Genomic DNA, 102,042 nt, shown 5'->3' on the forward strand with positions numbered 1-102,042 from the left:
CGGTGCTGGGCGACCTCACGTCGATGGCCACGACCTTCCACGACCAGGCGACGGACTACCGGAAGCTGCACCCCCAGGTCGCCCCGCCCGTGGTGAGCGGCGGGGACGCGGGGCTCGACGACGCCATCAAGGAGGTCGCCCACCTCATCCTCGGCCTGCACATCGGCTTCGCCGACCGGCTGGACGATCACGGCGACAAGGTGGCGTACGCGCGGGACTCCTTCCACCGGCACGACGTCGACGTGCACGGGGTGTTCGAGGACCTGATGGTGGGGGAGGACTGAGGGCCGATGGGTGACAGCTGGGTCGGCGGTGACATCGGTGGACTGCACACGATGGCCACCACGTACAAGAACGCCAAGGGCCAACTCGACGACGTCGTACGGCCGGTGACCAACGCCGTCGAGTCGCTCGTCGACGACGCCGGGTGGAAGGGCGACGCGGCGGAGGAGTTCCGCGCGAAGTGGAGCGAGGACGCGCTGACGGCGGGGGCGTTCGCCGGCATGGTGAGTGACGTGGGGGACATCCTCGGCACTCTGGCCGACGCGCTGTCCACGTGCGAGACGGCGCTGCAGAACGCGGAGCATGTCGCCACCGGCAAGGGCGTGTCCATGGGGGACAAGGGCGTGCCGCTGCCCCTGGTCACGGCGAACCCGCCCGATGCGGCGGACCAGAAGACGATCTCCGCGATGACCGAGTACGACACGGTCCGCAAGCAGGTCATGCACACGGCCCAGCACGCCCGGCTGATCGCGGCGGACAAGCTGCGCGGGCTGTACGCCCAGGTCACCGCGCCGGTGTCGACCGGCGACAAGATCACCATCGCGGACGCGCTGCGTGGTCTGTACGCCTACGACGCGGAGGACGCGCGGGCCGGCGGCAAGAAGGCGCGCACCGAACTCGACGACGCGAAGGCCGCGGAGCAGACGGCGAAGAAGGAACTCCGCGCGGAGCGCAAGGCGTACCAGAAGGCTGGCCGCTCCCTCCCCAAGGACCTGCCCGCCAAGGGCGCCTACCGTGACGCGGTCATGCAGGTCGACTCGCTGGAGGAAGCCATCGCCCGCGCGGACGTCGGCAGCAGCAAGCTCCCCTACGACCGGCTCCTGAACGTCAAACTCGCCGACGCGGCCGACGCGTTGAGGTTGGGCAAGGGGCTTGAGGCACTCCCCGAGTTCCTCAAGGAGGTGCCGGTCATCGATGTCGCCGCGGCTGCCGCGTGCGGGTTGGTGGAGGCGAAGGACGACCATGACAAGGGGTGGTCGTGGCAGCACTCGGTGACGGTGGATGTGGGTGTCGCCGTCGGGGGTGTGGCTGCGGGGGCGTTGGCAGTGGTTGCGCTTCCGGTCGAGGGTGCGGTGGGGGTGGCGCTGGTCGGCGTCGGTGCGACCATCGCCGCGACCAGCGTCCTCGACCACGCCTTCCACGAGCACTGGAGCGAGGACATCCACGACCACGGCGTTGTCGGCGGTGTACTGCATGGCGCCGGTGATGTCGCCACGGAGACGGTGGACGACGGGAAACGACTGATAAAGGACGTGTGGCATGGCGTCACGAGCATCTTCTGAGGTCGCCGCCGCCGGGGCCCCCGTGGAGATCCCGAAGCTGCCGAAACTCGGCAGAACCTGGTACGAGCGGGGCACGCTCTACTGGCTGTGCCGTGCTCGTACGACGGTCTTCCTGATCGTCTTCATGGCCTTGTACGGCCTCTTCGTGGGCGGCCTCTTCGAGGGGGTCCGCGACCTGCTGCCGTCCAATGCCCGTACCGCGTACGACTGGGCGCAGGTCGTCCTGTGCTGCGCGGCCCTCGTCTGGGGCTGGATCAAGCAGCGTCGGAGTCATCGGCAGGCCCTCCTGGACCCGCCCAGCCCGAAGCAGACCTGGATCGCCAAGCGTGACCACAACAGGCAGGCCGGCAGGTCGGCCGGGTTCGGGGTCGCGGGAGGGCGGGTGCTCATCGCCCTGGCGGCACCCGTCATGCCGGCCTTCGCCGCGTACCTCGTCGGCTGGCTCACCGCCTGGACCACCGTCCGCGAATACCCGAGCGAGGTCGGCGCCCGCCGCTGGATGCAGGAGCACCCGTCCGGAACATGACCCCCTCCGACATCCCGAAGCTGCCCGGGCTGGGCACCACCTGGTACGAGCGCGGCGCACGCTACTGGCTACGGCGTGCCTCCGGTGCGCTCCTGTGGTTCGTGCTGATGGCCTTCTTCTGCTACATCGCGCTCGTCCTCTACGGCGGCTTCCGCACCAGCCTGCCGCCGACCGTGCGCACCGTGTGGGACTGGGCGCAGGTGGTCCTGTCCTTCGTGGCCCTGGTGTGGGGGTGGCGGGTGCAGCGCCGGGACCATCACAGGAAGCTGCTCGACCCGCCCTCGCCGGACCAGATCCGCGAGGCCAAACGGGACGAGACCCGCCGCTCCACCGGGCTGGCCGTCGCGGGCCGCGCCCTCTGGCTGGTCGCGGCACCGGTCGCCCCGGCGCTGGCGGCGGGCTGCGTCGGCTGGGTGGCCGCCGTGTTCACGGTCCGCGAGTACCCGAGCGAGATCGGCGCCCGCTTGGCCCTAGAGCGTGCCCACCAGCTTTCGAGCGATCAGAAACGCCTGCGCCGCTGACTCCCCGAGTTCCTCCTCCGCCTCCCGCACGGTCCGTGACCGCAGCCTGAACCCCGCCGCCTCCAGCAACTCGGCCATCGCCTCCGGCCGCCGACGCTCGAAGTCCAGCGTCACCGGGTGTCCGAAGGGCCGGTCGAGGGTGAGGGGCTGGTCGCCGGCCTGAAAGGCGAGCAGCAGATAGCCGCCCGGTGCCAGTACGCGATGGAACTCCGCGAAAAGGAACGGGAGTCGGTCCACCGGCGTGTGGATGGACGAGTACCAGGAGACGGCCGCAGCCAACGTCCCGTCCGGGATGTCCAGTTCCAGCATCGACCCCTGCCTAAAGCGCAGCCCCGGGTTCTCGCGGCGCGCGATCGCGAGCATCGACTCGGACAGGTCGAGCCCGAAGACATCCAGCCCGAGGGAGGCGAGATACGCGGTCGTCCGGCCCGGACCACAGCCCAGGTCGGCCACCTGCCCGCCCCCGCCCACCAGCTCGGCGAATCCGGCCAACACCGCCCCGTCCCGCGGCTCGGCGCGCTCCCCGGCGAACATCTCGGCGTAGTCCTCGGCGATCGCGTCGTAGAAGCGCCGGGTACTGCTCACGAAGCCTGCCTCAGCGGATGTCATGGCCGGGGACCTTACCGACCCCCACTGACACCCGGCCTCGTCTTTTGCTTTTAGGGGCGGGAGGAACTGTGCGACCAGCCCCCACCGGACCCGCACCCGAAGACCACGCGCACCCCACCCCACGCCCCCCGCCCAACCGCCGGAGGCAAAGGCAGGAGCCCCGCTGCCTTGCGGCGCGGGGCTCCTTGGGTACTGCTATCTGTTCCGGATCAAAGCACCAGGCTCCGAGACCGAAGGACTGCGATCAGGTGACTCAGACGGGGGTGACGTTCTCCGCCTGCGGGCCCTTCGGGCCCTGGGTCACGTCGAAGGAGACCTGCTGGTTCTCCTCCAGCGAACGGAAGCCGCTCGCGTTGATCGCGGAGTAGTGAACGAAGACGTCGGGGCCTCCGCCTTCTTGGGCGATGAAGCCAAAGCCCTTTTCGGCGTTGAACCACTTCACGGTTCCGGTAGCCATAAGCCCTCCTTGGGCCCAAAGGGTTGCCCTGCTCCAGAACCCTGCTAAGTGTGAAAACAAAGTCCCGCACTACTGCATACGTCTGAAAACGACTAGAGCCCGCGGTTACATGCTCCGCAGGCTCTGTACTGCAAGGGAAACCAAACTGCAACTTGCGGCGAGCCTAGCACGCAGGCAGCCGAAAGCAATAGAGGCCAAGATCACATCACCCGGACGTTTGAAGATCGCCAAAGGCTTGACTGTGGGGCCGAAGTATGGAGCGTACCGCATGAGGTCTAGCCTCACGTTGTGGACAATTCTCGCACCCGGCCGCGCGTCGGCCACATCCAGTTCCTGAACTGCCTGCCCCTGTACTGGGGGCTCGCGAGAACAGGCACGCTCCTCGACTTCGAGCTGACCAAGGACACCCCCGAGAAGCTCAGCGAGCAGCTGGTGCAGGGCGACCTCGACATCGGGCCCATCACGCTCGTCGAGTTCCTCCGCAACGCGGACGACCTGGTCGCCTTCCCCGACATCGCCGTCGGCTGCGACGGCCCGGTGATGTCCTGCGTGATCGTCTCGCAGGTCCCGCTGGACCAGCTGGACGGCCGCCGGGTCGCCCTCGGCTCGACCTCGCGGACCTCCGTACGCCTCGCGCAGCTCCTCCTCGCCGAGCGCTATGGCGTCCAACCCGACTACTACACCTGCCCGCCCGACCTGAGCCTGATGATGCAGGAGGCCGACGCCGCCGTCCTCATCGGCGACGCCGCCCTGCGCGCCAACCTGCTCGACGGGCCCCGCTTCGGCCTGGAGGTGCACGACCTCGGCTCGCTCTGGAAGGAGTGGACCGGGCTGCCGTTCGTCTTCGCCGTGTGGGCCGCCCGCCGCGACTACCTGGAGCGCGAACCGGTCATCACCCGCAAGGTCCACGAGGCCTTCCTCGAATCCCGCAACCTCTCCCTCGAAGAGGTCGGCAAGGTCGCCGAACAGGCCGCCCGCTGGGAGGACTTCGACGAGACCGTCCTGGAGCGGTACTTCACGACCCTCGACTTCCGCTTCGGCGCACCCCAGTTGGCCGCGGTCGCCGAGTTCGCCCGCCGCGTCGGTCCCACGACCGGTTTCCCGGCCGACGTGAACGTGGATCTGCTCCAGCCGTAATAGCCGTAGAAGAAGACAGAAGGCGATCTGCTCCAGCCGTCATCACCGGTGGGGTGTGGCGCACTACCCTGCTGGAAGTCGTACGGGGGAGGGGTGGACGGCATGCAGCCGCTCGGAGACGACGAACCCACGGTCGTGGGGCCCTACCGGCTGCTCGGCCGGCTCGGCTCCGGTGGGATGGGCCGGGTCTATCTCGGGCGCAGTGCGGGCGGCCGTACGGTCGCGGTCAAGATCGTGCACCCGCACTTCGCGCTCGACGAGGAGTTCCGCGCCCGCTTCCGCCGCGAGGTCGACGCCGCACGCCGGGTGGGCGGCGCCTGGACGGCCCCCGTCCTGGACGCGGACCCCGAGGCCGCCGTGCCGTGGGTCGCCACCGCCTACGCCGCCGGGCCCTCCCTCTCCGCCGCCGTCGCGGACGGCGGGCCACTGCCCACGGCCACCGTACGGGCGCTCGGCGCGGGGCTGGCCGAAGCGCTCACGGCGGTACATGAGTTGGGGCTCGTGCACCGGGACGTGAAGCCGTCCAACGTGCTTCTCACTCTCGACGGGCCGCTGTTGATCGACTTCGGGATCGCCCGGGCCACGGACGGCACCGCCTCCCTCACCTCCACCGGCGTCTCCGTCGGGTCGCCGGGCTACATGGCTCCCGAGCAGATCCTCGGGAAGGGCGCGATCGGGGCGTCCGACGTCTTCTCTCTGGGGGCCGTGCTCGCGTACGCGGCCACCGGTGAGTCCCCCTTCCCCGGTGACTCCTCCGCCGCGCTCCTCTACAAGGTCGTCCACGAGGAGCCCCAACTGGGCGCGATGGACGGGGACTTGCGGGAGTTGGTGAGTGCCTGTCTGGCGAAGGATCCCGCCTCGCGGCCGACTCCGGGTGAGGTGGCGCGGTGGCTCGCTCCGGACGGGGCCGCTCGGCTGGTGGCCGGGGGGTGGCTGCCGGGGGCGTTGGTCGAGCAGGTCAGCCGAAGTGCCGTACAGCTGTTGAACCTTGAGGTGGCGGGGGTCGCGGAAGGGGTGCCCTCGGGGCCGGTCGGGTTCAGCAGTCCCTCCGTGGGGGCGGGGGGCGGGGTGTTCGGACCGGCGCCGGAGATGCCCAAGTCACCTGCGGGGCCTGCCGGGTTCGTACCCGAACCGCGTGACGCGCTCCCCTACGACACCGTCCCCCCGGCCTCCGGTCGTCACCCCGGGAAGGTCTCCGTCTCCGTCGCGGCCACTGCGGCTCCGGGGACCAACGGGCGTGGGCGCAGGGTCAGTTGTGCGGTGGTGCTCTCCGTCGCCGCGGCGCTGGCGGTGGTGACGCTGGTGCCGGTGTGGTTGTACTGGCTGCAGCCGGACGACAAGGGCAACGACTCGTCGGCGGGCGCGATCCCGACCTCCTCCGCTACGGCGACCAGCGCGCCGAGCACCGGCGACGGCTCCTCACTCCAGTCCATCCCCGACTCCTACCTCGGCACCTGGCAGGGCGAGGGCACCGCGCTCGGCGGCACGCTCGCCGACGGGACCTTCCGGATCACGATCGCCAAGGTGGGCGTGGGGCAGAAGTTGGGGATCCTCCGCCAGACCGACCAGCTCGGCGGCGTCTGCGACGACATACTGACCCTGAAGAAGGTGACGAAGACGCAGCTGGTCGCCTCGGCTGCCGGTGCGCAGTCGAACCGCAGCGTGTGCAACCAGGACGCCCACACCGTCACCCTCACCCCCACCGGCGACGACCTCAAGTACGCCTCGGACAGTTCGGCCGAGGGCTCCCCGACCGCGCGGCTGTCCAAGGTCAAGTAGACGTCGGGGTCGGCCGGTGGACTACGACCAGCTGCTGATCGCCCTCGCGGGGGTGTGGGGCGCGGGCGCCGGGGCGGTGGTCGCGCGGGTCGGCCGGCGCGGTGTCGGTACCGCTCTCCTCGTCGTGCTGGTGTGTGTCGCCCTCGCCGCCGCCACTGGTACGCGGCCCGAGCTGGCGGTGTGGCTGCTGCTCGCGCCCGTCGCGGTGGCGGCGCCCAGGGCCGGGCTTTCCCTTGCGGGTGCTGCCCTTGCTCTTCTCGGGGTCGTCGCGTTCGTGCCCGAGCACGCCGGGCACTGGACGACGGCTCTGCTGGGCGGACTCGCGCTCGGCGCCGGGTACTACGGGCTGACCCGGATCGACCCAGGGGGCGGTGGCCTGGGGCTCGGTGAGGTGAAGCTCGGGGTGGCGGCCGGTGTCGTACTCGGGTGGTACGGGTGGCCGACGGTGATGGTGGGCGCGTTCGCGGGGTTCCTGCTGAGGGCGTTGTACGGGGGTGTCCTTGCCCGTAGGGGGAGGGCCGATGTCCCCTTTGGGCCGTTTCTGCTCGCCGGTGCTTTCCTCGGGCTGCTGGTCGGCGCGTTCACGGCCTGAGGTCGGGGTGCGAAAACCGCTGGCGTAGGCTGACAAGGTCCGTCAGTACCGTCTGCCCGTCCGCAACCCTTGACGAAAGGGACCTCCCGGTGACCGAGAAGGCCGAGCTTCAGTCCGTCCTCGACCGTGCCGCCGAGGGCGGGCGCATCACCCCCGAAGAGGCGCTCGACCTCTACCGCGACGCCCCGCTGCACGCGCTCGGCGCCGCCGCCGACGCCGTACGCAAGCGGCGGTACGCGGGTACGGAGCACATCGCGACGTACATCATCGAGCGGAACATCAACTACACGAACGTGTGCGTCACGGCGTGCAAGTTCTGCGCGTTCTACGCCGCCCCCAAGGACACCGCCAAGGGCTGGACGCGTGACCTGGACGACATCCTGCGCCGGTGCGCGGAGACCGTCGAACTCGGCGGCACGCAGATCATGTTCCAGGGCGGCCACCACCCGGACTTCGGCGTCGAGTACTACGAGAAGCACTTCGCCGCGATCAAGGGCGCGTACCCCCAGCTGGTCATCCACTCCCTCGGCGCGTCCGAGGTCGAGCACATGGCCCGGATCAGCGGGGTGTCGGTCGAGGAGGCCATCACCCGCATCCACGCGGCCGGGCTCGACTCCTTCGCGGGCGCCGGTGCCGAACTGCTCCCCGCCCGCCCCCGCAAGGCGATCGCCCCGCTCAAGGAATCCGGCGAGCGCTGGCTGGAGATCATGGAGGCGGCGCACAACCTGGGTGTCGAGTCCACGTCGACGATGCTCATGGGCACCGGCGAGACCAACGCCGAGCGCATCGAGCACCTGCGGATGATCCGCGACGTACAGGACCGCACGGGCGGCTTCCGCGCGTTCATCCCGTACACCTACCAGCCCGAGAACAACCACCTGAAGGGCCGCACGCAGGCCACGCTCTTCGAGTACCTGCGCATGATCGCCATCGCGCGCCTCTTCATGGACAACGTCGCCCACATCCAGGGCAGTTGGCTCACCACGGGCAAGGAGGTCGGCCAACTCTCCCTGCACTACGGCGCGGACGACCTCGGCTCGATCATGCTGGAGGAGAACGTCGTCTCCTCGGCCGGAGCCAAGCACCGCTCCAACCGCATGGAGATCATCGACCTCATCCGCAAGGCGGGCCGCGTCCCCGCCCAGCGGACCACGACCTACGAGCACATCGTCGTCCACGACGACCCGGCCAACGACCCCGTCGACGAGCGCGTGATGTCCCACATCTCGTCGACAGCCATCGAAGGCGGCACGGCCCACCCGGAGTTGAAGCTCCTGTCCGCCAACTAGGCGTCCTGTGCTGACGATTCACACGGCGGACGAGGGCGGAGCCGTCGCGGTCGAGGGCGCCCGGGTTGTGGGTGTGGGGCCCCTGGCGGAGATCCAGGACCGCTTTCCCGGCGCCCGGGTGCGGAGTTGGCCGGGCACCCTGGTCCCGGCCCGCATCCACGAGGGCCCCCTCCCGGACGCCCCGAGCCCACGGGAGCGGATCCACGCCGTACTGAAGTCAGGCGCGACGGCTGTCCTGGCGGAACACGTCGACTCACCCGAACTCCGGGCGGCGGCGGACCGGAACGGCGTGATGATCCTCCCCGGCCCACGTCCCCCAGCCCTCGTCGACCAGGCCCGTGCCGACCTAGCCGTATTCGACGAGGTCGGCACATGCATCGCAACGGTGTGCGCAGGGCGGCTAGTCCACAGACGCCGCTGAGTTACGTAGGGGCGCGGGGAACTGCGCGACCAGCCACGACGCACCGTCAGCCAACAACGTACCGTCACCCGGCAAACGCTTCCCCGAACGCCCCCGCAGACTGACTCACCCCACTGCAGTCCGTAGCCGCGTCATCATCCGAACTCCCGCTCTCACACTGCTGATCCCGAAACGTCGACCACATCGACACCCACGCGATCTCCTTCGACTCGGCAAACGTCCGCACCTGCGCCGCATCCGACAGCGAGAACGTCTCCCCGGACACATCGTTCACCCCGACCATCGACGTGAGCGCCATCCCCTGCCAGGCCCCCGCGTCCGACAACCCGAACACCTTCTTCAGCTGCGTGTGCGTGGCCGTAGCAGACGTGATCGCGTAGTCGCCCATGTCCGCGGTGTACGACTCGCCGTAATTCATCGTCATGATGTTGACCGTGGAGACGGCCACCGCGTTGTCGTTGGCGGACTCCAGCAGCGCCAGGCTGTCGGAGTCGAGACCGCTCGGCATCACGGGCAGCGTGAACGAGACCTTCAGGTCGCTGCGTTCCTTCTGGAGCAGTGCTATCGCCTTGGAACGCAGGGCGACCGACGTCGAGTCGGTGAGCGCGTCACCCTCGATGTCGAAGTCGGCCTGGGTGGAGCCCGCCGCGTCCAGCGCCTCGCCGTAGACCTTCGCGAGCGCCGACGCGCTCGTACAGGTCTCCGCCAACTCCTTGCCGGACGCCCCGCCGAAGGACACCCGGACCGTGCCCCCGGACTCCTTCAGCGCCGAGATCCTGGACTTCACGGCCGAGTTGTCGATCGCGGTCGTACCGTTCCACTCCGGCGTGCAGGTGCTGCCCTTGGCGATGACGAAGGACAGGTTGTACGTCGAGGGGGACCCCGAACCGTCCATGTCCGAGGCCGTCGTGGCGCTGACGTACGGCGCGTAGGCCGTGGCCGACGACGAGCCCGACGAGGCGGACGACGAAGGCGTCGACGACGGTGTGGACGTAGCGCTCTGTGTCCCTCCTGGGGACGAGTCCGACGAGTCGTCGGAGCTCGAGGAGCATCCGGTGACCGCGAGGGCAAACAAGCAGGTGAGCCCGGCCGCCGGTTTCAGGAAACTCCTCATATGAGCATGCACCCTTTCCGTCTCGGGACGGTGATTTCTGTCTCAGGATGGAAACAGAGTCGGTTTCCGAAGGCTAAATGAAGCACACGGGGCTGTGTCTCGCGAAGTCAGAAAGAACATAGGGTACTCACGGGTATCGGCACGCGAAACGGTCAAGCCGGGCGGCGAAGCGGAAAATTGGGGACACTACTGACACCGGCCGCTCATAAGGCTTTTCCTGGGTTCTCTAAGGGAAGACACAGGTTCCGCCTTTTTTCTGGGCGGGCTCACAAGAGAATCAGAGTTTTGGTCACATAAAGGCGGCCTAATGTCTGGGGAATGCAATCCGAGTCCGCCATCGATAACCGCGCCTCTGCGCGGGGTCGCCGCCGCAAAGCCGGCAACGGGTCCGCTGAAGGTCCCGTGTTCGTTGACAACTCCGGCCGCCGGTCAAAGGTGCTGCGCCGGATCGGCCTCCTCATGGGCACCGTCTGCCTCGGGTACGCGTTCGTACTCGGCATGGCGTTCATGGGCTGGGGCATCTCGCTCAACCCCTCCTCGCTGCTGCCCTTCGGCGGCGGCCAGGCCGGTTCCGCTCCGGGTGGCGGCAACGCCCCCGCCGGCGGCAGAGGCGGCGTAGCGCCCTCCGGTGTTCCGACCGGCGCCCCGACCGACATCCCCTCGGGCGCCCCCACGGGTGCGGCCCCGTCGTCCTCAGCCACCGCACACTGACCGGAGCGCCCCCGCAGCCATGACTACGACGACTCCCTCGCGCGGGCGCCGACGCGCCCCCACCCGGATGGAACGCGCGGCCGGCAAGGCCGCCGCGCTCCAGCGACCCCGGGTGATTCTCGCCCTGCTGCTTCTCCTCGGCCTCACCTGCGTGATGCTGCTCGACGGCTACCTGCGCGCGGAAGTCGGCGGCGACGAACGCGTCCGGGACGGCGCGAGCGCCAGCAAGGTCCCCGACAAGGTGCTCAACGGCGGCCCGATCCTGACCTTCCGGAACGGCAAGCCGGTCACCCAGACCATCCCGAAGAAGACCATCGTCCTCACCTTCGACGACGGCCCGAACCCCACCTACACGCCGACGGTCCTGAAGATCCTCAAGAAGTACGACGTGCCGGGCACGTTCTTCCTGGTGGGCTCGATGGTCTCGCGCTACCCGAGCATCGTGAAGCAGATGGTCGAGCAGGGCGAAGAGGTGGGCATCCACACGTTCACCCACGTCGACCTCTCCTACCAGAGCGACGCCCGCATCAAGCGGGAGATGGAGCAGACCCAGCTCGCGCTCGCGGGCGCGGCCGGGATCACCACCACGCTCTTCCGCGCGCCGTACTCCTCGGAGACGGACGCGATCGACAACTACAGCTACCCCGTCTACAAGAAGCTCGGCGCCTCCGGCTACACCAGCGTCTTCGTCGACACCGACAGCGACGACTGGAAGCAGCCCGGCGTCGCGAAGATCATCAAGTGGGCGACGCCGTCCGGGACTTCGGGTTCCTCGGTGCTGTTCCACGACGCCGGTGGTGTGCGCTCGCAGACCATGAAGGCGCTGCCCACGTACATCGAGAAGATGAAGGCGAAGGGCTACACGTTCACCACGGTGAGCGGCGCCATCGCCAAGAACAACGCCGCCAACCGGCCCGTCACGAGCACGGGCGCGGCCGCCGGGGCGAGCACCGGCAACGTCGAGGCCGGCGCCCAGCCGTCCGGGGCGCCGACGGCGGCGTCCTCCGCCGCACCGGGCAATGGCAACGGCCAGTCCCCGGTCGACTCGGCCGTCGGCGGCGCGGGCGCGGCAGCCGGAGCTGCCGGGGGAGCCAACGGCAACGGCTCCGGAAACGGCTCCAGGAACGGGATCTCGGTCCTCCAGGGCGCCCACCGCGAGGCCACCGGCATGACCCTCTACGAGGGCAAGGCGCTCATCTACGCCGTCACCGTCGCGGAGTGGGTGGTGCCGGGACTCGCGGCGGGCCTCACGGTCGTCGGCATCGCCGTGATGAGCCGCTTCGGGATGATGCTGATCCTCGCCCGGCGCCATTACAGACAGCGCAACAAACGCAGGTTCAGCTGGGGCCCGACCGTCACCCGCCCGGTGACCGTCATCGTCCCGGCGTACAACGAGAAGGAGTGCATCGCCAACACCCTCGAGTCGCTGGCGAAGAGCACCCACCCGATCGAGGTCATCGTCGTCGACGACGGCTCCTCGGACGGTACCTCCGAGATCGCCCGCGAGGCGGCCCGCTCCTTCGGCATGACGAACGTCCGGGTCATCCGCCAGGAGAACGCGGGCAAGCCCGCCGCCCTCAACAACGGTGTGCGCAGCGCGAGTTACGACATCGTCGTGATGATGGACGGCGACACCGTCTTCGAGCCCGACACCGTACGACACCTGGTGCAGCCCTTCGCCGACCCCGAGGTCGGCGCGGTCGCGGGCAACGCCAAGGTCGGCAACCGCAACACGATCATCGGCGCCTGGCAGCACATCGAGTACGTGATGGGCTTCAACCTCGACCGCCGCATGTACGACCTGCTGCGCTGCATGCCCACCATCCCGGGCGCGATCGGCGCGTTCCGCCGCGAGGCGGTGCTCCAGGTCGGCGGCATGAGCGAGGACACCCTCGCCGAGGACACGGACATCACCATCGCCATGCACCGCGAGGGCTGGCGGGTCGTCTACCAGGAGCACGCCAAGGCCTGGACCGAGGCCCCGGCCTCCCTCAAGCAGCTCTGGTCGCAGCGCTACCGCTGGTCCTACGGCACCATGCAGGCGCTGTGGAAGCACCGCAAGTCCCTTACGGACAAGGGTCCTTCGGGCCGCTTCGGCCGGGTCGGCATGCCTCTGGTGGTGATCTTCCAGATCATCACGCCGGTCTTCGCCCCGCTGATCGACGTCTTCACCGTCTACTCGATGATCTTCGTCGACTTCTGGGCGTCCCTCGCGATGTGGTTCGCGGTCCTCGGCATCCAACTCCTGTGCGCGGCCTACGCGTTCAGGCTGGACCGGGAGAAGTACCGCTATCTGCTGATGATGCCGCTCCAGCAACTGGCCTACCGCCAGATGATGTACCTGGTCCTCATCCACTCCAGCATCACCGCCCTGACCGGCGGCCGGCTGCGCTGGCAGAAACTCAAGCGCACCGGCGAGGTCGGCACACCTGCGGGGGCGAGCTGATGAGCTGGGAGCAGCAACAGCACGGGTACGGGGGTGGCTACGGGCAACCGCAACAGCCCCAGCAGCCCCAACAGCCGTACGGCTACCAGGGGTTCGGCCATCCGCAGCAGTACGGCCAGCCCCAGCAGTACGTCCAACAGCCGTACGAGCAGCAGCAGTACGCCGATCACGGGCAGCCGCCGTACGCGACGGCGCCCCTCCCGGTCGTAGAACCGGAGCCGGAGCTCGTGCCGGAGCCGGAGCCGGTCGCCGAGGAGGTCGTAGAGGAGTCCGCGCCCGCGCCCGCGCCCCAAAAGGCGGGCCGGGACCGGTACTTCGACACACTGCGGGCCGTCGCGCTGGTCCGGGTCGTGACCTACCACACCTTCGGGTGGGCCTGGTGCGGGATGGTGTTCCCCTCGATGGGGATCATGTTCGGGCTGGCCGGGACGCTGATGGCGAAGTCGCTGGAGCGGCCCGCGTTCAAGGTGGTCAAGAGCCGGATGCGGAGGCTGCTGCCGCCGTTCTGGTTCTGGGGCTTCTTCGTGCTCGTGGCGATGATGATCCACGACTGGATGCCGGGCTGGCAGATCGTCTTCTGGATCGTGCCCGTCGGTGATCCGCCGGGCAACGCGTGGGGCACGCAGGCCTGGGAGATCCTCTGGTACCTGCGGACGTATCTGTGGTTCGTGATGCTGTCGCCGGTGCTGCTGTGGATCTTCCGCAAGGCGCCGATTCCCGTGCTGCTGCTGACACTTGTGCCGATCGTGATCCTGAAGTTCGTGTGGGCGGGGCCGGACAACCGCTTCGGCAACGCGCTCTGGGACCTGTCGACGTACCTCTTCTGCTGGATCCTCGGCTTCGCCCACCGCGACGGGGTGCTCCAGAAGCTGAAGCCCTTCCTGGTGGTGACGCTCTCGGTCGCCGCGATCGCCTTCGGCGGCTGGTACGCCTTCACGCACCAGGCCGAGGCCGGCGGCACCTACGACCTGGACGAGAGCCCGCTCGCCCAGACGTACTGGTCGGCCGGTTACGTCATGCTGCTGATGTGGGCCAAGGCCTACTTCAACATCGACTTCGCCTGGCTGACCCGGTTCAAGCGGCTCGACCGGATCGTCACGATCTTCAACGCGCGGGCCGTGACCATCTATCTCTGGCACGAGATCGCGCTGGTGCTCGCGGTGCCGCTGACCGACCAGTTCTGGAAGGTGCCCGCCTTCGAGAAGTGGCTGCCGCTGGGGAGCCAGTGGTTCATGTTCGGCATCGGCTGGATCCTGATCGCCGTGTTCATCGTGCTCTGCGGCTGGGTGGAGGACGTGGCGGCGAAGAAGAAACCCAGACTGCTGCCGTCGTGAGATTCCCCTTCACGGCGTGAGCTTCTTTTCAAAGGGGGTCGTACGGGCCGGGCGCCTTCGGGATGCCCGGCCCGTACTGCCACAATGGGCCCGTGACCCGCGCATCCCTGGACAAGCAGCCGCACGAAGTCGCCTCGATGTTCGACGACGTGGCGGAACGGTACGACCTGACCAACGACGTGCTGTCGCTCGGCCAGGACCGCCGATGGCGCAAGGAGGTCACCAAGGCGGTCGACGCCCGCCCCGCGCAGAAGATCCTGGACCTCGCGGCCGGTACGGCGACCTCGTCCCTCCCCTTCGCCCGCAGCGGCGCCTATGTCGTGCCCTGCGACTTCTCCCTCGGCATGCTCCAGGTCGGCAAGAAGCGCCACCCCTGGCTGCCGCTCACGGCCGGCGACGCGACCAGGCTGCCGTTCAAGGACGACACGTTCGACGCCGTGACCATCTCCTTCGGGCTGCGCAACGTGCAGGACACGGACACCGCGCTGCGCGAGCTGTACCGGGTGACCAAGCCCGGCGGCCGGGTGGTGATCTGCGAGTTCTCGCACCCGACCTGGGCGCCCTTCCGCACGGTCTACACCGAGTACCTGATGCGCGCGCTGCCGCCGGTCGCCCGCGCGGTCTCCTCGAACCCGGACGCGTACGTCTATCTCGCCGAGTCCATCCGCGCCTGGCCCGACCAGCCCGCACTGGCCGAGCGACTCCGTAAGGCCGGCTGGTCGAAGGTCGCGTATCGCAACCTCAGCGGGGGGATCGTGGCCCTGCACCGGGGCTTCAAGGACGGCGTGGGCTCCGCTACCTGATCACCGTCTCGAAGAACGCGTCGCCCGGCGGCTCGTCCAGCTCGCGCTGCATTCCGCCGGTCGGCGGCCGGGGGATGCGCGGCTCGCGCATGCCGCCCCCGCCGTCCCCCTCGCCGAAGTCGAACCAGACGTAGACCACGGAGTCCCGCGGCACCTCGGCGTCGGGCTGCGGGTACTGCCGTACGACGTAGTCGACGACGGCGAGATGGAAGTCGGGCCGGTCCGGCGAGTTGATGAACAGCCCGCGCGACTGGGCCGTCTCGCGCGCGTCCACGGCCATCAGGCCGACGAGCCGTGGCACGCGCACTTCAGGTGTTTTGGGCGTTATACGCACAGATGTCACCCCCAGCGGTACCGGAAGGGTAACCCCGGTCCGGTCCCGACCGGAAGCGTCAAGTGTCGTTCTGTAGCGGATAGTTACTCTGAGTTACAGTTCGAGCCGGTAGCAGTGGCCCGTCTCCTCGCGCGAGGGCGTGGTGAAGACCTCGGCGAGGTGCATGCCGAGCCGCTGGGTCACCGCGATGGACCGGGTGTTGCGGGCCAGGACCATCGCCACCACGCTCGGCACCCCGGCCGCCCGCACCCGCTCCAGGGTCGCCTCCGCGGCAGCCGTCGCATACCCCTGGCCCCAGAACTCCCGCCCCAGCCGCCACCCGATCTCGATCTCACCCTTCGGTCCCCAGTCCTGCGGCCAGGGCTGGGCGCCGGTGAAACCGATGACCCGGTCCTCGGCGTCGAGCATCGTCCACAGGCAGAAACCGCGCTCCGCGTCGTGCCGGCGCTGGCGGGCGGTGAGCTCCTCGTAGACGGACAGCTCCGCGGCCTTCCCGCCGTGGAACTCCATGACGTCCGGGTGCGCGAAGGCCCGGTGCCAGGCCACGGCGTCCTCGTCGGTCGGGACACGCAGCCGTACTGCGGGGAGAGCTCGGTTCACGGGGCAGCCCTTCAGCCTGGTGATCAGTGGCGCTGAATAGACTGCCCATGTCCAGTGCCGGTCGGCACGCAGATTTCGAACTTGGGGAGATCCCGCCGTGACCGAGCCCCTCTCCGAAAACACCGCCGATGTGATCGTCGTCGGCGCGGGGCCAGCCGGCTCCGCCACCGCCTACCACCTCGCCAAGTCCGGACTCGACGTACTCCTGCTGGAGAAGACCGAGTTCCCGCGCGAGAAGGTGTGCGGCGACGGACTCACCCCGCGCGCCACCAAGCAGCTCGTGGCCATGGGCATCGACATCTCCGAGGAGGCCGGCTGGCTGCGCAACAAGGGCCTGCGCATCATCGGCGGCGGCGTCCGCCTCCAGCTGGACTGGCCGGAACTCGCCTCCTTCCCGGACTACGGCCTCGTCCGCAAGCGCGACGACTTCGACGAACAGCTCGCCCACAACGCCCAGAAGGCGGGCGCCCGTCTCTACGAGCGCTGCAACGTCGGCGCCCCGATCATCGACGAGCGCACCGGCCGGATCACCGGCGTCAACGCCAAGCTCGGCGAGGAGAAACGCGAAGTCACCTTCCACGCGCCCCTGGTGGTCGCCGCCGACGGCAACTCCACCCGCCTCTCCCTCGCGATGGGCCTGCACCGCCGCGAGGACCGCCCGATGGGCGTCGCGGTGCGGACGTATTTTGAGAGCCCGCGCCACGAGGACGACTACCTGGAGTCCTGGCTGGAACTGTGGGACCGCCGCGGCGCCGAGGACCGCCTCCTGCCCGGCTACGGCTGGATCTTCGGCATGGGCGACGGCACCTCGAACGTCGGCCTCGGCGTCCTCAACACCTCCGACTCCTTCAAGGAGTTGGACTGGCGCGAGGTGCTGAAGGCCTGGTGCGCGTCCATGCCCGAGGACTGGGGGTACACCCCCGAAAACATGACCGGCCCGATCCGCGGCGCCGCCCTCCCGATGGCCTTCAACCGTCAACCCCATTACACGAAGGGGTTGTTGCTGGTCGGCGACGCCGGCGGCCTGGTGAACCCCTTCAACGGCGAGGGCATCGCCTACGCCATGGAGTCCGGCCAGATCGCCGCCGACGTCATCGTCCAGGCCCACGCCCGCCCGACCCCGGCGAGCCGCGAACTCGCCCTGCAGCGCTACCCGCGGGTCCTCAAGGACACCTACGGCGGCTACTACACGCTGGGCCGCGCCTTCGTGAAGCTCATCGGCAACCCGAAGGTCATGAAGATCGCGGCCCAGCGCGGCCTGACGCACCCCCTGCTGATGAAGTTCACCCTGAAGATGCTGGCCAACCTCACCGACCCCACGGGCGGCGACGCGATGGACCGCATCATCAACGGGCTGAGCAAGGTGGCGCCGAAGGCGTGACCGTGGCGGCGATCAGCCGCTGAGCGCGGCCGTCTTGGCGGCCCGGCGGGCGAACACCTCGTCACGCCGGTCCGCCACCTGCCGCAGCGCCTCCTTGCGGTCCCGCTTGGAGAGCCGGTCCAGGTAGACCTGACCGTTGACGTGGTCGGTCTCGTGGGCGAGGCAGCGCGCGAAGTACCCCGTGCCTTCGATCACAAGCGCGTTGCCGTCCTTGTCGAGCCCGCGCACCACGGCCCGGTCCGGACGCGGTACGTCCATCATGGCGCCCGGCACCGACAGGCAGCCCTCGCCCTCGTCGAGCAGCCGGCGCCCGGCCGGGTCGAGCGGGTCGAGGACCGGATTGACGACGTGTCCGACATGCCGGACACCGTCGTCGTCGAGGCAGTCGTACACGAACAGGCGCAGATCGACGCCCACTTGATTGGCCGCGAGGCCGGCTCCGTCGGCGACGTACATGGTGAGGAACATGTCGTCGATGAGCGCGGCGAGGTCGGGCCCGAACTCGGTGACGTCCCGGGACGGGCGGTGCAGGACCTCTTCGCCGACCTCGGTGACGCGCCGCACGGAACCGCGGCGGGCCTCGGGTGCGGGGCGGGGATAGGAGTCGACGGGGCTGCCCTGGACGAAGACACGTGGCATGGATTGCTCTCCTCCGGTTTGGCGTCCGGCGTACTGGTTAGCCGAACGTGAGGAGAGAGTTTTTCAGGGAAGCGACGAACTCCGGTAGTGGGAACGCCCCGTGGGTCCGGGGCGACCGGAGGACACGCCGAGGGGACCGCTGCCCCCGAGCGGCAGCGGCCCCATGCTCACGGCGTCGTGCGCGGGTGTCAGAGCACCCGCACCGCGCCGGTCGGCATGTCGTACGACAGCGGCCGCTCCACGATGCCGGTGGAGGGGTTCTGCGCGCCGACGAACATGCCGTCGCCCACGTACACCGCCACGTGGTAGGCACTGCCCGCGCTGCCCCAGTACAGGATGTCGCCGGCCTGAAGGTTGCTCAGGGACACCTGAGTTCCCGCGGTCGACTGGTCCTGGGAGACGCGCGGCAGGCTGATGCCGACCTGCTTGAAGGCGGCTCCGACGAGTCCGGAGCAGTCGTACGCGCTGGGGCCGGTGGCGCCCAGGACGTAGGACTTGCCGATCTGGGCCTTCACGAAGGCCACGATGGTCGCGGCCGAACCGGTCGCCGTCGACGAGCTGGTGCTGGTGCTCGTGGAGGCGCTTGTGGACGTCGAAGCGGACAGGGTGGTCCGCTCGGAGCTGCGCGAGGCCGCCTGCGCCGCAGCGGCCTTACGAGCGGCTTCCTGGGCCTTCTTCTTGGCCTCCGCCTTCTTCTTGGCGTCCGCGAGGTCCGCCTTCGCCTGCTTCGCGGCGTTTGCGGCGGCCGTGTCACGCTCGGCCTGCAGCTGGTAGTTGGCTGCGGCCTGCTGCGTGGCCTCGGCGGACTGCGCGACCTGCGTGGCCAGATCGGCCGTCAGGGTGGGCAGTTGCATGGTCTGTGTGGTCTCGGCGGCGTTGGCCGTGGCTGCACCCGCCGCCGCCATGCTGAGAACGCCACCGGCAACTCCGGCCCGCACGGCGATGTTCGTCGTCGCGCTGCGGCGGGGTTTCCGGTGGCTGCGTATGTGAGCGGTGTGGGACATGAGACCAACCGGTATCAGGGGCTCCTCCATACCTTCAAGAAACGTGTGCTGCGCCACAATTGTTCAATGGGCCCCATCAACCCCGGGTGTGTCGTTCCTTATTGACGCCGTAACGGACATTGCGGACCTGGGTGATCAGGTGTGTGATCACGGTCTTTCGTCGGTACGTCCGAATTGCCCGCCACCTACCACCTGTTGGGACAGGTGGCCAAGCCCCGTTCTCATGCGCCTCTCATGAGTGTGGCGGAGGTCACGGAACGGTTACCGGAATGCGTGCGTCCTGCGTGGGTACCGCGGGCGGGTGACTTCGTGAACGTGTGCACGCGTCCACACCGTGCCGCGCGCGTCCCTCTGATGTGTGAACGGGCCTCCACTATCAAGCGGCCCCGTCCAACTCCAATTTGCATGCAAGGGAAGCCTCTTGATATTGAGACGCCGCCCTCTGGCTGCGATGACGAGCGGAAATGTCACCTCTGGTGACCGCTCGGGCGCTTCGCGTGCGAAGATCGCCGCCCGTCCGGCGCGATGATCCTTCGTCGGGTGGTGGAGATCACAAAGCTTGTGTAATACCCCGTGTCGCAGATCACAGAGCGCCGGGCATAAGATGCGGGGCAGTTGGGCTTGTGACCTGCTTCACATGTTCTCGATCTTCGTTGGGACGAACGGGGTTTGAGCGGCGCGTGAGCCGGAAGCGGACCCGATGCCATCGCCAGCAGTCAGTGCCGACTGAGAGGAGCGAGGAGCGGTGAACGCGTATGCGCCCATCCTCGTACTGGGAGCCCTCGGGGCAGGCTTTGCGATCTTCTCCGTGGTCATGGCCACGCTGATCGGTCCGAAGCGGTACAACCGGGCCAAGCTCGAAGCGTACGAGTGCGGCATCGAGCCGACCCCCACGCCGGCCGGCGGCGGGCGCTTCCCCATCAAGTACTACCTGACGGCGATGCTCTTCATCGTCTTCGACATCGAGATCGTCTTCCTCTACCCCTGGGCCGTCACCTTCGACGCCCTGGGTGTTTTCGGGCTCGTGGAGATGCTGCTCTTCGTGCTCACCGTCTTCGTCGCGTACGCGTACGTATGGCGGCGCGGCGGCCTGGAATGGGACTGAGGGGCCTTAGACCATGGGACTCGAAGAAAAGCTGCCGAGCGGTTTCCTGCTGACCACCGTCGAGCAGGCCGCGGGCTGGGTGCGCAAGGCGTCCGTCTTCCCTGCCACGTTCGGCCTCGCCTGCTGCGCCATCGAGATGATGACGACCGGCGCCGGACGCTACGACCTCGCGCGCTTCGGCATGGAGGTCTTCCGCGGATCTCCCCGCCAGGCGGACCTGATGATCGTCGCGGGCCGGGTCAGCCAGAAGATGGCGCCGGTGCTGCGGCAGGTCTATGACCAGATGCCGAACCCCAAGTGGGTCATCTCCATGGGCGTGTGCGCCTCGTCGGGCGGCATGTTCAACAACTACGCGATCGTGCAGGGCGTCGACCACATCGTCCCGGTCGACATCTACCTCCCGGGCTGTCCGCCACGGCCCGAGATGCTGATCGACGCGATCCTCAAGCTCCACCACAAGATCCAGACCTCCAAGCTCGGCGTGAACGCCGAGGAGGCGGCCCGTGAGGCGGAGGAGGCGGCGCTCAAGGCACTGCCCACCATCGAGATGAAGGGCCTGCTGCGGTGAGTGACGCGAACGGCACCAACGGAGCCGACCCGGAGCAGGATCCGGGCGCCTCCAACCTCCCCGGCCCGCGCGGCGAGGGCGAGGAGATCCGCGTCCAGCGCGGCATGTTCGGCGCCAACAACGGTGGCGACACCTCCGGTTACGGCGGCCTGGTCCGCTCGGTCCGCCTGCCGGGCGAGGCGAGCCGGCCCTACGGCGGCTGGTTCGACGAGGTCGCCGACGAGCTGGAGGGCGCCCTGGAGGAACAGGGCCTGCTGCCCGGCAACGCGATCGAGAAGACGGTCGTCGACCGCGACGAACTCACCTTCCACGTCGAACGCGAGCACCTGGTCCGCGTCGCCCAGACCCTGCGCGACGACCCGGCCCTGCGCTTCGAACTCTGCACCGGCGTCAGCGCGGTCCACTACCTGCACGACAAGGGCCGCGAGCTGCACGCCGTCTACCACCTGCGCTCGATCACCCACAACCGGCTGATCCGCCTCGAAGTCAGCGCCCCGGACAGCGATCCGCACATCCCGTCCCTGGTCCCGGTCTATCCGACCAACGACTGGCACGAGCGCGAGACGTACGACTTCTTCGGGATCGTCTTCGACGGTCACCCGGCCCTGACGCGGATCATGATGCCGGACGACTGGCAGGGCCACCCGCAGCGCAAGGACTACCCGCTCGGCGGCATCGCCGTCGAGTACAAGGGCGCCCAGATCCCGGCTCCGGACCAGCGGAGGTCGTACTCGTGAGCACGCAGTCAGCATCCGCCTCCGCAGCTTCGGCGCGCGAGACCACCGAGGGCACCGTATATACGGTCACCGGTGGCGACTGGGACGAGGTCGTCCAGTCCGCGGCCAAGGCCGACGACGAGCGCATCGTCGTCAACATGGGGCCCCAGCACCCCTCCACGCACGGTGTGCTCCGTCTCATCCTGGAGATCGACGGCGAGACGGTCACCGAGGCCCGCTGCGGCATCGGCTACCTGCACACCGGGATCGAGAAGAACCTCGAGTACCGAACGTGGACGCAGGGCACCACGTTCGTGACGCGCATGGACTACCTGACGTCCTTCTTCAACGAGACCGCCTACTGTCTCGCCGTCGAGAAACTCCTCGGCGTCGAGGAGCAGATCACCGAGCGGGCGAAGATCATCCGGGTGCTCCTGATGGAGCTGAACCGGATGTCCTCCCACCTGGTGTGCATCGCCACCGGCGGCATGGAGCTCGGCGCCACCACGATCATGATCTACGGATTCCGCGATCGTGAAATGATTCTCGACATCTACGAGCTCATCACGGGCCTGCGGATGAACCACGCGTACATCCGCCCCGGCGGACTCGCCCAGGACCTGCCGCCCGGCGCGGTGGACCAGATCCGCGAGTTCGTGAAGAAGATGAAGAAGAACCTCCCCGAGTACGACAAGCTCGCCACCGGGAACCCCATCTTCAAGGCCCGTATGCAGGACGTCGGTTACCTCGACCTGGCCGGCTGCATGGCCCTCGGTGCCACCGGCCCGATCCTGCGCTCCACCGGCCTGCCGCACGACCTGCGTAAGGCGCAGCCGTACTGCGACTACGAGACGTACGACTTCGACATCCCGACCGCGGACACCTGCGACTCCTACGGCCGCTTCCTCATCCGCCTGGAGGAGATGCGCCAGTCGCTGAGGATCGTCGAGCAGTGCCTGGACCGGCTGCAGCCCGGCCCGGTCATGGTCGCCGACAAGAAGATCGCCTGGCCCGCCCAACTCGCGCTCGGGCCGGACGGGTTGGGCAACTCGCTCGACCACATCAAGCAGATCATGGGCACCTCCATGGAGGCCCTGATCCACCACTTCAAGCTGGTGACCGAAGGCTTCCGCGTGCCGCCGGGACAGGCGTACGCGGCGGTCGAGTCGCCCAAGGGCGAACTCGGGGTGCACGCCGTGTCCGACGGAGGCACCCGCCCCTACCGGGTCCACTTCAGGGACCCGTCCTTCACCAACCTTCAGGCCATGGCGGCGATGTGCGAGGGCGGCCAGGTCGCCGACGTCATCGTCGCCGTCGCGTCCATCGACCCCGTGATGGGAGGCGTCGACCGGTGACCACCAGTTCTTCGGAGCAGGGCGTCAGTCTGGGCATGCCCCAACTGCCCGCGCCCGCCTACCCGGACGACGTCCGGGCCCGGCTGGAGGCCGACGGGCGGGAGATCATCGCCCGCTACCCGGACTCCCGCTCGGCCCTCCTGCCGTTGCTGCATCTCGTGCAGGCGGAGGAGGGTCATGTCACGCGCACGGGACAGCAGTTCTGCGCGAACCTGCTCGACCTGACGACGGCCGAGGTCGCCGCCGTGGCGACCTTCTACTCCATGTACCGGCGCCGGCCGAGCGGTGACTACCAGGTCGGGGTCTGCACCAACACCCTGTGCGCGGTGATGGGCGGCGACGCGATCTTCGAGTCCCTCCAGGAGCACCTGGGCGTCGGCAACGGTGAGACCACCGACGACGGCAAGGTCACCCTGGAGCACATCGAGTGCAACGCGGCCTGCGACTTCGCGCCGGTGGTGATGGTCAACTGGGAGTTCTTCGACAACCAGACCCCGGCCAGCGCCCGGCGCCTCGTGGACGACCTGCGGGCGGGCGCTCCGGTGGAGCCCACGCGCGGGGCGCCGATGTGCACCTTCAAGGAGACCGCGCGGATCCTCGCCGGCTTCCCCGACGAGCGGCCAGGGGCCGTCGAGGCGAGCGGCGGTGCGGGACCCGCGTCGCTGGTGGGCCTCCGCCTGGCCAGGGGAGAGACCGCACCCGCGCGCGTGGTCCATCCGCGGGGCTCCGGTGCGCCGCAGGACACGTCGCCGACGACCGAGCACCTCAGTTCGCACGATGCGCCGCAGGACACGTCGGCCTCCGACCCCGCCCACCCGGCGGGGCCTGTCGCCGAGGAGGGGGAGTGATGACCTTGGCACCCGAACTGAAAGACCACAGCCCCGAGAAGCTGCTCGCACCCGTGCTGTCGGCCTTCTGGGACGAGGACGAGTCCTGGACTCTGGACACGTACCGAAGGCACGAGGGATACGAGGGGCTCCGCAAGGCGCTCGCGATGTCGCCGGACGACCTCATCGCGTATGTGAAGGACTCCGGTCTGCGCGGTCGCGGTGGCGCCGGCTTCCCCACCGGAATGAAATGGCAATTCATTCCCCAAGGGGATGGAAAACCGCACTATCTAGTTGTCAACGCCGACGAGTCGGAGCCCGGGACGTGTAAGGACATCCCGCTCCTGTTCGCGAACCCGCATAGCCTCATCGAGGGCATTGTCATCGCGTGTTATGCCATCAGGTCGTCGCATGCCTTCATCTATCTGCGTGGTGAAGTCGTCCCCGTATTGCGGCGGTTGCACGAGGCCGTGCGCGAGGCGTACGACGCGGGCTTCCTCGGCGAGAACATCCTGGGCAGCGGGCTCGACCTCCAGCTCACCGTGCACGCGGGTGCTGGCGCGTACATCTGCGGTGAGGAGACCGCGCTGCTCGACTCGCTCGAAGGCCGCCGTGGTCAACCGCGGCTCCGTCCCCCTTTCCCTGCGGTCGCGGGCCTCTATGCGTGCCCGACTGTTGTGAATAACGTCGAGTCGATCGCGTCAGTTCCCGCCATTCTGCAAAAAGGCAAGGAATGGTTCAGGTCGATGGGCAGCGAGAAGTCCCCGGGCTTCACGCTCTACTCGCTCAGCGGCCATGTCACCAGTCCCGGTCAGTACGAGGCGCCGCTCGGCATCACACTCCGTCAGCTGCTCGACATGAGCGGCGGGATGCGGGCCGGACATCGCCTCAAGTTCTGGACGCCGGGCGGGTCTTCCACGCCGATGTTCACCGACGAGCACCTCGACGTCCCTCTTGACTACGAAGGAGTCGGTGCCGCGGGTTCCATGCTCGGCACCAAGGCTCTGCAATGTTTCGACGAGACGACCTGCGTGGTGCGTGCCGTCACCCGCTGGACCGAGTTCTACGCCCACGAGTCCTGCGGCAAGTGCACACCGTGCCGCGAAGGGACGTACTGGCTCGTGCAGTTGCTGCGCGACATCGAGGCCGGCAAGGGCTCGATGTCCGACCTCGACAAGCTGAACGACATCGCCGACAACATCAACGGCAAGTCCTTCTGCGCCCTCGGCGACGGTGCCGCCTCGCCGATCTTCTCCTCGCTCAAGTACTTCCGCGAGGAGTACGAGCAGCACATCACGGGCCGGGGCTGTCCCTTCGACCCGGCCAAGTCCACGGCCTGGGCCGACCGCACGGAGGTGAACGCATGACGGTACAGCAGTCGACTAGCGGCTCCGCCGCGGGCTCACGCTCCTCCGGAGGGGGCGAAGCGGCGGTCCCGCCCGAGGATCTCGTCTCGCTGACGATCGACGGCGCCGAGATCAGCGTGCCCAAGGGCACCCTGGTCATCCGCGCCGCCGAGCAACTCGGCATCGAGGTCCCCCGGTTCTGCGACCATCCCCTCCTCGACCCGGTCGGCGCCTGCCGCCAGTGCATCGTCGAGGTCGAGGGCCAGCGCAAACCGATGGCGTCCTGCACGATCACGTGCACGGACGGCATGGTCGTCAAGACCCAGCTCACCTCTCCGGTCGCGGAGAAGTCGCAGCACGGCGTGATGGAACTGCTCCTCATCAACCACCCGCTGGACTGCCCGGTCTGTGACAAGGGCGGCGAGTGCCCCCTGCAGAACCAGGCGATGTCCCACGGCAACGCCGAGTCCCGCTTCGAGGGCCGGAAGCGGACCTACGAGAAGCCCGTCCCGATCTCCACCCAGGTGCTCCTGGACCGCGAGCGCTGCGTGCTGTGCGCGCGCTGCACCCGCTTCTCGAACCAGATCGCGGGCGACCCGATGATCGAGATGGTCGAGCGGGGCGCGCTCCAGCAGATCGGCACCGGTGAGGGCGACCCCTTCGAGTCGTACTTCTCCGGGAACACCATCCAGATCTGCCCGGTGGGCGCGCTGACCTCGGCGGCGTACCGATTCCGCTCCCGCCCCTTCGACCTGGTCTCCACGCCGTCGGTGTGCGAGCACTGCGCCGGGGGCTGCGCGACCCGCACCGACCACCGGCGCGGCAAGGTCATGCGGCGCCTGGCCGCCGTGGACCCCGAGGTCAACGAGGAGTGGGTCTGCGACAAGGGGCGCTTCGGCTTCCGGTACGCGCAGCAGCGCGACCGGCTGCAGACGCCCCTGGTGCGCAACGCGGACGGTGTCCTGGAGCCCGCGTCCTGGCCGGAGGCCCTGGAGGCCGCCGCCCAGGGCCTGTCGGCGGCGCGCGGCCGCACCGGTGTCCTGACCGGCGGCCGCCTCACCATCGAGGACGCCTACGCGTACAGCAAGTTCGCGCGCGTGGCCCTCGACACCAACGACATCGACTTCCGCGCGCGCGTGCACAGCAGCGAGGAGGCCGACTTCCTGGCCGCCCGGGTCGCAGGGCGCGGCCGGGACCTCGACGGCAACGGCGTCACGTACACATCCCTGGAGAAGGCGCCCGCCGTCCTGCTGGTCGGGTTCGAATCCGAGGAGGAGGCGCCCGGCGTCTTCCTCCGGCTGCGCAAGGCCTCGCGCAAGCACGGGCAGCGGGTGTTCTCGCTGGCCACCCACGCCACGCGCGGACTGGAGAAGGCGGGCGGCATCCTGCTGCCGGCCGCTCCCGGCACCGAGACCGAGTGGCTGGACGCGCTCGCCAGCGGGGTCGGCCTTGAGAATGACGGCGCCAGCGCCTCCGAAGCGCTGCGCGCCGAGGGCGCGGTGATCGTCGTAGGCGAGCGGCTGGCCGCCGTCGCCGGGGGCCTCACCGCCGCCGTACGGGCCGCGTTCGCGACCGGGTCCCGGCTGGTGTGGATTCCGCGCCGGGCCGGGGAACGGGGGGCGATCGAGGCGGGCGCGCTGCCGTCGCTGCTGCCGGGCGGGCGTCCGGCCACCGACCCACGCGCGCGTGAGGAGGTCGCCGTCGCCTGGGGCGTCGCCGAACTCCCGCACCGCTACGGCCGCGACGCCGGCCAGATCGTCGAGGCCGCCGCCGGGGGTGAACTCCGGGCGCTGCTCGTCGCCGGTGTGGAGCCGGGCGACCTGTCCGACCCGGCACGCGCGCGTGCGGCACTTCACGAAGTCGGCTTCCTGGTGTCGCTCGAACTGCGGCCCAGCGAGGTCACCGAACACGCGGATGTCGTCCTCCCGGTCGCGGCGGTCGCCGAGAAGGCGGGCGCCTTCCTCAACTGGGAGGGCCGGGTCCGCTTCTTCGACGCCGCGCTCAAGCCCGACCAGATGACCCGCACCCTCGCCCCGACCGACGCGCGCGTCCTGCACATGCTGGCCGACGCGATGGACGTACACCTGGGTCTGCCCGATCTGCGCACCACGCGCGCGGAGTTGGACCGGCTGGGTGCCTGGGACGGGCCGCGGGCCACCGATCCGCTGGAGACCGCGGGCGTGCTGCCCCGGCCGGCCGCCGGGGAGGCCGTGCTCGCCGGGCACCGGCTGCTGCTCGACCAGGGCGCGCTCCAGGAGGGCGACGAAGCACTCGCCGGCACCCGGCACGCAGCCCACGCGCGCGTGTCGGCCGCCACGGCCGCCGAGGCGGGCGTCAAGGACGGCGACGCGCTCGCCGTGACCGGCGGCGCCGGAACCGTCGAACTCCCGCTGCGGATCACCGAGATGCCCGACCGCGTGGTCTGGCTCCCGCTGAACTCCACCGGCGGGGGCGTCGCCTCCGACACCGGGGCGCTGCCCGGCGCACTCGTCCGCATCGGCCCGGCCACGCTCGCGGGCGAGGCCCCCAAGGAGGTGGAGGCATGAGCCCGTACCCGTACCTCGCTGCCGAAGACCTCTCGATGTTCGGCCGCGACCCCTGGTGGCTGGTCGTCGTCAAAGCGGTGTTCTGCTTCGCGTTCCTGATGATCACCGTGCTGTTCTCGATCGTCTGGGAACGCAAGGTCGTCGCCTGGATGCAGCTGCGCATCGGCCCCAACCGGCACGGCCCCTGGGGCATGCTCCAGTCGCTCGCCGACGGCGTGAAGCTGATGCTCAAGGAAGACCTGATCGTCAAGCGCGCGGACAAGCTGATCTACATCCTCGCGCCGATCATCGCGGCCATCCCGGCCTTCATGGCGATCGCGGTGATCCCCTTCGGGCCCGCCGACAACGAGGTGTCGATCTTCGGCCACCGCACCACGATGCAGTTGACCGACCTCCCGATCGCGATGCTCTACATCCTCGCGGTCGCCTCGGTCGGCATCTACGGCATCGTGCTTGCCGGTTGGAGCTCCGGCTCCACCTACCCGCTGCTCGGCGGTCTGCGCTCCTGCGCCCAGATGATCTCCTACGAGATCGCGATGGGCGCGGCGTTCGCCTCGGTGTTCCTCTACTCCGGGTCGATGTCCACGTCGACGATCGTTGAACAACAGCACGACCGCTGGTACATCATCCTGCTGCCGGTCTCCTTCATCATCTACATCATCACGATGGTCGGCGAGACCAACCGCGCCCCCTTCGACATGCCGGAGTCCGAGGGCGACCTGGTCGGCGGCTTCAACACCGAGTACTCGTCCATCAAGTTCGCGCTCTTCATGCTCGCCGAGTACGTGAACATGGTGACGGTCTCCGCGGTGTCGACCACGCTCTTCCTGGGCGGCTGGCGGGCCCCGTGGCCGATCAGCTCCTTCTGGGAGGGCGCGAACCACGGCTGGTGGCCGATGCTCTGGTTCGTCATCAAGGTCCAGCTGCTGCTGTTCTTCTTCATCTGGCTCCGCGGCACCCTCCCGCGCGTGCGCTACGACCAGTTGATGAAGCTCGGCTGGAAGGTCCTCATCCCGGTCTCCGTGGTCTGGCTGATGCTCGTCGCGACCGTACGGACCCTGAAGAACGAGAACTACGACTTCGCCGACATCGCCCTCTACATCGGCGGCGGTGTGCTCGTCCTGCTGTTGCTGTCCTTCATCGCGGACATGTTCCGCCAGAAGGCCAAGGACGACGCGCAACTGGCCGAGGAACCCGCCGGGTTCGACGCGATGGCGGGCGGATTCCCCGTACCGCCGCTGCCCGGACAGGAGTTGCCACCGGTGCCTCGACGCCCCTCGCGCCGCGAGCGGGAGTTGATTGTCAGTGGTGGGTCGGACACTGGCAGTGACGGATCTCTGGATGGAAAGGAGGCGTCCGATGGCTGAGGAGCCCAAGGAGACCAAACCCGGTTTCCAGAACCCCGTGGCCGGCTTCGGCGTGACCTTCAAGGCCATGTTCAAGAAGCGGCTGACCGAGCAGTACCCGGAGCAGGAGAAGACCACAGCCCCCCGGTTCCACGGACGGCACCAGCTCAACCGCCATCCGGACGGCCTGGAGAAGTGCGTCGGCTGCGAGCTGTGCGCCTGGGCCTGCCCCGCCGACGCCATCTACGTGGAGGGTGCCGACAACACCGACGAGGAGCGCTACTCGCCGGGCGAGCGGTACGGCCGCGTCTACCAGATCAACTACGCCCGCTGCATCCTGTGCGGCCTGTGCATCGAGGCGTGCCCCACGCGCGCGTTGACGATGACCAACGAGTTCGAGCTGGCCGACACGAGCCGCGCGAACCTCATCTACACCAAGGAACAGCTGCTGGCCGGCCTTGAAGACACCATGGTCGACAGCCCGCACGCCATCTACCCGGGTATGGACGAACAGGACTACTACCGGGGCCTGGTGACGGAGGCCGCACCCGGCACGGTGCCCCAAGTGGCCGTCTCCAAGGGCGAGAAGCCGAAGGAAGAGGGGGTGGAGGCATGAGCGCGCAGCTCGCCGCCGCCTACTCCACCTCCACCGGCGAGGCCTTCCAGTTCTGGGTCCTCGGCACGGTCGCGGTGATCGGCGCCCTGTCCACCATCCTCATGAGGAGGGCGGTGCACAGCGCGCTCTCCCTCGCCGGGACCATGATCATCCTGGCGGTCTTCTACCTCGCCAACGGCGCCTACTTCCTGGGCATCGTGCAGATCGTCGTCTATACCGGCGCGATCATGATGCTGTTCCTCTTCGTGGTGATGCTGGTCGGCGTCACGGCCGCCGACTCCCTGACGGAGACCATCAAGGGCCAGCGCTGGCTGGCCCTTCTCTGTGGGCTCGGCTTCGGCGTCCTGCTGTTCGCGGGCATCGGCAACGCCTCGCTCACGCAGTTCGACGGCCTGAGCACGGCCAACGCCAACGGCAACGTGGAGGGCCTGGCCGCCCTCATCTTCACGAAGTACGTGTTCGCCTTCGAAATCACCGGCGCCCTGCTGATCACGGCCGCCGTCGGCGCCATGGTGCTCACGCACCGCGAGCGCACCGAGCGGCCCAAGACCCAGCGCGAGCTGTCCGAGCAGCGCGTCCGCGAGGGCAAGCACGTCCCGCCGCTCCCCGCCCCGGGCGTCTACGCCCGGCACAACGCGGTGGACATCGCGGGCCTGCTCCCCGACGGCACCCCGTCCGAGCTCACGGTCAGCAAGACGCTCCGTGACCGCGGCCAGATCCGCGACGTGTCCAGCGAGGCACTCAACGACCTGCGGGCCCTGGAGCAGCGGGCCGAGGAGCGCCTGGAGCGCACCGAGATCGAGCCGGCGAACCTCAAGCGGACCGAGGAGGCGTCGAAGTGAACCCCGTCAACTACCTCTATCTCTCCGCCCTGTTGTTCACGATCGGCGCCACCGGCGTGCTGATCAGGCGGAACGCGATCGTCGTGTTCATGTGCATCGAGCTGATGCTCAACGCCTGCAACCTCGCGTTCGTCACCTTCTCCCGGATGCACGGCAACCTCGACGGTCAGGTCATCGCCTTCTTCACGATGGTCGTCGCCGCCGCGGAGGTCGTGGTCGGGCTCGCGATCATCGTGTCGCTGTTCCGTTCCCGCCACTCGGCCTCGGTCGACGACGCCAGCCTGATGAAGCTCTGAGGGGTCGCTGAATCGTGGAGAACCTGATTGCGCTGCTGGTAGCGGCGCCTCTGCTCGGAGCGGTCGTCCTGCTGTGCGGCGGCCGGCGGCTCGATGCCGTCGGCCACTGGATCGGCACGATCCTCTCGTCCGCCTCCTTCGTGATCGGTGTCGTCCTCTTCACCGACCTGCTGGGGAAGAACGCCGAGCACCGGACGCTCATGCAGCACCTGTGGACCTGGGTCCCCGTCGAGGGCTTCCAGGCGGACGTCACCTTCCGCCTCGACCAGCTGTCGATGACCTTCGTCCTGCTGATCACCGGTGTCGGCTCGCTGATCCACCTGTACTCGGTCGGGTACATGGAGCACGACGAGCGCCGCCGCCGCTTCTTCGGCTATCTGAACCTGTTCCTCGCGGCGATGCTGATCCTCGTCCTCGCCGACAACTACCTTCTGCTGTACGTCGGTTGGGAAGGCGTCGGTCTCGCTTCCTACCTGCTGATCGGCTTCTGGCAGCACAAGCCCAGCGCGGCCACCGCCGCCAAGAAGGCCTTCCTGGTCAACCGGGTCGGCGACATGGGCCTGTCGATCGCCATCATGCTGATGTTCACGACGTTCGGGACCTTCGCCTTCGGCCCGGTCCTCAGCCACGTCGGTGACGCCTCCGAGGGCAAGCTCACGGGCATCGCCCTGATGCTGCTGCTCGCCGCCTGCGGCAAGTCCGCCCAGGTGCCGCTGCAGTCCTGGCTCGGCGACGCGATGGAAGGCCCGACCCCGGTCTCGGCCCTCATCCACGCGGCGACCATGGTGACCGCGGGCGTGTACCTGATCGTCCGCTCCGGAGCGATCTTCAACGCGGCCCCGGACGCGCAGCTCGTCGTCACCGTCGTCGGCGCCGTCACGCTCCTGTTCGGTGCGATCGTCGGTTGCGCGAAGGACGACATCAAGAAGGCACTCGCCGGTTCGACCATGTCGCAGATCGGCTACATGGTGCTCGCCGCGGGCCTCGGCCCCATCGGCTACGTCTTCGCGATCATGCACCTGGTGACGCACGGCTTCTTCAAGGCCGGGCTCTTCCTCGGCGCCGGTTCGGTCATGCACGGCATGAACGACGAGGTCGACATGCGCAAGTACGGGGGCCTCCGGAAGTACATGCCGGTCACCTTCGTCACCTTCGGCCTCGGCTACCTCGCCATCATCGGTTTCCCGGGCCTGTCCGGCTTCTTCTCCAAGGACAAGATCATCGAGGCGGCCTTCGCGAAGGGCGGCGCCGAGGGCTGGATCCTCGGCGGCGCGGCCCTGCTGGGCGCGGCCATCACGGCGTTCTACATGACGCGCGTGATGCTGATGACCTTCTTCGGCGAGAAGCGCTGGCAGCCCGACGAGAACGGCAACGAGCCGCACCCGCACGAGTCCCCGAGGACGATGACGATCCCGATGATCGTGCTGGCCTTCGGATCGGTCTTCGCCGGCGGCATCTTCGGCATCGGCGACCGCTTCCTGCACTGGCTGGAGCCCATCACCGGCCACGAGGAGGGCAACTCCCCGGTCAGCGCCCTGACGGTCACCCTGGCCACCATGGTCGTCCTGGTCATCGGCGTCGGGATCGCCTGGGCGCAGTACGGCCGCAAGCCGGTCCCGGCCGTCGCCCCGCGCGGCTCGCTGCTCACCCGGGCCGCCCGCCGCGACCTCCTCCAGGACGACTTCAACCACGTCGTCCTGGTGCGCGGCGGCGAGCACCTCACCCGCTCCCTGGTCTACGTCGACCACACCCTGGTCGACGGCGTCGTCAACGGCACGGCGGCCTCCATGGGCGGCCTCTCCGGAAGGCTGCGCAAACTGCAGAACGGCTATGCGCGGTCGTACGCGGTCTCGATGTTCGGCGGTGCGGCCATCCTCGTCGCCGCGACCCTGCTGATGAGGGCGGTCTGATACCGATGTCCTTTCCCCTCCTGACAGCGACGGCGGCGCTCCCGGCCCTCGGGGCGGTGGCCACGGCCGCCGTCCCGGCCGCCCGGCGCACCGCCGCGAAATGGCTGGCGCTGCTGGTCTCGCTGGCGACGCTCGCGCTGGCCGTCACGGTCCTGGTGCGCTTCGACCCGGGCGGCGACCGCTACCAACTCACCGAGTCCCACGCCTGGATCGCCGCCTTCGGGGTCCGCTACGAGCTGGGTGTGGATGGCATCGCGGTCGCGCTCCTCGCGCTCACCGCCCTGCTGATCCCGTTCGTGATCCTGGCCGGCTGGCACGACGCCGACCCCCTGGAGACGGGCAACAAGCGCTGGCGGCCCACCCAGGGCTTCTTCGCTCTCATCCTTGCGGTGGAGGCGATGGTGATCATCTCCTTCGAGGCCACCGACGTCTTCCTCTTCTACATCTTCTTCGAAGCCATGCTGATCCCGATGTACTTCCTCATCGGCGGCTTCGGGGACAGCGCGCACGAACACGGCGACGAGGCGGCGGCCACCCAACGGTCGTACGCGGCGGTCAAGTTCCTGCTCTACAACCTGGTCGGCGGGCTCATCATGCTGGCGGCCGTGATCGGCCTCTACGTAGTCGCCGGGAACTTCTCGCTCGCGGAGATCGCGCAGGCGCGGGCCAACGGCACGCTGCACATGGCGACCAGCACCGAACGCTGGCTGTTCCTGGGCTTCTTCTTCGCCTTCGCGGTGAAGGCGCCCCTGTGGCCGCTGCACACCTGGCTGCCCAACGCGATGGGCGAGGCCACGGCGCCGGTCGCCGTACTGATCACGGCGGTTGTCGACAAGGTCGGCACCTTCGCGATGCTCCGCTTCTGCCTCCAGCTGTTCCCGAACGCCAGCAAGTGGGCGACGCCCGTGATCCTGGTCCTCGCCGTGATCAGCATCATCTACGGCGCGCTGCTCGCGGTCGGGCAGCGGGACATCAAGCGGCTGGTGGCGTACGCGTCGATCTCGCACTTCGGGTTCATCGTCCTGGGCATCTTCGCGATGACCAGCCAGGGCCAGTCCGGCGCGACGCTCTACATGGTCAACCACGGCATTTCCACGGCCGCGTTGATGCTGGTCGCCGGGTTCCTGATCTCGCGGCGCGGCTCGCGTCTGATCGCCGACTACGGAGGGGTGCAGAAAGTCGCCCCGGTGCTCGCGGGCACCTTCCTGATCGGCGGTCTGGCCACGCTGTCGCTGCCGGGACTCGCGCCCTTCGTGAGCGAGTTCCTGGTGCTGGTCGGCACGTTCTCGCGCTACCCGGCGATCGGGATCATCGCGACCTTCGGCATCGTCCTCGCCGCGCTGTACACCCTCGTCCTCTACCAGAGGACGATGACCGGCCCGGTGAAGCCCGAGGTCGCCTCGATGCCGGACCTGCGCGCGCGTGAACTCGTCGTCGTGGCCCCGCTGATCGTGCTGCTGGTCTTCCTGGGTGTCTACCCGAAGCCCGTCACGGACATCGTGAACCCGTCGGTCAAGCAGACCTTGTCCGACGTGCACAAGAAGGATCCCAAGCCCTCGGTGGAGGCGGCCAAGTGAGCGCAACAGCCGTCCACAGCCTGTGGACAACGGCGGCAACCGCGGCCGACCCGATCTCGAAGATCGACGCGCCGAAGATCGAGTACGGGCAATTGTCGCCCACCTTGATCATCCTCGGCGCGGCCCTCATCGGGGTCCTGGTCGAGGCGTTCGTCCCGCGCAAGTCCCGTTACTACGCCCAGGTGTTCGTGTCCGCCGTAGCGCTCTGTGCCGCCTTCGCGGCGGTCGTGGCGCTCGCGGCGGACGGGTACGGCACCACCAAGGCGCACATCGCGGCCATGGGCGCGATCGCGGTCGACGGACCGGCCCTGTTCCTCCAGGGCGTGATCCTGCTGTCCGGACTGGTCGGCCTGTTCACCTTCGCGGAACGGCGACTCGACCCCGAGGCGCACGGCAACCGGGTCGACTCGTTCGCCGCGCAGGGTGCGTCCGTGCCCGGCAGCGACAGCGAAAAGGCCGCGGTCAAGGCCGGGTTCACCACCACCGAGGTCTTCCCGCTCCTGCTCTTCGCGGTCGCCGGAATGCTCGTCTTCCCGTCGGCCAACGACCTGTTGACCCTGTTCGTGGCCCTGGAAGTCTTCTCGCTCCCGCTCTACCTCCTGTGCGCCCTGGCCCGCCGCAAGCGACTCCTGTCGCAGGAGGCCGCGGTCAAGTACTTCCTGCTCGGCGCCTTCGCCTCCGCGTTCACCCTGTTCGGCATCGCGCTGCTCTACGGCTACGCGGGCTCGATGTCGTACTCGACGATCTCCCAGGTCGTCGACGGCTCCATCACCAACATCAACCCGGCCCTCGCCGACACCATGGGCAACGACGCGCTGCTGCTCATCGGTGGCGCGATGATCGTCATGGGGCTGCTGTTCAAGGTGGGCGCGGTGCCGTTCCATATGTGGACGCCCGACGTCTACCAGGGCGCGCCGACCCCGGTCACCGGCTTCATGGCCGCCGCGACCAAGGTGGCCGCCTTCGGAGCGCTGCTCCGGCTCCTCTACGTCGTACTGCCGGGCCTGCGCTGGGACTGGCGGCCCGTCATGTGGGGTGTGGCGATCATCACGATGCTGGGCGGCGCGATCGTCGCGATCACCCAGACCGACATCAAGCGGCTCCTGGCGTACTCGTCGATCGCGCACGCGGGCTTCATCCTCGCGGGTGTCATCGCGACCACCCGGGACGGCGTCTCGTCGGTCCTCTTCTACCTGGGTGCCTACTCGTTCGTGACGATCGGCGCGTTCGCGGTCGTCACGCTCGTACGGGACGCGGGCGGCGAGGCGACGCACCTGTCGAAGTGGGCGGGGCTCGGGCGGAGGTCGCCGTTGGTCGCGGCCGTGTTCGCGGTGTTCCTGCTGTCCTTCGCGGGCATTCCGCTGACGGCCGGCTTCGCCGGGAAGTTCGCCGTGTTCAAGGCGGCGGCGGCCGGTGGCGCGGCCCCGCTGGTCGTGGTCGGTGTGCTCTCCTCGGCGATCGCGGCGTTCTTCTACATCCGCGTGATCGTGCTCATGTTCTTCAGCGAGCCGCGGCCCGACGGCCCCACCGTCGCGGTCCCGTCCCCGCTGACCATGGCGACGATCGGGGTGGCCGTGGCGGCCACGCTCGTCCTCGGTGTGGCTCCGCAGTACTTCCTGGACCTGGCGAACCAGGCGGGAGTCTTCGTCCGCTGAGCGCGGGCCGCTGAGCCCATGCGCAAGGCCCCGGTTCGCTTCGAGCGAGCCGGGGCCTTCGCGTGTGCGCGGTCAGACCGTCGGGCAGATGACCTCGGGGTTCCAAGAGGCGAACAGGCCCGCCGAGTTGGGCTTGTAGAGCCAGGCGTGCAGGGTGAAGTAGCCGGGGAGCTGGTTCTTCTGGAAGGTCTGCCCGAACAGCGTGGGCGCGGCCTGGCCCGAGTCCTTCACGACCCACTCCACCGCGACCAGCTTGCGCGGGCCGCCGTTGGAGGTGCCCGTGTACTCGTCCGTGAACCCGTCCGCGTACACGAGGGCCGCCGGCTTCTGCGGATCGACCGAGCCGATGTTCGCCGGGTTGACGTAGTGGTAGCCCATGCCGCCCTCGGCCGGGTCGGCGACGCAGGTGTCGGTGCGCGCGTAGCCGCCGGCCGCCGCGAACCCCTCGTACCCGTACTTGGCGGTGGCCTGAGTGGTCCTGCTCAGCTGGGTCCACACGGACGGGTCGGGGTCGGTCGCGGCGTGTGCCGGGGCGGCGGTCAGCGCGAAGGCCGCGGCCGTCGCCACCGCGAGGGCGGTCCGCACGGCGCTCCGCAGGGGGCGAGAGGACATGGTGGGGCTCCTTGGACTTTCGGGAGGCGTCCGCACGCACGGCGCGCCGTCCGTTCGGGGCGTGGCGGGCCTCCGCGGTCCCGCCCGAGCAGCATGTTCCGGCCGTGGTGGTCGCGCCATGTGACGGGAGCCATTCGACTGACCACGCCCGGTCACTGTCGCCAGCCTGTGGATAACTCCGACGCTGTCAGCGCGGAGCCCTATCGTGGACGCAGTGGTCGAGGGACGACGTACGGGGGACGAGCGATGCACGGGATGGGCGGGACGGTTGTGACGACCGAAGTACGGACGCCGGCGGCACAGGGCGAGAGCGAGGCGCTGGCCACGCTCCACCGCGTCTTCGGCTACGACAGCTTCCGCGGCGAGCAGGAAGAGGTCATCGAGCATGTGGTGGCGGGCGGCGACGCCGTCGTCCTCATGCCGACCGGCGGCGGCAAGTCGCTCTGCTACCAGATCCCGTCCCTGGTCAGACCTGGTACGGGAGTGGTCGTATCCCCGCTGATCGCGCTGATGCAGGACCAGGTGGACGCGCTGCGGGCGCTCGGGGTGCGCGCCGGGTTCATGAACTCGACGCAGGACTTCGACGAGCGGCGCGTGGTCGAGGCGGAGTTCCTGGCGGGCGAGCTGGACCTGATCTATCTCGCCCCGGAGCGGCTGCGGCTCGACAACACGCTGGACCTGCTGTCGCGCGGCAAGATCTCGGTGTTCGCGATCGACGAGGCGCACTGTGTGTCGTCCTGGGGTCACGACTTCCGTCCCGACTACCTCTCCCTCTCGGTGCTCGGCGAGCGGTGGCCGGACGTTCCGCGGATCGCGCTCACGGCCACGGCCACGGACGCGACGCACAAGGAGATCACCCAGCGGCTGAACATGCCGAGTGCCCGACACTTCGTGGCGAGCTTCGACCGGCCCAACATCCAGTACCGGATCGTGCCGAAGGCCGACCCCAAGAAGCAGCTGCTGAGCTTCCTGCGCGAGGAGCACGCGGGCGACGCGGGCATCGTGTACTGCCTGTCGCGCAAGTCCGTCGACACGACCGCCGAGTTCCTGTCGCGCAACGGCATCGAGGCGGTGCCGTACCACGCGGGCCTGGACTCGGGCACGCGCGCGGCACACCAGTCCCGGTTCCTGCGCGAGGACGGCCTGATCGTCGTCGCGACCATCGCCTTCGGCATGGGCATCGACAAGCCGGACGTACGGTTCGTCGCCCACCTCGACCTGCCCAAGTCGGTGGAGGGCTACTACCAGGAGACGGGTCGTGCCGGGCGTGACGGAATGCCCTCCACGGCGTGGATGGCGTACGGCCTGAACGACGTCATACAACAGCGCAAGATGATCCAGTCCAGCGAAGGCGACGAGGCGTTCCGCCGCCGGGCCGCGTCCCACCTGGAGGCGATGCTCGCGCTGTGCGAGACCGCGCAGTGCCGACGCGGCCAACTGCTCGCCTACTTCGGGCAGGACCCGGACGCGGCGGGCTGCGGCAACTGCGACACCTGCCTCACCCCGCCCGAGACCTGGGACGGCACGGTCGCCGCGCAGAAGGTCCTCTCGACGGTGGTGCGGCTGCAGCGGGAGCGGGGCCAGAAGTTCGGCGCCCTGCAGATCGTCGACATCCTCATGGGGCGCCGGTCGGCCAAGGTGATCCAGTTCGACCACGACCAGCTGTCCGTGTTCGGCATCGGCCAGGACCTGGCCGAGGGCGAATGGCGGGGTGTTGTACGGCAGTTGCTGGCGCAGGGGCTGCTCGCGGTCGAGGGGGAGTACGGCACGCTGGTGCTCACCGAGGCGAGCGGCACGGTGTTGCGGCGCGAGCGGGAAGTGCCGTTGCGCAAGGAGCCGAAGAAGCCGGCGGGTTCCTCGCGGTCGGGGTCGTCCTCGGGGCGCGGCGAGCGCAAGGCCAAGGCCGCGGCGGTGGAGTTGCCGGAGTCGTTGCAGCCCGCCTTCGAGGCCCTGCGCGCCTGGCGCGCGGAGCAGGCTCGCGAGCAGGGGGTTCCGGCGTACGTCATCTTCCACGACGCCACGCTGCGGGAGATCGCGACGGTGTGGCCGACGTCGGTGGGGCAGCTCGGGGAGATCAGCGGGGTCGGCGAGAAGAAGCTGGCGACGTACGGGGAGGGTGTGATCGGGGTGCTGGCGGGGTTGGGCGAGGCACCGGCTGTGGCTCCGGTACCGGCTCCGGCTCCGGCCGCGGTGCAAGCGCCGGCACAGGCACCGGTGCGGGCACAGGCGTCGGCACCCGCAACAGGGCGGGCAGCGAAGGATGTTGACCCCGGGGCGGACTACTGGCCGGAGATGGATGCGGAGCCGGAGCCGGAGGACTGGATGTAGGGGGCGGGACTCGGCGTTGGGACCGGGACCGGGGTGTGGGTGGTCCCCGGTACGGTCCTCGGCCCAGGGCGGTCGGGCTGGGGGCGTCGGCGCAGGGCCGTGAGACCAGGACCCTTGGGCCAGGTCTCAGCGCCGGGGGCGTAGCTCAGCGCGTTCGGGTAGGCCCGGTGGGGCTGTCCCGCTGGGTGAGTGCGTCGGGTGGGAGCGGCAGCCTGCTGCAGGCAGGCCGGGGCTGTCTGCCGTTGCCGTCGGCCACCGAGGTCGGGCCGTTGCCGTCAGGTTGGCGGTGTCGGCTGTTGCCGCCGGCCGCTGTCGTCGGGTCGCCGTTGTCTGCCCGGTCCCGTCGGCCGACTGCGGTCCGCCACGCGGTCGTTGACCCGGGGCCACCTATCCAGTGCCGCCGGCCTGGGTGCGCCTGCGCCGCGCCGTGAGCCCAGGTTCTCGGGCCCGGGGTGTGAGCTCAGGGCCCTCAGCCCAAAGCCGTGAGCCCCGGTGCGAACACGATCAGCAGCGGCAGCAAAGGGACCAGGGTCGCGACCGTCGTCGTCAGGGCTCGGTGGCGGCGGCCCAGCCTCGGGCGGGGGTCCAGGAGGCGGTTGACGCGTTCGCCGAGGAGGCGGTGGCTGGAGGCGCAGGAGAGGACGCCTCGGTGGTTGTTGAGCTCGATGAGGGCCAACGCCGTGGTCAGGTGGCCGCATTGGCGGGAGGCCGTGTCGTCGGCGGCCAGTTCGACCAGGCGGTGGGTCTGGTCGCAGAAGTGGGAGAACAGGGGGACGTGCGGGAAGCCGGAGGCCAGCGCGGTCGACAGGTGCAGGAGCCAGTCGTGGTGGGCGCGGGCGTGGCCGCGTTCGTGGGTGAGGACCGCGTCGAGTTGGTGGCCGGTGAGGCGGTGCAACGCGCCTGTGGTGACGACGAGTTGGGGCGGATGGCCGGGCATCCACCAGGCGTCCGGGTACTCGTCCTCCAGGACGAGGAGGGGGCCGCGCGCCGGGGGCAGGCCCGCAGGTAGGTCGGGGGCGCGTTCGCGGAGGTGGGCGCGGGCCTGGCCCCGGCGGCGGCGGGCCTCGGCGAGTTCGCGGGCCAGCATCGCGGTGGTCCAGGCGGCACCGCAGGCGAGTGACAGCGTGAGGGCGACCGCCCAGGCGGGGGCGGCGGAGAGGTCGTAGGCCGCGGTGACGGCCGGGGGAGCGGGGGCGAAGACATGATCACGGACGGTGTGGAAGACGGCGGCCGCGCCCAGGACCAGGGCGGCCAGGCAGCACAGCAGGACCGTGGCGACCAGGCACTGCCACACCCAGAGGCCGATCACGGGCTCCCGTTCGGGCCACACCGCCCGGGTCAGCGCGCGCGGAGCCGGCACGGCGGCCGAGAGGGCGACGACGCTCAGCAGGAGCAGGCAGACAGTCATGCCACGGGCTCCGGATCCTGGTCAGCGGAAGTAACAGGGGGAACAGAGGGCGCGGGTGCGGCTGTACCCGAGGGCGGGTCCACGGCATGTGTGCCGCCCGCCGTCAGTATGACTGCACGGGCGGCCGGAGTCAGGAGTAAAGAGACCACCGGACTCATCTCACCCACCGGCCCCGCCGCCCCTCGCGTCTCAGTCCCGCGCCACGATCCGCCCGCCGGCCCTGCCGGTCCCGCCGACCCCGCCGGGCTGACCCGCAGCTGCTCGCCCCATTTCGTCGGCCCCGTCGACCCTGTCGTCTCAGTCCCGCGGCACGATCCTGCCCGTGACCTCGCCCAGACCCACCCGCGTGCCGTCCGCGCCCGGCGCCCACGCCGAGAGCGTGACCACATCGCCGTCCTCCAGGAACGTCCGCTTGCCGTCCGGGAGTTCGAGGGCGTCGCGGCCGTTCCAGGTCAGCTCCAGCAGGGAACCCCGCTCGCGTTCCGTCGGGCCGCTGACCGTGCCGGAGCCGTAGAGGTCGCCGGTGCGCAGGGAGGCGCCGTTGGCCGTCATCTGGGCGAGTTGCTGGGCGGCGGTCCAGTACATGGTGGAGAACGGCGGCTCGGAGACCGGGTGGCCGTTGATCGCGACGGTGATGCGGAGGTCGTAGCCGCCGGGTTCCTCGGCCGAGTCGTCCAGGTAGCGGAGGAGGTCGTGCGTGCGCTCCGGCGGGGTTGCCCGCGACTCCTCCAGCGCGTCCAGCGGGGTGATCCACGCCGACACCGACGTGGCGAAGGACTTGCCGAGGAACGGGCCGAGGGGGACGTACTCCCAGGCCTGGATGTCGCGGGCCGACCAGTCGTTGAGGAGGCACAGGCCGAAGACGTGTTCGCGGAAGTCGGCGAGCGGCACCGGGCTGCCCATCGCCGACGGCGCGCCGACCACGAAGCCGACCTCCGCCTCGATGTCCAGGCGGACCGACGGGCCGAAGACCGGCGCGGGGTCGGCCGGGGCCTTGCGCTGGCCGGAGGGTCGTACGACATCCGTGCCCGAGACCACGACCGTGCCGGCGCGGCCGTGGTAACCGATCGGCAGGTGCTTCCAGTTGGGGGTCAGGGAGTCGGGGGCGTCCGGGCGGAAGATGCGGCCGACGTTCCGGGCGTGGTTCTCCGAGGCGTAGAAGTCGACGTAGTCCGCGACCTCGAAGGGGAGGTGCAGGGTCACCGCGGAGAGCGGGTGGAAGTACGGGGCGATCGTGTCCTGGTGGGACGGGACCGTCACCCACGCGGTCAGCGCGCGGCGGACGTCCGACCAGGCCGTGTGGCCCGCGGCGAGCAGCGGGTTGAGGGTGGGGTGCGCGAGGAGGGAGACGTACGGCGAGCCGAGCGCCTCCGCCGCCGCGCCCGCGTCGAGGACGTGGTCGCCGAGGCGGACGCCGACGGTCCGTTCGTCCGAGCCGAGGGGCGAGAAGACGCCGTAGGGAAGATTGTGCGGGCCGAAGGGGTCGCCCTCGGGAAGATCGAAGGGGGGCATGGGTGCTGCCTCACTCTCGTACGTACTCGCATGTGGCCGCGCCACACGTTACGGGTGAGTTGCGCGAACCGGCAGTGTCTAAAGAGTTCGCAATGTCCGAAAAGGCCTTGTCGGAAGCGGCAATTCCGGCTTAGCGTCCTTTGGGGGACACGGACGGGGTGGGTCCGGTCCGTAGGGGGGACACGTGGGGGGACCCGTGGCCAAGCGCTTCAGCGTGCCTTTCGAGGCCGACCGCGAAGTGCCGGGCCTGATCGTGAAGTTCGGCGACTATCCGCTGCATCACGGTGGGGTGGGCGCGATCCGGAGTCTGGGGCGCCTCGGCGTGCCGATGTATGCGATCACGGAGGACCGTTACACACCCGCGGCCGCGTCCCGTTATCTGGAGCGCGCGTTCGTGTGGCCGACGACCGGCACGGAGGAACCCGGGCGACTGGTGGAGGGCCTGCTGCGCGTCGGGCGCCGCATCGGCCGGCCCGCCGTCCTCATCCCCACCGACGAGGAGGCCGCCGTCCTGATCGCCGAGCACCAGGACGCGCTCGGCTCCCGCTTCCTCTTCCCGCGGGTGGAACCGAAGTTGCCGCGTCGCCTCGCGAGCAAGCAGGGCCTGCACGAACTCTGCGTGGAGCACGGCATCCCCAGCCCCGCGGCGGCCTTCCCGCAGTCGTACGACGACATCGTCGAGTTCGCCGAGAAGGCCCGCTTCCCGCTGGTGGCCAAGAACAGGGAGGCGTTCGTACGGCGTTCCCGGCCGGCGGTGAACGGGACGACGAGGATCGCGACCCGCGAGGGGCTGCTCACGCTCGCGCGGGACTGGGGCGAGCACCCCGGGGTGATCCTCCAGGAGTACCTGCCGAGGGAGGAGGCCGAGGACTGGATCGTGCACGCGTACTTCGACCAGGACTCGACCCCGCTGGCCCTGTTCACCGGGGTGAAGGTGCGCTCCTGGCCGCCGCACGCGGGGATGACGGCGAACGCGTACGTGGTCGACAATCCGGAACTCACGGACATCGCCGCACGTTTCATCAAACAGATCGGCTTCACCGGCGTCATCGACCTCGACCTGCGCTTCGACCGGCGCGACGGCCAGTACAAACTGCTCGACTTCAACCCCCGCATGGGCGCCCAGTTCCGGCTCTTCGAGAACGAGTCGGGGGTGGACGTAGTCCGCGCCATGCACCTCGACCTGACCGGCCGCTCCGTCCCGGAGGGGGAGCAGCGCGCCGGCCACCGGTACATCGTGGAGAACATCGACCTGCCCGCCCTCCTCGCCTACCGCCGCAGCGGCTATACGACGCCGCACGCGCCGGCGCGGGCGAGCGGGACGGAGCTGGCCTGGCTCGCGGGTGACGACCTGCGGCCGTTCTTCACGATGCTGGCCCGCTTCGTGCGGCCGGGCGCGAAGCACCTGTATCAGCTGTGGCGCACCAACCGGCGCGGCAGCGGCACCAGTAGCGGCAAGCAGTGACTCCAGCAGCGAGCAAGTAACGAGCAAGTAGCGCAAGGGGCACGCGAGTTCGAGCAGCGGCCCCGGCACGAAGTGACGAATTGACGTCCTGGGGAGGGACTTCGTGATTCAACCGGTAGCAGTCATCGGCGCCGGGCCGTTCGGCCTGTCCACCGCCGCGCATCTGCGGGCACGCGGCATTCCGGTCCGTGTCTTCGGCGAGCCCATGGTCAGCTGGCGTGACCACATGCCCGCCGGGATGCTCCTGAAGTCGACCCCCGCCGCCTCCAGCCTCGACGCCCCGCAGCCCGGCCACAACCTCGTCGACTACTGCGACGCGGCCGGTATCCCCCGCCTGGTCACCGACGAGGACATCATCCCCGTGGAGACCTTCATCGCCTACGGCGAGTGGTTCCAGCAGAAGCTGGTGCCCGAGCTGGAGCGGGTGCGGGTCGTCTCCGTCGACCGGAAGACGGGCGGCGGCTTCGAACTCAAGCTGGACTCGGGGGAGTTGTTCACGGCGAGGGCGGTCGTGGTCGCGACCGGGCTGTACGGCCTGGCCCACCTCCCGCCGGAGCTGGCCGCGGCGGCGGTCGACGGGCCCGCGCCCACCGGTCCCGTCTCGCACAGTTCCCAGCACCACGACCTGAGCGGGTTCAAGGGCAAGGAGCTGATCGTCGTCGGCGCCGGTCAATCCGCCCTGGAGACGGCGGTGTTGGCGGCGGAGGCGGGTGCGAACGTGCGGATCGTCTCGCGCGGGCACGGCCGGGTCGCCTTCGGCGCACCTCCGTGGAAGCAGCCGAAGCTGCGCCCCGAGTCGCCGTTCGGGCGCGCGTGGTCGCTGTGGGCGCTGAGCTACTACCCCCAGCCGTACCGCCACCTCCCCGAGCAGACCCGGCACTACCTGGTCCGCCGGGTGCTCGGGCCGCTCGGGGCGTGGTGGCTGCGCGAGCGGTTCGAGGGGAAGGTGCAGGTCAGCGAGGTCGAGCGGATCGTGCAGGCCGAGGCGGGCGGGGGCGCGGGCGCGGCGGACGGCGGCCCGGTGCTCACCGTCGCGACGCCGGGCGGAGCCACGCAGCACCTCACCGCCGACCACGTCATCGCCGCGACGGGGTACCGGGTCGACATCGCGGCGATGGACTTCCTCGGGCACGAGCTGCGCACCCAGCTGGCGGTGAGCCGGGGTACGCCGAAACTCGGCGCCGGGTATGTGTCGTCCGTGCCGGGCGTCTACTTCACGGGGCTGCCGTCGGCGTCGTCGTACGGGCCGGTGATGCGGTTCGTGTGCGGGACCGAGTTCGCTTCGCCGAGGCTGGCGAAGCATCTGGCGGCCGCGCACGGGTAGTTGGCGGCAGGGGCTCAGCCCGTTGTGGAGCGGGCGACGCGGAAGCCGACGTCGTCCACGCGGAAGGTGGGGTGGCTTCGGCGGCGCACGGAGGCGCGGCAGCTCCAGTGCTCGTCGAACCATCCGCCGCCGCGCAGGACGCGGTAGGTGCCGTAGACCTCCGGGTCGTAGAGGTCCCAGCACCACTCCCAGACGTTGCCCAGCATGTCGTGCAGCCCCCAGGGGTTGGGGCGTCGGCCGCCCGGCTCGTGGGGTCGCTCGCCGGAGTTGCCTCGGTGCCAGGCGATGTCGTCGAGGGGCCCGTAGCGCGGGCCGCTCGTCCCCGCCCGGCACGCGTACTCCCACTCGGCTTCGGTGGGGAGACGGTAGCCGTCGGCGGAGGGGTCGCGCAGGACGGGTTCGCCCTGGGCGTCGAAGTCGTACGCCGGGGTCAACTCCTCCTGCTGGGAAAGGGAGTTGCAGAAGAGGACCGCGTCCCGCCACGACACGGTCTCCACGGGGAGGCGGCCGTCGCCCTGAGCGGTGCTGGGGCGTTCGCCGGTGACCTGGGCGTACTGGTCCTGGGTGACGGGCAGGGTGCCGAGGTGGAAGGGGGCGAGGTCGACGCTCCAACTCCGTTGCGTACGGCGGTCGGTGAGGGTGACCTGGCCGGGCGGGATCGGGGTGAGGCCGATGTGGGTGGTTGTGCCCATGGGTTACGTCAGCTCCGTGAGCATCGGGGTTAGGCGGGCGGAGAGTTCGGGGTCGGAGTGGTCAAGTTCCGTTGCCGTGGCGGTGATTGTGGCGGTGAGCGCGCGGCGGAGTTCTGGTTCCGTGAGGGAGCGGATGAGGGTGGATTCCAGGGGGGTCGTCACCTCGGCCGGTAGCAGGTGGGCGCCCTTCGAGTAGGCGGTGGGGAGATTCAGGCGTAGGCAGGCCAGGGTGATCAGTTGGTCGCGCAGGGCGTTGATCCAGTGTGCCGCTTGCCAACTCCGGCCCCGTTCAAGGCAGATGCGGGCGTGCAGGGCGTGGTGCCAGGCGTGGCCGATCAGGGTGTCGCGGTCGGGGGCGGCGAACGGCGGCTGTTCGTGCGGGGTGCCGAAGAGTGTCTGCCAGGCCGGACCCCGGGCGCCGAACTCTGACTCCGGGGCGAAGGTGAGGTCCAGCTCCACCCACCCCGGCAGCAGGAAGACCCGGATCACGCTCGCGCCGCCGACGCCGAGGTCCCAGTGGTGCCGGGCGCCCAACTCGTCGTGGATCCACGCCGTCCAGCGACCTACGGCCTCGACGACGTCGCCCCGCACGGCCAGCACGATGTCCGTGTCCGACCAGCGGTCGCCGGTGCCGGTGGCGTGCGAGCCGGTGTGGGCGAAGCCGACGATTGCGGCGTCGGCCTCGGCGTGGGCGAGGAGTCGGGCGCGAGTGCGGTCGCGTTGTTCGGGGGTGAACATGCCTCGATGATGCATGCCCGGGGTCTTCGCCACGCATTGTCAGTGGGGCAGGGCATGATCCGGTGGATGCGCTATACGACGTGGACTTCGGATCGGATGTTCGTCGCCTACCGGCAGTACTACCTGCAGGGCGACGAATTTCTCAGTGTGTACGACGACGCCGACACGGTCAGGCGGATCCACGCGGGGAACAGCCTGGCGGCAGGGGGCCCGGAACACCTCACGGTGCGGGCAGGCACGCACACCGGTTATATACGCCTGACCACCCGGCAGTGCGCGGACGAACCCCCGCTGCCGGGTGAGGAGTGGGAGACCGTGGTCGACGTGAGCATCTGCAGCACGAGTGGCATGCTGCGGCTGTTCCAGTGGGGCGGTGAGGTCCAGTGGGACGCAGGGAACTTCGCGATGGCCGGGGAGGGTTGGTATCGCGTCCGCGTGCAGACACGCGGACGCGACGAAGGCGACGCGCACCAGGGCGACACCCCGGTGGAAGAGCACTTCCTCAGCGTGTGGCCGGCGCCGCCCGCACCCGACACCGTGCACCGGGCGAACGACACCTTCGCCCGCACGCACTATGACCCAACCCAGCCTCCCGGCCAGCCTGTTCAGCCCTGACCCGCTCCGGTTCGCTCCGGCTCGCTGCGGACACTCGTCCCGTGCCCTCCGCCGTACGACCGTGCCGCGGTACTACGACCGGTAGCGGCCCAGCGTCCTCAAACCCGGCAACTCCCTGTCCTGGAAGTCGAACAGCGCCAGGTTCTCCCACGCGTTGCCGGACGTCGGGTCCGTCGGGTCCCAGCCGTCACCGGCCCGGTACGTCCAGACGCCTTCCCAATAGCAGTAACCCAGGCCCTTGTCGCCGGGAACGTTCGCCATCAGGTCGGCCACCGTACGGAGCCACGCCGCCTGGCCTGCCGGGGTCGCCGGGTAGCCCGCCGTCAGCTGCGAGGGGTCGTACATGATGTCGTTCGTCGCGTCCTCGCTCTCCAGCGTGAACGGGTACGCCGTCTCCGCGATCAGCACCGGCTTGTCGTAACGGGCCGCCAGATCCGCCAAGTTGGCCGCCGCGGCCTCCGGGGCGCCGTGCCAGAACGGGTAGTACGACTGGGCGATGATGTCGAAGTCGACGCCGTCGGCGACCACGTTGTCGTACCACCAGCGTGACGTGCCGTTGTCGCCGCCCGAGGCGATGTGGAGCATCGTGCGGATACGCGGGGTCGTGTCACGCGCCGCGTTCAGGCCCGCCTTGAGGAACGTCGTCAGGTTGCCCCAACCCCCGGCGTCGTCACCCCAGTTCTTGCCGGTGGGCCAGAGCAGGCCGCCGTTGATCTCGTTGCCGATCTGGACCAGGTCCGCCGGGGTGCCCTGGCGGCGCAGGGCGCCCAGGACGTCGGCGGTGTGGTCGTAGACCGCGCGTGTCAGGCCCGCCACGTCCAGGTCCGCCCAGGCCGCCGGCTTGGTCTGGTGGGACGGGTCGGCCCACGTGTCGGAGTAGTGGAAGTCGACCCAGATGCCGATCCCCGCCCGGCGCAGGCGCTTCGCCAACGGCAGGATGTGCTTCTTGTTGTTGTAACCGTCGGCCGGGTTCACCCACACCTTGAGGCGCGCGTGCGTCACGCCCGCGTCGGCCAGGATGCGGATCGGGTCGTCCCGGCGGCCGTCAGCCCGGCGGTAAACCGCCCCGTGCGCCTCGTCCTTGGGCAGCGACGAGATGTCCATCCCCCGGATCTCCAGCCGGCGCCGGTCCGACCCGCCTCCGGCCGAACCCCCGGTCGACGTACCGGTGCCGGTGCTCGCCACCGCCGGCGCCGCCGCCAACACCGGTACCGCGAGTGCCGCCGCCCCCGCCGCCGTAAGAACACTGCGTCTGCGCATCACGAAGTTTCCCTTCACTGACAGAAAGAAGTAGGAGTAACTGGGCTCCACAACACGGGAGTTGATCAGTGCGGGGTGTGGAAGACCTCCACCCCGCCCGCCGGCACCGCCGCCCGGCTCCCGTCCGGCAGCACCACCTTCACCTCGCCCCCGGTGTGGTTCACCGCGAAGCGGAACGTCCCCGACTCGCCCTCCCGTACGACGAGTTCGACATCGCGGGGCAGATCGACCGGCGTGATCCCCGCGTCCGCGAGGGCGAGGTCGACGACGCCGGCCAGATCGGCCCCCGTCAACCGCGTCGCCAGGTACCAGGAGGCCCCCGCCCCCAGCGCGTACCGGGTCAGCGCCGCCCCACCCGCCGTACGCCCATCGGCGAACACCGCGACCGTCTCGCACCCCTCACCCGGCACCACGACCTCGGACCACAGATCCGCCTCGTACGACGCCCCGTCCGCCCCCCGGACCGACACCACCTCACCCGGCAGCAACGGGTCGAACTCCTCTACGGTCAGCCCGAGTACGTCCCGCAACGCCCCCGGATACGCGCCCGGATGCAAGGTGTCGTTCTCGTCGACGATCCCGGAGAAGAAGGAGACCAGCAGGGTTCCGCCCCGCGAGACGTACCGCTCCAGGTCCGCCCCCACCCCGGCCGGCGCCGCGTACAACTGCGGTACCACCAGCAGCGGATACCGCTCCGGGTCCAGGTCGCCGAGCCCCGTCGGCGGCACGAAGTCCACCGTCAAGTGCCGGTCGTACAGGGCCTCGTAGAACGAGTCCAACCGTTCCCGCGCGTCCAGATCCTGGCTCGGCCGCCACTCCAGGCTCTGCGCCCACCAGGAGTCCCACGACCACACCATCGCCACGTCACCCCGGGTCCGTGTACCCCGCAGACCGGCCCGGCCCAAGTCCCCGACCCTGCGGCCGAGTTCGGTCACCTCACGCCAACCCCGGTTGTCCGTACCGGAGTTCGCCAGCATCGCCGTGTGGAACTTCTCCGCGCCCGACTGCGACTGCCGCCACTGGAAGAACATCGCGCCCTCGGAACCCCGGGCCACATGCCCGAGTGAGTTCCGGGCCATCTCACCGGGGCGCTTCGCGGGGTTGTACGGCTGCCAGTTGACCCCGGACGTGGCGTGCTCCAGCAGCAGCCACGGACCCCCGCCCGCCACCGAACGCGTCAAGTCGGCGGCCAGCGCCAGGTTCACGTGCGTACGGCGGCCGTCCGTCATCAGGTAGTGGTCGTTGGTGACGAGGTCGACCTCCTTCGCCCAGGCCCAGTAGTCGACGCCCTGGCCCTGGCTCGGCGCGACCATGAAGTTGGTGGTGACCGGGACACCGGGGGAGAGGCGGTGCAGGATGTCCCGTTCGGCGGTGAAGTTGGCGCGGGCCTGGGCGTCGGCGAAGCGGCGGTAGTCGAGTTGCTGGGTGGGATTGCATACGGAGGGGGTGGCCCGGGGCGGAGTGATCTCCTCCCAGTCGCCGTACTGCTGGCCCCAAAACGCCGTCCCCCAGGCCTGGTTGAGGGCGCCGAGGGTGCCGTAGCGCATGCGCAGCCAGTCGCGGAAAGCCGCCGCGCAAACGTCGCAGTAGCAGGCGAGCACCGGGGCGCCGTACTCGTTGTGGACGTGCCACAGGACCACGGCCGGGTGGCTGCCGTAGCGCTCGGCCAGCGCCGTCGTGATCGTGGCCGCCGCCGCCCGGTACTCGGGGTTCGAGTGGCAGATCGCGCCCCGCGAGCCGAAGGCCAGGCGCACGCCCTCGCGCGTCACCGGCAGCGCGTCGGGGTGCGCGCGGTAGAACCACGCCGGCGGTACGACCGTCGGCGTGCCGAGGTTCACGGCGATGCCCGCCGTGTGCAGCAGGTCCATCACCGTGTCGAGCCACTCCCAGTCGTACTCACCGGGACGCGGCTCCAGCCGGGCCCAGGAGAAGACGCCGAGGGAGACCGTCGTGACCCCGGCCTCCCGCATCAGCCGTACGTCCTCCTCCCAGACCTCCTGCGGCCACTGCTCGGGGTTGTAGTCACCTCCGAAGGCGAGCGGCAGACGGGCGTGCGGGGCGGGGGACGGCATGGGTTCACTCCCGGGGATCGGAGGGGAAACTCGGCTGTTTCTGTGATCGTGCACATGGATGGTTGCGGCGTCCATCCGTCAGCAACAAGTAGGTAACCCCACGGTTCATCCATTGACAAGGGTCCGAAACAATTCTCTACTGTGCACGGTCACAGAGCCGTGCAGAGCATGCGGGACCTCCGATGGGACATCGGGGACCGGCTCGCACTCAGTCAGGGGAGATGAAGATGTCGATCCACCGCCACCAGTTCAGCAGGCGCAGCATCCTTGCCGGGGCAGCAGCTGTCGGCCTCACGGGCACCCTCGCCGCCTGCGGCGGTTCCGACGACGACTCCGGCAAGAGCAGCGGGCCCGTCAAGCTGACCTACTGGGCCTGGGCGCCGAACATGGACAAGGTCGCCGCGATCTGGAACAAGAAGAACCCGGACATCACGGTCACCGTGTCCAAGCAGGCGGCCGGCAAGGACATCATCTCCAAGCTGATCACCGCGAAGAAGGCGGGCAACGCCCCCGACCTGATCCAGGTCGAGTACCAGGCGCTGCCGACGCTGGTCTCGAACGACGTGCTCGCCGACATCTCGAAGTACGCGAAGTCCGCCAAGTCCGAGTTCGCCGAGGGCCTTTGGGGCATGGTCACGCTCGGCACCGACGCCGTGTACGCGATACCGCAGGACTCCGGGCCGCTGATGTTCTTCTACCGCGAGGACCTGTTCAAGCAGCACAACCTGACGGTCCCGGCGACGTGGGACGACTTCGCCAAGACCGCCCGCGCCGCCAAGAAGGCGCTCCCGGACGCCTACTTGACGACGTTCTCCTCCAACGACCCCGGTTTGTTCGCGGGGTTGTCGCAGCAGGCCGGTGCGAAGTGGTGGACCGTGGAGAGCGGCGGCAAGTGGACCGTCGGCATCGACGACGCGGCGACCAAGAAGGTCACCGACTTCTGGGGCGGGCTCGTCCAGGAGGGCGTGATCGACAACCAGCCGATGTACACGCCGGCTTGGAACAACGCGCTGAACAAGGGCACCAACATCGCCTGGGTCTCCGCCGTGTGGGCGCCCGGTGTACTCGTCAGCTCGGCCCCCGACACCAAGGGCAAGTGGCGCATGGCGCCGCTGCCGCAGTGGAGCGCGGGCGAGGACGTCACCGGCAGCTGGGGCGGCTCCTCCACCGGCGTCTCCACCGACTCCAAGCACGCCGAGGCCGCCGCCAAGTTCGCCACCTGGCTGAACACCGACCCGGAGGCGCTCGCCGCCCTGGTCAAGGACGTCTCCATCTACCCGGCGGCCACCAAGGGCCAGTCCGGCTCGGTGCTCACCACCCCCGAGTTCTTCCCGAACCAGACCGACTTCTACGACACGGCCGCGAAGATCGCCGCCACCACGGCCGCGTCCGCCTGGGGCCCGAACGTCCAGGTCGCCTACGACTCCTTCAGCGACGCGTTCGGCAAGGCCACCAAGGCGAAGAAGGCGGCGCAGTTCGACACCGCGCTCGCGACCATGCAGTCGTCGACCTTCACCGACATGAAGAAGCAGGGCTTCAAGGTGACCGAGGCATGACCGCCACTCCGCTCAAGGGCTCCGACCGCGCGCCGGCCGGGCCCTTGGCGGACGGCACCGCCACCACCGTCCGCCCCCGCAGCCCCCGCCGCCGTGGCCGCAGCGCGCCGTACTGGTTCCTGGTACCGGCCCTGTTCCTGTTCGCCGCCTTCACCGTCGTACCGATCGGGTACGCGGTGTGGCTCAGTCTCCACAAGGTCCAGGTCAAGGGCATCGGCCTCGGCAAGGGCGCCCGCCAGCAGGTGTGGAACGGCATCGGCAACTACACCGATGTCCTGCACGACTCCGAGTTCGGGCACAGCGTCCTGCGCGCGTTCGGCTACGGCCTGATCGTCATCCCCACGATGCTCGGTCTGGCGCTGGTCTTCGCGCTGATGCTGGACACCCCGCAGGCCCGCAGCGCCAAGTTCGCGCGCCTCGCGATCTTCCTGCCGTACGCAGTCCCCGGCATCATCGCCGCCCTGATGTGGGGCTTCCTGTACCTCCCGACGGTCAGCCCCTTCTACTACCTGCTCCGCGAGTTCAACCTCCCGCAGCCGGACCTGTTCGACGGCGGCAACCTGTACCTCTCCTTCGCGAACATCGCGGTGTGGGGCGGCACGGGCTTCAACATGATCGTCATCTACACCGCCCTGCGCTCGATCCCGCAGGAGATCTACGAGGCCGCCCGCATCGACGGCGCGTCCGACCTGAAGATCGCGCTGCGGATCAAGATCCCGATCGTGATGCCGTCCCTCGTGCTCACGTTCTTCTTCTCGGTCATCGCCACGCTCCAGGTCTTCACCGAGCCCATGGCCCTCAAGCCGCTGACCAACGGTCTCACCAGTTCCTGGAGTCCGCTGATGGCCATCTACGACGCCGCCTTCCTCAGGTCGGACATCTACGGCGCCTCCGCCACCGCCGTGGTGCTGGCCCTGGCGACCTTCGCGCTCTCCTTCACGCTGCTGCGCGTCTCCGACCGCTACACCCGGGAGGACCGGGCATGACCCCCCTCACCCTCACCGCCACCGACGCCCGCCCGGGCCCCGCGAAGCCGAAGCGCACCGCGTGGGTACCCACCCTGGTGCTGGTCATCGGCTCCCTGTACTGCCTGATCCCCGTGGTCTGGGTGGTCATCGCGGCCAGCAAGGGCCGCGGCGAACTCTTCTCCACGTTCACCTTCGCCCCCGGCTTCGGCTTCCTCGACAACATCAAGGACCTCAGCGCCTACCGCGACGGCATCTACTGGCAGTGGATGGTCAACTCCCTCTTCTACGCGGGCGGCGGCGCCCTGCTCTCCGCCGCGGTCTCGGCCGCGGGCGGCTACGCGCTGGGCCGATTCGCCTTCAGGGGACGGGAGTTCATCTTCAAGCTGATGCTGGCCGGCGTCCTCGTCCCGAGCATCGTCCTGACCGTCCCCCAGTACTTCCTCCTCTCCAAGCTGGGCCTGGCCGACTCGTACTGGTCGATGCTCCTCCCGTCGATCCTCTCCCCCTACGGCGTCTACCTCGTCCGCATCTACGCGGCGGCCTCCGTGCCCGCCGAACTCCTCGAAGCGGCCCGCATGGACGGCGCGAGCGAGTGGCGGATCTTCTCGCGGATCGCGGTGCCGATGATGATGCCGGGGCTCATTACGGTGTTCCTGTTCCAGTTCGTCGGCATCTGGAACAACTTCCTCCTGCCGTACGTGATGCTCGCGGACGACACCAAGTTCCCGCTCACGCTGGGCCTTTACACCCTGCTCAACCAGGGCGCCTCCCAACCCGCCCTCTACACCCTGGTCATCATGGGCTGCTTCCTCGCGATCCTCCCCCTGATCGCGCTGTTCTTGGTGATCCAGCGGTTCTGGTCATTGGACCTCCTCAGCGGATCGGTCAAGGCCTGAGGTGTGAGTCCCGAGGTGTAAGCACTGAGCCGTATCTCCCCCCACCGCACCCGAACGGGCAGAACGAGGAACATGACCACCAGTCCGAACGGACGCCGCAAACCGCCCACCATCCACGACGTGGCCCGGGAGGCAGGGGTCTCCCGGGGCACGGTCTCCCGGTTCCTGAACGGCGGCCACTACGTCTCACCGGCCGCCCGCACCGCCGTGGAGACGGCGATCAGGAAGACGGGCTACGTTGTCAACCGGCACGCCCGTTCCCTGAGCACCGGACGCTCGGACTCGGTGGCGTTCCTCCTCACCGAGCCGCAGGAGAAGTTCTTCGAGGACCCCAACTTCAATGTCCTGCTGCGGGGTTGCACCGAACACCTGGCCCGCCACGACATCCCGCTCCTGCTGATGCTGGCCTCCTCCAAGGACGAACGCCGCCGCCTGACCCGGTACATCACCTCGGGCCATGTGGACGGCGTCCTCCTCGTCTCCAACCACAGCGGCGACCCGGTGGCGGCCGAACTCCGGGACGCGGGAATCCCGTTGGTGGCCTGCGGCAAACCGCTCGGCACCGCCTCCAAGTACAGCTACGTGGCCGCGGCCGACCGCGACGGCGCCCAGGAGATGGTCCGCCACCTCATCGCGCGAGGCCGCCGCCGCATCGGCATGGTCACCGGCCCCCTCGACGCACCGGGCGGCCCCGACCGCCTGGCGGGTTACAGGGACGTACTGACGGAGGCGGGCCTGCCCCACGACCCGACCCTCGTGGTCGAGGGCGACTACCGCCGCACGGGCGGCGAGGAAGCGGCCCGACGCCTCCTGGCCCAGGCCCCGGACATAGACGCGGTGTTCGTGGCTTCGGACTTGATGGCGTTGGGAGTCGTCAACACCCTTCAACAGTCCGGCCGTTCGGTCCCGGATGACATCGCTGTCGGAGGCTTCGACGACTCGGCGGCGGCCACGTCCATCACCCCGGCCCTGACGACCATGCGCCAGCCCTACGACCGCATCAGCGCCGAGATGGTGAGGATGCTCCTCGCCCAGATCGCCGGTGAGGACACGGCGGGCGTGATTCTGCCTACGGAACTGGTGGTACGGGAGTCGGCATAACGGTCGTAATTGTCAAACCAACCGGAACACGGGTACACGCATGTGAAGGCAGCAGCCGTCCGGTTCGTGTCGAGTCGGTGGGGCTTTCCATCCGTATTCTCTGATCATGGCCGCACCCCTCGCATATGCACTGATCGCCACCGACCTGGACGGAACGCTGCTGCGCGGCGACGACACGCTCTCCGACCGGTCCCGCGCCGTACTGCGGCGGGTGGCGGAGGCCGGCGCCCGGCACCTCGTCGTCACCGGCAGGCCGGCCCCGAGGGTGCGCCCGTTGCTCGAAGACCTCGGCTCCAGAGGGCTCGCGGTGTGCGGACAGGGCGCGCAGTTGTACGACGCCGGCGCGGACCGTCTGCTCTGGTCGGTCACCCTGGACCGGGAGTTGGCGGAGACCGCGCTCGGCAAGATCGAGGCGGAAGTGGGCCAGGTGTACGCGGCGGTGGACCAGGACGGCGTGGACGGCCTGACCCTCATCGAGCCCGGCTACTTGATGCCGCACCCCACGCTCCCGGCGGTACGGGTGGGCCGACGTGACGACCTCTGGTGCGAACCCATCAGCAAGGTGTTGCTCCGTCACCCCGCCCTGGAGGACGACGAGTTGGCCTCCACGGCCCGCTCGGTGGTCGGTTCCCTGGCCTCGGTCACCATGTCGGGCCCCGGCACCGTCGAACTCCAGCCACTCGGCATCACCAAGGCGACGGGACTGGCCCTGGCCGCCCAACACCTGGGCCTGCACCCCTCGGACACCATCGCCTTCGGCGACATGCCGAACGACATCCCGATGTTCGACTGGGCGGCGCATGGAGTGGCAATGGCCAACGCCCACCCCGAACTCAAGGCAGTCGCGGACGAGGTGACGTCGTCGAACGAGGACGACGGAATCGCCCTGGTACTTGAGAGATTGTTCAGCTGAAACGCCCTGTTTTTTTAGGGGCGCGGGGAACTGCGCGACCAGCCACGACGGCGCTGCACTCAAAACACAACCCATCGTGGCTGGTCACATCGGTTCTAGTAAGCCCCGTACACGTTGTCGATCGAGCCATACACCGCGGCGGCGTAATTGCAGGCGGCGGTGATGTTGGCGACCGGGTCATACGGGTCGTACGAAGTCCCGGCAACGTGATACGCGTTGAACGTCGGGTCGATGACCTGGAGAAGCCCCTTCGACGGCGTACCGGCCGCCGCGTTGGAGTCCCAGTTGTTGATCGCGTACTGGTTACCGGAAGACTCGCGGATCACATTCCGGTAGATCCCGTTGTACGTACCCGGAATCCCCTTCTGCGCCATGATCGCGAGCGACTCCCGAATCCACCCGTCAAGGGTGTTGGGGTACCCGGCAAGAGTGGTGGACGCGGTGGTCGACGTGGTGGCCGCGGACGCGGTGGTCGCACTCACGACGGGCAGGGCGATGATCGCGGCACCGGTGCCGGCGAGAACGACACGGCGGACGAGGCGGGCGCGGCGGGACTGAGCGGTTGCAGGCATGACGAGGTTCCTCTCCGTCGCCTGCGAGGTGAGCTGTCGGGTTCGGGCTGGGAGGTGCCCGGCCAGGCCCTTGCGGACGTGACTTAACCCCAAGCCGTTCCGGTCGAGACGACCGGCCCGGCGACTTACCTGGTTCCCCCGCTCCTGCCGTGCGAGAAGTTCGTGACTGGGATGCCGGGCGGCGGCAGGATTCGGCGTTCCGCTCGACAGGCCGGGAAACTATGCGAGAGCACATGTCCGGAACAAGTGGCGGAATCACACCTAACCCCTATTGACCTTGGTCTGAGGCGTATGGGGCACTTGATCCTTTGCGCGAGCCAAGGGTCAACTGTCAAATGCCGTAAGGGAAAACGCGGGCAGACCAGGACACAGGTCACGCACAGAAACGCGTGACCCAACTCACGGGAGGATTAAGAACGGCAAATCGGGCATTCGCCCTCAACTGGCAGTTCTCGGAATCCTTTTCTCCCAGGTGCGGTGGAAGATCACTTCTCCACCCTCGGTGCAGATCACCTCGTTTGAGGTAAGAAAGTCCGTTTCGTCGCAAGTAATCTCCGACCGCGTGCGCACCCTCGTGTCCCACCCCAGCTCCGGCCGGTGCAGCCGGATCGACCACTCCGAGAGGGTGCGCGCGGACAACGGGTCGGACTCGTCGATCGTGTACGTCTCCAACGCGTCCTCGGTGAACTCCAACCCGTCCGGATACACGCGCGTGCCGCCGTACCGAGGGTCGACTTCGAGCCGCCACTCACCCTTCGCCACATCCCGCAGGACCAGCCGCTCGGGCCGCGGTTCGTCCAGCGTGGCCGGGTAGTTGACCCCGAGCGGCTCGGCTTCCTCCGGCTCCTCGAACCGAATGTCCTCCGCCAACTCCCGCTCCCGAACGGGGAGTTCGAGCGCACTCCCCTCCGGATCCAACGTGAACCCCGCCGCGGACTCCGGCTGCGGCCAGATCCACGGCCAGTACGCCGACGACACCGCGAGCCGGATCCGATGCCCCGGCGGGAACGCGTGCCCGATGCCGTTCAGTTCGAAGGTCACGTCCTCGGTGGCCCCCGGCGTCCACGGCACCGCCCGGTCCCGCCCGTGCCGCGCCGACAGGTTGAGCACGCCCCGGGTGACGAGGGTCGAGGAGCCGTCCGGGGCGACATCGCACAGCCGGGCGATCACCTGCCCGCGCGGCACCTCACACGTCAGCCGCAGCCGTACCCGCGGCCGCCCCAGCACCCACGTCTCGGCCGGTACCTCGAACTCGAAGCACGCCGACCGCGCGTCCTCGTCCCGCTGGTCCGGCGGCAGATCGGCGTCGTTGCCGAAGGGGAAGAAACGGCCCGCGTCCACACCGGTGTGCATGGGGGAGCGGACGATCACGGGCGCACCCCGGAGGCCGTACGTCGTCGTCTTCACGTGCGGCGAGGGCCACGCGGGCTCGCCGACCCAACGGCCCGGGAGGGTGTCGTAGACCGTGGCCGGGGGGTGGGAGTCGCTGACGTAGGCCCGTAGCAGGGGGTCGGTCATGACGCCGGTGTCCTTGTCCTTCAACCAGTGGTCCCACCAGCGGAGGGTCTCCTGGAGGAAGCCGATCGCGGGGCCGGGCGGCAGGCCGCGGTCCGGGTACTGGTGCGACCAGGGGCCGATGAGGCCGCGTACGCGGTCCGGCGGGAGGTGTTCGACGAGGCGCAACACCGTGTCGCGGTACGGGTCGTGCCAGCCGCCGACCGCGAGGACCGCCGCGTCGATCGCGCCGTAGTCCTCGCAGACGCTGCCGTGCTTCCAGTAGTCGTCGCGGAGCTGGTGGGCGAGCCAGGTGTGGATGAACGGGTCGATCTGTTCGAGGCGTTTGAGCCACAGGTCGCGCCAGACCAGGCCCGCGTACTCGGGGTCCGGCGGGCGGGCGACGAAGGCGAGCATGGTGGCGGCCCAGGCGTGCAGGTCGACGGCGAGGGCGGAACCTCCCATGTAGTGCACGTCGTTGTCGTAGCGGTCGTCGGTCGAGCAGACCGTGACGATCGCCTTGAGCGGCTCGGGCGCGAGGGCCGCGATCTGGAGGGAGTTGAAGCCGCCCCAGGAGATGCCGAACATGCCGACCTTGCCGGTGCACCAGGGCTGCGCGGCAAGCCAGTTGACGACTTCCACGCCGTCGGCGAGTTCCTGGGCGTCGTATTCGTCGCCGGGGGCACCCTCACTGTTGCCGTGCCCGCGTACGTCGACCCGGACGGAGGCGTAGCCGTGGCCCGCGTACCAGGGGTGGCGCTGGGCGTCCCGGGGCGCGGTCCAGTCGGTCAGGCGGTACGGGAGGTATTCGAGGAGCGCGGGGACGGGTTCGTCGGTCACCGGGCGCCACACGCGCGCGTAGAGGCGTGTTCCGTCGGGCAGCGGGATACGGAGGTCCTCGTGGGCCGTCTCGTGAGGGAAGGACGTACGGATGCGCATGAGGGACCCCTCGGGTTCAGTGGACCGGGTGCATCGTGCGGCGCAGCCACGGCGCGGCGGCCATCACCGCGAGGCCCGCGGCCACCGCGATCGCGCCGTTGACGCCGAAGTAGGCCGGCTTGGAGACGTCGTCGTAGAGCTTCACCGTCTGGGCCTGGATGCCGTTCGCGAGGGCGAGGGACAGGAACCAGAGGGACATGGTCTGGCTGGAGAACGCGGCCGGGGCGAGCTTCGTGGTCGCGGACATGCCGGAGGTCTCCAGGAGGATGTCGCCGAGCCCGAGCAGGAAGTACGAGCCGACGATCCACCAGGCCGACATCCGGTAGGCGTCACCGCTGTGCCCGCTGGTCGGCAGGACCATCAGCAGGAAGGACAGGCCGCCGAGTACGACACCGATCGCGATCTTGTTGGAGGCGTGCGGCTGGCTGCGGCCCATGCGGACCCAGAGCGCGGCGACCACGGGGGCGAGCCCGACCTCGAAGGCGCCGAGGGCGGATGCGTACCAGCTGGCGGGGAAGTCGAAGCCGAGGATGGTCGTCTCGGCGTTCGACGCGGCCAGCAGCATCATCGTCGAATAGGCCTGGAAGAGAATGAAGTTGAAGACCGTCGAGGCCAGGAAGAGCACGATGTACGGGCGCAGCCGGCCGCGTTCGGCGGGGCTCACGCGCGGGCTCATGAACATCACCGCGAAGTACACGACCGGGGCGATGACCGAGATCACCGTGAGCAGGTCGACGAAGCGGCCCATCGTCAGCCAGCCGGCGGTGGCCACTCCGGTCGCGAGTACGGCGGCGACCACGATGCCTACGACGATCAGGCGGACCGCGCGGCGCAGCGCGTCCGGCGCGAGGGCGAACTCCGCGGTGTTCCTGCGACCGGCCAGGTGACGGCGGCCCGCGACGTACTGGATGAGCCCGAAGGTCATGCCGACCGCGGCGGCCGAGAAGCCCCAGTGCCAGCCCTTGTGGTCGCCGAGCCAGCCGGTGATCAGGGGGCCCGCGAAGGCGCCGATGTTGATCGCCATGTAGTAGAGCGCGAAACCGGCGTCCCGGCGCTCGTCGTCGGTGCGGTAGAGCTTGCCGACCATGGTGGCCACGTTGGGCTTGAGCAGGCCGGTGCCGGCGCTGATGAGGCCGAGGCCGACCCAGGTCATCGTGGGGGTGGGGACCGCCATCGCGTAGTGCCCGCAGGCGATCAGGATGCCGCCCCACAGCACCGCGCGGTACGAACCGAGGATGCGGTCGGCGAGCCAGCCGCCCGCGACCGAGACGAGATAGACCAGTGTTCCGTAGGCTGCCGACACGGACGCGGCCGTTCCGGACGACATGCCCATGCCGCCGTGCGCGACGGTATCCGCGAAGTAGAGGACGAGGATGGCCTGCATGCCGAGGAACGAGAAGCGCTCCCAGACCTCGAGCCCGGAGAGCGTGAGCAGCCCCTTGGGCTGGCCGAAGAAGGCGTGGTCGTCCTCGGGGGGCGGTTGGTCGTCGGGTTCGGCTTCCAGTGCGGTTCGAGACACCATCCACTACTTCCGCGTAAGTCGATAAATATCCGTTCTTATCAGGTGATCGAAAACATACCGGTCGTGATCCGATACCGCCCCTGCTGGACGGGGTGGGCGGCATGGGTGATCGAAAGCTGACCGGATACGCTGACTTGAGTGATGCCAGCGACCTATCGACAAACCGTGTGACCGCCCAGGGACACCAGCAGACAGGAGACCCCTCGTGACCGTCGTCGGGCCGTTCGGGCTGAGCGTGCGGGACCAGGCTCTGGAAGCCGATGTCCAGGCCGGATTGACGGCCGTCGAGGAGGGTCTGCTCGAAGCCACCAAGAGCGAGGTCCCCTTCATCACGGAGGCCGCCCAGCACCTCGTGCGCGCGGGCGGGAAGCGGTTCAGGCCGCTCCTCGTGATGCTCGCCGCGCAGTTCGGCGATCCGTACGCGCCGGGTGTCGTGCCCTCGGCGGTCGTCGTCGAGCTGACCCACCTCGCCACGCTGTACCACGACGACGTCATGGACGAGGCGACCGTACGCCGCGGGGTGGAGAGCGCCAACGTCCGCTGGGGCAACTCGGTCGCGGTCCTCACCGGCGACTTCCTGTTCGCGCGCGCGTCGCACACGCTGGCCGACCTCGGCCCCGAGGCGGTGCGGGTACAGGCCGAGGCGTTCGAACGGCTGGTCACCGGCCAGATCCTGGAGACCGCGGGACCGTCCGACGGGCGCGACCCGGTCGAGCACTACCTCGACGTGCTCGGCGGCAAGACCGGCTCCCTGGTCGCGGTCGCGTGCCGCTTCGGCGCGATGATGTCCGGCTGCGACGACACCGTCGTGGACGTCCTCACCCAGTACGGCGAGCGGCTCGGCGTCGCCTTCCAGCTCGCCGACGACGTCCTGGACATCGCCTCCGACGGCGAGGAGTCCGGCAAGACCCCGGGCACGGACCTGCGCGAGGGCATCCCCACGCTGCCGGTGCTGCTGCTCCGCGAGCGGGCGGCCCGCCTGGGTCTCGCCGAGGACATCGCCCTGTGCGAGCTGCTCGACTCCGACCTCACGGACGACGCCAGGCACGCCGAGGCGCTCTCCCGCCTGCGCGTCCACCCGGCCCTGGAACAGGCCCGCCGCGACACCGTCCGCTACGTGGAGGACGCCCGCGCGGCGCTCGCCCCGCTCCCCGAGTGCGACGCCAAGGTCGCCCTGCTGGAGATGTGCGACGCGGTGGTGCACCGGGCGGGCTGAGGCCCGTCAGTAGCCGCTGCCTCCCGTGCTCGTGCCGGAGGCGGCGGTCATGGCCTTCGCTCCGGTGGGTGTCACCGCCCACCAGGTGCCGTCCACGCCCTGGCCGTGGGCCTCCTTGGGCTTGTCGTCCTTGGCGTAGCGGTAGAGGGGCCAGCCGGCGAGCGTGAGCTGCGAGGTTCCGCCGGAGCGCTTCGCCGTGGAGACGAGGCTCTTGTCGATGCCCTTGACGGTGACGGAGCCCTTGGCGGTCGCGGCGGGCCAGACGACCGCGCAGGTGCCGTAGCAGCTGATCCTCGTCGGGTGGGCGGAGTCCGCGTCGAAGCGGTAGAGGACGTACCCCTTGCTGTCGGTCACGACGGTGCCGACCTTGGCGACCTTGGCGGTCATGAGGGTCGTCCCCGTGGTGGCCGCGGCCGGCATGGCGGCGGAGCCGCCGCTACCACTGCCGCCGCCGCTTCCGCAGCCGGCGAGGGTGAGGGTCAGGATCGCGGCGCCCGTGGCCGCGTATCCGGTGAGGTGATGGGTGGCGTGCATGGCGACCCCTTTGGTCGATGCGGTGTGGTGCCACCCATAAGTACGGATTCGGGCCGTTTATTACTCGATGCGATGCGATACGCGTGATGGGGAGGGGAGCGCGGGACGCGGTCGGCCTGGCCTGTCCCGGTCAACTGCCGTGCGCGGGCGGCGTCTTCCCCCTAGGGGTTCGGGGAGGCGACGCTTCCGTGTGTCATACCGCAGGCGTACGCGGAGTTGGCTCCCGGGTCTGACGCTTATCTCTCGGCGATTTGGTCAGATGGAGAACACGGAAAACACCACTCCTCACCGAATCGGGTGAGAATGGCGGCTCAGGGTGGGACGAGTACAGGACGGGTTGGCCGCCGCCGACGACGGAGGTAAGGCAGACATGGCACCGTACGAAACCGACGACAGCACGGACACCGGAGAGCGCGACGAGCTCCGGGCCGGGCGGCGCAGGGCGGCGCGGTACATCGTCCCGGTCACCGTGGTGGGGGTGGCGGCCGCGACCATCGGACTGGTCCCGGCGCTCGCCGACTCCGGCGACCCGAACCTTCCGAAGGTCACCGCGGAACAGCTCATCAACAAGATCGCCAAGTCGGACGTTCAGCAGCTGTCCGGCACGGTGAAGATCAGCACGGACCTCGGCCTGCCGGACCTCGGCGGCCTGGAGAGCAACCTGATGTTCGGCGCCACGAAGTCCGGCGACGGCTCCTCCGCCGACCCGACCAGCAAGCTCACCGAGCTGGCCACCGGCACCCACACCCTGCGCGTCGCGGCCGACGGCCCCGACAAGCAGAAGGTGTCGCTCCTGGAGAACGCCGCGGAGTACAGCCTCATCCACAACGGCAAGGACGTCTGGGGCTACGACAGCCAGACGAACGAGGTCTTCCACGGCACGACGGCCGCCGACACCTCGAAGAGCGACGAGACCCGGGCCACGCCCAAGGGCCTCACCGACGAGGCGCTGAAGTCGGTCGACGACACGACGTCCGTCACGGTCGACGGTACGGAGCATGTCGCCGGGCGGGACGCCTACAAGCTGCTGATCAAGCCCAAGCAGACCGGTACGACGGTCGGCACGATCAGCGTCGCGGTGGACGCGAAGACCGGTCTGCCGCTCAAGTTCACGCTCACTCCGGCGAGCGGCGGCGCGGCCGTCGTCGATGTCGGCTTCACCCAGCTCAGCCTTGCCAAGCCGGCCGCCTCGACCTTCGACTTCAAGACGCCCAAGGGCGCGAAGGTCACCACGGAGGACAGCGCGAGCAAGGCGGCTCCGGCGCCGGATCACTCCGGCAAGGCCGGTAAGTCCGACAAGGGCCTCGGCAAGGGCGCCGACGAGCCCACGGTCATCGGCAAGGGCTGGAACTCCATCGCCGTCTTCGAGACCGGCGGCCAGGGTGTTCCGAGCGGCTCCTCGTCCGGCAGCGGTGACCTCGGTGGGTTCCTGAACTCGCTCGGGGACCAGGTGAAGGGCGACTTCGGCAAGGGCACGGTGTTCTCGACCCGGCTGGTCAATGCCCTGATCACGGACGACGGCAAGGTGTATGTCGGCGCTGTCACCAAGAGCGCGCTGGTCAAGGCCGCGGACGCGGCCAAGTAAGTTCCTTGTGGGCACGGTGAATCGAGGAGTCGATGGGCGGACCGTCCGCTGAAGTGCCGGAGCAGGCGGACGCGGGGGACGGCATCATCGCCACCCGCGGACTCACCAAGCGCTTCCGTGGCGGTCAGCTCGCCGTGGACGGTCTCGACCTGACCGTCCCGGCGGGCAGCGTCTTCGGCTTCCTCGGGCCCAACGGCTCGGGCAAGACCACCACCATCCGCATGCTGATGGGGCTGATCGAACCCACGTCCGGGACGGCCCGTGTGCTGGGGCGGCCCATGCCTCGGTCCGTGCGGGCGGTTCTGCCGCGCGTGGGCGCTCTGATCGAGGGGCCCGCCCTGTACGGGTTTCTCTCCGGGCGCGACAACCTGCTTCGTTACGACGCCGCCGATCCGACCGCCGATCCGCGTACCCGGCGGGAGCGGGTCGCCGCCGCGCTGGATCGGGTGGGGCTGACTGCCGCCTCCGGTAAGAAGGCGAAGGCTTACTCCCTGGGGATGAAGCAGCGGCTGGGGCTTGCGTCCGCGTTGCTTCAGCCTCGGGAGCTTCTTGTTCTGGATGAGCCGACCAATGGGCTCGATCCGCAGGGGATGCGTGAAATTCGGTCTCTGATCCGGGAGTTGGCGTCGGACGGGACGACCGTTTTTCTGTCTTCCCACCTTCTCGATGAGATCGAGCAGGTCTGCACGCATGCGGCCGTGATGGCGCAGGGGCGGCTGATCACGCAGGGGTCGGTGACCGAGCTGGCGGCGGGGGCACGGGGGCGGCTGTTCGTGACCACGCCTGATGCGGGGGATGCGGCGCGGGTGCTGAAGGAACTGGGGCTGGCGGATGTGGTCTTGGCGGAGGAGCGGGTCACCGCCGAGCCGCCTGATCGTGAACTCGCCGAGGTGAACGAGGCGTTGGTGACCGCCGGGGTGCGGGTGCGGGGCTTTGGGGTTGAACGGGCTTCTCTGGAGGACGCGTTCGTGGCGTTGACGGGGGAGGGGTTCGATGTCGCGGGCTGATCTCGCCGTGCGGGAGCCGCGGTTGATGTGGACGTTCGGGCTGTTGCGCAGCGAGTTGGTCACTACGTTTCGGCGGTGGCGGACGCTTGCGTTGCTCGGGGTGTTGGCTGCCGTGCCGATCCTGGTTGGGATCGCGGTCAAGTTGGAGACTCAGGACGGGGGTGGGCCTGGGCGTGGGGACGGGGGTGGGGGGCCCGCGTTCATCGCACAGATCACCAACAACGGGCTGTTCCTGGTGTTCACCGCGTTGGCCGCGACCCTTCCTTTCTTCCTCCCCATGGCCATCGGGGTCGTCGCCGGTGACACCATCGCGGGTGAGGCCAGCGGGGGAACCCTGCGGTATCTCCTGGTGGCTCCGGCCGGGCGGACGCGGTTGCTTCTCACCAAGTACGCGACTGTGCTGACGTTCTGTGTGGTGGCGACCCTCGTCGTGGCGCTGTCGGCGCTGACGGTCGGGGCGTTGTTGTTTCCGCTGGGGGATCTGACGACCATCTCGGGTACGCAGATCAGTTTCGCGGAGGGGTTGGGGCGGGCGCTGTTGATCGCGTTGGCCGTTGCCGCGTCTCTGGTCGGTATCGCTGCGCTGGGGTTGTTCATCTCGACGATGACCAGCAGTGGGATCGCGGCGATGGCTACGACGGTCGGCTTGTTGATCACCGTTCAGATTCTTGATCAGATTCCTCAACTGCACGCGCTCCAGCCGTACTTCTTCTCCCACTACTGGCTGTCCTTCGCCGACCTCATGCGTGAACCCGTGTACTGGGACGACCTGGTGAAGAACCTGGGCCTTCAGGCGTTGTACGCGGCGGTGTTCGGGTCTGCGGCGTGGGCGCGGTTCACGGCGAAGGACATCACGGCGTAGGGCGTTGTCATGCGGCCGGGTCTTCGAAGGGGAAGCGGGCCGGCGGGGCTTCCTGGGTGAAGAACGTCTTCGCCCGGGTCAGTGCCTCGGTGTCCTTCAGTACGTCGCCGGGGGCGCTGCCGTTGCCCAGCAGGACTCCGCCGAAGCGCATCTTGAGGTAGGCGGCCGAGTTGTTGAGCGTGCCGGTCACCGGGTCGGCGACCACGGGCTGGTCGTCGGCGAGGGCGGAGACGCCCCAGAGTGTGCGGCCGGCCATCGTCGCCTTGAAGTCGGCACCGGGGACGCGGAGCCAGTCGGACCAGTAGTCCAGGTAGCGCTTGGTGAGGCCGGAGAGCGAGTACCAGTAGACCGGCGAGGCGATCACGATGTCCGTCGCGGCGAGGGTGGCGTCGAGGAGCTTCCGGACGGTGTCGTTCTCGGTGGGCTGGACGGCTCCGACGATTCCGTCGTGCCGGATGTCCAGGAAGTCGGGGAGCGGGTGGTCGGCGAGGCGTATCCACTCCTGTTCGACGTCGGGAGGCAGCTGCTCGGCGGCCCTGCGGGCGAGGAGTTCGGTGTTGCCGTCGAGGCGGGCGCTGCCCAGGACGAAGAGGAAGCGGCGGGTCATGGGTCCCCCAGGGGTAATCGGCGTGCGGCGGTTACAGCCGTATGCATTATATGCGCGCGCAATCATCTGTCCATGGGGTGGCTGGGGGCCCGCAGTGCGGTGGGTGGGTGGGGTCGGGGTTGGTGCCGGGTACGCGGCGGGCTGCGCCGTACCGCCACGACCCGCTCCCGTCTCGTCGGCGGCCGCGGGTCAGCGGGGGTGGCGGTTCGCGCCTGTGAGGCGGGTCAGGGCTTCTGTTTCGCGGGGTGGGGCGGCGGTCAGGTCGCCGATGCGCCAGGCCGGGACCCAGGGGACGTGGTAGACGTCGATCACCGATTCGATGGCCTTGACGTGGGGGGCCAGCTGGCGGGGGAGGCGGCCGGGGGCGTCCGCTACGAGGACTACGGCGTCGAGGTCCAGCCCTGCTGGTGCCTCGCCTCGGCGGAAGACCTCCAGGGCGCGGGCTACGGCGGCCAGGCCTGCGGCGTGTGTGCGGGCGACGAGGAGGATCGACGGGGGGTCCTCGGGGCCCGGCCAGTCGCGGCCGCAGTCCTGGCCGCCGTAGACCGAGGCGAGGGTGGTGACGCCGGTGCCGCCGTGGGTGGCTACCCAGGAGAAGCGGCGGCGGGGGGTGGCGGTGGGGATACTGGAGGGGTCCGGTGTCCCTGGGGCCAGCGGTAGGGGTACCGGGCCGCGGAGCCAGATCTCCGGGCCCTGGCGTCCACCCGTCTGCATGACCGAGCTCCTCCCTCGTGACCCCGCCGGTCTTCACGGAACTCCTGGGACGAGGCTGTGACGTCGTGGTGACCTGAGAACCTGAAGGGAACGGCGAGACTCAACAGTACGCGTACGAACGGATCTTGACGCTGGGGAGCGCGGGCCGCCTCCCCGACGCATGCGAGTGAGGGAACCGATGACTCGACTCAGCCGCGAGAAGAAGCGGGAACAGAAGCGAGCCGCACGCTCGGCACCCGCCGCGTCACCTTTCGAGGTACGCGTACCCGTGGACGGGCCGGGCGCCGGTGGTGCCTCCATCGGCGGAGTGCCGGTCGCGGTCGTCGCGGGGGAGGAGATCCAGCAGGCCGTTCTGAGCCACCTTCATCGCATCGCCTCGGCCACGGGGCATCCCGTGCGCGCGACCATCCACGATGACCGGATCGGGTACGTCGTTCCGCTTCAGATCGATCCGGACGGGTCCAGTCACTTCTCGGCGGAGCCCTGGGAGATGGTTGGCGGGGCGGCTGTTCCTGCTGTCCCGGCCGGGTTTCCTCCTCCGCCGCCGCCCGCGTTGCCGCTGGCTGTGTCCGCGGACGTCGTGGAGGCGGAGCCTGAGGGTGGTCGTGGGGCGAGTGGGGATCCGGTGACTCATCGGCTGCGGGCGGTGGCGGAGGGGGAGGTGGTTCCTACTTTTCCGTTGCGGGCCGTGCCCGAGTCGGTGGGGGAGTCGGCGCCTACGTTCCCGTTGCACGCGGTGCCAGAGTCGGCCGAGGGGGGTGCGCCGCTGGGGTCCGTCCAGGCGCCTACGGGGGCGTTCGGGCCGCCGCCGGTGATGGACTCGGCGCCGGTCGCGGATGTGCCGCCGGTCATGGATGTACCGCCGGTCACTCCGGAGCTGGCCCCCCGTCCCGCCGCCATTCCCATTCCCGACCTCGCCCTCACCGCCCCGGAACCCGACCCCAAGCCGACGCCCGCGCGCGGGTTCGACGCCGTGGCCGAGGCCGTGCTGGGGGACGAACCGGTGACGACCGACGGTGCGGGGACCGCGTTTCTCATCGAGCCGATGGTGCGGATCAACGACGCCGTCAAGGCGGGGCGGATCGACGAGGCGGCGGGGCTCGCGGAGCGGACCGTCGCGGACGCTGCGGGTGCTCTCGGGCCCGAGCACCCCGAGGTGCTGCGGTTGCGTGAACTCGCCGCCTACATCGCCTACTTGGCCGGTGACCCGCTCCGCGCCTTCCACCTCTCCCTCGACCTCGCCCGCATCCGGCATGGCGCACATGACGCGGAGGCCGCCTACGGCAACGTCCAGAGCGCGGCGACGGCCTGGCGCGCCGTACGCGACCCGGAGCAGGGCCTCGCCCTCGGCCGTGACCTCATCGACCTGTGGACCGAACTCACCGCCGAGGACGGGCCCGCCGTAGAGGACATCGAGGAACTGGAGTCCGCCCGCGCCCGGATGGGGCGGCTCACGGAGCGGGCGCGTCGGGCCGCTGAGTGAGGGCGGCCCTCTAGGCCACGCAGAATTCGTTGCCCTCGGGGTCCGTCATCACGACCCAGGTGCCGGCCGGTTCCGTCACCCGGCGCAACACGCTCGCTCCCAGGGTCGTGAGGCGTTCCACCTCGGCCTCGCGGTGGTCGGGGCCCGGGTGCAGGTCGAGGTGGAGGCGGTTCTTGGTGGATTTCGGCTCGGGTACGCGCTGGAAGAGGAGGCGGCGGCCCAGGCCTGTGCCGCGGTCCTTGTCGTAGGGGTCGTCGGGGTGGCGTACGGCCATCAGGTCGCGGAAGGCCGGTCGGCCGTGGAAGTCGACGGTCGCCGCCGCGGGCAACGCGCCCATTTCCAGGAGCTGTTGGACGAGCGCGCTGTTGTCCTCGGGCTCGTAGTGGAGTGCGGCCGCCCAGAAGTCCGCCTGGGCGTGGGGGTCGGCCGCGTCGATGACCAGTTTCCAGTGGAGGGGTGTGGGTGTCATGCCCTTCACTCTGGCATCGGTGCGGTGTGGCCGCTGGGCTACGCCTCCACCGTGTCCGCCGGGTTCGGACTCCCCGCCGGGGACCGCTCCCGTGAGAGCGCCGCTGCCGCCGCCCTGCCCCTCCGTGCCGTGCGCCACGCGTCCGTCGTCAGGAGGATGAGGGCCAGCCATACGAGGGCGAAGCCCGCCCAGCGCGCGGGTGGCATGGACTCGTGGAAGTACAGGATGCCCAGGAGGAACTGGAAGACCGGGGCCAGGTACTGGAGCAGGCCCAGGGTCGACAGCGGGACCCGGATCGCCGCCGCGCCGAAGCAGACGAGGGGGAGGGCGGTGACGATGCCGGTGGAGGCGAGGAGGGTGGCGTGGCCGACGCCTTCCTGGGCGAAGGTCGCCTTGCCGTGCGCGCCGAGCCACAGCAGGTAGGCGAGCGCCGGCAGGAACTGGATCGCCGTCTCCGCGGCCAGGGACTCGATGCCGCCGAGGTTGACCTTCTTCTTCACCAGGCCGTACGTCGCGAAGGAGAAGGCGAGCGTGAGGGAGATCCACGGTGGCTGGCCGTAGCCGACCGCCAGGACGATCACGGCGGCCAGGCCCACGCCGACCGCGGCCCATTGTGCCGGGCGCAGGCGCTCCTTCAGGAGGAGGACGCCCATCGCGATGGTGACGAGGGGGTTGATGAAGTAGCCGAGCGAGGCCTCGACGACGTGGCCGCTGTTCACGGCCCAGATGTAGACGCCCCAGTTGACGGTGATGAAGGCCGCGGCGATCGTCACGAGGCCCAACTTGCGTGGCTGGCGCAGGAGTTCACCGGCCCAGGCCCAGCGCCGGATCACGAGGAGCGCCACGGCGACGAACGCCAGCGACCACACCATGCGGTGGGCCAGGATCTCGGCGGCGCCCGCGGGCTTGAGCAGCGGCCAGAACAGTGGGACCAGGCCCCACATGCCGTATGCCGCGAAGCCGTTCAGCAGTCCTATGTGGTGCTGTTCGCCCTTCGGCTTCCCGCTCGGCTTCCCGCTCACGGGCCCCTCCTTCGCACGCGCCCTGCCGCGTCGATGCGGCCAGCACGAAGGTAGCGCCGAGCGGGCCCGGCTGTCATGGCCGTATCGGCATACGGTCATGACAGGAGAGGGGTGGGTGTCCGGCGGGTGGCCTCTCCCCGCCCGATGTTGAGAGGGGGGAGGCCACCCGCGGGTGGGTCAGCCCTTGAGGGCGATGGCGATCGACTCGCTGATCGGTGTGGTCGGGCGGCCCGACAGGCGGGACAAGTCGCCGCTGGAGACGACCAGTTGGCCCTGCGCGATGGACGCGTCGACACCGGCGAGGATCGCGGCGAACGGCTCGGGCAGGCCGGCGCCGGTGAGGATGCCGACGAGCGTCTCGCCGGGCACGTTGTTGTAGGCGATCTCCTTGCCGGTCTGGCGGCTCAGCTCGGCCGCGTACTCGGCGAAGCTCCACGCCTCGTCGCCGCCCAGTTCGTACGTCTGGTTCTCGTGGCCCTCGCCGGTCAGCACGGTGACGGCGGCGGCGGCGTAGTCGGCGCGGCTCGCGGAGGAGACCCGGCCGTCACCGGCGGCGGCCACGACGGCGTTGTGCTCCAGCACGGGGGCGAGGTTCTCGGTGTAGTTCTCGTTGTACCAGCCGTTGCGGAGCAGGGCGTACGGCACTCCGGACGCCAGCAGCGCCTCCTCGGTGCCGCGGTGGTCGTCGGCCAGGGCGGCGGCGAGGGGGCCGGGGGCGCTGGTGTAGGCGAGGAGGGCGACACCGGCGGCCTTGGCGGCCTCGATGACGACCTTGTGCTGCTCGACGCGGCCCTTGTCGAACTCGTTGCCGGAGATCAGCAGCACCTTGTCGCCGGCGGCGAAGGCGGTGTCGAAGGTCTCGGGGGTGTTGTAGTCCGCGACCGCGATCTTCACGCCGCGCTCGGCGAAGTCGGCGGCCTTCTCCGGCGTCCGTACGACAGCGGTGATCTGGTCGGCCGGAACCTTCTCCAGCAACTGCTCCACGACGTGACGGCCGAGGTGTCCGGTGGCTCCGGTGACGACGATGCTCATGAGTGACAGCTCCTTGTAGGGGTGCGGCGTGGTGCGGTGCGGTGCGTGCCACTAACCCTAGGGGAGGCGCTAACTCCTGGAAAGTACCCACTTTGAAGTAAGGTACTGGCATGGCAGTTAGTGCAGAGATGACGGGCGGCCGCGCCGTGGGTGAGGCGATGTGCCCGCACCGGCTGATCATGGAACACGTCACGTCCCGCTGGGGCGTCCTCGTCCTCATCGAACTCCTCGACCGCCCCTATCGCTTCAGCGAACTTCGCCGCGCGATCGGGGAGGTGCGGCAGGTGAGCGAGAAGATGCTGGCCCAGACCTTGCAGACGCTGGAGCGGGATGGCCTGGTCCATCGTGACGCGCGGCCGGTGATCCCGCCGAGAGTCGACTATTCCCTGACCGACTTGGGCCGCGAGGCGGCGGAACAGGTGCGGGGGCTGGCCCTGTGGGCCACGGACCGGATGGGGCAGGTGCTGGAGGCGCGGGAGGTGTACGACACGGCGAAGGGGCGGGGCTGAGCTGCACGGGCGCTTCCTGTGAAGGAATGCGATGGGCGCTCGCCGGGCACACACATGTCAGGGCGTCGATTGACATGAGCGGCACGTCCATCCATGCGCCCCCTCTCCGCCTCTCACGCCGCCTTGAACCGCCGGGCATGCTGGGGCGGGGCGCTGTGCCCAACCGCGCGCCGGCCTCCCGTGCCGCCCACGGGACCGCAGGCCGACGTTCGGGTGCCTGACTCGGGGGTTCGCATTGGCCACGGAGAATTCGGATGCGCGAAGGAACGATTCCGCGGAGGGGGCGCAGCGCCGTCGCCAGGAACAGTTGACTGAGGATTTGCTCCGCCAACTCACGTTTCTCGCCCAGGAGATCCGTCATGCGAACTTGATCCAGCTGCACCGGATCGCCGCTGCGCAGATGGAGCGGGCGATGGAGGATCCTCTGCTGGCGGAGGTCGTGAGCACCTTGCCCGACCTGTCGGAGCGCCGACGGCGTCAGCTGATCTTCGTCAACATGCAGTACACGGCGATCGTGCTACAGCACCGTGTGGGAGCCATGGTCTGGGATGAACTGATCGGCCACTTAAGGGTGTTGTGCCGCAGCTCGGCCTTCGACGGCTACTGGGAGATGACCCGCGAACATCGCAAGAGCCTGCCCCGTGAGTCGTTGGAGGCCCGGGTGGGTGCGGCCGTCGACGTGATCGTTGAGGAGCTTCGCGATGATCCTGACGAGTGGTGGGTGGTAGGGCAGGCCGGGGAGTCTGGGCCCTGAGCGGTAGCCTTCACGCCATGGGGTGAAGTGGTTCACTCTACTGGGGTAACTCCGTTTGAAGCATGGTGACTTGGGGAACCCTGCTAGGTTTTGCCGGACGACCTTGCCCCGCCGTCGAAGAGGCTCCTCGCGTGCACAGCGATATTCCTGCCGTCAGCATCGTCCGCCGTCTCGGTGACTCACCACGCCAGCGAGGAAGCGCCACGATGGAGACCTGCCCCGATTTCTTTGAACTGAGCGACGGCAACTTCGCGGTGATCGGTACCGACCGTACCGACGAACTCGACGCCCTCCTCCCGGCCGATGCCGCCCGGGCCGACTACGAGCGCATCGTGGTTGTCACCCGCGACACTCTGCTCCGGGCCAAGCGGGACATCCCCGACGCTTGATCAGCAGCACTACAGGGAAGGGCCGGGGTGCGAAAACCGCACCCCGGCCCTCGGCATGACTGGAACCGTCAGCCCACAACCGTCCAGGTGTCCCCGCCCGCCAGCAACGCGGCCAGGTCACCCTTCCCGTTCTGCACGATCGCCGTGTCGAGCTGGTCGGCCATCTGTGTGTCGTAGACCGGGCGTTCCACCGACCGCAGCACGCCGATCGGCGTGTGGTGCAACGTGTCCGGGTCGGCCAGGCGGGACAGGGCGAAAGCCGTGGTCGGGGAGGTCGCGTGGGCGTCGTGGACCAGGATCTCGGACTCGTTGTCCGGGGTCACGTCGACCACCTTCAGGTCGCCCGTCGTCGCGTCCCGGATTACGCCCCGCGCACCCTCCGCTCCGAACCGGATCGGCTGCCCGTGTTCCAGGCGGATCACCGCTTCCTCGGCCTGCTGGCGGTCCTTCAGGGCGTCGAAGGCGCCGTCGTTGAAGATGTTGCAGTTCTGGTAGATCTCGACCAGGGCCGTGCCGGGGTGGGCGGCCGCCTCGCGGAGGACCTGGGTGAGGTGTTTGCGGTCCGAGTCGATCGTCCTCGCGACGAAGGACGCCTCCGCGCCGATCGCCAGCGACACCGGGTTGAAGGGGGCGTCCAGGGAGCCCATCGGCGTCGACTTGGTGATCTTGCCTACCTCGGAGGTCGGCGAGTACTGGCCCTTCGTCAGGCCGTAGATCCGGTTGTTGAAGAGGAGGATCTTCAGGTTGACGTTGCGGCGCAGGGCGTGGATCAGGTGGTTGCCGCCGATGGAGAGGGCGTCGCCGTCGCCTGTGACCACCCACACGCTCAAGTCCCGCCTGGAGGACGCCAGGCCCGTCGCGATCGCCGGTGCGCGGCCGTGGATCGAGTGCATGCCGTACGTGTTCATGTAGTACGGGAAGCGGGAGGAGCAGCCGATGCCGGAGACGAAGACGATGTTCTCCTTGGCCAGGCCCAGTTCCGGCATGAAACCCTGGACCGCCGCGAGGATCGCGTAGTCACCGCAGCCGGGGCACCAGCGCACTTCCTGATCGGACTTGAAGTCCTTCATGGACTGCACTGCCTCGGCCTTGGGGACGAGTGAGAGTGCCTCGATCGTGCCCGTGCCTTCCGTGGACGTCTCAGCCATCGATGGCCTCCTTGAGAGCCGTGGCGAGCTGCTCAGCCTTGAACGGCATGCCGTTCACCTGGTTGTACGAGTGCGCGTCCACCAGGTACTTCGCCCGCACCAGCGTGGCGAGCTGACCGAGGTTCATCTCGGGGATCACCACCCGGTCGTAGCGCTTCAGGACCGCGCCGAGGTTGCGGGGGAAGGGGTTGAGGTGGCGGAGGTGGGCCTGCGCGATGGACTCGCCGGCGCCCCGTAGCCGTCGTACCGCCGCCGTGATCGGGCCGTACGTCGAGCCCCAGCCCAGGACCAGCGTCCGCGCGTCGTGCGGGTCGTCGACCTCCAGATCCGGTACGTCGATGCCGTCGATCTTGGCCTGGCGGGTGCGGACCATGAAGTCGTGGTTGGCGGGGTCGTAGGAGATGTTGCCCGTGCCGTCCTGCTTCTCGATGCCGCCGATGCGGTGTTCCAGGCCGGGCGTGCCGGGGATGGCCCACGGGCGGGCCAGGGTCTGCGGGTCGCGTTTGTACGGCCAGAAGACCTCGCTGCCGTCGTCCAGGGTGTGGTTCGGGCCCTGTGCGAACTGGACGGTCAGGTCCGGGAGTTCGTCGATGTCGGGGATGCGCCAGGGCTCGCTGCCGTTGGCCAGGTAGCCGTCCGACAACAGGAACACCGGCGTGCGGTAGGTGAGCGCGATACGCGCGGCCTCGATCGCCGCGTCGAAGCAGTCGGCCGGGGTGCACGGGGCGACGATCGGGACCGGCGCCTCGCCGTTGCGCCCGAACATCGCCTGGAGCAGGTCGGCCTGTTCGGTCTTGGTGGGCAGGCCCGTGGAGGGGCCGCCGCGCTGGATGTCCAGGACGAGGAGCGGGAGTTCCATGGATACGGCGAGGCCGATGGTCTCCGACTTCAGGGCCACGCCCGGGCCGCTCGTCGTCGTCACCGCGAGGGAACCGCCGAAGGCCGCCCCCAGCGCCGCGCCGATGCCCGCGATCTCGTCCTCGGCCTGGAAGGTGCGTACGCCGAAGTTCTTGTGCCGGCTCAGCTCGTGCAGGATGTCCGAGGCCGGGGTGATCGGGTACGAGCCCAGGAAGAGGGGCAGGTCCGCCTGCCGGGACGCGGCGACCAGGCCGTAGGACAGGGCGAGGTTCCCGGAGATGTTGCGGTAGGTGCCGGTCGGGAACGCCGTCGCCGCCGGGGCGACCTCGTAGGAGACCGCGAAGTCCTCGGTCGTCTCGCCGAAGTTCCAACCCGCCCTGAACGCCGCGATGTTGGCCGCCGCGATCTCGGGTTTCTTGGCGAACTTCGACTTCAGGAACTTCTCGGTGCCCTCGGTCGGCCGGTGGTACATCCACGACAGCAGGCCCAGCGCGAACATGTTCTTGCTGCGCTCGGCCTCCTTGCGCGACAGACCCGACTCCTTCAACGCCTCGACGGTGAGGGTCGTCAGCGGGACGGGGTGCAGGCTGTAGCCGTCCAGCGACCCGTCGTCGAGGGGCGAGGCGGCGTAACCCACCTTCTGCAATGCCCGTTTGGTGAACTCGTCCGTGTTGACGATGATCTCCGCGCCGCGCGGCACATCGGCGATGTTCGCCTTCAGGGCGGCCGGGTTCATCGCGACCAGCACGTTGGGCGCGTCGCCCGGGGTCAGGATGTCGTGGTCGGCGAAATGCAGCTGGAACGACGAAACCCCCGGCAGGGTGCCTGCGGGGGCGCGGATCTCGGCCGGGAAGTTCGGCAGTGTGGAGAGGTCGTTCCCGAAGGACGCCGTCTCCGAGGTGAAGCGGTCGCCGGTGAGCTGCATACCGTCACCCGAGTCACCGGCGAACCGGATGATCACCCGGTCCAGGCGGTGGACGTCCTTCACCCCCGCCGGTTTGCGTTGTTCCCCTACCAACGTGCTGTCGGCTCCGTCGGCCTGCTCCGCTGGGCTACTGACCTGGCTGGTCACTGAACTGGACCTCCTCTTCGAGGACGCTGTCCGGGCATGGTCGTCACGCCGACCCTCCCAGGATCAACCCTACGTCTGTAAGGGTCGCCTTCCTTCGGCCGTTCGCATCATGGACGCTGTTTTGAGACGGCCCGGCGCCCTGACTTGTCATGATTTCTCGCCCCCCGGCACTTCCCTTGACGACGCTCCCGTCGCGTTGACTGGTTCTCGGATTGCGCTGTCCGCGTCCCGGGCCCGGCTGACAGCAAACTGACGGCGGCGAACAACCGCCGGTCGGCGGCCGGACAGCTGACGCGGTGTCAGTTTGGCAGGATTCTGTCAGGAGTTGAGGTAGGTGAGGACGGCCAGAACTCGTCGGTGATCCCCGTCACTCGGCGACAGACCCAGCTTCAGGAAGATGTTGCTGACGTGCTTCTCGACCGCGCCGTCGCTCACCACGAGCTGCCGGGCTATCGCGGAGTTCGTGCGCCCCTCGGCCATCAGCCCCAGCACCTCGCGCTCCCGCGGGGTGAGTCCGGCGAGCACGTCCTGCTTACGGCTGCGCCCGAGCAGCTGCGCGACCACCTCCGGGTCGAGCGCCGTACCGCCCGAGGCCACGCGCACGACCGCGTCGACGAACTCGCGCACCTCGGCCACCCGGTCCTTCAGCAGATAGCCGACGCCGTGCGTGGAACCGGCCAGCAGTTCGGTGGCGTAGCGCTCCTCCACGTACTGCGACAACACCAGGACGCCGAGGCCGGGATGCGCCTTGCGCAACTCCACGGCCGCCCGCACGCCCTCGTCGGTGTGCGTGGGCGGCATCCGTACGTCGGCCACGACCACGTCCGGCAGCGCGCCCTGCTCGGCCAGTTCGGTGATGGTCTTCACCAACGCGTCCCCGTCGCCCACCCCGGCGACCACGTCGTGCCCGCGGTCGGTCAGCAACCGGGTCAGGCCCTCCCTGAGCAGCACTGAATCCTCGGCGATGACCACCTGCACCCTGTCCTCCACGATGTTCGGCCCCCCATTGCCCGCCCTGCCGGCCCACGTCGATTCGCGTCCGTCCACACGACAGGTCCAGCATTCCAGGGTTCGCGACTCGGTGCGGGCGGGGGGACGGAATCGGGGCCTGGGGGGTGCTGGAGGCTGGGGGTAAATCTAACTGCTGTCGGGTGCGTTGAACGGTTAGATCCGACCCCAGCCTGCGGAGGGTAGTGGGGGTGGGGGAATCCGGCCCGTCCGAACTCCCCGCCCTCTCAACCCCGCCAGGGCAGCTCCGCCGTGATCCGGGTGGGCCCACCGACCGGTGAGTCGACCACCAGGATCCCGTCCACCGCATCGAGCCGCCCGGCAAGACCGGCCAGCCCGGAACCACCGGAGGCATCCGCGCCGCCCACCCCGTTGTCCACGACCTGCAGCATCAGCCGGTTCTCCACCCGCCACACGTCCACGGCCGCCCAGGTCGCCCTCGCGTGCTTGCTGATGTTCTGCAGCAGCTCGGAGACGGTGAAGTACGCGATGCCCTCGATGGCGGCCGCCGGCCGCGCCGGCAGATCCACGTCCACCTGCACCGGCACCGTGCACCGCGAGGCCACGGAGGACAGGGCCGCGTCCAGCCCCCGGTCGGTCAGCACCGCCGGATGGATCCCGCGCGCCAGATCCCGCAGCTCCTGCAACGCCGTCTTGACCTCGCCGTGCGCCTCGCCCACCATCCGCGCCGCGGCCTCCGGGTCCTCCGTCAGCTTCTCCTTCGCCAGCCCCAGATCCATGGCCAGGGCCACGAGCCGGGCCTGCGCCCCGTCGTGCAGGTCGCGCTCGATCCGCCGTAGGTCCGCCGCCGCCGTGTCGACCACGACACCGCGGTCCGACTCCAGCTCCACGACCCGGGTCGCGAGGGTGGAGGGTCCGAGGAGCCCGTGCACCATGAGGCGGTCGACCAGCGTCAGGGCCCGCACGATCCACGGCGTGGCCAGGGTGAACAGCAGTCCGACCAGCGCGGTGACGGTGATCTCGAAGGGGTTGTCCAGGTAGATCTGGTGGTGCCGGTCGCCGTAGAGCTGGAGGCCGCCCTGGCCGCCGTACATCGGGAAGACCCAGAACCACAGCGGGTACGTCAGGAGGGCCCAGCCGTACGCCCAGAAGTTGAGGGCGACGACGAAGGAGAAGACCGCCCACGGGAAGTGCAGTACCGCGTACAGGAGATGGCGCCAGGACGTGCCGCTCTTGAGGACGGCGCCCATCCAGGCCATCGGGCCGTTCTTCTTCATGCGCAGCGGCTCGGGGGCGGCGACGTCCAGGTGGAGCAGGCGGCGGGCCCGCGCCCGTTCCAGCGCGCCGAAGCCGCGGCAGCCGGCCAGGGCGCCCGCGAGGACCGGGACGCCGAGGAAGGTGATCAGCAGGCCCGCGCCCAGCGACACCATCGTGACGGCGTAGGTGAAGAGCAGGATGCTGATCGGCAGGCTCAGCAGGACGTAGCCGAACTCCCTCCAGCTGCGCGCCTCGAAGGGTGCGCGCAGCGCGGCCGGCAGCCGGTGCCGGCGCCGCTCGTCGAGGTCGAACGTGCTGTGCGTCCCGTACCCCTGCCCGTACTCCGTGGCCATTGACGTCGTCCCGTTCTACTCGTTTCCGCAGCCGCGCCGGCCGTGCTGTCGTATCTCCAGACTGCTCGACCGCAGGTCCGTGGACCATGGAGTCCGTCGGCCTCTCGGGAGGGGGGTTTTCCCTACCCCCGGCCCGGTTCGGCGGTCCGGTCACGCTCGCGCCACGGCAGCTCCGCCGTGACGGTCGTGGGGCCGCCCGGCGGGGAGTCGAGGACGAACAGGCCGTCGACCGCGCCGAGGCGGTCGGCGAGGCCGCGCATGCCGGTGCCGCCGTCGAGGTTCGCGCCGCCGCGGCCGTCGTCCCAGACCTGGATGAGCAGGCGGTCATCCGACCGCCACACGTCGACCGACGCCGTACGGGCGCCGCTGTGCTTGCTGATGTTCTGGAGGAGTTCGGAGACCGTGAAGTACGCGATGCCTTCGATCGCGGCGGCCGGGCGGGCCCCGATGTCGGCCGTCACCTTCACCGGGACCGTGCAGCGCGAGGCGACGGAGGACAGGGCCGCGTCCAGCCCGCGGTCGGTGAGGACGGCGGGATGGATCCCGCGCGCGAGGTCCCGCAGCTCCTGGAGCGCCAGCTTCACCTCGCCGTGCGCCTCGTCGACCATCGCGGCGACCTGTTCGTCGGCCCGGCCCTCCAGCAACTTCTCCTTGGCCAGGCCCAGGCCCATCGCCAGATTGACCAGCCGGGCCTGCGCCCCGTCGTGCAGGTCGCGCTCGATCCGCCGCAGATCCGCCGCCGCCGTGTCGACCACGACACCCCGGTCGGACTCCAACTCGGCGATACGGCGCTCCAGTTCGTCGGAGGGGGAGAGGAGGCCGCGCACCATCGCCCGGTCCGCGTTCGCCAGCCCGCGGGCGATGAACGGCAGCACCGGCCACAGCACGAACAGCGAGGTCAGCGTGACGGTGAAGGTGACGATGCCCCACGGCAGCCGCATCCCGTCGTACAGCACCGTCCGCCAGCCCACCGGGTCCTTCAGCGCCATCCACACCCGTTGCAGCAGCCCGCCGCCCTTGCGCCACGGCAACGGGCTCGGCTCGTCGATCCGCACCCCGAGCAACCGCCTCGCCCGGCCCCGCTCGAACTTCCCGATCAGCCGCGCGCCCATCAGCCCCAGCGCGAGCAGCGGAAACCCGACCACGGTGACGGTCAGCCCGCCGCTGACGGCCAGCATCGTCACCACATAGACGAAGCCGAACACCGACACCGGCAGATTCGTCAGGAGATGCGCGATCTCCTTCCAGGTGTGTCTGTCATAGGCGAAGCGGGCCGGCGGCAGCGGCTCGTCGAGCTCGCCGCCGGGTGCCGCCGGGTCGGCGTAGGGGATGCGTACGGTCATATGGGCCAGCGTGCCCCGCGGCGCGCTCCAGCGCCATGAGGTCCGCCGCCCGGGTCTGCTGGGGAAAACCCCACCATCGCGTCCGTCCCGTCCTTCCGAGCGGATCCCAAGCCGTGACGGGCTGCTTACCGTGCCTTTAACAGGGCCTAGACTCCCGTGCGTACAGATCGTCGAACACAGAGTTCACATGGGTCACGGGGGCACCGGGTCACCGGAGCGGGCCGTGAGGAAGCCCGTGCGGAAGTCCGTGCGGAGGAGGAGGGGTCGGACTTGCGGGAGATGGTGCCGGGGACCTTGCGGGAGCCGACCGTGGTCGTCGCGGCGGACTACTTCCGGTCCTACTCCGTCGTGGGACTGCTCGCCGTCGTCGGCGTGCTCTTCGTCGCCGTGGCCTTCGGCGCGGGCCGACTGCTGCGCCCGGTGGTCCCCACCCCCGAGAAACTCCTGACGTACGAGTGCGGCGTCGACCCCGTCGGCGAGGGCTGGGCCCACACCCAAGTCCGGTACTACGTCTACGCGTTCCTGTACGTCATCTTCGCCGTCGACTCGATCTTCCTCTTCCCCTGGGCGACGGTCTTCGCCGCGCCGGGCTACGGCGCGGCGACCCTCGTCGAGATGTTCGTCTTCCTCGGCTTCCTGACCGTGGGCCTGCTGTACGCATACAAGAAGGGCGTCCTGGCATGGACGTGACCCCCGAGGACGTGACCCCCGAGCCCGTGCTGCTGCCGGAGCCGAAACGCCTGGGCGCCCTCGCCCGCCTCGCCCCCGAACCGATGAAGGTGGTCCTCAACTGGGGCCGCCGCTACTCCCTCTGGGTCTTCAACTTCGGCCTGGCCTGCTGCGCCATCGAGTTCATCGCCGCGTCGATGGCCCGCCACGACTTCATCCGCCTGGGTGTCATCCCCTTCGCGCCCGGCCCGCGCCAGGCCGACCTGATGGTGGTGTCGGGCACGGTCACGGACAAGATGGCCCCGGCCGTGAAACGCCTCTACGAGCAGATGCCCGAGCCCAAGTACGTCATCTCCTTCGGCGCGTGCAGCAACTGCGGCGGCCCGTACTGGGACTCCTACTCGGTGACGAAGGGCGTCGACCAGATCATCCCGGTCGACGTCTACGTCCCCGGCTGCCCGCCCCGCCCCGAGGCCCTCCTCCAGGGAATCCTCAAACTCCAGGAGAAGATCGCCCGGGAGTCGCTGGGGGAGCGGTACGGGGCGACTGCCGCGGGCCGTCCTTCCACGGCAGCGCTGCAGAGCGGGTTGGTACCGGCGCCGGTGCCCGACGGAGGTTCCGCGACTGCGGCCTCGACCTCCGACTCGGGTTCGGGTTCGGGTTCGGTCTCCGACTCCGGCCCGGGGGACGCCCGATGACCGCCGTCGGCTGGCTGCCGGGCCCGGTCGAGGAGTTGTTCGGCACGGAGGCCACGGCCGAGGAGTCCTACGACCTCCTCACCGTCGACGTACCCCCCGCCACCTGGCTCACCGCCCTGCGCACCGCCCGCGACGACCTGGGCTGCACCTACTTCGACTGGCTGAGCGCGGTCGACGAACCAGGCACCGGCTTCCGCGTCTCCGCCCACGTCGTGGCACTGTCACCGGTACGCCGACTCCTCGTCCGTACGACCGTCCCGCACGAGACCCCGGCGCTCCCCACCGCCGTCGACGTCTACGCGGGCGCCGCCTGGCACGAACGCGAGACCCACGAAATGTTCGGCGTCGACTTCGAGGGCCACCCGGCACTGGACCACCTCCTCCTCCCGGAAACCTTCGAGGGCCACCCCCTCCGCAAGGACTTCGTCCTCGCGGCCCGCGTCGCCAAGGCCTGGCCCGGAGCGAAGGAACCGGGCGAGTCGGACCACGGCGGCCCGAAACGCCGCCAGATGCTCCCGCCCGGCGTACCCGACCCGAACGAGTGGGGCCCCTTGAAGGGCCAACTCCCGGCAGCTCCGGCACGACCGGCGAGGGGCGCGGCACGTGCTGCGGGCGAGCGTCCGGTGCGGGGGGCGGGTGAGCGTCCGGTACGTGGGGCGGAGGAGCGCCCGCTACGTGCGCCGGGTGACCGCCCGGCCCGTGCGGCCGGCGAGTCTCCGGCCGGTGCGGCGGGTGACGGTCCGGCTCGTGCCGCCGGCGATCGCCCTGTGCGGCGGGCGCGTTCGGCTTCGGAGGGGTCGGTGAGCCAGGGGACGCTGACTGAGGGTGCGACGCCTTCGGGTGAGGCCGCGGCGGCGCCCCGCCGGTCCCGCAGCGCGAGCGACGGCTCGGCATCGCAACAGGCGCCGACGCCGGCACCGGCGGTGGAGCCGTCACCGGCACCGGCGATGGAACCGGAATCGGCATCTGCGGCGGACCCGTCACACGGACCGGCACCAACACCCGAGGGCGGCACCCCCCAGCCCCCCACCGCTCCCCGCACCGCGGACGCCCCGTGGCACAACGCCCGCCCAGCCTTCGAGCGACCCGAGCCCGAACCTGAAGTTGAGCCCGAGCCCGAGGCCGAGCCGGAATCCGACCCAACTGCTCCCACCCCGGACGCAGTTGAACGTCCCGACTCACCCCCGACCCCAGACACCCCCACAGGAGGCCCGCAGTGAACGACGCGCTCGACGTCGCCCTGCGACTCCTGATCGTCTTCGTCGTCTTCCTCACCTTCCCCCTGATCGTCGGCCAGACCGAGCACAAGGTGATGGCCCACATGCAGGGCCGCCTCGGCCCCATGTACGCCGGCGGCTTCCACGGCTGGGCCCAACTCGTCGCGGACGGCGTCAAGTTCGCCCAGAAGGAAGACATCGTCCCGGCGGGCGCGGACCGCCGTATCTTCCAACTCGCCCCCGCCGTCGCCCTCCTCCCGTACCTCCTCGTCCTCCTCGCCATCCCGATCGGCCCGAGCGAGGGCGCCGTCGGTCAGGTCCTGGACGCGGGCATCTTCTTCGTCCTCGCGGTGATGGGCGTGAGCGTCCTCGGCTCGCTCATGGCCGGCTGGGCCTCCGCCAACAAGTTCTCCCTCCTCGGCGGCCTCCGCACCGCCGCGCAACTCCTCGCCTACGAACTCCCCATGCTGCTCACCGCCGCCTCGGTGGCGATGGCGGCCGGCACGGTCTCCCTCCCCGGCATCCTCGACGCCTTCCACTGGTGGTGGCTGCCCTGGCAGATCGTCGGCGCGATCGTGTTCTTCGTGGCGGGCCTGGCCGAACTCCAGCGCCCTCCCTTCGACATGCCCGTCGCCGACTCCGAGATCATCTTCGGCGCCTACACCGAATACACCGGTCTCCGCTTCGCCCTCTTCCTCCTCGCCGAGTACGCCGGAATCGTCGTCCTGTGCGGCCTGACCACCGTCCTCTTCCTGGGCGGCTGGCACGGCCCGTGGGGCGCGGACGGCCTCGGCTGGGTGTGGACCCTGCTGAAGACCGGCATCCTCGCCTTCGTCGTCATCTGGCTCCGCGTCACCTATCCCCGCCTGCGCGAGGACCAGCTCCAGAAGCTCTCCTGGACCCTCCTCGTCCCCCTCTCCCTCGCTCAGATCGCCCTCACCGGCATCGTGAAGGTGGTGTTCCTCTGATGGCCCCCATCCCCGGCTCCGGTCTGGCCAAGGGCCTGGCCGTCACCCTCCGCACGATGACGAAGAAGACCGTCACCGAGCAGTACCCGGACACTCAGCCCGACCTCCCGCCCCGCACCCGCGGCGTCATCGGCCTGTTCGAGGAGAACTGCACGGTCTGCATGCTCTGCGCCCGTGAGTGCCCCGACTGGTGCATCTACATCGACTCCCACAAGGAGACGGTCCCGGCGGCTGCCCCCGGCGGCCGTGAGCGCAGCCGCAACGTTCTGGACCGCTTCGCCATCGACTTCTCCCTGTGCATGTACTGCGGTATCTGCATCGAGGTCTGTCCTTTCGACGCGCTGTTCTGGTCCCCGGAGTTCGAGTACGCCGAGACCGACATCCACGAACTCACCCACGAACGCGACAAGCTCCGCGAGTGGATGTGGACGGTCCCGGCCCCGCCCGCCCTCGACCCCGGCGCCGAGGAACCCAAGGAGATCGCGGCCGCCCGCAAGGCCGCCGAGAAGCTGGCAGCGACGCAGGCCGCAGCGCAGGCCGCGCAGTCCGACCTCGCAGACCCGGCAGACCCCGCAGACCCCACCGAGCCGTCGGAGGGCCAGTCGTGACCCTCGCCGAAACCGTCGCCGTGACCGCCACGGCAAGCCTCGCCGCGCCCCACCCCCACGGCTTCCTCTCCCCGACCGGCGTCGAGATCGCCTTCCTCCTCGTCGGACTGGTCACCTTCGGCGCCGCCCTCGTCAGCGTCACCACCAAGCAGCTGGTGCACGCCGCCCTGTGGCTCGTGGTGACCCTCGGGGGCCTCGCCGTCGAATACCTCCTCCTCACCGCCGAGTTCATCGCCTGGGTGCAGGTCCTCATCTATGTCGGCTCCGTCGTCGTCCTCCTTCTCTTCGGTCTGATGCTCACCAAGGCCCCCATCGGCCGCTCCCCGGACGCCGACTCCGGCAACCGCTGGGCCGCCCTCGCCGTGGCCGTCGCCGCCGCGGCGGCCCTGGTCTGGGTCGTCGTCGACGCCTTCCGCGCGACCTGGATGGACCTGGACGGTCCGGCCGCCGGCTCGACCGCGGTGACCGGCGCGAGCCTGTTCCAGAACTGGGTCCTCCCCTTCGAGGCCCTCTCCGTCCTTCTCCTCGCGGCACTGGTCGGCGCGATCGTCCTGTCCCGCAAGACGAAGTCGGAGCTGAGCTCTCCCCCTGTGAACTCCCGGGGCGCGACCGGTAGTTCCCCATCCGTCCCGGATTCCCGTAATCACACGTTCGGGCGAAACGGCCGTTCTCAAGGCAACGATCCGGCCGACCAGCGCACGCCCACCAAGCCCCACACCCCTACCGAGCAGAAGGGAACCCGCTGATGCACCTCGTCTATCCCGCCGTGCTCGCCGCCCTCCTCTTCTGCACCGGCATCTACGGCGTCCTCGCCCGCCGCAACGCGATCCTCGTCCTCATGTCGGTCGAGCTGATGCTCAACGCCGTCAACCTGAACCTGGTCGCCTTCGACGTCTGGCTCAGCAGGACCGCCGAGGAGAAGCTGCACTCCGGCCAGGCCCTGACCCTGTTCACCATCGCCATCGCCGCCGCGGAGATCGGCATCGGCCTGGCGATCGTCCTCGCCGTCTACCGGGGCCGCGGCACCTCGGACATCGACAAGCTCCGCGACTCGGCCGAGGGCCACGAGACCGACGGCCCGGACGGAACCGACGGCCCGGACGACAGCGGCAACGGCGACGACAACGACAGCGGCAACGACAACGGCCCCCAGCCCCCCACGGCCAAGAAGGCTGAGGCCACCGCGTGACCACGACCACCCTCGCCGTCCTCGTCCCCCTCCTCCCGTTCCTGGGCGCCGCGGCCGGCCTGCTCCTGGGCCGGACCGCCCCCGGGTTCGTCCGCCCGCTCGCCGTCCTGCCGTCGCTCGCCGCGCTCGCGCTGGCCGCGGTCGTCGCCGTACGACAGGGCGGCGACGCGGCCATCGACTCCGCCACCGAACTCACGCCCACCGGCTCGGTCCCGATCGAACTCGCCCTGCACATCGACGGCTTCGCCGCCCTCGTCGCCGTGCTGGTCGCCTTCGTCGCCACCTGTGTGCAGATCTACTCGACGGGCTACCTGCGCGACGACCCGCGCTACCCCTCGTACGCGGCCCTCGTCTCCCTCTTCACCTCCGCGATGCTCCTCGTCGTCTACTCCGGCGACCTGATCGTGCTGCTGGTCGGCTGGGAGGTCATGGGCATCTGCTCCTACTTCCTCGTCGGCCACTACTGGGAGACCCCGGAGGCCCGCGCCGCCTCCATCAAGGCCTTCCTCGTCACCAAACTCGGTGATGTCCCCTTCCTGATCGGCCTGTTCGCGCTCGCCACCGACGCCGGGTCCTTCCGCATCACCAAGGTCCTGAGCACCGTCGCGCACGGCGGGCTGCACCACCCGACGCTGATCGCGCTGCTGCTCCTGGCCGGCGTGGCGGGCAAGTCGGCGCAGTTCCCGCTGCACACCTGGCTCCCCGACGCGATGGCGGGCCCCACCCCCGTCTCCGCGCTGATCCACGCCGCGACGATGGTCGCCGCCGGTGTCTACTTCGTCGCCCGGCTCCTTCCGGTCTTCGAGGCCTCCTCGGCCGCGATGGTCGTCCTCGCCGTGATGGCCGCCGTGACGATGGCCGGGTCGGGCCTCGCCGCGCTCGCCCAGGACGACATCAAGCGCGTCCTCGCGTACTCGACGATCGGTCAACTCGGCTACATGACGGGCGCCCTGGCCGTCGGCGACCGCGGTGCCGCCGTCTTCCACCTCCTGTCCCACGGCGCCTTCAAGGCGCTGCTCTTCCTCGCGGCCGGCGTGATCATCCACGCCTCCGGCACCAACTCGCTCGCCGCCATGTCCCGCATGGGCAACCTCCGCGCCCGCGTCCCCGACGCCTTCTGGACGATGACCGTGGCGCTCCTCGCGCTCGCCGCGATCCCGCCCTTCAGCGGCTTCTTCTCCAAGGAGTCCGTCCTCGGCGCCGCCGAACACGCGGCCACCGGAGACACCGCGCACATCCCCGGCACAGCGGGCTGGATCGTCCTCGTCGCCGGTCTGCTCGCCGCCCTCCTCACCGCCGCGTACGCGACGCGCCTGTGGCTGCTCGCCTTCCACGGACGGGGAGTTGAGGCCCCGGACCACGGCAGGCAGCCGGTCGCGATGAACGCCGTGCTGTGGGTGCTCGCCGTACCGTCCCTCGCCCTCGGCGGACTTGCCTACCGCGTGCTCCCCGACTGGTTCGACGGCCGCGACCTCACCCCGACGCTCACCACCTCGGTGCTCGGCACGGGCGTAGCCCTCGTCGGCGGCATCGTCACCTACGGCGCCTGGCGCCACACCACCGCGTTCGCGGCCGGCGCGCCCCTGGGTGCGGTCGCGGCCCATCCGGAGGGCGACGCCGGACTCGTCGAGGCCGAGGCCATCGCGAGCCACACGCCCGCCTACGGAGACGTCGCCTCGGCACCCGACCCGGCGGACCCGGGCCGCCTCCTGCTCGGCCCGCTGCACCGCCACGCGGCCACCGGCTTCCACCTGGACGCTGTCTACGGGGCGCTGTTCGTCCGCCCCGTGCTGGCGGCGGCGGGTCTCGTCCGGTTCCTGGACCGCGAGGTCGTCGACACCTACGTACGCGGCGCGGGCACCCTGCCCCGCCTGCTCGGTGCCGCCGTACGGCGCGCCCAGACCGGCAACATGCAGACCTATGTGAGCGCGCTGCTCGCCGGCACCGTCGTCCTGACGGTCGCCGTCCTCCTCGTCGCCACGGGAGCGTGAGCAGGCGTGATCGATATCAACGAGTCCGTGATGCAGGTCCTTCTGGCGTTCATCGTCGTCGGCCCGCTCCTCGGCGCCGTCACCGCCCTGCTGCCCGCCCCGCCCGGGCTGAAGGGGAAGTCGCCCGAGCAGGCCGTCCTACGGCACGGCGTGACCGTGACCGGCGTGATCCTCATCGCCGCGATCGTCCTCGCGCTCGGCTTCGACCACGACCACCCGTCGAAGATGCAGGCCACGACCGACATCAGCTGGATCCCCGCACTCGACGTGCGCATCCACCTCGGCATCGACGGCATCTCCCTCCCCCTCCTGGTCCTGACCGCGCTGCTGACTTTCCTCTGCGCGCTCTACTCCTACTTCAAGATGCCTACGGGTCCGTCCCCGAAGGCGTTCGTCGCCCTGATCCTCGTCCTGGAGTCCGGCACCCTTGCCACCTTCGCCGTCCTCGACCTGATCCTCTTCTTCCTCGCCTTCGAGACCGTCCTCATCCCGATGTACTTCCTCATCGCCCGCTGGGGCGGTGCTCAACGGACCCAGGCCGCCTGGAAGTTCATCCTCTTCACGCTGCTCGGCTCCGTCGTCATGCTGCTCGGCCTGCTCCTGATCGGAATCAAGGCGGGCACATTCGACATGGTGGCACTCGCCACTGACAACGGCCGGTCGCTGACCACATCCGTGCAGGTCATCGCCGTTCTGGCGATCGGGATCGGGCTCGCGGTCAAGACCCCGATGTGGCCGCTGCACAGCTGGCTGCCCGACGCCCACACCGCCGCCCCGACCGTCGGCTCGGTCCTGCTCGCCGGCGTGCTGCTCAAGATGGGCACGTACGGCTTCGTCCGCATCCTGCTGCCGATCGCGCCGGACGGCATGCACACCTTCGCGCCGTACCTCGCCGCCTTCGCCGTCGTCGGCATCATCTACGGCTCCCTGGCCTGCCTCGCCCTTGTCAGACAGGGCGCGAAGGGCGACCTCAAGCGCCTCATCGCGTACTCCTCCGTCGGCCACATGGGCTTCGTCCTGCTCGGCATCTCGACGATGACGCCGACCGGCGTGAACGGCGCGCTCTTCGCCAACATCGCCCACGGCCTCATCACCGGCCTGTTGTTCTTCCTCGTCGGTGCCCTCAAGGACCGCACGGGCAGCACCGATCTCGACACCCTGGCCGAGGAGACCGGCGCGGCCCTCTACGGCAAGGCACCACGCCTCGGCGGCCTGCTCGCGTTCGCCGCCGTCGCCTCGCTCGGCCTGCCCGGACTCGCGGGATTCTGGGGCGAGATGCTCGCGCTGTTCGGCGCGTTCAAGCCCGCCGCCGACCTCAGCCGCCCCGCGTTCCTCACCTTCATGGCGATCGCGGCCTTCGGTACTCTCCTGACGGCCGCGTACATGCTCGCCGTGGTCCGCCGCGTCTGCATGGGCGCCGTGGCGCAGGAAGCGCCGAAGCTCGCCGACGTCCAGACGTACGAGTTCGCGGCCTGGACCCCGCTCGTCGCCCTCACCGTCGCCGCCGGCCTGTGGCCGAAGGCACTCCTCGGCCTGACCGACCCGGCCGTGCAGCAGCTCCTCGCAGGAGGCACCCGATGAGCGCCCTGGCCCAGCCTCTCGCGGAATCGATGGTCCAGTCCGTCGACTGGCTCGCGATCGCGCCGCCCACCATCACGGCGGTCGTCGGCCTGGTGGTCCTCGTCGCCGACCTGTTCCTCCAGGAGGCCAGAAAAGCACTCCTGGGCTGGGTGTCGGTCGCGGGCTTGGCCGCCTCCGCCCTGATGCTGCTGCCCCTCCTGGACGGCGACCGCGCCACCTTCTGTCTCACCGGCGACGCGACCGCCTGCAGCTATACGGCGGACCGCTTCACCCTGGTCATCCAGTTCCTGGTCCTCGGCGGCGCCCTCCTCGCGGCCCTCCTGTCGATCACAACCCTGAAGGACGCCGACAAGGGACTCCCCGAAGGGGAGTACTGGTTCCTGCTGCTGTCCTCCGCCGCGGGCGCCGCCCTGCTGCCCGCCTCCCGCGACCTCGCGACCCTGATCGTCGCCCTGGAGGTCGCCTCCCTGCCGGCGTTCGCCCTCGTCGGCATCCGGCACGGCGACAAGAAGTCCGCCGAAGCGGCCCTGAAGTTCTTCCTGTCCTCGGTCACCGCGACCGCGGTCAGCCTGATGGGCGTCAGCTTCGTGTACGCCACCACGGGCACCCTGTACCTCACCCGGATCGCCGACCGCATCCAGCACGTCGACGGCCACTTCCACACCCTCGCCCAGACCGGCGTCGCCCTCACCCTCGTCGGCTTCGCCTTCAAGACGGCCGCCGTCCCTTTCCACTTCTGGGTACCCGACACCTACGTAGGAGCGCCCCTCCCGATCGCCGCCTACTTGTCGGTCGTCGGCAAGGCGGTCGGCTTCTCCGGCCTGATCCTTGTCACCGTCGTCGCCTTCCCGTCGTACGCCGACGTGTGGGGCCCGGCACTCGCCGCGCTGGCCGCCCTCACCATGACGGTCGGCAACCTGGGCGCCCTGCGCCAACAGGCCACGCGCGCGTACAGCGCGGTACGGCTGCTCGCCTGGTCCTCCGTCGGCCAGGCCGGCTACCTCCTGGTGCCGATCGCCGCAGCCGCGTACTCCAAGGACGCCCAGAAGTCGATCGGCTCCACCGTCGCCTACGCCCTCATGTACGCCGCCGTGAACCTCGGCGCGTTCACGGTGGCCGCCCTGGTGGGCCGTAGCAGAGCCCTCAACCGCGTCAGCGACTACCGGGGCCTGTACGCGTCGAATCCGCTCGCAGCCCTGCTCCTGGCCTTCTTCCTGCTGTGCCTCGCCGGGCTGCCGCCGGGTGTCATCGGGCTCTTCGCCAAGGTGACCGTCTTCTCGGCGGCCGTCGACGCGGGACTGGGCTGGCTGGCCGTCGTCATGGCCGTCAACGTGGTGATCGCGCTGTTCTACTACCTCCAGTGGACGGCCCTGCTGTTCCGCGCCCCCGAGGGCGAGCACGCCAAGCACCGCGTCCCCGCGCCCCTCACCGCCGCGCTCGCCCTCACCGGAGCCCTCGGGATCGCCCTCTCCGGAGCACCCCAACTGGTCCTGCGCTTCGCCGCCACCGGACTCTTCTGAGCCACCGGCACATACCACCGTCCTCACCCGGACGGCCCACCCCCGGCGTCGTGCGCACAAGGGAACTAGAGCCTCCCGCCTGGCGTTGACCAGTACGGGAGGGTCCACTGGACGTGACACCACGGCACCAGTGGCATCAGAGATCAGCAAGCAAAGGGTTCCCCTGCTGCACGATTTGGAGGGCGTACCGTGCACCGCCGGCACAACGGGCTCAGGACCGCAGTTCTCCTCGGGGGACTGTCCGCACTCATCATCGTCATCGGCAGTTTCTTCGGCCGCACGGGCCTCGTCGTAGCGGTCGTGATCGCGCTGGGCACGAACGCGTACGCGTACTGGAACAGCGACAAACTGGCGCTACGCGCGATGCGCGCCCGCCCGGTGAGCGAGTTCGAGGCCCCGGCCCTGTACCGGATGGTCCGCGACCTCTCCACCCAGGCCCGCCAGCCGATGCCGCGCCTGTACATCTCGCCCACGGAGGCCCCCAACGCCTTCGCGACGGGCCGCAACCCGCGCAACGCCGCCGTGTGCTGCACGGAAGGCATCCTGCGCATCCTGGACGAGCGCGAGCTGCGCGGAGTCATCGGGCACGAACTCAGCCATGTCTACAACCGCGACATCCTGATCTCGTCGGTCGCCGGCGCCCTCGCCTCGGTGATCATGTTCCTGGTCAACTTCGCCTGGCTGATCCCGATCGGCCGCTCGAACGACGACGACGGCCCCGGCATCCTGGGCATGCTGCTGATCATGATCCTGGGCCCCCTCGCGGCCAGCCTCATCCAGTTGGCCATCAGCCGCTCCAGGGAGTACGAGGCGGACGCGTCCGGCGCCCAACTCACCGGAGACCCCCTCGCCCTCGCGAGCGCGCTGCGCAAGCTCGACGCCGGCACCAAGCAGCTTCCGCTGCCCCCGGAGCCCCGCATCGAGACCGCGAGCCACATGATGATCGCGAACCCCTTCCGCCCGGGCCAGGGACTCTCCAAGATGTTCTCGACACACCCGCCGATGGCGGAGCGCATCGCCCGGCTCGAGAAGATGGCAGGTCGCCCTCAGTGAAAACCATCCTGAACGTCATTTGGCTCGTCCTGAGCGGCTTCTGGCTGTTCCTCGGGTACCTGCTCGCCGGCGCGCTGCTGTGCATCACCATCATCGGCATCCCCTTCGGGATCGCCGCCTTCCGTATCGGCGTCTACGCCCTGTGGCCCTTCGGGTACACGACGGTCGAGCGCCGGGACGCGGGCGCCCCCTCCTGCGTGGGCAACGTCCTGTGGCTGGTCCTCGCGGGCTGGTGGCTTGCCCTCGCGCACATCGTCACCGGCATCGCCATGTGCATCACGATCATCGGCATCCCGTTCGGCATCGCCAACTTCAAGCTGATCCCGGTCTCGCTGTTCCCCCTGGGCCGCGAAATCGTGCCCACGGACCAGCCGTTCGCCACCCGCTGACGGCGGGCAGCGGTGGGGGCGCCGAAGTACGTCCTGCTGTCGTACGACGAAGGGGCCGAGTCCACCGGCGAGCACGGCTACGAGGAGACCTGGGCGCTGTGCGAGGACGCCGAGGACCTCTTCGCCGACCCGGTCCCTCCCGCGCGCGGGACGTACGAACTGCTCGGCTGCGCACCCGAGGGCGACCTGCGAACAGCCCTCGCACGCGCGCGTGCCGACGGTTCGGCGCCGCTCGGCCTGCTCGCCCTGGAGACCCTCGACAAGACGGGCAGGGGAGAGGGCGAGTGGTGGCTGGAGGACGTACGCGTCGTAGGCGACCGCCCGTGCGCGCGTGACCTGTCGTTGAGGGACATCACCGTCGAGGGCAGCCAGTCCGACGACAACCCCTACGACTATCCGGAGTGCCCGCCCCTGTCCCCGGGCTACCGAATACGGGGCGCGGACGGTGAACCATGGGGCGTCTGCCGGGACTTGGCCCATGTTCAGGAGGGGCCGCCCGAACAACTGGACCCTCCCGTACGCCTGTTGGGCTGTTCCCCGCAAGGTGCGCTGAGGGCGGCACTGGACGGCGGGGAAGAGGACCTGGGCCACGTCAAGGTGGTGCGCATCGACGCGTCCGGCAGACCCGTACAGCCCGCCGCCGAGGGCGAGTTACGGGCCTGGATCCCGTCCGCACGCGGCCCGGGCCTCGTCGACCTCACCCTCGACCCCTGGTCGGAACGGCCACCGCTCGCGGCCCGCGAGGTGTGGGACCTGTGGGGCGAGGGCCGCCCCTCCGAACCCGGCCGCTGGGCAGGTTGCAGCCCCGACGGCCGCCGGTTCTGGGCCGACACGGCCCTGGCGAACCACGCCCATGACGCCCCGAACCGTCCACCGGGCACCACCTACCACCTCGACGGCAGCCACGTCACCGACGCACCGGGCTTCTTCTGCGCCCTGGGCGAGGCGGTCAACGGCCCAGCCGGATACTTCGGTTGGGGCCTGGACGCCCTGGACGACTGCCTGCGCGGCCGCTGGGGAGCCACTTTGCCCTTCACCCTCGTCTGGCACGACGCCGCCGTCGCCCGCGCCTGCCTCGGCGTCACCCCGCACGCAGGCCGGCGCCCGCCGACGTTCGAGGAGTTGCTCGCTTTCCTCACCGAACGGCACGTCGAAGTCCGCCTGGCCTGACGGCACCCGTCACCGCATGACGCCCGCCGACTCCCGCCCCGCGACCAGCAGGTTTTCCACAACCGCAGGGTTGTCCACAGGCCGGCCCGATTGTCAGTGGCGCGCGGCACCATGAAGCCATGACCGAGAACGAGCAGCAACTGCTGACCCGGGTGGCCGCCGAGGCCCGCAACACCCGCCCGCTGGGCTGGACTTCACTCCCGGCCCCCGTGGACGAGGCCACGGTGACCCGCGCCGAGGCCGCCCTCGGCTTCCGCCTGCCCCCGCTGCTCGCCGCGCTCTACACACGCATAGGAGACGGCGGATTCGGCCCGGAGTACGGCTTGTTGCCCCTCCTCGACAACCCGCCGACCGGCGAGCCCGCCGCCGTCACGCAGTACTTCGCCAACCGCGCGAGCGGAGACAAGGACCTCGACTGGCCCTGGCCCGAGGGCGTCCTGCCGATATCCCACTGGGGCTGCGCGATGTACGCGTGCGTGGACTGCCGAACCCCAGAGGCCACAGTCCTCCTCTACGAGCCGAACGCCGACGAGGCCGACCACGCGTGGTACGTCGACGCGCCCGGCCTCGCCGACTGGCTGCGCGCCTGGCTCGACGGCACGGGCTGGTACGAGGACTACGAAGGCGCTCCCGAACCGACCCCGTGGACCGACTTCCGCATACGCACGACAGCACAGGCCTCCTGAGCGGTCGCCGCAGGCCACCGATGCCTGCAACCACCACACGCATCCGTGACGTCCTGTTCATCGACACGGCGGAACATGCAGCGACAGGCCGTGCGCAAGAACCTACGAACACAGCCTGTCCGGGCGGAATTCACAGCTCCGGATCAGTGCAAGCACAGCGCGAGAGGGCAGGTTCACGGCATGGGCATCATCAGCTGGATCATCCTGGGACTGTTGGCCGGAGCCATCGCCAAATTCTTGCTGCCGGGCCGCGACCCGGGCGGCTTCATCGGCACGACCATCATCGGCGTCGCGGGCGCGTTCATCGGCGGCTGGATCTCGGCCCGCTGGCTGGACCACCCGGTCGCGAAGAACTTCTACGACGGCGCCACTTGGGCCTCGGCGATAGGCGGCGCGCTCGTCCTCCTGATCGCCTACCGCATCCTGTTCGGCAACTCGCGCAACTAGACGCCGTCCGGCGGGTTTTGCCGCAGCCGCAGCCGCAGCCGCAGCCGCAGCCGCAGCCGCAGCCGCAGCCGCAGCCGCAGCCGCGCTCATCTACGGCGCTGCAGTCGCTCCCCGGCGCCGGTCAGCAGCCGCCGCTTTCCTGCGACTTGATCGGCAGGACAGGCTCAAGCGTGTGCCCCAAGCCGCAGCCAGCAGGCGAGAAGGGTGGGCGCCGACGGGTGCCCACCCTTCCTCGCATCCTCGTGCCTGCGCGGCGGACGCGCGAAGCCCGGCTCTACCGGTAGTTCACGAACTGCAGCGCGAAGTCGAAGTCCTTGCCCTTGAGCAGGGCCTGCACGGCCTGGAGGTCGTCGCGGCTCTTGGAGCTGACCCGCAGTTCGTCGCCCTGGACCTGGGCCTTCACGCCCTTGGGACCCTCGTCGCGAATGATCTTCGCCACCTTCTTCGCGTTGTCCTGGGAGATGCCCTCCTCGATCGACGCGAAGATCTTGTACTCCTTGCCAGAGAGCTGCGGCTCACCGGCGTCCAGCGCCTTCAGCGAGATGCCGCGCTTGATCAGCTTGGACTGGAAGACGTCGAGGATCGCCTTGACCCGCTCCTCGGAGTTCGCCTCCATGAGGATCTTCTCGGCGGACCATGCGATCGAGGCACCCACGCCCTTGAAGTCGTAGCGCTGGGAGATCTCCTTGGCGGCCTGGTTGAGGGCGTTGTCGACCTCCTGCCGCTCGACCTTCGAGACGATGTCGAAACTGGAGTCGGCCATGTCCTGTGGCTCCTTGTATCGGGGTGCGTATCGATGCGTGTCACTGCGTATCGGCGTGCGTCGGGGCAGCCGCCGAGCCCGGTGTAGGCCCCGGGCCGCATCCGCATAAGCCTAGCCACCCCCTCCCCTCCGAGCGCCGGTCAATCGGGTGGCGAAGCACCCCTGGGCATCGGGTATCGTTTACGTCGTTGCCACGGAGCACCGCCGAAAAGCGGTTCGAGAGGCAGCATCCCCGGCGGTGTGCCCGAGTGGCCAAAGGGAGCAGACTGTAAATCTGCCGGCTTAGCCTACCCAGGTTCGAACCCTGGCGCCGCCACATGATCGAAAGGGTCTGTGATCAGCAGCAATGCTGATCACAGACCCTTTCGTCGTTCCCGAGGCCTTCCGGAAGTCTTCCCGGGTTTTTCCCGAGGCGCCCCAGAGGCATCCCCGCGGCCCCCTCCGCCCTGCCGCCAACCTTGACGTGCCCGTGCCACAGCCCTACTGTCGCGACACCGCGTTCATGTTGAAACACAAAGTTCACACACATGAACGCATGCTTCGCCAACCGAGTCGAGTCCACAGAGCAGACAGGAAGGCACCCCCCATGCGCATGCGTACGCTGCTCACCTCCCTGGCCACCGTCGTCGCCGTCACCGGCGGCCTCGCCCTCACGGCCCCCACCGCGTCGGGCAGTACCGGCGCCGCCGGCGTCGTCGCCTCACCCCTGGCGGACCCCTCCGTCGCGCCCGGCGGGAACTTCGACCTGGGGGTGTGGCAGCTCCAGGAGCCGATCGGTTCCCCCGGCTCGCCCACGACGATCTCGTCGTCCCGGCTCCAGGGGGCCAATGGCTTCCAGGACTCGTACTTCTACACGGACACCCGCGACGGAGCGATGACCTTCTGGGCGCCGGAGAAGGGCGTCACCACCCCCAACTCGAACTACGCCCGCTCCGAACTGCGCGAGATGAACCGCAGCGGCAGCGCCGCCGACTGGTCGCTCAGCGGCACCCACACGATGAAGGCGACGCTCCGGGTCGTCTCCGTCACGTCGAACGTCTGCGTCGGCCAGATCCACCTCGGCAGCGGCGGCAGCTCCACCAAGCCGCTGCTGGAGCTGTACTACCGCTCCAGCGGCGACATCGTCCTCGGCACCGAGAACTCGCCCTCCGGCGGCCAGACCCTGCACACCGTGGGCAACGTGGCGGTCGGCAAGACGTGGAGCTACACGATCGGCGTCTCGGGCGGGAACACCATCAACCTGACGGTCAACGGGAGCACCACGCACTACTCCATCCCGTCGTCCTTCAACGCCTACAAGCAGTACTTCAAGGCCGGTTCGTACAACCAGTCGTCCTCCGACAGCACCACGAAGGGCGCCCGCGTCGCCTTCTACGGCCTCACCGTCGCCCACAGCTGAGCGCGCCCGAGCGAGCCTCGACAGCCGACCCGGCCTGCGGCGGGGCAGACTGATCCCATGTCGTCACGCCGCAGAAGCTGCCCCGAGTGCCGTCGTGAAATCGCCGTAGTGGCAGGCCGGTTCGCGCGCCACGACCCGCCCGGCGCCCGGGAGACCGGGGACCTCGTGTCGTGCCCCGGGTCCCGCCGCCAGGCGGAACTCGGGGCGGCACAGCCCGCGTTGGACGGGTACGTGGTCCCGGAGTTCCCCGGCCAGATGCCGCTCTTCTAGACGGCGGGGCACCACCCGGCAGGGAACCCCGTGACCGGACCCTCCGTCAGTTCCCCGCCACCGACTTCACCGCCACCGACACCGGCGCGGACCCACCGATCAGCTCCAGCGTCAGCCCGGCCGTCGCAGGCGTCTCCACCAACTCCGCGAGTACGGCGGCCACATCGTCGCGCGGGATCGAGCCGAGCCCGGTGTGGGCCTCCAGCCGGACCAGCCCGGTCCCGGCGTCGTTCGTGAGCGAACCGGGGCGCAGGATCGTCCAGTCGAGGGCGTCCAGGCCGCGTACATACGCGTCGGCCTCGCCCTTGGCCCGCAGATACACGTCGAAGACACCGTCCCCGGAGTGCGTCGGATCCGCGCCCATCGAGGACACGACGACATGACGCCGTACGCCCGCCAGGACCGCCGCGTCGGCGAACAGCACCGCCGAACCCCGGTCCACGGTGTCCTTGCGGGCGGTACCGCTGCCCGGCCCGGCGCCCGCCGCGAAGACCGCCGCATCCGCGCCCCGCAGCTGCGCCGCGACCTCCTCGACCGAGGCCGACTCCAGGTCCAGCAGCAGCGGTTCGGCGCCGGCCGCCCGTAGATCGTCGCTCTGTTCGGCGTTGCGGATGATGCCCGCGACCTCTTCACCGCGCGCGGCGAGCAGGCGCTCCAGCCGCAGCGCGATCTGACCATGACCTCCAGCGATGACAATGCGCATGCCTTCGACCGTACGCCCGGACGGCCGCACGCGCCGCATGACTTCAGCCGCGTCCCAGCGGCGCACACCCGCGGTGGACGCGCCGGGCGCGCGGACCCGGGCCGTGGCGCCTCAGGCGTACGCCCCGGCGCGACGACGGCCGCTCACGACAACTCGCCCCGTCCCTGCCGGGGCAGCCCCAACTCCGAGCCCGCCGCCGTGTTGCAGTACTCCCGCACCGCGCTCGTCCGTGCCACCACGCGCCCCCGGTGCACCACGATCCGGCTGTACGCCAGCGACAGCGCGCCCGCGAGCCGGTCGCCGCGCACCGCGAGCAGTTCGGCCGGAAATCCCGCCTCGACGCGCACCTCGGGCAGGCCGAGCGCCGCGCGTGCCGACGAACTCACCGTGTCGTAGGCGTCCTCGGGCCGCATCCCGTGCCGCGAGGCCAACAGGTAGGCCGCCTCCAGGGGGTCCCCGCGGCCCACCGGGTTGGACACGTCCCGCAGGGCGCCGCTGCCCGCCGCCACCTGGACGCCGGCCGTGCGCAGCAGCCGTACGGGAGCCGTGCCCCGGCGGTCGACGCCGCCGCAGCCGCCCTGCGGCAGGCAGACCACCGTCACGCCGGCCGCGGCCAGTTGGTCCGCGATCCGGGTGACCGTGTCCGCGGGAAGCCGCCCCAGGCCGCCGCACGGGCCGAGCGTCACCCCGGGGCGCATTCCGCCCGCGACGGCCGCCAGCCGGGCCAGGCGGGTCGGGTCGGCCGCGTCCGTGTGCAGGTCGACCGGGCAGCCGTGCTCGGACGCGACCTCCAGGACGGCCTCCACGTAGCCCGTCGGATCGGGGTCCAAATCTGGACAACCACCTACTACGGAGGCACCCATTTTCAACGCGTCCCGCAGCATCGCGAGCCCGTCCGCCCCCGCGACCCCGGTCAGCAGCCGGGGCATCGCCACCGCCGTCAGCTCCGCCAGCCCCCGCAGCGCCCGCCGCGCCCGCAGTACGGCGGCCAGCGCGCTCAGCCCCTGAACGTCCCCCACGCGCACGTGTGCCCGCTGCGCCGTCGCCCCGTGCCCGAGTTGCAGCAGCGCGGCCTCCGTGGCGCGGCGCTGGACGTCCTCGGGGTCGTAGGAGACCGGTCCGCCGTTCTCGGCCGACAGGGCGGTGTCACTGTGCGTGTGCGGTTCGGCCGGGGCCGGGAGGAGGAGATAGCCGCTGAGGTCCACGCGCGCGCCGCACGCGCGCGTGGCGTCCGTCGCCAGGCTGCCGGCCGTGCCGACCGCCTCGATGCGCCCGCCGCCCAGCCGTACGTCCACGGTCCTGCCGTCGGTCAGCCGGGCCCCGCACAGCAGGAGCGCGGCCGGGTCGGCCGGTCCCGACGAGCCTGAGGAACCCGACGGGCCGGACGAGGAGTGGGACGGCTGGGGCTGACTGTCGGGCATCGCGCTCCAGGTGCTCAGGGCTTCGCGGGCTCGGGGCTTCGGGGCTCAGGACTGGGGACTGCGCAAAGGGGCGCAAGATCACGCAGAGTGAGTCGAGCCTAGGGCGGTGATCCGCTCACAGCCGGGAGGAGCGCAATAGTCGTACCGGTGTGGTCCCCCATACGGGAGGGGCCCCCGAGGCCTCTGGGAGGGCCGTGGAAGCGGCTGGAGCGGGGCCGCGAAACGGATTTGGGCGAACGGTCGCCGAGCGTGTAATGTCTTCATCGCTCGCCCCAATAGCTCAGTCGGTAGAGCGTCTCCATGGTAAGGAGAAGGTCTACGGTTCGATTCCGTATTGGGGCTCTGGTGTGAAAGGTTCCCGTCGCAAGATGGGAACTGATCGCATCACAGCGGTGTAGCTCAGTCGGTAGAGCAAGCGGCTCATAATCGCTGTGTCACCGGTTCAAGTCCGGTCACCGCTACTGACAGTAGCCGATTGCGGGGTCGGTCCTTCGATCGGCTATTCTGTTATGCGTTCATAGTCCCATCCGTTCGTCAAGGAGCACTCCTGTGGCTGCCACCGACGTCCGCCCGAAGATCACGCTGGCCTGCGTGGAGTGCAAGGAGCGGAACTACATCACCAAGAAGAACCGGCGTAACAACCCGGACCGACTGGAGATGAAGAAGCACTGCCCGCGTTGCAATGCGCACACCGCGCACCGCGAAACGCGATAAGAATCAGGCTCGTACACGAGGCCGTCCCCGAAGTCTGGGGGCGGCCTCGCGTCGTTCCCCGCACAGCAGCAGGACCATCAACAGCAGCAGGAACAGCAGGAGGTACCGGGCCATGGCGCTCGACCAGTCCTTCGTGGGGCGGACCTACCCGCCCACCGACCCGTACGAGGTGGGCCGGGAGAAGATCCGTGAGTTCGCGGAGGCGGTGGGCGACGCCAACCCGGCGTACACGGACCCGGAGGCCGCCAAGGCGCTCGGTCACCCCGATGTGATCGCCCCGCCGACCTTCGTCTTCTCCATCACGTTCAAGGCGGCCGGACAGGTCGTCCAGGACCCGCAGCTCGGCCTCGACTACAGCCGGGTCGTGCACGGCGACCAGAAGTTCGTCTACGTCCGCCCCGTGCGCGCCGGCGACCGGCTCACGGTCACCTCCACGATCGAGGCGATCAAGTCGATGGCGGGCAACGACATCCTGGACATCCGCGGCGAGGTCCACGACGAGGCCGGCGAGCACGTCGTGACCGCCTGGACCAAGCTCGTGGCCCGCGCGGCGGAGGAGAACTGACATGACGGCGAAGATCGCGTACGACGACGTCGAGGTCGGCACCGAACTGCCGGCCCAGACCTTCCCCGTGACCCGCGCCGCCCTCGTCCAGTACGCGGGCGCCTCCGGGGACTTCAACCCGATCCACTGGAACGAGAGGTTCGCCAAGGAGGTCGGGCTCCCGGACGTCATCGCGCACGGCATGTTCACCATGGCCGAGGCGATCCGCGTGGTCACCGACTGGACCGGCGACCCGGGCGCGGTCGCCGAGTACGGCGTCCGCTTCACCAAGCCCGTCGTCGTCCCGAACGACGACAAGGGCGCGACCGTCGAGGTCAGCGCCAAGGTCGCCGCCAAGCTCGACGACAACACGGTCCGCGTGGACCTGGTGGCGATGAGCGCCGGGCAGAAGGTGCTCGGGATGTCACGGGCGGTCGTACGACTGGCCTGATCGGTCGGCCGCGCGCTGGAGTGAGCCGAGGTAAGGGGTGTCTGCCATTGCGGGCGCCCCTTACCTGTAGGTCGGCACCTGTAGGTCGGCCCGGGCCGACCCGGTGACTGGCGGTGACCCCGGCGGGCCCGGAGTCGGCCGGCCCGTGTGCCGTGCCCCACATCGAAACTCCACCAGAACCATCCCTTGACTTAGTTAGTGATTGAGTACTAACTTTCTCGCATGGTCAGGATGAGCGCAGAAGAGAGGCGCGAGAGCGTCATCCGCGCGGCGATCGCCGAGTTCGCGCAGCGGGGGTACTACGGCACCTCCACGGAGGCGATCGCCAAGCGGGTCGGTGTCTCGCAGCCGTATCTCTTCCGGCTCTTCCCGGGCAAGAAGGCGATGTTCGCGGCGGCTGCCCTCAGGTGTGTCGAGGACGTGTGCCGGGTCATGGAGGAGTCGTCCAAGGGGCTGGAGGGCGAAGAGGCCCTGCATGCCATGGCCAACGGTTATGTGCAGCTCATCACTGAGCACCCCGAGAAGCTCCAGATGCAGATGCAGACGTACATCACGGTGGCCGCCGCCGAGGCGGAGGGCGACCACGAGTTCGGCGAGGCCGTACGGAAGGGCTGGATGCGGCTCTGGGACGTCGTGCATGTGCCCCTGGGGGCGGATGTCGACCAGACCACGACCTTCCTGGCGTACGGAATGCTGATCAACACCCTTGCGGCCATGGGTTTTCCACCCGAGCACCGGGTCTGGGAAGGGCTGTACCCGTCGGCGCGGATCACTGGCCGGCTGGAGAAGTAGCACGGATCGGCAAGGGGCGGATTCTGCGCCTTTTTCTGCGCGGCAAAGTTAGTCATCAATAACTAATCATCGGTACGAGCACCCTTTGGGGGAGCGATGTCACAGCCAGTCGCACGGCGCGGGGGAATGGTCTGGGCCCTCGTGATCACCAGCGTCGCCGGATTCATGGCGGCCCTGGACAACCTCGTCGTCACCACCGCCCTGCCGTCCATCCGCAAGGACCTCGGCGGCGCGCTGGGCGACCTGGAATGGACCGTGAGCGCCTACACGCTCACCTTCGCCGTCCTGCTGATGTTCGGCGCGGCGCTCGGCGACCGGTTCGGCCGCCGCCGGCTCTTCCTCATCGGCATCACCGTCTTCACCGGCGCGTCCGCCGCCGCGGCCATGGCACCCGGGATCAACTCCCTGATCGCGGCCCGCGCGGTCCAGGGCGTCGGCGCGGCGATCATGATGCCGCTGACACTGACCCTGCTGACGGCGGCCGTACCCGTCGCCAAGCGCGGGATGGCGTACGGGATATGGGGCGCGGTGAACGGACTCGCCGTCGCCTCGGGACCCCTCATCGGCGGCAGCCTCACCGAGCACATCTCCTGGCACTGGATCTTCTGGCTGAACGTCCCGCTCGGCCTGGCCCTGATCCCGCTCGCCCGCCTGCGCCTCTCCGAGTCCCACGGCTCCGGCGCCCCGCTCGACTTCCCCGGCACCCTGCTCGCCAGCGGCGGCCTCTTCGGGATCGTCTACGGCCTGGTCCGCGGGCCCGCCGACGGCTGGACCAGCTCGCTCGTCCTCACCGGGCTGTTCGCCGGAAGCGCCCTGTTCGCCGGCTTCATCGTCTACAGCGTCAACGCCAAGAACCCCATGCTCCCGATGCGGCTGTTCCGCTCCCGCGCCTTCTCCGGGATCAACGCGGCGAGCCTGCTGATGTTCCTCGGGATGTTCGGGTCGATCTTCCTGCTCAGCCAGTACATGCAGGGCGTCCTCGGCTACTCGCCCACCGAGGCGGGCCTGCGGATGCTCCCCTGGACCGGCATGCCGATGCTCGTCGCCCCCATCGCCGGCATCCTCTCCGACCGCATCGGCGGCCGCCCGGTCGTCGCCGCGGGCCTCTTCCTCCAGGCGGCCGGTCTCGGCTACATGTCCTACGTGGTCACCACCGACGTCTCCTACGGCGCTCAGCTGCCCGGCCTGATCCTCAGCGGCATCGGCATGGCCCTGTTCTTCGCGCCGGCCTCCAACCTGGTCATGTCCAGCGTCCGCCCCCAGGAGCAGGGCATCGCCTCCGGTGCCAACAACGCCCTCCGCGAGGTGGGCGGTGCCCTCGGCATCGCGATCATGGCGTCGATCTTCTCGGCTCAGGGTGGCTACCAGACCGCCCAGACCTTCGTCGACGGCCTGAAGCCCGCGCTGGTCACCGGGGCGGCGGTGGTCGCCCTCGCGGGAGTCGCGACGCTGCTGATCCCGACCCGGCGGCGGGCGGCGGAACTCGCGGCGACGTCCGAGCCGGCGGCGGCTTCGGACCCGGCCGGGTCTTCCGAGTCCGACTCGGTACTGGAGAACGCCGGTCGCTGACCGGGATGCCGGTGCACGCACGCGTGGGGCCCTGCCGTTGGTGGTGGGGCTTCACGCGTGCGTGCGGGGTGGGTGGCGGGGTTTGTGGGGGCT

At 69.5% G+C, this 102,042-nt stretch carries 98 protein-coding genes, 3 tRNA genes and 1 riboswitch (1 of these 102 running past the window's edge); of the genes, 70 read left to right on the forward strand and 31 right to left on the reverse strand.

The genetic code is table 11. From position 1 onward, the window contains the following. The 4 genes in view from OO69_RS22255 to OO69_RS22270 are tightly spaced (at most 6 nt apart) and all read left to right on the forward strand, a layout consistent with a single transcriptional unit that may run on beyond the window. Positions 1–284: the 3' portion of a DUF6317 family protein gene (locus OO69_RS22255; protein WP_033282485.1), read on the forward strand. The gene continues 19 nt to the left of window position 1, outside the view; 284 of the gene's 303 nt are visible here — the last part of the coding sequence; the start codon falls outside the window, past its left edge; the stop codon is at positions 282–284. A 6-nt stretch (positions 285–290) separates the two neighbouring features. Further along, a complete protein-coding gene (locus tag OO69_RS22260) occupies positions 291–1,565 on the forward strand; it encodes a WXG100 family type VII secretion target (RefSeq protein WP_033282486.1) in 1,275 nt (424 codons plus the stop codon). Next, positions 1,543–2,091 (forward strand): hypothetical protein, encoded by a 549-nt coding sequence (locus OO69_RS22265; RefSeq protein ID WP_033282487.1) that lies wholly within the window; start codon positions 1,543–1,545, stop codon positions 2,089–2,091. Before OO69_RS22260 ends, OO69_RS22265 begins: the two co-directional genes overlap by 23 nt. Beyond that, positions 2,088–2,612, forward strand: a complete 525-nt coding sequence (locus OO69_RS22270; protein ID WP_051801153.1) for a hypothetical protein — start codon at positions 2,088–2,090, stop codon at positions 2,610–2,612. The genes OO69_RS22265 and OO69_RS22270 overlap by 4 nt, the downstream gene beginning before the upstream one ends. On the opposite strand, the gene OO69_RS22275 is transcribed toward OO69_RS22270, so the two are convergent. Both OO69_RS22275 and OO69_RS22280 read right to left on the reverse strand, forming a co-directional pair. Then, positions 2,562–3,221, reverse strand: coding sequence for a class I SAM-dependent methyltransferase (locus tag OO69_RS22275; RefSeq protein ID WP_033282488.1), 660 nt, complete (start codon positions 3,219–3,221; stop codon positions 2,562–2,564). The genes OO69_RS22270 and OO69_RS22275 overlap by 51 nt on opposite strands. A gap of 253 nt (positions 3,222–3,474) precedes the next feature. Beyond that, positions 3,475–3,678: a cold-shock protein gene (locus OO69_RS22280; RefSeq protein WP_003992177.1), complete on the reverse strand. Its 204-nt coding sequence runs from the start codon at positions 3,676–3,678 to the stop codon at positions 3,475–3,477. A gap of 288 nt (positions 3,679–3,966) precedes the next feature. Here OO69_RS22280 and OO69_RS22285 point away from each other — a divergent pair, with 288 nt between their 5' ends. The 5 genes from OO69_RS22285 (at position 3,967) to OO69_RS22305 (ending at position 8,896) form a co-directional block, all read left to right on the forward strand. Further along, positions 3,967–4,815 carry a menaquinone biosynthetic enzyme MqnA/MqnD family protein gene (locus OO69_RS22285; protein ID WP_033282489.1) on the forward strand — a complete coding sequence of 283 codons (849 nt, stop codon included), beginning with the start codon at positions 3,967–3,969 and terminating at the stop codon, positions 4,813–4,815. Between the two features lie 102 nt (positions 4,816–4,917). After that, the gene (locus OO69_RS22290; RefSeq protein ID WP_033282588.1) at positions 4,918–6,594 is read left to right on the forward strand and encodes a serine/threonine-protein kinase; all 1,677 of its coding nucleotides are present in this window, start codon (positions 4,918–4,920) and stop codon (positions 6,592–6,594) included. A gap of 16 nt (positions 6,595–6,610) precedes the next feature. Continuing rightward, positions 6,611–7,186: a hypothetical protein gene (locus OO69_RS22295; RefSeq protein ID WP_033282490.1), complete on the forward strand. Its 576-nt coding sequence runs from the start codon at positions 6,611–6,613 to the stop codon at positions 7,184–7,186. A gap of 89 nt (positions 7,187–7,275) precedes the next feature. Further along, positions 7,276–8,475, forward strand: coding sequence for a cyclic dehypoxanthinyl futalosine synthase (gene mqnC / locus OO69_RS22300; RefSeq protein WP_033282491.1), 1,200 nt, complete (start codon positions 7,276–7,278; stop codon positions 8,473–8,475). 7 nt (positions 8,476–8,482) lie between these two features. Next, positions 8,483–8,896 carry an imidazolonepropionase-like domain-containing protein gene (locus OO69_RS22305; RefSeq protein WP_033282492.1) on the forward strand — a complete coding sequence of 138 codons (414 nt, stop codon included), beginning with the start codon at positions 8,483–8,485 and terminating at the stop codon, positions 8,894–8,896. Positions 8,897–8,960: 64 nt separating this feature from the next. On the opposite strand, the gene OO69_RS22310 is transcribed toward OO69_RS22305, so the two are convergent. Beyond that, positions 8,961–10,010 carry a chitinase gene (locus OO69_RS22310; RefSeq protein WP_033282493.1) on the reverse strand — a complete coding sequence of 350 codons (1,050 nt, stop codon included), beginning with the start codon at positions 10,008–10,010 and terminating at the stop codon, positions 8,961–8,963. Between the two features lie 402 nt (positions 10,011–10,412). Between OO69_RS22310 and OO69_RS22315 the strand changes: the two genes are divergently transcribed. The 4 genes from OO69_RS22315 (at position 10,413) to OO69_RS22330 (ending at position 15,304) form a co-directional block, all read left to right on the forward strand. Further along, a complete protein-coding gene (locus OO69_RS22315; RefSeq protein ID WP_033282494.1) occupies positions 10,413–10,721 on the forward strand; it encodes a hypothetical protein in 309 nt (102 codons plus the stop codon). 19 nt (positions 10,722–10,740) lie between these two features. Next, entirely contained in the window at positions 10,741–13,167 is a 2,427-nt protein-coding gene (locus OO69_RS50280) for a bifunctional polysaccharide deacetylase/glycosyltransferase family 2 protein (protein WP_033282495.1), read from the forward strand. Beyond that, on the forward strand, positions 13,167–14,501 hold the full coding sequence (locus tag OO69_RS22325) for an acyltransferase family protein (protein WP_033282496.1): 1,335 nt from the start codon (positions 13,167–13,169) through the stop codon (positions 14,499–14,501). Before OO69_RS50280 ends, OO69_RS22325 begins: the two co-directional genes overlap by 1 nt. 92 nt (positions 14,502–14,593) lie before the next feature. Then, on the forward strand, positions 14,594–15,304 hold the full coding sequence (locus OO69_RS22330) for a demethylmenaquinone methyltransferase (RefSeq protein ID WP_033282497.1): 711 nt from the start codon (positions 14,594–14,596) through the stop codon (positions 15,302–15,304). Here OO69_RS22330 and OO69_RS22335 read toward each other — a convergent pair. Both OO69_RS22335 and OO69_RS22340 read right to left on the reverse strand, forming a co-directional pair. After that, complete coding sequence (locus OO69_RS22335; RefSeq protein WP_078652529.1) at positions 15,297–15,611, reverse strand: PASTA domain-containing protein; 315 nt, start codon at positions 15,609–15,611, stop codon at positions 15,297–15,299. The genes OO69_RS22330 and OO69_RS22335 overlap by 8 nt on opposite strands. A gap of 120 nt (positions 15,612–15,731) precedes the next feature. Beyond that, on the reverse strand, positions 15,732–16,238 hold the full coding sequence (locus OO69_RS22340) for a GNAT family N-acetyltransferase (protein ID WP_033282498.1): 507 nt from the start codon (positions 16,236–16,238) through the stop codon (positions 15,732–15,734). Between the two features lie 97 nt (positions 16,239–16,335). On the opposite strand from OO69_RS22340, the gene OO69_RS22345 reads away from it, so the two are divergent. Next, entirely contained in the window at positions 16,336–17,619 is a 1,284-nt protein-coding gene (locus tag OO69_RS22345) for a geranylgeranyl reductase family protein (protein ID WP_033282499.1), read from the forward strand. Positions 17,620–17,631: 12 nt separating this feature from the next. Here the strand turns inward: OO69_RS22345 and def are convergent, their stop codons facing one another. Continuing rightward, positions 17,632–18,258 carry a peptide deformylase gene (gene def / locus OO69_RS22350; RefSeq protein WP_033282500.1) on the reverse strand — a complete coding sequence of 209 codons (627 nt, stop codon included), beginning with the start codon at positions 18,256–18,258 and terminating at the stop codon, positions 17,632–17,634. Between the two features lie 188 nt (positions 18,259–18,446). Then, a complete protein-coding gene (locus OO69_RS22355) occupies positions 18,447–19,262 on the reverse strand; it encodes a C40 family peptidase (protein WP_033282501.1) in 816 nt (271 codons plus the stop codon). A gap of 745 nt (positions 19,263–20,007) precedes the next feature. Between OO69_RS22355 and OO69_RS22360 the strand changes: the two genes are divergently transcribed. Genes OO69_RS22360 through nuoN form a run of 14 tightly spaced genes read left to right on the forward strand, consistent with a single transcriptional unit; the run spans position 20,008 to position 35,967 of the window. Beyond that, a complete protein-coding gene (locus tag OO69_RS22360) occupies positions 20,008–20,367 on the forward strand; it encodes an NADH-quinone oxidoreductase subunit A (protein ID WP_007383963.1) in 360 nt (119 codons plus the stop codon). 13 nt (positions 20,368–20,380) lie between these two features. Continuing rightward, the gene (locus tag OO69_RS22365) at positions 20,381–20,935 is read left to right on the forward strand and encodes a NuoB/complex I 20 kDa subunit family protein (RefSeq protein WP_033282502.1); all 555 of its coding nucleotides are present in this window, start codon (positions 20,381–20,383) and stop codon (positions 20,933–20,935) included. After that, positions 20,932–21,672, forward strand: a complete 741-nt coding sequence (locus tag OO69_RS22370; RefSeq protein ID WP_033282503.1) for an NADH-quinone oxidoreductase subunit C — start codon at positions 20,932–20,934, stop codon at positions 21,670–21,672. Before OO69_RS22365 ends, OO69_RS22370 begins: the two co-directional genes overlap by 4 nt. Continuing rightward, positions 21,669–23,006, forward strand: a complete 1,338-nt coding sequence (locus tag OO69_RS22375; RefSeq protein WP_033282504.1) for an NADH-quinone oxidoreductase subunit D — start codon at positions 21,669–21,671, stop codon at positions 23,004–23,006. The genes OO69_RS22370 and OO69_RS22375 overlap by 4 nt, the downstream gene beginning before the upstream one ends. Continuing rightward, positions 23,003–23,854, forward strand: a complete 852-nt coding sequence (nuoE, locus tag OO69_RS22380) for an NADH-quinone oxidoreductase subunit NuoE (protein ID WP_033282505.1) — start codon at positions 23,003–23,005, stop codon at positions 23,852–23,854. The genes OO69_RS22375 and nuoE overlap by 4 nt, the downstream gene beginning before the upstream one ends. After that, positions 23,854–25,200, forward strand: a complete 1,347-nt coding sequence (gene nuoF / locus OO69_RS22385; RefSeq protein ID WP_033282506.1) for an NADH-quinone oxidoreductase subunit NuoF — start codon at positions 23,854–23,856, stop codon at positions 25,198–25,200. The genes nuoE and nuoF overlap by 1 nt, the downstream gene beginning before the upstream one ends. Continuing rightward, positions 25,197–27,725 carry an NADH-quinone oxidoreductase subunit G gene (locus OO69_RS22390; RefSeq protein ID WP_033282507.1) on the forward strand — a complete coding sequence of 843 codons (2,529 nt, stop codon included), beginning with the start codon at positions 25,197–25,199 and terminating at the stop codon, positions 27,723–27,725. Before nuoF ends, OO69_RS22390 begins: the two co-directional genes overlap by 4 nt. Next, positions 27,722–29,092, forward strand: coding sequence for an NADH-quinone oxidoreductase subunit NuoH (gene nuoH, locus OO69_RS22395; protein WP_033282508.1), 1,371 nt, complete (start codon positions 27,722–27,724; stop codon positions 29,090–29,092). The genes OO69_RS22390 and nuoH overlap by 4 nt, the downstream gene beginning before the upstream one ends. Beyond that, complete coding sequence (nuoI, locus tag OO69_RS22400; protein ID WP_033282509.1) at positions 29,085–29,687, forward strand: NADH-quinone oxidoreductase subunit NuoI; 603 nt, start codon at positions 29,085–29,087, stop codon at positions 29,685–29,687. Before nuoH ends, nuoI begins: the two co-directional genes overlap by 8 nt. Next, entirely contained in the window at positions 29,684–30,529 is an 846-nt protein-coding gene (locus tag OO69_RS22405) for an NADH-quinone oxidoreductase subunit J (protein ID WP_033282510.1), read from the forward strand. Before nuoI ends, OO69_RS22405 begins: the two co-directional genes overlap by 4 nt. Further along, on the forward strand, positions 30,526–30,825 hold the full coding sequence (nuoK, locus tag OO69_RS22410; protein WP_016437642.1) for an NADH-quinone oxidoreductase subunit NuoK: 300 nt from the start codon (positions 30,526–30,528) through the stop codon (positions 30,823–30,825). The genes OO69_RS22405 and nuoK (OO69_RS22410) overlap by 4 nt, the downstream gene beginning before the upstream one ends. Positions 30,826–30,839: 14 nt before the next feature. After that, a complete protein-coding gene (gene nuoL / locus OO69_RS22415) occupies positions 30,840–32,735 on the forward strand; it encodes an NADH-quinone oxidoreductase subunit L (protein ID WP_033282511.1) in 1,896 nt (631 codons plus the stop codon). 5 nt (positions 32,736–32,740) lie between these two features. Continuing rightward, the gene (locus OO69_RS22420; RefSeq protein WP_033282512.1) at positions 32,741–34,312 is read left to right on the forward strand and encodes an NADH-quinone oxidoreductase subunit M; all 1,572 of its coding nucleotides are present in this window, start codon (positions 32,741–32,743) and stop codon (positions 34,310–34,312) included. Next, on the forward strand, positions 34,309–35,967 hold the full coding sequence (gene nuoN, locus OO69_RS22425) for an NADH-quinone oxidoreductase subunit NuoN (RefSeq protein WP_033282513.1): 1,659 nt from the start codon (positions 34,309–34,311) through the stop codon (positions 35,965–35,967). The genes OO69_RS22420 and nuoN overlap by 4 nt, the downstream gene beginning before the upstream one ends. A 72-nt stretch (positions 35,968–36,039) precedes the next feature. Here the strand turns inward: nuoN and OO69_RS22430 are convergent, their stop codons facing one another. Then, a complete protein-coding gene (locus tag OO69_RS22430; RefSeq protein ID WP_033282514.1) occupies positions 36,040–36,579 on the reverse strand; it encodes a hypothetical protein in 540 nt (179 codons plus the stop codon). A gap of 255 nt (positions 36,580–36,834) precedes the next feature. Between OO69_RS22430 and recQ the strand changes: the two genes are divergently transcribed. Then, on the forward strand, positions 36,835–38,907 hold the full coding sequence (gene recQ, locus OO69_RS22435; protein WP_033282515.1) for a DNA helicase RecQ: 2,073 nt from the start codon (positions 36,835–36,837) through the stop codon (positions 38,905–38,907). A 469-nt stretch (positions 38,908–39,376) separates the two neighbouring features. On the opposite strand, the gene OO69_RS22440 is transcribed toward recQ, so the two are convergent. Beyond that, entirely contained in the window at positions 39,377–40,315 is a 939-nt protein-coding gene (locus OO69_RS22440; protein WP_033282516.1) for a M56 family metallopeptidase, read from the reverse strand. A 297-nt stretch (positions 40,316–40,612) separates the two neighbouring features. After that, positions 40,613–41,827 (reverse strand): fumarylacetoacetase, encoded by a 1,215-nt coding sequence (gene fahA / locus OO69_RS22445; protein ID WP_033282517.1) that lies wholly within the window; start codon positions 41,825–41,827, stop codon positions 40,613–40,615. A gap of 214 nt (positions 41,828–42,041) precedes the next feature. Between fahA and OO69_RS22450 the strand changes: the two genes are divergently transcribed. Both OO69_RS22450 and OO69_RS22455 read left to right on the forward strand, forming a co-directional pair. Beyond that, on the forward strand, positions 42,042–43,292 hold the full coding sequence (locus OO69_RS22450) for a D-aspartate ligase (protein WP_033282590.1): 1,251 nt from the start codon (positions 42,042–42,044) through the stop codon (positions 43,290–43,292). Positions 43,293–43,395: 103 nt separating this feature from the next. Next, on the forward strand, positions 43,396–44,616 hold the full coding sequence (locus tag OO69_RS22455) for an NAD(P)-binding domain-containing protein (RefSeq protein ID WP_033282518.1): 1,221 nt from the start codon (positions 43,396–43,398) through the stop codon (positions 44,614–44,616). A 14-nt stretch (positions 44,617–44,630) separates the two neighbouring features. Here the strand turns inward: OO69_RS22455 and OO69_RS22460 are convergent, their stop codons facing one another. After that, the gene (locus OO69_RS22460; RefSeq protein WP_033282519.1) at positions 44,631–45,308 is read right to left on the reverse strand and encodes a formylglycine-generating enzyme family protein; all 678 of its coding nucleotides are present in this window, start codon (positions 45,306–45,308) and stop codon (positions 44,631–44,633) included. A gap of 3 nt (positions 45,309–45,311) precedes the next feature. Beyond that, positions 45,312–46,046, reverse strand: a complete 735-nt coding sequence (locus OO69_RS22465; RefSeq protein WP_033282520.1) for a hypothetical protein — start codon at positions 46,044–46,046, stop codon at positions 45,312–45,314. A gap of 66 nt (positions 46,047–46,112) precedes the next feature. Between OO69_RS22465 and OO69_RS22470 the strand changes: the two genes are divergently transcribed. Beyond that, positions 46,113–46,661, forward strand: a complete 549-nt coding sequence (locus OO69_RS22470) for a hypothetical protein (RefSeq protein WP_158713411.1) — start codon at positions 46,113–46,115, stop codon at positions 46,659–46,661. A gap of 72 nt (positions 46,662–46,733) precedes the next feature. Here OO69_RS22470 and OO69_RS22475 read toward each other — a convergent pair whose 3' ends face one another. Both OO69_RS22475 and OO69_RS22480 read right to left on the reverse strand, forming a co-directional pair. Continuing rightward, positions 46,734–47,921 (reverse strand): glycoside hydrolase family 53 protein, encoded by a 1,188-nt coding sequence (locus OO69_RS22475; protein WP_033282592.1) that lies wholly within the window; start codon positions 47,919–47,921, stop codon positions 46,734–46,736. A 65-nt stretch (positions 47,922–47,986) separates the two neighbouring features. Next, the gene (locus tag OO69_RS22480; RefSeq protein WP_033282521.1) at positions 47,987–49,993 is read right to left on the reverse strand and encodes a beta-galactosidase; all 2,007 of its coding nucleotides are present in this window, start codon (positions 49,991–49,993) and stop codon (positions 47,987–47,989) included. A 221-nt stretch (positions 49,994–50,214) separates the two neighbouring features. Here OO69_RS22480 and OO69_RS22485 point away from each other — a divergent pair, with 221 nt between their 5' ends. From OO69_RS22485 to OO69_RS22505, 5 genes are all read left to right on the forward strand, one after another. Further along, a complete protein-coding gene (locus OO69_RS22485) occupies positions 50,215–51,549 on the forward strand; it encodes an ABC transporter substrate-binding protein (RefSeq protein WP_033282522.1) in 1,335 nt (444 codons plus the stop codon). Then, complete coding sequence (locus OO69_RS22490) at positions 51,546–52,535, forward strand: carbohydrate ABC transporter permease (protein WP_033282523.1); 990 nt, start codon at positions 51,546–51,548, stop codon at positions 52,533–52,535. Before OO69_RS22485 ends, OO69_RS22490 begins: the two co-directional genes overlap by 4 nt. Next, positions 52,532–53,413 carry a carbohydrate ABC transporter permease gene (locus tag OO69_RS22495; RefSeq protein ID WP_033282524.1) on the forward strand — a complete coding sequence of 294 codons (882 nt, stop codon included), beginning with the start codon at positions 52,532–52,534 and terminating at the stop codon, positions 53,411–53,413. The genes OO69_RS22490 and OO69_RS22495 overlap by 4 nt, the downstream gene beginning before the upstream one ends. 72 nt (positions 53,414–53,485) lie before the next feature. After that, positions 53,486–54,514, forward strand: coding sequence for a LacI family DNA-binding transcriptional regulator (locus tag OO69_RS22500; RefSeq protein WP_033282525.1), 1,029 nt, complete (start codon positions 53,486–53,488; stop codon positions 54,512–54,514). Between the two features lie 106 nt (positions 54,515–54,620). Continuing rightward, entirely contained in the window at positions 54,621–55,427 is an 807-nt protein-coding gene (locus OO69_RS22505; protein ID WP_033282526.1) for a Cof-type HAD-IIB family hydrolase, read from the forward strand. A gap of 95 nt (positions 55,428–55,522) precedes the next feature. On the opposite strand, the gene OO69_RS22510 is transcribed toward OO69_RS22505, so the two are convergent. From OO69_RS22510 to OO69_RS22520, 3 genes are all read right to left on the reverse strand, one after another. Beyond that, positions 55,523–55,999 (reverse strand): transglycosylase SLT domain-containing protein, encoded by a 477-nt coding sequence (locus OO69_RS22510; protein WP_033282527.1) that lies wholly within the window; start codon positions 55,997–55,999, stop codon positions 55,523–55,525. 5 nt (positions 56,000–56,004) lie between these two features. Next, positions 56,005–56,206: riboswitch (cyclic di-AMP (ydaO/yuaA leader) on the reverse strand. 231 nt (positions 56,207–56,437) lie between these two features. Further along, a complete protein-coding gene (locus tag OO69_RS22515; RefSeq protein ID WP_033282528.1) occupies positions 56,438–58,432 on the reverse strand; it encodes a CocE/NonD family hydrolase in 1,995 nt (664 codons plus the stop codon). 16 nt (positions 58,433–58,448) lie between these two features. Further along, on the reverse strand, positions 58,449–59,954 hold the full coding sequence (locus tag OO69_RS22520) for a peptide MFS transporter (RefSeq protein ID WP_033282529.1): 1,506 nt from the start codon (positions 59,952–59,954) through the stop codon (positions 58,449–58,451). A 205-nt stretch (positions 59,955–60,159) separates the two neighbouring features. Here OO69_RS22520 and OO69_RS22525 point away from each other — a divergent pair, with 205 nt between their 5' ends. Beyond that, positions 60,160–61,170, forward strand: coding sequence for a polyprenyl synthetase family protein (locus OO69_RS22525; protein WP_033282530.1), 1,011 nt, complete (start codon positions 60,160–60,162; stop codon positions 61,168–61,170). 6 nt (positions 61,171–61,176) lie between these two features. Here OO69_RS22525 and OO69_RS22530 read toward each other — a convergent pair whose 3' ends face one another. Beyond that, positions 61,177–61,704 (reverse strand): hypothetical protein, encoded by a 528-nt coding sequence (locus tag OO69_RS22530; RefSeq protein WP_051801155.1) that lies wholly within the window; start codon positions 61,702–61,704, stop codon positions 61,177–61,179. A gap of 370 nt (positions 61,705–62,074) precedes the next feature. On the opposite strand from OO69_RS22530, the gene OO69_RS22535 reads away from it, so the two are divergent. From OO69_RS22535 to OO69_RS22545, 3 genes are read left to right on the forward strand one after another with little or no spacing between them, the layout of a single operon-like run. Further along, complete coding sequence (locus OO69_RS22535; RefSeq protein ID WP_033282531.1) at positions 62,075–63,289, forward strand: LolA family protein; 1,215 nt, start codon at positions 62,075–62,077, stop codon at positions 63,287–63,289. 32 nt (positions 63,290–63,321) lie between these two features. After that, the gene (locus tag OO69_RS22540; protein ID WP_033282532.1) at positions 63,322–64,296 is read left to right on the forward strand and encodes an ABC transporter ATP-binding protein; all 975 of its coding nucleotides are present in this window, start codon (positions 63,322–63,324) and stop codon (positions 64,294–64,296) included. Next, positions 64,283–65,158: an ABC transporter permease gene (locus tag OO69_RS22545; protein ID WP_033282533.1), complete on the forward strand. Its 876-nt coding sequence runs from the start codon at positions 64,283–64,285 to the stop codon at positions 65,156–65,158. The genes OO69_RS22540 and OO69_RS22545 overlap by 14 nt, the downstream gene beginning before the upstream one ends. A gap of 7 nt (positions 65,159–65,165) precedes the next feature. Here the strand turns inward: OO69_RS22545 and OO69_RS22550 are convergent, their stop codons facing one another. Together OO69_RS22550 and OO69_RS22555 are read right to left on the reverse strand one after the other, a co-directional pair. Further along, positions 65,166–65,765 (reverse strand): flavodoxin family protein, encoded by a 600-nt coding sequence (locus OO69_RS22550; RefSeq protein ID WP_033282534.1) that lies wholly within the window; start codon positions 65,763–65,765, stop codon positions 65,166–65,168. Between the two features lie 189 nt (positions 65,766–65,954). After that, on the reverse strand, positions 65,955–66,479 hold the full coding sequence (locus tag OO69_RS22555; RefSeq protein WP_033282535.1) for a DUF6668 family protein: 525 nt from the start codon (positions 66,477–66,479) through the stop codon (positions 65,955–65,957). A gap of 178 nt (positions 66,480–66,657) precedes the next feature. On the opposite strand from OO69_RS22555, the gene OO69_RS22560 reads away from it, so the two are divergent. Further along, a complete protein-coding gene (locus OO69_RS22560; RefSeq protein ID WP_033282536.1) occupies positions 66,658–67,962 on the forward strand; it encodes a hypothetical protein in 1,305 nt (434 codons plus the stop codon). A gap of 10 nt (positions 67,963–67,972) precedes the next feature. On the opposite strand, the gene OO69_RS22565 is transcribed toward OO69_RS22560, so the two are convergent. The 3 genes from OO69_RS22565 to OO69_RS22575 form a co-directional block, all read right to left on the reverse strand. Further along, entirely contained in the window at positions 67,973–68,431 is a 459-nt protein-coding gene (locus OO69_RS22565) for a VOC family protein (protein WP_033282537.1), read from the reverse strand. A 38-nt stretch (positions 68,432–68,469) separates the two neighbouring features. Then, positions 68,470–69,453 (reverse strand): EamA family transporter RarD, encoded by a 984-nt coding sequence (rarD, locus tag OO69_RS22570; RefSeq protein WP_033282538.1) that lies wholly within the window; start codon positions 69,451–69,453, stop codon positions 68,470–68,472. A gap of 177 nt (positions 69,454–69,630) precedes the next feature. Then, on the reverse strand, positions 69,631–70,485 hold the full coding sequence (locus OO69_RS22575) for an SDR family oxidoreductase (protein ID WP_033282539.1): 855 nt from the start codon (positions 70,483–70,485) through the stop codon (positions 69,631–69,633). A 110-nt stretch (positions 70,486–70,595) separates the two neighbouring features. Between OO69_RS22575 and OO69_RS22580 the strand changes: the two genes are divergently transcribed. From OO69_RS22580 to OO69_RS22590, 3 genes are all read left to right on the forward strand, one after another. After that, positions 70,596–70,994, forward strand: coding sequence for a winged helix-turn-helix transcriptional regulator (locus OO69_RS22580; protein ID WP_033282540.1), 399 nt, complete (start codon positions 70,596–70,598; stop codon positions 70,992–70,994). Positions 70,995–71,229: 235 nt separating this feature from the next. After that, on the forward strand, positions 71,230–71,748 hold the full coding sequence (locus OO69_RS22585) for a DUF6082 family protein (protein WP_033282541.1): 519 nt from the start codon (positions 71,230–71,232) through the stop codon (positions 71,746–71,748). Between the two features lie 206 nt (positions 71,749–71,954). Continuing rightward, the gene (locus tag OO69_RS22590; RefSeq protein WP_051801156.1) at positions 71,955–72,137 is read left to right on the forward strand and encodes a hypothetical protein; all 183 of its coding nucleotides are present in this window, start codon (positions 71,955–71,957) and stop codon (positions 72,135–72,137) included. A 68-nt stretch (positions 72,138–72,205) separates the two neighbouring features. Here the strand turns inward: OO69_RS22590 and OO69_RS22595 are convergent, their stop codons facing one another. The 5 genes from OO69_RS22595 to OO69_RS22615 all read right to left on the reverse strand — a co-directional run bounded on the left by OO69_RS22595 (position 72,206) and on the right by OO69_RS22615 (position 79,137). Beyond that, positions 72,206–73,285, reverse strand: coding sequence for a 2-oxoacid:ferredoxin oxidoreductase subunit beta (locus OO69_RS22595; protein ID WP_033282542.1), 1,080 nt, complete (start codon positions 73,283–73,285; stop codon positions 72,206–72,208). Beyond that, complete coding sequence (locus OO69_RS22600) at positions 73,278–75,215, reverse strand: 2-oxoacid:acceptor oxidoreductase subunit alpha (RefSeq protein ID WP_033282543.1); 1,938 nt, start codon at positions 75,213–75,215, stop codon at positions 73,278–73,280. The genes OO69_RS22595 and OO69_RS22600 overlap by 8 nt, the downstream gene beginning before the upstream one ends. A 318-nt stretch (positions 75,216–75,533) precedes the next feature. Beyond that, positions 75,534–76,193, reverse strand: a complete 660-nt coding sequence (locus tag OO69_RS22605; RefSeq protein ID WP_033282544.1) for a LuxR C-terminal-related transcriptional regulator — start codon at positions 76,191–76,193, stop codon at positions 75,534–75,536. 257 nt (positions 76,194–76,450) lie between these two features. Next, the gene (locus OO69_RS22610; RefSeq protein WP_033282545.1) at positions 76,451–77,794 is read right to left on the reverse strand and encodes a sensor histidine kinase; all 1,344 of its coding nucleotides are present in this window, start codon (positions 77,792–77,794) and stop codon (positions 76,451–76,453) included. Between the two features lie 122 nt (positions 77,795–77,916). Further along, on the reverse strand, positions 77,917–79,137 hold the full coding sequence (locus OO69_RS22615; protein WP_033282546.1) for a sensor histidine kinase: 1,221 nt from the start codon (positions 79,135–79,137) through the stop codon (positions 77,917–77,919). 279 nt (positions 79,138–79,416) lie between these two features. On the opposite strand from OO69_RS22615, the gene OO69_RS22620 reads away from it, so the two are divergent. The 15 genes from OO69_RS22620 (at position 79,417) to OO69_RS22690 (ending at position 93,323) form a co-directional block, all read left to right on the forward strand. Further along, positions 79,417–79,827: an NADH-quinone oxidoreductase subunit A gene (locus tag OO69_RS22620; protein ID WP_033282547.1), complete on the forward strand. Its 411-nt coding sequence runs from the start codon at positions 79,417–79,419 to the stop codon at positions 79,825–79,827. Further along, complete coding sequence (locus tag OO69_RS22625) at positions 79,818–80,504, forward strand: NADH-quinone oxidoreductase subunit B (protein WP_033282548.1); 687 nt, start codon at positions 79,818–79,820, stop codon at positions 80,502–80,504. The genes OO69_RS22620 and OO69_RS22625 overlap by 10 nt, the downstream gene beginning before the upstream one ends. Next, positions 80,501–81,724 carry an NADH-quinone oxidoreductase subunit C gene (locus tag OO69_RS22630; protein WP_033282549.1) on the forward strand — a complete coding sequence of 408 codons (1,224 nt, stop codon included), beginning with the start codon at positions 80,501–80,503 and terminating at the stop codon, positions 81,722–81,724. The genes OO69_RS22625 and OO69_RS22630 overlap by 4 nt, the downstream gene beginning before the upstream one ends. Further along, the gene (locus tag OO69_RS22635) at positions 81,721–82,689 is read left to right on the forward strand and encodes a complex I subunit 1/NuoH family protein (protein ID WP_033282550.1); all 969 of its coding nucleotides are present in this window, start codon (positions 81,721–81,723) and stop codon (positions 82,687–82,689) included. Before OO69_RS22630 ends, OO69_RS22635 begins: the two co-directional genes overlap by 4 nt. Continuing rightward, positions 82,689–83,297 (forward strand): NuoI/complex I 23 kDa subunit family protein, encoded by a 609-nt coding sequence (locus OO69_RS22640; protein WP_033282551.1) that lies wholly within the window; start codon positions 82,689–82,691, stop codon positions 83,295–83,297. Before OO69_RS22635 ends, OO69_RS22640 begins: the two co-directional genes overlap by 1 nt. Then, a complete protein-coding gene (locus tag OO69_RS22645) occupies positions 83,294–84,043 on the forward strand; it encodes an NADH-quinone oxidoreductase subunit J (RefSeq protein ID WP_033282552.1) in 750 nt (249 codons plus the stop codon). The genes OO69_RS22640 and OO69_RS22645 overlap by 4 nt, the downstream gene beginning before the upstream one ends. After that, on the forward strand, positions 84,043–84,486 hold the full coding sequence (gene nuoK, locus OO69_RS22650; protein ID WP_033282553.1) for an NADH-quinone oxidoreductase subunit NuoK: 444 nt from the start codon (positions 84,043–84,045) through the stop codon (positions 84,484–84,486). Before OO69_RS22645 ends, nuoK (OO69_RS22650) begins: the two co-directional genes overlap by 1 nt. Beyond that, positions 84,483–86,477 (forward strand): NADH-quinone oxidoreductase subunit L, encoded by a 1,995-nt coding sequence (locus OO69_RS22655; RefSeq protein WP_033282554.1) that lies wholly within the window; start codon positions 84,483–84,485, stop codon positions 86,475–86,477. The genes nuoK (OO69_RS22650) and OO69_RS22655 overlap by 4 nt, the downstream gene beginning before the upstream one ends. 6 nt (positions 86,478–86,483) lie before the next feature. Continuing rightward, complete coding sequence (locus tag OO69_RS22660) at positions 86,484–88,058, forward strand: complex I subunit 4 family protein (RefSeq protein ID WP_033282555.1); 1,575 nt, start codon at positions 86,484–86,486, stop codon at positions 88,056–88,058. Then, positions 88,055–89,578 carry an NADH-quinone oxidoreductase subunit N gene (locus OO69_RS22665; protein ID WP_033282556.1) on the forward strand — a complete coding sequence of 508 codons (1,524 nt, stop codon included), beginning with the start codon at positions 88,055–88,057 and terminating at the stop codon, positions 89,576–89,578. The genes OO69_RS22660 and OO69_RS22665 overlap by 4 nt, the downstream gene beginning before the upstream one ends. Positions 89,579–89,767: 189 nt before the next feature. Next, positions 89,768–90,631 carry a zinc metalloprotease HtpX gene (gene htpX / locus OO69_RS22670; protein ID WP_033282557.1) on the forward strand — a complete coding sequence of 288 codons (864 nt, stop codon included), beginning with the start codon at positions 89,768–89,770 and terminating at the stop codon, positions 90,629–90,631. Continuing rightward, complete coding sequence (locus OO69_RS22675) at positions 90,628–91,020, forward strand: YccF domain-containing protein (protein WP_033282558.1); 393 nt, start codon at positions 90,628–90,630, stop codon at positions 91,018–91,020. Before htpX ends, OO69_RS22675 begins: the two co-directional genes overlap by 4 nt. A 12-nt stretch (positions 91,021–91,032) precedes the next feature. Continuing rightward, positions 91,033–92,190 (forward strand): barstar family protein, encoded by a 1,158-nt coding sequence (locus tag OO69_RS22680; RefSeq protein WP_033282559.1) that lies wholly within the window; start codon positions 91,033–91,035, stop codon positions 92,188–92,190. A gap of 119 nt (positions 92,191–92,309) precedes the next feature. Beyond that, positions 92,310–92,876 (forward strand): SMI1/KNR4 family protein, encoded by a 567-nt coding sequence (locus OO69_RS22685; protein WP_033282560.1) that lies wholly within the window; start codon positions 92,310–92,312, stop codon positions 92,874–92,876. Positions 92,877–93,056: 180 nt separating this feature from the next. After that, complete coding sequence (locus tag OO69_RS22690; protein ID WP_019061143.1) at positions 93,057–93,323, forward strand: GlsB/YeaQ/YmgE family stress response membrane protein; 267 nt, start codon at positions 93,057–93,059, stop codon at positions 93,321–93,323. A gap of 274 nt (positions 93,324–93,597) precedes the next feature. Here the strand turns inward: OO69_RS22690 and OO69_RS22695 are convergent, their stop codons facing one another. After that, positions 93,598–94,086 carry a YajQ family cyclic di-GMP-binding protein gene (locus OO69_RS22695; protein ID WP_033282561.1) on the reverse strand — a complete coding sequence of 163 codons (489 nt, stop codon included), beginning with the start codon at positions 94,084–94,086 and terminating at the stop codon, positions 93,598–93,600. Between the two features lie 234 nt (positions 94,087–94,320). Between OO69_RS22695 and OO69_RS22700 the strand changes: the two genes are divergently transcribed. The 3 genes from OO69_RS22700 (at position 94,321) to OO69_RS22710 (ending at position 95,755) form a co-directional block, all read left to right on the forward strand. Then, a tRNA-Tyr gene (locus OO69_RS22700) sits at positions 94,321–94,402 on the forward strand. A gap of 270 nt (positions 94,403–94,672) precedes the next feature. Beyond that, complete coding sequence (locus OO69_RS22705; RefSeq protein ID WP_033282562.1) at positions 94,673–95,485, forward strand: polysaccharide lyase family 7 protein; 813 nt, start codon at positions 94,673–94,675, stop codon at positions 95,483–95,485. A gap of 57 nt (positions 95,486–95,542) precedes the next feature. Continuing rightward, positions 95,543–95,755: a hypothetical protein gene (locus OO69_RS22710; RefSeq protein WP_033282563.1), complete on the forward strand. Its 213-nt coding sequence runs from the start codon at positions 95,543–95,545 to the stop codon at positions 95,753–95,755. 46 nt (positions 95,756–95,801) lie between these two features. On the opposite strand, the gene OO69_RS22715 is transcribed toward OO69_RS22710, so the two are convergent. Together OO69_RS22715 and OO69_RS22720 are read right to left on the reverse strand one after the other, a co-directional pair. Continuing rightward, on the reverse strand, positions 95,802–96,458 hold the full coding sequence (locus OO69_RS22715; protein WP_033282595.1) for an NAD(P)H-binding protein: 657 nt from the start codon (positions 96,456–96,458) through the stop codon (positions 95,802–95,804). 143 nt (positions 96,459–96,601) lie between these two features. Next, complete coding sequence (locus OO69_RS22720) at positions 96,602–97,879, reverse strand: amidohydrolase family protein (protein ID WP_033282564.1); 1,278 nt, start codon at positions 97,877–97,879, stop codon at positions 96,602–96,604. Positions 97,880–98,148: 269 nt separating this feature from the next. On the opposite strand from OO69_RS22720, the gene OO69_RS22725 reads away from it, so the two are divergent. The 7 genes from OO69_RS22725 to OO69_RS22755 all read left to right on the forward strand — a co-directional run bounded on the left by OO69_RS22725 (position 98,149) and on the right by OO69_RS22755 (position 101,949). Next, positions 98,149–98,221: transfer RNA gene (locus OO69_RS22725), tRNA-Thr, on the forward strand. Positions 98,222–98,267: 46 nt separating this feature from the next. Continuing rightward, a tRNA-Met gene (locus tag OO69_RS22730) sits at positions 98,268–98,340 on the forward strand. An 88-nt stretch (positions 98,341–98,428) separates the two neighbouring features. Further along, positions 98,429–98,593 carry a 50S ribosomal protein L33 gene (gene rpmG / locus OO69_RS22735; protein WP_003948671.1) on the forward strand — a complete coding sequence of 55 codons (165 nt, stop codon included), beginning with the start codon at positions 98,429–98,431 and terminating at the stop codon, positions 98,591–98,593. Between the two features lie 112 nt (positions 98,594–98,705). Beyond that, entirely contained in the window at positions 98,706–99,158 is a 453-nt protein-coding gene (locus OO69_RS22740) for a MaoC family dehydratase N-terminal domain-containing protein (RefSeq protein ID WP_033282565.1), read from the forward strand. Position 99,159: 1 nt separating this feature from the next. Further along, entirely contained in the window at positions 99,160–99,588 is a 429-nt protein-coding gene (locus tag OO69_RS22745) for a MaoC family dehydratase (protein ID WP_033282566.1), read from the forward strand. A gap of 222 nt (positions 99,589–99,810) precedes the next feature. Continuing rightward, complete coding sequence (locus tag OO69_RS22750) at positions 99,811–100,380, forward strand: TetR/AcrR family transcriptional regulator (RefSeq protein WP_078652531.1); 570 nt, start codon at positions 99,811–99,813, stop codon at positions 100,378–100,380. A 96-nt stretch (positions 100,381–100,476) separates the two neighbouring features. Further along, positions 100,477–101,949 (forward strand): DHA2 family efflux MFS transporter permease subunit, encoded by a 1,473-nt coding sequence (locus tag OO69_RS22755; RefSeq protein ID WP_033282567.1) that lies wholly within the window; start codon positions 100,477–100,479, stop codon positions 101,947–101,949. Positions 101,950–102,042: the final 93 nt, after the last annotated feature.

Origin of the sequence: Streptomyces sp. NRRL F-525 (genome assembly GCF_000716605.1) — a bacterium.
GTDB lineage: Bacteria > Actinomycetota > Actinomycetes > Streptomycetales > Streptomycetaceae > Streptomyces.

Excerpts from the sequence above, each read along its gene's own strand:
- OO69_RS22550 (WP_033282534.1), bottom strand. The coding sequence starts at position 65,765 with ATGACCCGCCGCTTCCTCTTCGTCCTGGGCAGCGCCCGCCTCGACGGC.
- fahA (WP_033282517.1), bottom strand. The coding sequence starts at position 41,827 with ATGCCCCCCTTCGATCTTCCCGAGGGCGACCCCTTCGGCCCGCACAAT.
- OO69_RS22540 (WP_033282532.1), top strand. The coding sequence starts at position 63,322 with ATGGGCGGACCGTCCGCTGAAGTGCCGGAGCAGGCGGACGCGGGGGAC.
- OO69_RS22575 (WP_033282539.1), bottom strand. The coding sequence starts at position 70,485 with ATGAGCATCGTCGTCACCGGAGCCACCGGACACCTCGGCCGTCACGTC.
- OO69_RS22745 (WP_033282566.1), top strand. The coding sequence starts at position 99,160 with ATGACGGCGAAGATCGCGTACGACGACGTCGAGGTCGGCACCGAACTG.
- OO69_RS22695 (WP_033282561.1), bottom strand. The coding sequence starts at position 94,086 with ATGGCCGACTCCAGTTTCGACATCGTCTCGAAGGTCGAGCGGCAGGAG.
- OO69_RS22325 (WP_033282496.1), top strand. The coding sequence starts at position 13,167 with ATGAGCTGGGAGCAGCAACAGCACGGGTACGGGGGTGGCTACGGGCAA.
- OO69_RS22755 (WP_033282567.1), top strand. The coding sequence starts at position 100,477 with ATGTCACAGCCAGTCGCACGGCGCGGGGGAATGGTCTGGGCCCTCGTG.
- OO69_RS22610 (WP_033282545.1), bottom strand. The coding sequence starts at position 77,794 with ATGGCCACGGAGTACGGGCAGGGGTACGGGACGCACAGCACGTTCGAC.
- OO69_RS22710 (WP_033282563.1), top strand. The coding sequence starts at position 95,543 with ATGTCGTCACGCCGCAGAAGCTGCCCCGAGTGCCGTCGTGAAATCGCC.
- OO69_RS22530 (WP_051801155.1), bottom strand. The coding sequence starts at position 61,704 with ATGCACGCCACCCATCACCTCACCGGATACGCGGCCACGGGCGCCGCG.
- OO69_RS22720 (WP_033282564.1), bottom strand. The coding sequence starts at position 97,879 with ATGCCCGACAGTCAGCCCCAGCCGTCCCACTCCTCGTCCGGCCCGTCG.
- OO69_RS22480 (WP_033282521.1), bottom strand. The coding sequence starts at position 49,993 with ATGCCGTCCCCCGCCCCGCACGCCCGTCTGCCGCTCGCCTTCGGAGGT.
- OO69_RS22560 (WP_033282536.1), top strand. The coding sequence starts at position 66,658 with ATGACTCGACTCAGCCGCGAGAAGAAGCGGGAACAGAAGCGAGCCGCA.
- def (WP_033282500.1), bottom strand. The coding sequence starts at position 18,258 with ATGCCACGTGTCTTCGTCCAGGGCAGCCCCGTCGACTCCTATCCCCGC.
- OO69_RS22555 (WP_033282535.1), bottom strand. The coding sequence starts at position 66,479 with ATGCAGACGGGTGGACGCCAGGGCCCGGAGATCTGGCTCCGCGGCCCG.
- OO69_RS22690 (WP_019061143.1), top strand. The coding sequence starts at position 93,057 with ATGGGCATCATCAGCTGGATCATCCTGGGACTGTTGGCCGGAGCCATC.
- OO69_RS22665 (WP_033282556.1), top strand. The coding sequence starts at position 88,055 with ATGAGCGCCCTGGCCCAGCCTCTCGCGGAATCGATGGTCCAGTCCGTC.
- nuoI (WP_033282509.1), top strand. The coding sequence starts at position 29,085 with ATGGCTGAGGAGCCCAAGGAGACCAAACCCGGTTTCCAGAACCCCGTG.
- OO69_RS22615 (WP_033282546.1), bottom strand. The coding sequence starts at position 79,137 with ATGACCGTACGCATCCCCTACGCCGACCCGGCGGCACCCGGCGGCGAG.
- OO69_RS22685 (WP_033282560.1), top strand. The coding sequence starts at position 92,310 with ATGACCGAGAACGAGCAGCAACTGCTGACCCGGGTGGCCGCCGAGGCC.
- OO69_RS22430 (WP_033282514.1), bottom strand. The coding sequence starts at position 36,579 with ATGTCCTCTCGCCCCCTGCGGAGCGCCGTGCGGACCGCCCTCGCGGTG.
- nuoK (WP_033282553.1), top strand. The coding sequence starts at position 84,043 with ATGCACCTCGTCTATCCCGCCGTGCTCGCCGCCCTCCTCTTCTGCACC.
- OO69_RS22310 (WP_033282493.1), bottom strand. The coding sequence starts at position 10,010 with ATGAGGAGTTTCCTGAAACCGGCGGCCGGGCTCACCTGCTTGTTTGCC.
- OO69_RS22275 (WP_033282488.1), bottom strand. The coding sequence starts at position 3,221 with ATGACATCCGCTGAGGCAGGCTTCGTGAGCAGTACCCGGCGCTTCTAC.
- OO69_RS22470 (WP_158713411.1), top strand. The coding sequence starts at position 46,113 with ATGCGCTATACGACGTGGACTTCGGATCGGATGTTCGTCGCCTACCGG.
- OO69_RS22620 (WP_033282547.1), top strand. The coding sequence starts at position 79,417 with ATGGTGCCGGGGACCTTGCGGGAGCCGACCGTGGTCGTCGCGGCGGAC.
- OO69_RS50280 (WP_033282495.1), top strand. The coding sequence starts at position 10,741 with ATGACTACGACGACTCCCTCGCGCGGGCGCCGACGCGCCCCCACCCGG.
- OO69_RS22355 (WP_033282501.1), bottom strand. The coding sequence starts at position 19,262 with ATGTCCCACACCGCTCACATACGCAGCCACCGGAAACCCCGCCGCAGC.
- OO69_RS22270 (WP_051801153.1), top strand. The coding sequence starts at position 2,088 with ATGACCCCCTCCGACATCCCGAAGCTGCCCGGGCTGGGCACCACCTGG.
- OO69_RS22625 (WP_033282548.1), top strand. The coding sequence starts at position 79,818 with ATGGACGTGACCCCCGAGGACGTGACCCCCGAGCCCGTGCTGCTGCCG.
- nuoH (WP_033282508.1), top strand. The coding sequence starts at position 27,722 with ATGAGCCCGTACCCGTACCTCGCTGCCGAAGACCTCTCGATGTTCGGC.
- OO69_RS22580 (WP_033282540.1), top strand. The coding sequence starts at position 70,596 with ATGGCAGTTAGTGCAGAGATGACGGGCGGCCGCGCCGTGGGTGAGGCG.
- OO69_RS22515 (WP_033282528.1), bottom strand. The coding sequence starts at position 58,432 with ATGCGCATCCGTACGTCCTTCCCTCACGAGACGGCCCACGAGGACCTC.
- OO69_RS22465 (WP_033282520.1), bottom strand. The coding sequence starts at position 46,046 with ATGTTCACCCCCGAACAACGCGACCGCACTCGCGCCCGACTCCTCGCC.
- OO69_RS22440 (WP_033282516.1), bottom strand. The coding sequence starts at position 40,315 with ATGACTGTCTGCCTGCTCCTGCTGAGCGTCGTCGCCCTCTCGGCCGCC.
- OO69_RS22505 (WP_033282526.1), top strand. The coding sequence starts at position 54,621 with ATGGCCGCACCCCTCGCATATGCACTGATCGCCACCGACCTGGACGGA.
- OO69_RS22420 (WP_033282512.1), top strand. The coding sequence starts at position 32,741 with ATGTCCTTTCCCCTCCTGACAGCGACGGCGGCGCTCCCGGCCCTCGGG.
- OO69_RS22595 (WP_033282542.1), bottom strand. The coding sequence starts at position 73,285 with ATGGCTGAGACGTCCACGGAAGGCACGGGCACGATCGAGGCACTCTCA.
- OO69_RS22740 (WP_033282565.1), top strand. The coding sequence starts at position 98,706 with ATGGCGCTCGACCAGTCCTTCGTGGGGCGGACCTACCCGCCCACCGAC.
- OO69_RS22260 (WP_033282486.1), top strand. The coding sequence starts at position 291 with ATGGGTGACAGCTGGGTCGGCGGTGACATCGGTGGACTGCACACGATG.
- OO69_RS22510 (WP_033282527.1), bottom strand. The coding sequence starts at position 55,999 with ATGCCTGCAACCGCTCAGTCCCGCCGCGCCCGCCTCGTCCGCCGTGTC.
- OO69_RS22715 (WP_033282595.1), bottom strand. The coding sequence starts at position 96,458 with ATGCGCATTGTCATCGCTGGAGGTCATGGTCAGATCGCGCTGCGGCTG.
- OO69_RS22475 (WP_033282592.1), bottom strand. The coding sequence starts at position 47,921 with ATGCGCAGACGCAGTGTTCTTACGGCGGCGGGGGCGGCGGCACTCGCG.
- OO69_RS22405 (WP_033282510.1), top strand. The coding sequence starts at position 29,684 with ATGAGCGCGCAGCTCGCCGCCGCCTACTCCACCTCCACCGGCGAGGCC.
- OO69_RS22280 (WP_003992177.1), bottom strand. The coding sequence starts at position 3,678 with ATGGCTACCGGAACCGTGAAGTGGTTCAACGCCGAAAAGGGCTTTGGC.
- OO69_RS22750 (WP_078652531.1), top strand. The coding sequence starts at position 99,811 with ATGGTCAGGATGAGCGCAGAAGAGAGGCGCGAGAGCGTCATCCGCGCG.
- OO69_RS22630 (WP_033282549.1), top strand. The coding sequence starts at position 80,501 with ATGACCGCCGTCGGCTGGCTGCCGGGCCCGGTCGAGGAGTTGTTCGGC.
- OO69_RS22365 (WP_033282502.1), top strand. The coding sequence starts at position 20,381 with ATGGGACTCGAAGAAAAGCTGCCGAGCGGTTTCCTGCTGACCACCGTC.
- OO69_RS22500 (WP_033282525.1), top strand. The coding sequence starts at position 53,486 with ATGACCACCAGTCCGAACGGACGCCGCAAACCGCCCACCATCCACGAC.
- recQ (WP_033282515.1), top strand. The coding sequence starts at position 36,835 with ATGGGCGGGACGGTTGTGACGACCGAAGTACGGACGCCGGCGGCACAG.
- OO69_RS22485 (WP_033282522.1), top strand. The coding sequence starts at position 50,215 with ATGAAGATGTCGATCCACCGCCACCAGTTCAGCAGGCGCAGCATCCTT.
- OO69_RS22520 (WP_033282529.1), bottom strand. The coding sequence starts at position 59,954 with ATGGTGTCTCGAACCGCACTGGAAGCCGAACCCGACGACCAACCGCCC.
- OO69_RS22460 (WP_033282519.1), bottom strand. The coding sequence starts at position 45,308 with ATGGGCACAACCACCCACATCGGCCTCACCCCGATCCCGCCCGGCCAG.
- nuoF (WP_033282506.1), top strand. The coding sequence starts at position 23,854 with ATGACCTTGGCACCCGAACTGAAAGACCACAGCCCCGAGAAGCTGCTC.
- OO69_RS22705 (WP_033282562.1), top strand. The coding sequence starts at position 94,673 with ATGCGCATGCGTACGCTGCTCACCTCCCTGGCCACCGTCGTCGCCGTC.
- OO69_RS22640 (WP_033282551.1), top strand. The coding sequence starts at position 82,689 with ATGGCCCCCATCCCCGGCTCCGGTCTGGCCAAGGGCCTGGCCGTCACC.
- OO69_RS22545 (WP_033282533.1), top strand. The coding sequence starts at position 64,283 with ATGTCGCGGGCTGATCTCGCCGTGCGGGAGCCGCGGTTGATGTGGACG.
- OO69_RS22290 (WP_033282588.1), top strand. The coding sequence starts at position 4,918 with ATGCAGCCGCTCGGAGACGACGAACCCACGGTCGTGGGGCCCTACCGG.
- OO69_RS22565 (WP_033282537.1), bottom strand. The coding sequence starts at position 68,431 with ATGACACCCACACCCCTCCACTGGAAACTGGTCATCGACGCGGCCGAC.
- OO69_RS22590 (WP_051801156.1), top strand. The coding sequence starts at position 71,955 with ATGGAGACCTGCCCCGATTTCTTTGAACTGAGCGACGGCAACTTCGCG.
- OO69_RS22490 (WP_033282523.1), top strand. The coding sequence starts at position 51,546 with ATGACCGCCACTCCGCTCAAGGGCTCCGACCGCGCGCCGGCCGGGCCC.
- OO69_RS22265 (WP_033282487.1), top strand. The coding sequence starts at position 1,543 with ATGGCGTCACGAGCATCTTCTGAGGTCGCCGCCGCCGGGGCCCCCGTG.
- OO69_RS22390 (WP_033282507.1), top strand. The coding sequence starts at position 25,197 with ATGACGGTACAGCAGTCGACTAGCGGCTCCGCCGCGGGCTCACGCTCC.
- OO69_RS22535 (WP_033282531.1), top strand. The coding sequence starts at position 62,075 with ATGGCACCGTACGAAACCGACGACAGCACGGACACCGGAGAGCGCGAC.
- OO69_RS22495 (WP_033282524.1), top strand. The coding sequence starts at position 52,532 with ATGACCCCCCTCACCCTCACCGCCACCGACGCCCGCCCGGGCCCCGCG.